Source organism: Alkalihalobacillus sp. CinArs1 (assembly GCF_947387515.1).
Classification (GTDB): Bacteria; Bacillota; Bacilli; order Bacillales; family Guptibacillaceae; genus Guptibacillus.
This window is the reverse complement of record NZ_CANDOB010000002.1, coordinates 172704-288046: the sequence shown is the minus strand read 5'-3', so window position 1 is coordinate 288046 and position 115343 is coordinate 172704. Positions and strand designations below refer to the sequence as shown.

The 115343-nt window shown below is 43.5% G+C and carries 127 protein-coding genes and 3 riboswitches (2 of these 130 cut by a window edge); of the genes, 29 read left to right on the top strand and 98 right to left on the bottom strand.

Annotated elements, in window-relative coordinates:
• From PFZ69_RS09985 to PFZ69_RS09975, 3 genes are all read right to left on the bottom strand, one after another.
• Window positions 1-273: the 5' portion of a cupin domain-containing protein gene (locus PFZ69_RS09985; protein WP_270180931.1), read on the bottom strand. Its footprint begins 102 nt before the window's first position; 273 of the gene's 375 nt are visible here — the first part of the coding sequence; it begins with the start codon at window positions 271-273; its stop codon lies beyond the left edge, outside the window.
• A 117-nt stretch (window positions 274-390) separates the two neighbouring features.
• The gene (locus tag PFZ69_RS09980; protein ID WP_270180930.1) at window positions 391-861 is read right to left on the bottom strand and encodes an acyl-CoA thioesterase; all 471 of its coding nucleotides are present in this window, start codon (window positions 859-861) and stop codon (window positions 391-393) included.
• 149 nt (window positions 862-1010) lie between these two features.
• Window positions 1011-1189, bottom strand: a riboswitch (cobalamin riboswitch).
• A 68-nt stretch (window positions 1190-1257) separates the two neighbouring features.
• Window positions 1258-2013 (bottom strand): AAA family ATPase, encoded by a 756-nt coding sequence (locus tag PFZ69_RS09975; protein WP_270180929.1) that lies wholly within the window; start codon window positions 2011-2013, stop codon window positions 1258-1260.
• Window positions 2014-2197: 184 nt separating this feature from the next.
• Here PFZ69_RS09975 and PFZ69_RS09970 point away from each other — a divergent pair, with 184 nt between their 5' ends.
• Together PFZ69_RS09970 and PFZ69_RS09965 are read left to right on the top strand one after the other, a co-directional pair.
• Window positions 2198-2440: a hypothetical protein gene (locus tag PFZ69_RS09970; protein WP_270180928.1), complete on the top strand. Its 243-nt coding sequence runs from the start codon at window positions 2198-2200 to the stop codon at window positions 2438-2440.
• A gap of 145 nt (window positions 2441-2585) precedes the next feature.
• The gene (locus tag PFZ69_RS09965; RefSeq protein WP_270180927.1) at window positions 2586-3332 is read left to right on the top strand and encodes a Cof-type HAD-IIB family hydrolase; all 747 of its coding nucleotides are present in this window, start codon (window positions 2586-2588) and stop codon (window positions 3330-3332) included.
• Between the two features lie 70 nt (window positions 3333-3402).
• Here the strand turns inward: PFZ69_RS09965 and PFZ69_RS09960 are convergent, their stop codons facing one another.
• From PFZ69_RS09960 to PFZ69_RS09940, 5 genes are all read right to left on the bottom strand, one after another.
• The gene (locus PFZ69_RS09960; protein ID WP_270180926.1) at window positions 3403-3945 is read right to left on the bottom strand and encodes a FixH family protein; all 543 of its coding nucleotides are present in this window, start codon (window positions 3943-3945) and stop codon (window positions 3403-3405) included.
• A gap of 104 nt (window positions 3946-4049) precedes the next feature.
• Window positions 4050-5003, bottom strand: coding sequence for a ribose-phosphate diphosphokinase (locus PFZ69_RS09955; protein WP_270180925.1), 954 nt, complete (start codon window positions 5001-5003; stop codon window positions 4050-4052).
• A gap of 138 nt (window positions 5004-5141) precedes the next feature.
• Window positions 5142-5642 carry a DUF1648 domain-containing protein gene (locus PFZ69_RS09950; RefSeq protein ID WP_270180924.1) on the bottom strand — a complete coding sequence of 167 codons (501 nt, stop codon included), beginning with the start codon at window positions 5640-5642 and terminating at the stop codon, window positions 5142-5144.
• A gap of 61 nt (window positions 5643-5703) precedes the next feature.
• Complete coding sequence (locus PFZ69_RS09945; protein ID WP_270180923.1) at window positions 5704-6126, bottom strand: GNAT family N-acetyltransferase; 423 nt, start codon at window positions 6124-6126, stop codon at window positions 5704-5706.
• Complete coding sequence (locus PFZ69_RS09940) at window positions 6119-6898, bottom strand: GNAT family N-acetyltransferase (protein ID WP_270180922.1); 780 nt, start codon at window positions 6896-6898, stop codon at window positions 6119-6121. Before PFZ69_RS09940 ends, PFZ69_RS09945 begins: the two co-directional genes overlap by 8 nt.
• Before the next feature lie 279 nt (window positions 6899-7177).
• Between PFZ69_RS09940 and glnA the strand changes: the two genes are divergently transcribed.
• Window positions 7178-8500, top strand: coding sequence for a type I glutamate--ammonia ligase (gene glnA, locus PFZ69_RS09935; protein WP_270180921.1), 1323 nt, complete (start codon window positions 7178-7180; stop codon window positions 8498-8500).
• A 34-nt stretch (window positions 8501-8534) separates the two neighbouring features.
• Here the strand turns inward: glnA and PFZ69_RS09930 are convergent, their stop codons facing one another.
• The 5 genes from PFZ69_RS09930 to PFZ69_RS09910 all read right to left on the bottom strand — a co-directional run bounded on the left by PFZ69_RS09930 (window position 8535) and on the right by PFZ69_RS09910 (window position 12306).
• On the bottom strand, window positions 8535-8822 hold the full coding sequence (locus PFZ69_RS09930; RefSeq protein ID WP_270180920.1) for a hypothetical protein: 288 nt from the start codon (window positions 8820-8822) through the stop codon (window positions 8535-8537).
• Between the two features lie 23 nt (window positions 8823-8845).
• Window positions 8846-8998, bottom strand: a complete 153-nt coding sequence (locus PFZ69_RS09925; RefSeq protein ID WP_270180919.1) for an aspartyl-phosphate phosphatase Spo0E family protein — start codon at window positions 8996-8998, stop codon at window positions 8846-8848.
• Window positions 8999-9157: 159 nt separating this feature from the next.
• Complete coding sequence (locus tag PFZ69_RS09920; protein WP_270180918.1) at window positions 9158-9769, bottom strand: LPXTG cell wall anchor domain-containing protein; 612 nt, start codon at window positions 9767-9769, stop codon at window positions 9158-9160.
• Window positions 9770-9983: 214 nt separating this feature from the next.
• Complete coding sequence (locus PFZ69_RS09915) at window positions 9984-10613, bottom strand: hypothetical protein (RefSeq protein WP_270180917.1); 630 nt, start codon at window positions 10611-10613, stop codon at window positions 9984-9986.
• Between the two features lie 178 nt (window positions 10614-10791).
• Window positions 10792-12306 carry a BCCT family transporter gene (locus PFZ69_RS09910; protein ID WP_270180916.1) on the bottom strand — a complete coding sequence of 505 codons (1515 nt, stop codon included), beginning with the start codon at window positions 12304-12306 and terminating at the stop codon, window positions 10792-10794.
• 254 nt (window positions 12307-12560) lie between these two features.
• On the opposite strand from PFZ69_RS09910, the gene PFZ69_RS09905 reads away from it, so the two are divergent.
• Both PFZ69_RS09905 and PFZ69_RS09900 read left to right on the top strand, forming a co-directional pair.
• Complete coding sequence (locus PFZ69_RS09905) at window positions 12561-13148, top strand: hypothetical protein (RefSeq protein WP_270180915.1); 588 nt, start codon at window positions 12561-12563, stop codon at window positions 13146-13148.
• A gap of 162 nt (window positions 13149-13310) precedes the next feature.
• Window positions 13311-13697: a hypothetical protein gene (locus PFZ69_RS09900; RefSeq protein ID WP_270180914.1), complete on the top strand. Its 387-nt coding sequence runs from the start codon at window positions 13311-13313 to the stop codon at window positions 13695-13697.
• A 158-nt stretch (window positions 13698-13855) separates the two neighbouring features.
• On the opposite strand, the gene PFZ69_RS09895 is transcribed toward PFZ69_RS09900, so the two are convergent.
• The 13 genes from PFZ69_RS09895 to PFZ69_RS09835 all read right to left on the bottom strand — a co-directional run bounded on the left by PFZ69_RS09895 (window position 13856) and on the right by PFZ69_RS09835 (window position 23402).
• Window positions 13856-14626: an SDR family oxidoreductase gene (locus PFZ69_RS09895; RefSeq protein WP_270180913.1), complete on the bottom strand. Its 771-nt coding sequence runs from the start codon at window positions 14624-14626 to the stop codon at window positions 13856-13858.
• A gap of 19 nt (window positions 14627-14645) precedes the next feature.
• Entirely contained in the window at window positions 14646-15275 is a 630-nt protein-coding gene (locus tag PFZ69_RS09890) for a YdcF family protein (protein ID WP_270180912.1), read from the bottom strand.
• Complete coding sequence (locus tag PFZ69_RS09885) at window positions 15272-15952, bottom strand: HAD family hydrolase (RefSeq protein ID WP_270180911.1); 681 nt, start codon at window positions 15950-15952, stop codon at window positions 15272-15274. The genes PFZ69_RS09890 and PFZ69_RS09885 overlap by 4 nt, the downstream gene beginning before the upstream one ends.
• A 50-nt stretch (window positions 15953-16002) precedes the next feature.
• Window positions 16003-16203 carry a PspC domain-containing protein gene (locus tag PFZ69_RS09880; RefSeq protein WP_270180910.1) on the bottom strand — a complete coding sequence of 67 codons (201 nt, stop codon included), beginning with the start codon at window positions 16201-16203 and terminating at the stop codon, window positions 16003-16005.
• A gap of 75 nt (window positions 16204-16278) precedes the next feature.
• The gene (locus PFZ69_RS09875; protein WP_270180909.1) at window positions 16279-17577 is read right to left on the bottom strand and encodes an ATP-binding protein; all 1299 of its coding nucleotides are present in this window, start codon (window positions 17575-17577) and stop codon (window positions 16279-16281) included.
• Window positions 17578-17745: 168 nt separating this feature from the next.
• Window positions 17746-18276 carry a GNAT family N-acetyltransferase gene (locus PFZ69_RS09870; RefSeq protein ID WP_270180908.1) on the bottom strand — a complete coding sequence of 177 codons (531 nt, stop codon included), beginning with the start codon at window positions 18274-18276 and terminating at the stop codon, window positions 17746-17748.
• A 439-nt stretch (window positions 18277-18715) separates the two neighbouring features.
• Window positions 18716-19090: a VOC family protein gene (locus PFZ69_RS09865; RefSeq protein ID WP_270180907.1), complete on the bottom strand. Its 375-nt coding sequence runs from the start codon at window positions 19088-19090 to the stop codon at window positions 18716-18718.
• A 118-nt stretch (window positions 19091-19208) separates the two neighbouring features.
• The gene (locus PFZ69_RS09860; protein ID WP_270180906.1) at window positions 19209-19682 is read right to left on the bottom strand and encodes a divergent PAP2 family protein; all 474 of its coding nucleotides are present in this window, start codon (window positions 19680-19682) and stop codon (window positions 19209-19211) included.
• A 105-nt stretch (window positions 19683-19787) separates the two neighbouring features.
• Window positions 19788-20267 carry a DUF2306 domain-containing protein gene (locus tag PFZ69_RS09855; RefSeq protein ID WP_270180905.1) on the bottom strand — a complete coding sequence of 160 codons (480 nt, stop codon included), beginning with the start codon at window positions 20265-20267 and terminating at the stop codon, window positions 19788-19790.
• The gene (locus tag PFZ69_RS09850) at window positions 20267-20911 is read right to left on the bottom strand and encodes a DUF3267 domain-containing protein (protein ID WP_270180904.1); all 645 of its coding nucleotides are present in this window, start codon (window positions 20909-20911) and stop codon (window positions 20267-20269) included. The genes PFZ69_RS09855 and PFZ69_RS09850 overlap by 1 nt, the downstream gene beginning before the upstream one ends.
• A complete protein-coding gene (locus PFZ69_RS09845; protein WP_270180903.1) occupies window positions 20895-21095 on the bottom strand; it encodes a hypothetical protein in 201 nt (66 codons plus the stop codon). The genes PFZ69_RS09850 and PFZ69_RS09845 overlap by 17 nt, the downstream gene beginning before the upstream one ends.
• A gap of 111 nt (window positions 21096-21206) precedes the next feature.
• Window positions 21207-22787, bottom strand: a complete 1581-nt coding sequence (locus PFZ69_RS09840; protein ID WP_270180902.1) for a long-chain-fatty-acid--CoA ligase — start codon at window positions 22785-22787, stop codon at window positions 21207-21209.
• 138 nt (window positions 22788-22925) lie between these two features.
• Complete coding sequence (locus PFZ69_RS09835; protein WP_270180901.1) at window positions 22926-23402, bottom strand: hypothetical protein; 477 nt, start codon at window positions 23400-23402, stop codon at window positions 22926-22928.
• A 151-nt stretch (window positions 23403-23553) separates the two neighbouring features.
• On the opposite strand from PFZ69_RS09835, the gene PFZ69_RS09830 reads away from it, so the two are divergent.
• Both PFZ69_RS09830 and PFZ69_RS09825 read left to right on the top strand, forming a co-directional pair.
• Window positions 23554-24012, top strand: a complete 459-nt coding sequence (locus PFZ69_RS09830) for a GNAT family N-acetyltransferase (protein WP_270180900.1) — start codon at window positions 23554-23556, stop codon at window positions 24010-24012.
• Window positions 24013-24049: 37 nt separating this feature from the next.
• Complete coding sequence (locus tag PFZ69_RS09825) at window positions 24050-24775, top strand: Bax inhibitor-1/YccA family protein (protein WP_270180899.1); 726 nt, start codon at window positions 24050-24052, stop codon at window positions 24773-24775.
• A gap of 31 nt (window positions 24776-24806) precedes the next feature.
• On the opposite strand, the gene PFZ69_RS09820 is transcribed toward PFZ69_RS09825, so the two are convergent.
• From PFZ69_RS09820 to thiC, 5 genes are all read right to left on the bottom strand, one after another.
• Window positions 24807-25562: an HAAS domain-containing protein gene (locus PFZ69_RS09820; RefSeq protein ID WP_270180898.1), complete on the bottom strand. Its 756-nt coding sequence runs from the start codon at window positions 25560-25562 to the stop codon at window positions 24807-24809.
• Window positions 25562-25888 (bottom strand): PadR family transcriptional regulator, encoded by a 327-nt coding sequence (locus tag PFZ69_RS09815; RefSeq protein ID WP_270180897.1) that lies wholly within the window; start codon window positions 25886-25888, stop codon window positions 25562-25564. The genes PFZ69_RS09820 and PFZ69_RS09815 overlap by 1 nt, the downstream gene beginning before the upstream one ends.
• A 117-nt stretch (window positions 25889-26005) precedes the next feature.
• On the bottom strand, window positions 26006-27742 hold the full coding sequence (locus tag PFZ69_RS09810; RefSeq protein ID WP_270180896.1) for an ABC transporter ATP-binding protein: 1737 nt from the start codon (window positions 27740-27742) through the stop codon (window positions 26006-26008).
• 340 nt (window positions 27743-28082) lie between these two features.
• Window positions 28083-28250 (bottom strand): serine protease, encoded by a 168-nt coding sequence (locus PFZ69_RS09805; protein ID WP_270180895.1) that lies wholly within the window; start codon window positions 28248-28250, stop codon window positions 28083-28085.
• Window positions 28251-28267: 17 nt separating this feature from the next.
• Window positions 28268-30046, bottom strand: coding sequence for a phosphomethylpyrimidine synthase ThiC (gene thiC / locus PFZ69_RS09800; RefSeq protein WP_270182014.1), 1779 nt, complete (start codon window positions 30044-30046; stop codon window positions 28268-28270).
• A 136-nt stretch (window positions 30047-30182) separates the two neighbouring features.
• Window positions 30183-30297: riboswitch (TPP riboswitch) on the bottom strand.
• A 167-nt stretch (window positions 30298-30464) separates the two neighbouring features.
• Between thiC and PFZ69_RS09795 the strand changes: the two genes are divergently transcribed.
• A complete protein-coding gene (locus PFZ69_RS09795; protein WP_270180894.1) occupies window positions 30465-30938 on the top strand; it encodes a GyrI-like domain-containing protein in 474 nt (157 codons plus the stop codon).
• On the opposite strand, the gene PFZ69_RS09790 is transcribed toward PFZ69_RS09795, so the two are convergent.
• The 7 genes from PFZ69_RS09790 to PFZ69_RS09760 all read right to left on the bottom strand — a co-directional run bounded on the left by PFZ69_RS09790 (window position 30908) and on the right by PFZ69_RS09760 (window position 35992).
• Window positions 30908-31729: a DUF817 domain-containing protein gene (locus tag PFZ69_RS09790; protein ID WP_270182013.1), complete on the bottom strand. Its 822-nt coding sequence runs from the start codon at window positions 31727-31729 to the stop codon at window positions 30908-30910. The genes PFZ69_RS09795 and PFZ69_RS09790 overlap by 31 nt on opposite strands.
• Window positions 31729-31953 (bottom strand): helix-turn-helix domain-containing protein, encoded by a 225-nt coding sequence (locus tag PFZ69_RS09785; RefSeq protein ID WP_270180893.1) that lies wholly within the window; start codon window positions 31951-31953, stop codon window positions 31729-31731. The genes PFZ69_RS09790 and PFZ69_RS09785 overlap by 1 nt, the downstream gene beginning before the upstream one ends.
• Before the next feature lies 1 nt (window position 31954).
• Window positions 31955-32425 (bottom strand): DUF2975 domain-containing protein, encoded by a 471-nt coding sequence (locus PFZ69_RS09780; RefSeq protein WP_270180892.1) that lies wholly within the window; start codon window positions 32423-32425, stop codon window positions 31955-31957.
• Between the two features lie 173 nt (window positions 32426-32598).
• Window positions 32599-33702 (bottom strand): alpha/beta hydrolase-fold protein, encoded by a 1104-nt coding sequence (locus PFZ69_RS09775; protein WP_270180891.1) that lies wholly within the window; start codon window positions 33700-33702, stop codon window positions 32599-32601.
• A gap of 50 nt (window positions 33703-33752) precedes the next feature.
• The gene (locus PFZ69_RS09770) at window positions 33753-34148 is read right to left on the bottom strand and encodes an HIT family protein (protein WP_442865142.1); all 396 of its coding nucleotides are present in this window, start codon (window positions 34146-34148) and stop codon (window positions 33753-33755) included.
• Window positions 34149-34309: 161 nt separating this feature from the next.
• Window positions 34310-35539, bottom strand: coding sequence for a dicarboxylate/amino acid:cation symporter (locus PFZ69_RS09765; protein WP_270180890.1), 1230 nt, complete (start codon window positions 35537-35539; stop codon window positions 34310-34312).
• 129 nt (window positions 35540-35668) lie between these two features.
• The gene (locus tag PFZ69_RS09760) at window positions 35669-35992 is read right to left on the bottom strand and encodes a YnfA family protein (RefSeq protein WP_270180889.1); all 324 of its coding nucleotides are present in this window, start codon (window positions 35990-35992) and stop codon (window positions 35669-35671) included.
• Window positions 35993-36128: 136 nt separating this feature from the next.
• On the opposite strand from PFZ69_RS09760, the gene PFZ69_RS09755 reads away from it, so the two are divergent.
• Entirely contained in the window at window positions 36129-36665 is a 537-nt protein-coding gene (locus tag PFZ69_RS09755; RefSeq protein ID WP_270180888.1) for a sigma-70 family RNA polymerase sigma factor, read from the top strand.
• Window positions 36662-37468 carry a hypothetical protein gene (locus tag PFZ69_RS09750; RefSeq protein WP_270180887.1) on the top strand — a complete coding sequence of 269 codons (807 nt, stop codon included), beginning with the start codon at window positions 36662-36664 and terminating at the stop codon, window positions 37466-37468. Before PFZ69_RS09755 ends, PFZ69_RS09750 begins: the two co-directional genes overlap by 4 nt.
• Window positions 37469-37524: 56 nt before the next feature.
• Here PFZ69_RS09750 and PFZ69_RS09745 read toward each other — a convergent pair whose 3' ends face one another.
• From PFZ69_RS09745 to PFZ69_RS09725, 5 genes are all read right to left on the bottom strand, one after another.
• Entirely contained in the window at window positions 37525-38949 is a 1425-nt protein-coding gene (locus tag PFZ69_RS09745) for a sodium/glutamate symporter (protein ID WP_270180886.1), read from the bottom strand.
• Window positions 38950-39093: 144 nt separating this feature from the next.
• A complete protein-coding gene (locus PFZ69_RS09740; RefSeq protein ID WP_270180885.1) occupies window positions 39094-39837 on the bottom strand; it encodes a nucleoside phosphorylase in 744 nt (247 codons plus the stop codon).
• 13 nt (window positions 39838-39850) lie between these two features.
• Window positions 39851-40759, bottom strand: coding sequence for a phosphotransferase family protein (locus PFZ69_RS09735; RefSeq protein ID WP_270180884.1), 909 nt, complete (start codon window positions 40757-40759; stop codon window positions 39851-39853).
• Between the two features lie 77 nt (window positions 40760-40836).
• A complete protein-coding gene (locus tag PFZ69_RS09730) occupies window positions 40837-41748 on the bottom strand; it encodes an alpha/beta hydrolase (RefSeq protein ID WP_270180883.1) in 912 nt (303 codons plus the stop codon).
• 20 nt (window positions 41749-41768) lie between these two features.
• Window positions 41769-42218 (bottom strand): pyridoxamine 5'-phosphate oxidase family protein, encoded by a 450-nt coding sequence (locus PFZ69_RS09725; protein ID WP_270180882.1) that lies wholly within the window; start codon window positions 42216-42218, stop codon window positions 41769-41771.
• A gap of 281 nt (window positions 42219-42499) precedes the next feature.
• Here PFZ69_RS09725 and PFZ69_RS09720 point away from each other — a divergent pair, with 281 nt between their 5' ends.
• Genes PFZ69_RS09720 through PFZ69_RS09710 form a run of 3 tightly spaced genes read left to right on the top strand, consistent with a single transcriptional unit; the run spans window position 42500 to window position 43976 of the window.
• Window positions 42500-43015, top strand: a complete 516-nt coding sequence (locus PFZ69_RS09720) for a CBO0543 family protein (RefSeq protein ID WP_270180881.1) — start codon at window positions 42500-42502, stop codon at window positions 43013-43015.
• A gap of 15 nt (window positions 43016-43030) precedes the next feature.
• On the top strand, window positions 43031-43507 hold the full coding sequence (locus PFZ69_RS09715; RefSeq protein WP_270180880.1) for a hypothetical protein: 477 nt from the start codon (window positions 43031-43033) through the stop codon (window positions 43505-43507).
• Window positions 43494-43976: a hypothetical protein gene (locus PFZ69_RS09710; protein WP_270180879.1), complete on the top strand. Its 483-nt coding sequence runs from the start codon at window positions 43494-43496 to the stop codon at window positions 43974-43976. Before PFZ69_RS09715 ends, PFZ69_RS09710 begins: the two co-directional genes overlap by 14 nt.
• Window positions 43977-43978: 2 nt before the next feature.
• Here the strand turns inward: PFZ69_RS09710 and PFZ69_RS09705 are convergent, their stop codons facing one another.
• Entirely contained in the window at window positions 43979-44830 is an 852-nt protein-coding gene (locus PFZ69_RS09705; RefSeq protein WP_270180878.1) for a phosphotransferase family protein, read from the bottom strand.
• Window positions 44831-45031: 201 nt separating this feature from the next.
• Here PFZ69_RS09705 and PFZ69_RS09700 point away from each other — a divergent pair, with 201 nt between their 5' ends.
• Complete coding sequence (locus tag PFZ69_RS09700; RefSeq protein WP_270180877.1) at window positions 45032-45337, top strand: DUF3243 domain-containing protein; 306 nt, start codon at window positions 45032-45034, stop codon at window positions 45335-45337.
• Window positions 45338-45443: 106 nt separating this feature from the next.
• Here PFZ69_RS09700 and PFZ69_RS09695 read toward each other — a convergent pair whose 3' ends face one another.
• The 9 genes from PFZ69_RS09695 to PFZ69_RS09655 form a co-directional block, all read right to left on the bottom strand.
• Window positions 45444-46217 (bottom strand): hypothetical protein, encoded by a 774-nt coding sequence (locus tag PFZ69_RS09695; RefSeq protein ID WP_270180876.1) that lies wholly within the window; start codon window positions 46215-46217, stop codon window positions 45444-45446.
• Between the two features lie 115 nt (window positions 46218-46332).
• Window positions 46333-47109, bottom strand: a complete 777-nt coding sequence (locus tag PFZ69_RS09690; RefSeq protein ID WP_270180875.1) for a PAS domain S-box protein — start codon at window positions 47107-47109, stop codon at window positions 46333-46335.
• Window positions 47110-47280: 171 nt separating this feature from the next.
• Entirely contained in the window at window positions 47281-48288 is a 1008-nt protein-coding gene (locus PFZ69_RS09685) for a S66 family peptidase (protein WP_270180874.1), read from the bottom strand.
• A 109-nt stretch (window positions 48289-48397) separates the two neighbouring features.
• Window positions 48398-49258, bottom strand: coding sequence for a 5'-methylthioadenosine/S-adenosylhomocysteine nucleosidase (locus tag PFZ69_RS09680; RefSeq protein WP_442865177.1), 861 nt, complete (start codon window positions 49256-49258; stop codon window positions 48398-48400).
• Window positions 49259-49480: 222 nt separating this feature from the next.
• Window positions 49481-49583, bottom strand: a riboswitch (purine riboswitch).
• A 100-nt stretch (window positions 49584-49683) separates the two neighbouring features.
• Entirely contained in the window at window positions 49684-50457 is a 774-nt protein-coding gene (locus PFZ69_RS09675; protein ID WP_270180872.1) for a DUF2628 domain-containing protein, read from the bottom strand.
• A 160-nt stretch (window positions 50458-50617) separates the two neighbouring features.
• Window positions 50618-51598, bottom strand: a complete 981-nt coding sequence (locus PFZ69_RS09670; RefSeq protein WP_270180871.1) for an LCP family glycopolymer transferase — start codon at window positions 51596-51598, stop codon at window positions 50618-50620.
• Window positions 51591-52115 carry a sigma-70 family RNA polymerase sigma factor gene (locus tag PFZ69_RS09665; protein ID WP_270180870.1) on the bottom strand — a complete coding sequence of 175 codons (525 nt, stop codon included), beginning with the start codon at window positions 52113-52115 and terminating at the stop codon, window positions 51591-51593. The genes PFZ69_RS09670 and PFZ69_RS09665 overlap by 8 nt, the downstream gene beginning before the upstream one ends.
• A 214-nt stretch (window positions 52116-52329) precedes the next feature.
• Window positions 52330-53100: a hypothetical protein gene (locus PFZ69_RS09660; protein ID WP_270180869.1), complete on the bottom strand. Its 771-nt coding sequence runs from the start codon at window positions 53098-53100 to the stop codon at window positions 52330-52332.
• Window positions 53101-53151: 51 nt separating this feature from the next.
• A complete protein-coding gene (locus PFZ69_RS09655; protein ID WP_270180868.1) occupies window positions 53152-53418 on the bottom strand; it encodes a hypothetical protein in 267 nt (88 codons plus the stop codon).
• Between the two features lie 134 nt (window positions 53419-53552).
• Between PFZ69_RS09655 and PFZ69_RS09650 the strand changes: the two genes are divergently transcribed.
• Window positions 53553-54092 (top strand): GNAT family N-acetyltransferase, encoded by a 540-nt coding sequence (locus PFZ69_RS09650; protein ID WP_270180867.1) that lies wholly within the window; start codon window positions 53553-53555, stop codon window positions 54090-54092.
• An 82-nt stretch (window positions 54093-54174) separates the two neighbouring features.
• On the opposite strand, the gene PFZ69_RS09645 is transcribed toward PFZ69_RS09650, so the two are convergent.
• The 13 genes from PFZ69_RS09645 to PFZ69_RS09585 form a co-directional block, all read right to left on the bottom strand.
• Window positions 54175-55161 (bottom strand): zinc-binding dehydrogenase, encoded by a 987-nt coding sequence (locus tag PFZ69_RS09645; protein WP_270180866.1) that lies wholly within the window; start codon window positions 55159-55161, stop codon window positions 54175-54177.
• Window positions 55162-55310: 149 nt separating this feature from the next.
• A complete protein-coding gene (locus tag PFZ69_RS09640) occupies window positions 55311-56066 on the bottom strand; it encodes a putative hydro-lyase (protein ID WP_270180865.1) in 756 nt (251 codons plus the stop codon).
• Window positions 56067-56081: 15 nt separating this feature from the next.
• On the bottom strand, window positions 56082-57425 hold the full coding sequence (accC, locus tag PFZ69_RS09635) for an acetyl-CoA carboxylase biotin carboxylase subunit (protein WP_270180864.1): 1344 nt from the start codon (window positions 57423-57425) through the stop codon (window positions 56082-56084).
• A gap of 12 nt (window positions 57426-57437) precedes the next feature.
• Window positions 57438-57908, bottom strand: a complete 471-nt coding sequence (accB, locus tag PFZ69_RS09630; protein WP_270180863.1) for an acetyl-CoA carboxylase biotin carboxyl carrier protein — start codon at window positions 57906-57908, stop codon at window positions 57438-57440.
• Window positions 57909-57921: 13 nt separating this feature from the next.
• Window positions 57922-58869: a biotin-dependent carboxyltransferase family protein gene (locus PFZ69_RS09625; protein ID WP_270180862.1), complete on the bottom strand. Its 948-nt coding sequence runs from the start codon at window positions 58867-58869 to the stop codon at window positions 57922-57924.
• On the bottom strand, window positions 58862-59635 hold the full coding sequence (locus PFZ69_RS09620; protein ID WP_270180861.1) for a LamB/YcsF family protein: 774 nt from the start codon (window positions 59633-59635) through the stop codon (window positions 58862-58864). Before PFZ69_RS09620 ends, PFZ69_RS09625 begins: the two co-directional genes overlap by 8 nt.
• Window positions 59632-60363 carry a 5-oxoprolinase subunit PxpB gene (gene pxpB / locus PFZ69_RS09615; protein WP_270180860.1) on the bottom strand — a complete coding sequence of 244 codons (732 nt, stop codon included), beginning with the start codon at window positions 60361-60363 and terminating at the stop codon, window positions 59632-59634. Before pxpB ends, PFZ69_RS09620 begins: the two co-directional genes overlap by 4 nt.
• Before the next feature lie 18 nt (window positions 60364-60381).
• Window positions 60382-61623 carry an NRAMP family divalent metal transporter gene (locus tag PFZ69_RS09610; protein ID WP_442865141.1) on the bottom strand — a complete coding sequence of 414 codons (1242 nt, stop codon included), beginning with the start codon at window positions 61621-61623 and terminating at the stop codon, window positions 60382-60384.
• A gap of 140 nt (window positions 61624-61763) precedes the next feature.
• Window positions 61764-63140 carry a sigma-54-dependent transcriptional regulator gene (locus PFZ69_RS09605; protein WP_270180859.1) on the bottom strand — a complete coding sequence of 459 codons (1377 nt, stop codon included), beginning with the start codon at window positions 63138-63140 and terminating at the stop codon, window positions 61764-61766.
• On the bottom strand, window positions 63141-64832 hold the full coding sequence (locus PFZ69_RS09600; protein WP_270180858.1) for a sensor histidine kinase: 1692 nt from the start codon (window positions 64830-64832) through the stop codon (window positions 63141-63143).
• Window positions 64813-66231: a sodium:solute symporter family protein gene (locus PFZ69_RS09595; protein ID WP_270180857.1), complete on the bottom strand. Its 1419-nt coding sequence runs from the start codon at window positions 66229-66231 to the stop codon at window positions 64813-64815. The genes PFZ69_RS09600 and PFZ69_RS09595 overlap by 20 nt, the downstream gene beginning before the upstream one ends.
• A gap of 166 nt (window positions 66232-66397) precedes the next feature.
• Complete coding sequence (locus PFZ69_RS09590) at window positions 66398-66889, bottom strand: NUDIX hydrolase (RefSeq protein WP_270180856.1); 492 nt, start codon at window positions 66887-66889, stop codon at window positions 66398-66400.
• Window positions 66882-67403, bottom strand: a complete 522-nt coding sequence (locus PFZ69_RS09585; protein WP_270180855.1) for a DNA topology modulation protein — start codon at window positions 67401-67403, stop codon at window positions 66882-66884. Before PFZ69_RS09585 ends, PFZ69_RS09590 begins: the two co-directional genes overlap by 8 nt.
• 141 nt (window positions 67404-67544) lie before the next feature.
• Here PFZ69_RS09585 and PFZ69_RS09580 point away from each other — a divergent pair, with 141 nt between their 5' ends.
• On the top strand, window positions 67545-68267 hold the full coding sequence (locus PFZ69_RS09580) for a phosphatase PAP2 family protein (RefSeq protein ID WP_270180854.1): 723 nt from the start codon (window positions 67545-67547) through the stop codon (window positions 68265-68267).
• Window positions 68268-68375: 108 nt separating this feature from the next.
• On the opposite strand, the gene PFZ69_RS09575 is transcribed toward PFZ69_RS09580, so the two are convergent.
• Genes PFZ69_RS09575 through PFZ69_RS09565 form a run of 3 tightly spaced genes read right to left on the bottom strand, consistent with a single transcriptional unit; the run spans window position 68376 to window position 73525 of the window.
• The gene (locus tag PFZ69_RS09575) at window positions 68376-69590 is read right to left on the bottom strand and encodes a type III PLP-dependent enzyme (RefSeq protein ID WP_270180853.1); all 1215 of its coding nucleotides are present in this window, start codon (window positions 69588-69590) and stop codon (window positions 68376-68378) included.
• A 51-nt stretch (window positions 69591-69641) separates the two neighbouring features.
• Entirely contained in the window at window positions 69642-71609 is a 1968-nt protein-coding gene (locus tag PFZ69_RS09570) for an IucA/IucC family protein (RefSeq protein ID WP_270180852.1), read from the bottom strand.
• Entirely contained in the window at window positions 71606-73525 is a 1920-nt protein-coding gene (locus tag PFZ69_RS09565) for an IucA/IucC family protein (protein ID WP_270180851.1), read from the bottom strand. Before PFZ69_RS09565 ends, PFZ69_RS09570 begins: the two co-directional genes overlap by 4 nt.
• 326 nt (window positions 73526-73851) lie before the next feature.
• Between PFZ69_RS09565 and PFZ69_RS09560 the strand changes: the two genes are divergently transcribed.
• The gene (locus tag PFZ69_RS09560; RefSeq protein ID WP_270180850.1) at window positions 73852-74178 is read left to right on the top strand and encodes a YciI family protein; all 327 of its coding nucleotides are present in this window, start codon (window positions 73852-73854) and stop codon (window positions 74176-74178) included.
• 11 nt (window positions 74179-74189) lie between these two features.
• Here PFZ69_RS09560 and PFZ69_RS09555 read toward each other — a convergent pair whose 3' ends face one another.
• From PFZ69_RS09555 to PFZ69_RS09540, 4 genes are read right to left on the bottom strand one after another with little or no spacing between them, the layout of a single operon-like run.
• Window positions 74190-74684: a GNAT family N-acetyltransferase gene (locus PFZ69_RS09555; RefSeq protein WP_270180849.1), complete on the bottom strand. Its 495-nt coding sequence runs from the start codon at window positions 74682-74684 to the stop codon at window positions 74190-74192.
• Window positions 74675-75235, bottom strand: coding sequence for a GNAT family N-acetyltransferase (locus tag PFZ69_RS09550; RefSeq protein WP_270180848.1), 561 nt, complete (start codon window positions 75233-75235; stop codon window positions 74675-74677). The genes PFZ69_RS09555 and PFZ69_RS09550 overlap by 10 nt, the downstream gene beginning before the upstream one ends.
• A gap of 22 nt (window positions 75236-75257) precedes the next feature.
• On the bottom strand, window positions 75258-76157 hold the full coding sequence (locus PFZ69_RS09545) for an alpha/beta fold hydrolase (protein WP_270180847.1): 900 nt from the start codon (window positions 76155-76157) through the stop codon (window positions 75258-75260).
• Between the two features lie 10 nt (window positions 76158-76167).
• Entirely contained in the window at window positions 76168-76698 is a 531-nt protein-coding gene (locus tag PFZ69_RS09540; protein WP_270180846.1) for a DinB family protein, read from the bottom strand.
• A 127-nt stretch (window positions 76699-76825) separates the two neighbouring features.
• Here PFZ69_RS09540 and PFZ69_RS09535 point away from each other — a divergent pair, with 127 nt between their 5' ends.
• Window positions 76826-77029 (top strand): PspC domain-containing protein, encoded by a 204-nt coding sequence (locus PFZ69_RS09535; RefSeq protein ID WP_270180845.1) that lies wholly within the window; start codon window positions 76826-76828, stop codon window positions 77027-77029.
• Window positions 77030-77081: 52 nt separating this feature from the next.
• On the opposite strand, the gene PFZ69_RS09530 is transcribed toward PFZ69_RS09535, so the two are convergent.
• On the bottom strand, window positions 77082-78536 hold the full coding sequence (locus tag PFZ69_RS09530; RefSeq protein ID WP_270180844.1) for a sodium:solute symporter family protein: 1455 nt from the start codon (window positions 78534-78536) through the stop codon (window positions 77082-77084).
• A complete protein-coding gene (locus tag PFZ69_RS09525; RefSeq protein WP_270180843.1) occupies window positions 78520-80145 on the bottom strand; it encodes an amidohydrolase in 1626 nt (541 codons plus the stop codon). Before PFZ69_RS09525 ends, PFZ69_RS09530 begins: the two co-directional genes overlap by 17 nt.
• A 368-nt stretch (window positions 80146-80513) precedes the next feature.
• On the opposite strand from PFZ69_RS09525, the gene PFZ69_RS09520 reads away from it, so the two are divergent.
• Window positions 80514-80897, top strand: coding sequence for a DUF4183 domain-containing protein (locus PFZ69_RS09520; RefSeq protein WP_270180842.1), 384 nt, complete (start codon window positions 80514-80516; stop codon window positions 80895-80897).
• Window positions 80898-80949: 52 nt separating this feature from the next.
• Here PFZ69_RS09520 and PFZ69_RS09515 read toward each other — a convergent pair whose 3' ends face one another.
• The 10 genes from PFZ69_RS09515 to PFZ69_RS09470 form a co-directional block, all read right to left on the bottom strand.
• On the bottom strand, window positions 80950-81306 hold the full coding sequence (locus tag PFZ69_RS09515; protein ID WP_270180841.1) for a DUF4183 domain-containing protein: 357 nt from the start codon (window positions 81304-81306) through the stop codon (window positions 80950-80952).
• A gap of 174 nt (window positions 81307-81480) precedes the next feature.
• Window positions 81481-83094, bottom strand: a complete 1614-nt coding sequence (locus tag PFZ69_RS09510; RefSeq protein WP_270180840.1) for a long-chain fatty acid--CoA ligase — start codon at window positions 83092-83094, stop codon at window positions 81481-81483.
• Window positions 83094-84155, bottom strand: coding sequence for a CaiB/BaiF CoA transferase family protein (locus PFZ69_RS09505; protein ID WP_270182010.1), 1062 nt, complete (start codon window positions 84153-84155; stop codon window positions 83094-83096). The genes PFZ69_RS09510 and PFZ69_RS09505 overlap by 1 nt, the downstream gene beginning before the upstream one ends.
• Entirely contained in the window at window positions 84155-84961 is an 807-nt protein-coding gene (locus PFZ69_RS09500; RefSeq protein WP_270180839.1) for an SDR family oxidoreductase, read from the bottom strand. The genes PFZ69_RS09505 and PFZ69_RS09500 overlap by 1 nt, the downstream gene beginning before the upstream one ends.
• A 12-nt stretch (window positions 84962-84973) precedes the next feature.
• Window positions 84974-85348, bottom strand: coding sequence for a MaoC/PaaZ C-terminal domain-containing protein (locus tag PFZ69_RS09495; protein WP_270180838.1), 375 nt, complete (start codon window positions 85346-85348; stop codon window positions 84974-84976).
• 10 nt (window positions 85349-85358) lie between these two features.
• Window positions 85359-85796 carry a MaoC family dehydratase N-terminal domain-containing protein gene (locus PFZ69_RS09490; protein ID WP_270180837.1) on the bottom strand — a complete coding sequence of 146 codons (438 nt, stop codon included), beginning with the start codon at window positions 85794-85796 and terminating at the stop codon, window positions 85359-85361.
• A 13-nt stretch (window positions 85797-85809) separates the two neighbouring features.
• Window positions 85810-86955, bottom strand: coding sequence for an acyl-CoA dehydrogenase family protein (locus PFZ69_RS09485; RefSeq protein WP_270180836.1), 1146 nt, complete (start codon window positions 86953-86955; stop codon window positions 85810-85812).
• Between the two features lie 15 nt (window positions 86956-86970).
• A complete protein-coding gene (locus PFZ69_RS09480; protein WP_270180835.1) occupies window positions 86971-88155 on the bottom strand; it encodes an acetyl-CoA acetyltransferase in 1185 nt (394 codons plus the stop codon).
• Complete coding sequence (locus tag PFZ69_RS09475) at window positions 88145-89560, bottom strand: OB-fold domain-containing protein (RefSeq protein WP_270180834.1); 1416 nt, start codon at window positions 89558-89560, stop codon at window positions 88145-88147. Before PFZ69_RS09475 ends, PFZ69_RS09480 begins: the two co-directional genes overlap by 11 nt.
• Before the next feature lie 211 nt (window positions 89561-89771).
• Window positions 89772-91748 (bottom strand): hypothetical protein, encoded by a 1977-nt coding sequence (locus PFZ69_RS09470; protein ID WP_270180833.1) that lies wholly within the window; start codon window positions 91746-91748, stop codon window positions 89772-89774.
• 272 nt (window positions 91749-92020) lie between these two features.
• Between PFZ69_RS09470 and PFZ69_RS09465 the strand changes: the two genes are divergently transcribed.
• Window positions 92021-93370: a dipeptidase gene (locus PFZ69_RS09465; RefSeq protein WP_442865140.1), complete on the top strand. Its 1350-nt coding sequence runs from the start codon at window positions 92021-92023 to the stop codon at window positions 93368-93370.
• 379 nt (window positions 93371-93749) lie between these two features.
• Here PFZ69_RS09465 and PFZ69_RS09460 read toward each other — a convergent pair whose 3' ends face one another.
• Entirely contained in the window at window positions 93750-94235 is a 486-nt protein-coding gene (locus tag PFZ69_RS09460) for a tetratricopeptide repeat protein (RefSeq protein WP_270180832.1), read from the bottom strand.
• Between the two features lie 144 nt (window positions 94236-94379).
• On the opposite strand from PFZ69_RS09460, the gene PFZ69_RS09455 reads away from it, so the two are divergent.
• The gene (locus PFZ69_RS09455; RefSeq protein ID WP_270180831.1) at window positions 94380-94955 is read left to right on the top strand and encodes a DUF2087 domain-containing protein; all 576 of its coding nucleotides are present in this window, start codon (window positions 94380-94382) and stop codon (window positions 94953-94955) included.
• A gap of 121 nt (window positions 94956-95076) precedes the next feature.
• The gene (locus tag PFZ69_RS09450; protein ID WP_270180830.1) at window positions 95077-95250 is read left to right on the top strand and encodes a hypothetical protein; all 174 of its coding nucleotides are present in this window, start codon (window positions 95077-95079) and stop codon (window positions 95248-95250) included.
• Window positions 95251-95296: 46 nt separating this feature from the next.
• Here the strand turns inward: PFZ69_RS09450 and PFZ69_RS09445 are convergent, their stop codons facing one another.
• A complete protein-coding gene (locus PFZ69_RS09445; RefSeq protein WP_270180829.1) occupies window positions 95297-95920 on the bottom strand; it encodes a superoxide dismutase family protein in 624 nt (207 codons plus the stop codon).
• 281 nt (window positions 95921-96201) lie between these two features.
• Between PFZ69_RS09445 and PFZ69_RS09440 the strand changes: the two genes are divergently transcribed.
• The gene (locus PFZ69_RS09440; RefSeq protein ID WP_270180828.1) at window positions 96202-96531 is read left to right on the top strand and encodes an ArsR/SmtB family transcription factor; all 330 of its coding nucleotides are present in this window, start codon (window positions 96202-96204) and stop codon (window positions 96529-96531) included.
• Between the two features lie 47 nt (window positions 96532-96578).
• Complete coding sequence (locus PFZ69_RS09435; protein ID WP_270180827.1) at window positions 96579-96980, top strand: ArsI/CadI family heavy metal resistance metalloenzyme; 402 nt, start codon at window positions 96579-96581, stop codon at window positions 96978-96980.
• A 38-nt stretch (window positions 96981-97018) separates the two neighbouring features.
• On the opposite strand, the gene PFZ69_RS09430 is transcribed toward PFZ69_RS09435, so the two are convergent.
• The 3 genes from PFZ69_RS09430 to hutP all read right to left on the bottom strand — a co-directional run bounded on the left by PFZ69_RS09430 (window position 97019) and on the right by hutP (window position 99852).
• Window positions 97019-97711, bottom strand: a complete 693-nt coding sequence (locus tag PFZ69_RS09430) for an alpha/beta fold hydrolase (RefSeq protein WP_270180826.1) — start codon at window positions 97709-97711, stop codon at window positions 97019-97021.
• Between the two features lie 82 nt (window positions 97712-97793).
• Complete coding sequence (gene hutH / locus PFZ69_RS09425) at window positions 97794-99311, bottom strand: histidine ammonia-lyase (RefSeq protein ID WP_270180825.1); 1518 nt, start codon at window positions 99309-99311, stop codon at window positions 97794-97796.
• A gap of 103 nt (window positions 99312-99414) precedes the next feature.
• The gene (gene hutP, locus PFZ69_RS09420; protein WP_270180824.1) at window positions 99415-99852 is read right to left on the bottom strand and encodes a hut operon transcriptional regulator HutP; all 438 of its coding nucleotides are present in this window, start codon (window positions 99850-99852) and stop codon (window positions 99415-99417) included.
• Between the two features lie 292 nt (window positions 99853-100144).
• Between hutP and PFZ69_RS09415 the strand changes: the two genes are divergently transcribed.
• Window positions 100145-101578 carry an alanine/glycine:cation symporter family protein gene (locus tag PFZ69_RS09415; RefSeq protein ID WP_270180823.1) on the top strand — a complete coding sequence of 478 codons (1434 nt, stop codon included), beginning with the start codon at window positions 100145-100147 and terminating at the stop codon, window positions 101576-101578.
• Between the two features lie 173 nt (window positions 101579-101751).
• Window positions 101752-102642: a fructose bisphosphate aldolase gene (locus PFZ69_RS09410; protein WP_270180822.1), complete on the top strand. Its 891-nt coding sequence runs from the start codon at window positions 101752-101754 to the stop codon at window positions 102640-102642.
• A 235-nt stretch (window positions 102643-102877) separates the two neighbouring features.
• Here PFZ69_RS09410 and PFZ69_RS09405 read toward each other — a convergent pair whose 3' ends face one another.
• Together PFZ69_RS09405 and PFZ69_RS09400 are read right to left on the bottom strand one after the other, a co-directional pair.
• Window positions 102878-103051: a hypothetical protein gene (locus tag PFZ69_RS09405; RefSeq protein WP_270180821.1), complete on the bottom strand. Its 174-nt coding sequence runs from the start codon at window positions 103049-103051 to the stop codon at window positions 102878-102880.
• Window positions 103052-103193: 142 nt separating this feature from the next.
• Entirely contained in the window at window positions 103194-104735 is a 1542-nt protein-coding gene (locus tag PFZ69_RS09400) for a BCCT family transporter (RefSeq protein ID WP_270180820.1), read from the bottom strand.
• A 241-nt stretch (window positions 104736-104976) separates the two neighbouring features.
• Here PFZ69_RS09400 and PFZ69_RS09395 point away from each other — a divergent pair, with 241 nt between their 5' ends.
• Complete coding sequence (locus PFZ69_RS09395) at window positions 104977-105750, top strand: SDR family NAD(P)-dependent oxidoreductase (protein ID WP_270180819.1); 774 nt, start codon at window positions 104977-104979, stop codon at window positions 105748-105750.
• Between the two features lie 41 nt (window positions 105751-105791).
• Here PFZ69_RS09395 and PFZ69_RS09390 read toward each other — a convergent pair whose 3' ends face one another.
• The 5 genes from PFZ69_RS09390 to PFZ69_RS09370 all read right to left on the bottom strand — a co-directional run bounded on the left by PFZ69_RS09390 (window position 105792) and on the right by PFZ69_RS09370 (window position 112749).
• The gene (locus tag PFZ69_RS09390) at window positions 105792-107120 is read right to left on the bottom strand and encodes a YjiH family protein (protein ID WP_270180818.1); all 1329 of its coding nucleotides are present in this window, start codon (window positions 107118-107120) and stop codon (window positions 105792-105794) included.
• Window positions 107121-107177: 57 nt separating this feature from the next.
• The gene (locus tag PFZ69_RS09385) at window positions 107178-108161 is read right to left on the bottom strand and encodes an agmatinase family protein (protein WP_270180817.1); all 984 of its coding nucleotides are present in this window, start codon (window positions 108159-108161) and stop codon (window positions 107178-107180) included.
• A complete protein-coding gene (gene hutI / locus PFZ69_RS09380; protein WP_270180816.1) occupies window positions 108158-109426 on the bottom strand; it encodes an imidazolonepropionase in 1269 nt (422 codons plus the stop codon). Before hutI ends, PFZ69_RS09385 begins: the two co-directional genes overlap by 4 nt.
• Window positions 109427-109439: 13 nt before the next feature.
• Window positions 109440-111110 carry a urocanate hydratase gene (gene hutU, locus PFZ69_RS09375; protein ID WP_270180815.1) on the bottom strand — a complete coding sequence of 557 codons (1671 nt, stop codon included), beginning with the start codon at window positions 111108-111110 and terminating at the stop codon, window positions 109440-109442.
• Between the two features lie 202 nt (window positions 111111-111312).
• Window positions 111313-112749 carry an AraC family transcriptional regulator gene (locus tag PFZ69_RS09370; protein ID WP_270182008.1) on the bottom strand — a complete coding sequence of 479 codons (1437 nt, stop codon included), beginning with the start codon at window positions 112747-112749 and terminating at the stop codon, window positions 111313-111315.
• 279 nt (window positions 112750-113028) lie between these two features.
• Between PFZ69_RS09370 and PFZ69_RS09365 the strand changes: the two genes are divergently transcribed.
• Window positions 113029-113481 carry a VOC family protein gene (locus tag PFZ69_RS09365; RefSeq protein ID WP_270180814.1) on the top strand — a complete coding sequence of 151 codons (453 nt, stop codon included), beginning with the start codon at window positions 113029-113031 and terminating at the stop codon, window positions 113479-113481.
• Between the two features lie 328 nt (window positions 113482-113809).
• Here the strand turns inward: PFZ69_RS09365 and PFZ69_RS09360 are convergent, their stop codons facing one another.
• On the bottom strand, window positions 113810-114250 hold the full coding sequence (locus PFZ69_RS09360) for an NUDIX hydrolase (protein WP_270180813.1): 441 nt from the start codon (window positions 114248-114250) through the stop codon (window positions 113810-113812).
• A gap of 140 nt (window positions 114251-114390) precedes the next feature.
• Here PFZ69_RS09360 and PFZ69_RS09355 point away from each other — a divergent pair, with 140 nt between their 5' ends.
• Window positions 114391-115343, top strand: partial view of a cell wall-binding repeat-containing protein gene (locus PFZ69_RS09355; RefSeq protein ID WP_270180812.1) — the 5' portion only. It continues 835 nt past the right edge of the window; only the first 953 of its 1788 coding nucleotides appear in the window; the start codon lies at window positions 114391-114393; its stop codon lies off the right edge, out of view.

Sequence of the window (115343 nt, the reverse complement as noted above, 5' to 3'; positions counted from 1 at the left end):
CCATTCCCCTCTTTCCCACATCGCGAGCTCTCCTTTTTGAATACGAGCAGTTTGATCGCCGCCCTTCACGATTCCTTCTCCTTCTAGCACGAGGAACATTTGTGGCACCACAGCTTCATGACCTCCGAGTAATCCATCACGACCAAGATGCATACAAGCGATCTGTATCACATCGACCTCTTCTTCTATCATTCTCGTAATAGGCGAAATCACCACATGCTTACTATCAAACTTCGTTATCTCTTTACCTCGACCAAATCGGTAGCGCTTCATACTTACCCTCCTACATTATGCCCCATACATAATTCGATTCTTAAGGCGCTCTCCCTTTTAATCTGGCAAAAATAAACAAACCCCTCAGGAATTCGTTACCTGAGGGACCCTCCATTATCACCTTAACCTTGAACGATTCTGACGATGTTCCTTCCTTGAAGGCGCAGTGTCGTACAGCCTCTTCTCTTCATCCGTTTCAGGTAGGATGCCTGGCACGGCTTTCGGTTTCCCTTCTGAGTCGACCGCAACCATCGTTAAAAACGATTCTGTCGTCATCACTTTTCGTCCGTGAAGAAGATCATCTGCGTACACCTTCACATACACTTCCATCGACGTTCGACCGGACCTCGTGACACAAGCCTCGAGCGTTAACGCATCTCCAACTTTCGCGGATGATAGAAAATCAACAGAGTCGATCGATGCCGTCACGACCACACAATTTGAGTGTTTCATAGCCGTTAATGCTGCGATTTCATCGATGTATGCTAACACTTTTCCTCCAAAAATCGTATCCAAATGATTCGTATCTGGCGGTAACACCAACCTTGTTTGTGTCATTTTCGAATAGCTTACTGGTAAAGATTCCATGATTGCGTTCCTCCTTCACTTTTTCAAGAAACAAAAAAACACATCTCCAAGTTGAAGATGCGCTAGAAATAAACGTCACGAAATCACGGAATCACCAAACAGTATCCGTTAGTACTTTCCACGTAACACCCTCCTATCTCCCGTAGGAATCAATGCTCTTCCTTATGGCAGGTCTCCTGACTCAGATTCCTCAGCACATCGCCCTTCCCGTTTTGAAACAGTGGTATTGCGATGTGCCTCCTCTTCACAGTGGCGGGACCGCGCTGGATTTTCACCAAACTTCCCTTTTCAGCTTTTTATAAAAGCCACCATAAGGCCTATTCAGTTAGTAAGAAAACGTTCTTACCTAAAATTTACTATCTCCTATTGTTGATGATCTGTCAAACTTGCCGCTGTTCACTGAAACAAGTGATGCAGCAACCGATCTTTATCATCAAAAAACTCTTTCATCACCTTAAAGTGTTCCGTCTCCTCTAATGTTGTCTCAGTCATTCCATCTTCACTCAGCACAATCATTTTCGAATCTGGGTACGCCATAAGGATCGGCGAGTGTGTGGCGATAATAAACTGAGACCCCTGCTCGACCAGTTCGTGGATGCGGGCAAGCATCGACAGCTGTCTGATGGGAGAAAGTGCTGCCTCAGGTTCATCTAAAATATATAACCCTTCTCCTCGAAACCGATTGGTAAAAGCCGCGAAAAAGGATTCTCCGTGAGATTGTTGATGGAGCGATTTGCCTCCAAACCCATCGACGACTTTTGCCCCCGCAAACGGATCAGCATCTAACTCTTCAATATTTGTAGCGAGATTATAATACGTTTCCGCTCTGAAGAAGAAATGATCCTTCGCCTTATAAACGCCTTTTGCCAGTCGCAAATAGTGATCTAAGTTTGAGTGAGAATCATAGCTCGAAAAATTAAAGTTAAGCGTCCCGCCTTCAGGATTGAACCCATACTTAATCGCCATCCCTTCAAGCAGCGTCGATTTCCCCATCCCATTCTCACCAACGATGTACGTCACGTTTGGGTGAAACAAAAGCTCCTTAAAATGCTTAATTACCGGGAGATCAAATGGAAAGAAATCGTATGAAGGGATCTCATCTTCCTTTACATTGAGACGTTTCACATACTGGGTTTCTTGCGTTAACTTCATTGCTAATTGCCCCCTAACTTACAAACGTAGGTTCTATTCATCATACCACTCACACGAGAAGCGCATAATGTAAAATGAAAAAAAGACGCATATTCACTGGAATTCAACCATATGTATAGTAATGAATTTCATTTTTTAAGGAGGAGATCTTATTTCTGATCAAAAGAAACAAGACGAAAACCTGGTGAAGAAAACCTCCAAACAAGCAAACGATCTTGTGAATAAATCTGCGGATACAGTTAATGATATGGTGAAGTCTGTTAGCGGAAAAGGCGGTCTCGTTGGCAAGGTCTCTGATACGTCTACTGATTTTGTGAAGAATGTGAGTAAGGCCGGCACAGATGCTGTAGGAAAAACGGCAGATAAGGCTGAGAAAATGATCAAAGGTGCTTCGAAGAAAGTATTTGGGAAGAAGAGAGAGGAATAGTTGTCAGAACTTACTAAAACTCAATAACCTTAGAGAACCTATTCATCAGGTTCTCTTTTTTTTTTTGCCTATAAAAAACCACTCGACTACAGATTTCGTTTCATTTGTATTAGAATAGAGTCAGCGAAAGATAGGAGTGGATGAGATGAAAAAAGAGATAAAGTTAATCGCGTTAGATATGGATGGCACGCTCGTTAATCATGAAGGCGAAGTGTCGAAGGAAAATGAGGACGCAGTGCGCCGTGCGAAAGAAGCTGGGTATCATGTTGTGATCAGCACTGGGCGCTCTCTCCCTTTCTGTCGTGAGATTGCAGAACAGTTAGGCGAATCAGCTTACTTGATCACGGTAAACGGGGGTCAAATTTATGATCAGCATTTCAACCTTGTTGACAGTACGCACCTCGATAGTGAGATTGTCGCGAACCTTTGGGATCTTAAGAAAAAGCATGATGTTTGGTTCTGGTCTTCCACAACTGAAGGAGTATTTAATTCGAATACTCCGTTCGAGAAAGATCTTCATGAATATGACTGGTTGAAATTCGGTTTCGATGTGAAAGACGACGACGTGCGCCAGGTTATTTTAGATGAAGTGATGAGCAACGATGCACTAGAAGTCACAAACTCTAGTTTAACTAACATGGAAATCAACCCTGCAGGTGTAAACAAAGCAGCTGCGCTACGCAAAGTAACGAAATGGCTTGATCTTTCCATGGACGAAGTGATGTCTGTTGGAGATAGTATGAACGATATTGCGATGATTCGTGAAGCTGGCTTCGGTGTTGCGATGGGCAACGCACAGGAGCCCGTAAAAGAAGCAGCAGACTGGATTACGAAATCTTATACAGAGCACGGTGTCGCACACGCAATCGACCACATTATGAAGGGCGAGTGACAGGCACCACCCGCTTTATGTCGAAAGGCTGAGTGAATGGAACATTCACTCAGCCTTTTTGTATGACTCTTTATGAAGATTGTGCAGTCTTCACTTCCAGTGTATAGGGTTTATGTGTATGAAGGTTGTCCCCTTTTTCAACATGAACCTTCATGTTGTAGGTCCCTTCATCCATAATCTCTGTTTCCGCTTGATATTCTCCACTCTCTATCTCCTCAGCATCAGTGTATATGTGCTTCTCTTCTCCTTCTTTCCAGTATTCAAAGCGCACACTCGCCCCTTCCACTGCATCGTCTTCCTTTTGGACCAACGCTGTCAGTGTAGCTGGATTTTCAGATCCTTGTTCGAGCATGATCATGAGGCCAGAATCATGATGACCTTCCTGATTGTTCTCTTTTTTTATAATCTCAACACTTAGTGAATCTGCCATGCCTTCCTCACGATCAGAACCCTTCTCCTCCGATTCTTTCATCTTGTTATCGTCGGTCGCCCCATCGTTCTCTTCTTTCATTTCCGGTGAGTTCGACTCACCACTATTTTCAGTTGCTCCTTCTTCACCTGTACCACATGCAACTAACATGAGTGAAAGACCAAGTATTGCTAACATTCTCATAGTAACCTCTCCTTACGTTTTAACTAGCTAACGATAGCATTTATCTATTCGATCACACTATACAAAAAAAAGAAGCTGAACACTCAGCTTCTCTCTTCTATTACCTATTTTCTAATCTTACTGATCGACAGTTTCTCTTGAACGATGCGGATTGCTTCTGCAAGCAATGGTGCGATCGAAAGGACTGTGATCTTATCGATGTCACCGCTCTTCGGTAAAGGCAGCGTGTTCGTCACAACGATTTCTTTAATATTCGATTGTGCGATTTCTTGTGTAGCCGTGCCTGAAAGGACCGGATGCGTGAATGTCGCGTACACTTCTTTCGCACCGTGCTCTTCTAAGATTTGAGAAGTGAACGTCACGTTTTTCGCTGTATCGATCATATCATCGATAATGATCGCTGTTTTACCTACTACATCTCCAATTACGTTGATTGTAGAAGGCTCACCTGTGTCGTATGAACGACGATCGATCAATGCGATCGGAGCATCAAGCAGGGATCCGAGTTTACGGGCACGCAGTGCACTGCTGTTGTCTGGGGCAACGATTACGATATCCTCAAGCTGTTTCTTCTCAAAGTATTCGGCTAGTACAGGAATACCAGAAACCTGGTCAACCGGAATGTTGAAGAAGCCTTCGATCTGGTTCGCATGTAGGTCGACCGTTAGGACTCTTGTTGCACCAGATCGTTCGAGCATGTTTGCGATCAGTTTCGCTGTGATCGGCTGTCTTGGACCGGTTTTTCTGTCCTGACGTGCATAGCCATAGTATGGCAGCACAACATTGATCGTTTTTGCAGAAGCTCGCTTCAATGCATCGATCATGATGAGGAGCTCCATCAAATAGTCGTTTCCTAATCCAGCCCCACCGATGGACTGAACTAGATATGTATCGCATCCGCGAATACTTTCTTCAACGTTCATATTGATCTCACCGTCTGCGAAGCGCTTAACGGAAGACTTACCTGACTCGATTCCAAGAAGTTTTACAACTTCTTCTGTAAGTTCAGGGTTTGAATTCAAACCAAATACTTTCACGTCTTTTTCTTGGCGTAGCATAGCGTAGCTCCTTTATGGTTCATTTCGATAGGAAGTTTCCAATCAAAACGTAATGTAAGGGAATCATTCTCTCTTCAACTATAACACAGCGCCCGTACAACTTTCTTCAAAAAATTAAAGGAAATCTTGCCCTGTTCCTTATCGCCACCGTATGGATTTCACGAGATAAATGATGATCGTACCAAATAGGATGACTAGGAATACCGGAACAATCCAAAACTCGAGGGTTTCTTGGGTACTCGACATCTCAACGATTTTCTGGCTCAATAAAGCAAAGAAGATTGCGATTTCATTTTTTAGAAGGCGAATCATCGTAACGGCATAGTAATACTGCCTTTCAGCGTTTCCTTCAGTTATCTTAACAACATAATTGTAAGAGTCAGGGATACGCTCAAGGAACGAAAGCCCAATCCACATGAGTACCCCAATCGAAGGTAAAAGGAAAACCGTCCACTTGTCTCCCCACCGATCAGGTTCACCAGCAGCGTTGAAATGGTGAGGCACCACCTCAGGAATGCTTGACCAGTTGAGCACAACATAAGCGATTGAAAGGAGTAATGCTGAGATCCCTATGATGTCTAGGATGTTATGTAGAAATGGTTTTTCGATAGTAATGTTCGGTCTATTTCGAGTCCCCATCGTCATCCCTCCTTTTCGTGTCTACTATACTATACGAATGGAGGGTGAGGAAGTTTCCTTTTTAGAGTTCCTTTTTAAAGACATAGCTCACTTTATCATAAGCCATCTTTTCTTCATAAAATCGATGCGCATCATGCCTTTGAAGACCTGAGGAAAGTGCGATGGAACTATAGCCATGGTCTTTAGCCCACTTCTCCACAAAGGAAAGGAGCGACTTGCCGTACCCTTTCGAGCGATCTTCCTTTCGAGTCACAAGATCATAAACCCATACACTTCTTCCGTAGTATAAGGTGATCATCGGTGTAAAGCCGATGACGGCTACGATTTCCCCTTCCTCATAGAGTGCATACAGGTGGTACATGTCTTTTTTACGCGCTTCATCCACATACTCTAAATACGATTCTTCATCTAAATTCGTGCGCAGCTCACTCATTACGAGAAAGGCTTCCCTTATTTCTTCAACCGACTTCATTTCTTTAATCATGTGACTTCCCTCCAGGATACAGCATGCCATACGAATACCCTAATCGTTCAAATCCACACTTTTGTAAAATTGGTTCACTCATCGGACTTGCATCGACCATTAAAATAGGATGCCCCATTTCTTTCGCTTTTTTCGCACGTGCAGCTAAAAGTGCCGTGTAATGTCCCTTTTTCCTATGCTGTGGTAACGTGGATCCACCCCACATGCTCGCAAAATTCTCTCCCTCCAAGTACATCCAGGCAGCACTTACCAATTCGCCAGCTTCATATATCCCATATAAGGAGAGTGAATTCGTATTTCTAAAGTCACGCCATAACCGTTCTCCTAAGCTTGCGAAAGAGTGATTCCATATGCTTTCTTCAAGCTTCATGATGGCATTGATTCCTTCCAAATCGGTTATTTCCTTCACATGTGATGTATCGTGACTTAATAAAAAGTGGTCATCAGAAAGCGGGATGACCATAAGCGCTTCTTTTTCACCTTTCTTAAACCCTTCATCTTCTAAAAGATCCACAAGGTTTGAAGGCTCGTCATAACTATAAACTTTCCACTCAAACTCCTGTTTTAATGTAGCAAAGCGGTCCTTTTCACCCGTAATAACCTTTTTAGCGTCAGCATTCGTCAAGTTAGAAAAGATGATGAAACCATGTTCATCTTGATGGACTGAAACGTGACGAATAACATGATCGGTTTCTTCCCTTCGGAAGCCTGGAGGCGTAACGTTTTTTCTCATTTCTTCATCAAACAACGCTTTTAATTCATGCTTCTGCATACGACACCTCAATGAATAAAATTTTTGATACAAAGTGATACAAATTTCAAATCTTTTTACACATACTATCATTGTCTTGCAAAGTGAAGCATTTGGAAACCATTTCTATCATGGATTGTTATTTGAGCGGTTTACGTGAACGAAATAAGGGTATTTATTTCTATAGCTGATAGACAAAGTGAAATTTTATGTCAGGATTCCTTACATAAATCCACACTTATACGTTGTTATCGGTAAAATAGTGAATAGTTAAAAAACTTTCTAAAGGTGAGGTAATGTATGACGATTACAAAAGAAGGCATTAAACAAGTTATTTTGGATGAGGTTCATGAAAAGAATGTAGAATTTATTCGCCTAGAGTTTACAGACATGCTTGGTGAAACGAAGAACGTAGAGCTTCCTGTTGAAGAGATCGAAAGTGTAATGAACAATGAAGCGATGTTCGACAGCTCTTCAATCGCAGGCTTTTCAGATATTCAAGAAAGTGATATGTACTTGTTCCCAGATCTTGAAACATTCAAAGTACTTCCTGAAGCGGTCGACACGGACTGCATCGCACGCTTCATTTGTGATATTCACACGCCAGACGGTGAACCGTTCGAAGGTGACCCTCGCTATATTTTAAAACGAGCGATGAAAGAAGCACAAGATCTTGGCTATACTGTAAACGTTGGACCTGAACCAGAATTCTTCTTATTCCAACTGAATGATGAAGGCTACCCGATCCGCAAAATGAATGACCGCGGTGGTTACTTCGATGCATCACCTAAAGACAAAGGTGACCAAGTACGACGCGATATCGTTCGCACGTTGAAGAAATATGGTTTTGAGATGGAAGCTTCTCACCATGAGGTAGCAAAAGGACAGCACGAAATCAATTTCCGTTTTGACAGTGTATTGAAAGCTGCAGACAACATCCAAACGTTCAAGAGCGTTGTAAAAGACGTTGCGACTGGACATGATTATCACGCGACATTCATGCCTAAACCATTCGCAGGTGAGAACGGTTCTGGTATGCACTGCCACCTTTCTCTATTTAAAGATGGCGAGAGTGCATTCTTTGACGAAAACAAAGAAGACGGAATTTCTGATACGATGAAACACTTCATGGCTGGTATTCTTCACCATGCGAATGGTCTTGCGGCAATTACAAACCCGAACGTTAACTCATATAAGCGTCTTGTACCAGGTTATGAAGCACCTGTAAGTGTTGCTTGGTCTCACTCTAACCGTAGCTGTATGATCCGCGTTCCAACTACTCGTGGAATGGGTACACGTTTTGAGATCCGTAACCCAGACCCTACAGCGAACCCTTACTTGACGCTAGCTGCAGTACTACACGCAGGTCTGGAAGGAATTCGTGACGAGCTTGACCCAGGTGAACCAGAGTCTCGTAACCTTTACGAAGTGTCTACAGATGATGTACCAACGCTTCCAACAAACCTAAAAGAAGCGATCAAAGCACTTAAAGAAGACCAAGTCGTAATCGACGCTCTAGGTGAGCATACGTCTAGATGCTACATCGAAGACAAAGAAAAAGAATGGATCGACTACTCTCTGAACGTAAGTCAGTGGGAAGTTGAACGTTATATGAATAAGTAAAAGTAAAATCCGCTCAAAGTTTGAGCGGATTTTTTTATCCTCCGAAAGACCATATAAACATGAAAAAGAATGTGCCGATTAACGAGAAAAAACTTATGACTAGTGAAAGTACAGGAACAAATTTTTTATAGAACATTTCTTTTCTAACCGCGAAGATAGAAATGATGAAGATAGGAAAGCCCGCAAAGATCCCAACCTTCATCACTAGTGTGATTGCTCCAAGTGGAGCATCTTGATAGATCCCTACGACCAAAGCGATCAACACACCCAAATAAAAGAAAAGAGGCACTGCACAAACTCTACCTAGCACTGAAGTTGGCAACCGCATACTCCTTTCAACTACATTTACTCTTCCTTCTCTATTTGAAGTTTCACTAATTTCTCATCCAGCTTTTGACTTAGTTCTATGACTTCTTCACTTGAAAAAGTATCTGCTTCAAACGCCACTTCGTAAAGCGCCATCCGCAGCTCATATATTTCTTCCTCCAACTTCTTCACCTACCGAACTCCTTACGTTATTTGGTTACTATCATTAGAGTAACATAAAAAATCCTTTTTCTGTTAAATTTTAGAAGACCGCGGAGAGAAACAATTCTTTAACAAAACAAAAAAAGAGAAGCTGCATGTTCAGCTTCCCTTTTCAACTCTATTATTCTATTAAGCGTTTGAGCGTTTTCTAGCAACTAATACGATTGCACCACTCATCATGATACCTGCGCCGATCAACATGTACGCTGGAAATGGTGTTGCTGTATCAGGTAATTGATCTCCTTCTTCCTCTCCACCATCTACATGCACTTCTGGAAGAAGGTTATTACGGTTACCAAAAATCCATTCACCAGATTTGTAGATATAATCGATTGTTAACGTATGACCCTCATACAGGTCGCTTGTGGCAACTTGTGAAAGCTTGTAATGATTGTCATTCACTTTTGTAAAATCATATTCACGATTGAAATCGATTGTTTGGCGACCATCTTGTGGTAGGACCATGACCTTTCCATCTTCTTCTTTATAGAGACTTCCAACATACACTTCTGCAAGTGCAGGGACCATAATTTCGCCAAAGACTTGCTCCAACTTCTCGATAGTATCGTAGCCTTTTGAAATAAGTGAGCTTTCTTCATTCTTTACTTGTAATAACTCGTTAAAATCCGCTTCTAATTCCTTTACTGGGGGCTCTCCATGATCCTGAGCTAATGCTGTGTTTTGGAACCCCATAAACAGTAAACCAGTGACAATAACGAGTGCGGAAAGTATTCTTTTCACTGTAAAACCTCCTGAAAATTTTTCGGCGCGTCTATGTAATAATTTTAATCTTTGTAATATGACTGTAATCTTGCGCCTGTCTAGTATACTAGCATAGTCTCATTCGAATGCAAGTATTTACCATTAGTTTGTGCAAAAAGATTCCAATACAAGCCATGTCTTACATAAGAATAAAGCTGACAAATCAGCAATTCTCATAATATGAACCTATTAACTAAGCGTTTGAACGTTTTCTAGCAACTAGTAAAAGTGCACCAACAAGCATGACACTAACACCGACCATGATAGATGTCGGGAAGAATGTAGCTGTATCAGGCAATTGATCACCTGTAGTCTCGTCGTGGTTGTCGTCAGTACTCCCATCGACATGAACTTCTGGAAGAATGTTGTTTCGGTTTCCGAAAATCCACTTCCCTGATTGGTATATATAATCGATTGTAAGCGTTTGGCCGCCGTGCAATTCTCCCGTTAATTTTTGAGATAGCTTATAGTGGTTGTTGTTCACTTTTTGTAGATCATAATGGGAATTGAATTCGATCGATGATGGACCATCTTGAGGTCGGTGAAGGAGCTTCCCATCCTCTTCCTTAAAAAATTCACTAACATATGCTTCAGCAAGCCCAGGAACCATAATTTGTGCAAAGACTTTTTCCATCTCTTCCATGGAATGATAGTTGTTTACAACATGTGTTTCAGGATCGGCGTTCAAATTATTATAAAAACCAAGAAACTTCTCTTCAATCTCCTTTACCGGTGGCTCTCCGTGTCCATGTGCTGACGCAGTGTTTTGGAAACCCATAAACAGTAACGTGACCATGACGAGTACAGAAAGAATTCTAGTCATTACAAAACCTCCAAAAAGTTTTTGGCGCGTTTATGTAATAATTTTAACTTTCGTAATATTGATGTAATCTTACGCCTGTTCATAATACTACCATAGCGAGGTCTAAATTCAAGTAATTACCACTAATTTATACAAAAAAAGGAAGCTGACCCATTCAGCTTCCTTCAATACTCCTAATTCAACTCGCTTTATTCGTACGTATATTTGTCTTATTCTCTTTCACTTCCGCATTTGCGGCTTTAAAGAATGAGTATCCCATCATGAGGATCACGACGGAGAACGGGAAGGCTGCGATGATAAGCATGTTCTGGAGTCCCTGTGTCCCTCCGAAGTAGATAATGATCGCTGCCATTGCAGAAAGACTAAGTCCCCAGAGAATCTTCACAGGTGCGGCTGGATTCAGGCTACCTGTCGTACTGAGCATCCCAAGCACAAACGTCGCAGAGTCTGCTGACGTGATAAAGAAAATCGCGATCACAAAGAGTGTGATGATCGTCATGAGCGTCCCTAGTGAATACTGCTCAAGCACGGCGAACGTCGCCGTTTCAAGAGAATAATCTGAGATCATTGCGATCCCCTGCTGCTGAAGATCGAGTGCTGATACCCCGAACACTGAGAAAAAGATGAAGCAGACGATCGATGGAACGAAGAGTACGCCAAGCATAAATTCTTTGATCGTACGTCCTCGTGAAATTCTCGCAATAAAGATTCCGACGAACGGAGACCATGAGATCCACCATGCCCAGTAGAACACCGTCCATCCTTTCACCCATGACTGACGGTCTTCGTTGTTTGGATTCATATTGAAACTCATATCGAAGAAGTTTGTAAAATAACCTCCGATCGTATTCGTAAACATGTTCATGATATAAAGCGTTGGTCCAACGATAAGCAGCATTAGAAGTAATACAAAGCCTAATCCTAAGTTGATATTACTTAAATACTTTATTCCTTTACTAATTCCTGACCATGCAGATGCGATGAAAAGAATCGTTGACACAACTAAGATCAAAAGCTGCATTCCAAAGTTACTCGGAGTACCAAAGAGAAACGCTAACCCTTCATTAATCTGAGCCGTTCCAAATCCAAGCGTTGCAGCGACTCCTACAACTGTCGCGACGACCGCAAGCGTATCGATCAACGTCCCTGCTATTCCCTCCATTCTTTTCTTCCCGAACAGCGGAATGAGCGTGGCACTGATCAACCCCGGGTACCCTTTATGGAATTTAAAGTATGCCAGCACGAGGGCAACTAACGAGTACACTGCCCACGCATGGACGCCCCAATGAAAGAATGAATACTCGAGAGATTGCTGAATGGCCTCAGGCGTTCCTTCTTGTCCGTTCGGACTACTTTTAAATGCGTGAGAAATTGGCTCAGCAGTAGTCCAAAACACCATGCCCATTCCCATGCCTGCACTAAAGAGCATCGCAAACCATGTTGCAAGCGGAAACTCGGGCTTTTCATTCTTTCCACCAAGCTTAATATTTTTAAATGGCGAAAAGATTAAGTAGATACAAAATCCTAGAATGACCATAACGATTAAGAGATAATACCATCCGAACTGTGTTGATATATATCCTGTCACAGCTGATGTGACGCTTTCTAAATTAGATGGAGCTACTGCTCCCCATAGGACTACTAATCCACAAATCAATAATCCGTACCAAAAAACCGACGTAACGTTCTTCAATCCTTTCACCTCATCATAACGATTTGAATGCTGCTGTATAAAACCTATGCGAATAAGGTCCCTCCCCCCTATTACCCTAAAAACTGACGATGTAAGACAAAAATCGCAAAAAAGTTTCTAAAGTTCTTAACGCTTTGCATTATTACAGAAAGATCACAAATATTAATTTTTTTACAGAAAATTTACTAAAATACGTTTAACTTCCAGATAAACCCGGAACATAAAATATGTACACTAATTAAGGAGGTTTTACATTGTTTCGATTCATTTCTGCACTCGTCGTAGTTGGTCTACTCTTCTTAGGCATGAACAACCCAGTTTATGCTGAAGACCATGGAAAGCCACCGGTGGAGGAGTTAGAGAATCAATTCGATGAGCTGATCGAACTTGAAACGAACAAGGAAAACGAAGTAAAGAAGTACGATTCAATCGATCGTTTGGAGCAAGAGTTCAAAAGCATAATGGTTTGGCCGCTGGCTGATCATTATGTTGATACGTTCTTTGAAGAACGCGATGGAAAACTCATCAAAATCGCCCGAGATGGCCCCGTAAGACTACTCGACAACAAAGATTACACCCTCGAAAAAATTAATGAAAATCATTATAAACTTACTCAACCAAATGAAAATAACATGCGCGGAGAATACACCCTAACGATTCACTACAAATACGAAGCAGGGAAGTGGGTATTCGCTGATCGTATGAATCATGTTGCGAATGATTCATCTGGCGGAGAAATGCCAGACACTTCAACAAACCTTCCAACAATGATGCTGATCGGTAGTGGCGCAGTGTTAGCTGGCGCACTTATTCTAGTAGCTAGAAGACGCGTACATGCATAAATACAAAACTGTGGTCAAGCAAGGACCACAGTTTTTTTAATGAACTTAAGAAAGCCCGCTAATCACTCTTTCTAAAAGAATTGTAAAAAGTGAAGAAGGAGTAGGGAAAGTTACCTTGAATAGTAGTATGGGATGTACAACAATCTTTTCATGGGGGCTATTATGAACGGACAAGCGATTAAGAATGAAGAAGTCATTGATTTTAAAAAACTGACGCTCGTAGAAGTGGAAGGAAAGATTGAGGAGTTGCAAGTGAATAGACCTCAATCCAGTAAATTAGTAGTCGTTACTGACTCGATGTTTATAGAAGGAGAGTTTGCTAAAGAACTAGCTGAAGATATTGAAAAAGAACCAATTCTAGGCGCTGCGCTTCAAGACTATGAGCTGAACCCTGCAATTGATGTCACTGATAAGCAATTATTCAATGTTGCCGCAAATGTGTATATGAAGAACGTTACGATTACTCAAATTGGGTCTCCTGACTCAAAGATTCACCTAGATGAGTTTGTTGTATTTTCTGACCACATTCTTGGCTATACAGTCAAATAAAACCTGGAAGATCAACAGCCTTCCACAACCTGCATAAAACTTACACTACGCGTGACCTCGGTTTTGAACCGGGGTCTGTTTTTATTAGAAACGAGTTTATCCATAGAAAAAACAAAAAAATGGACACCATCTTATAAGTGTCCATTTTTCAGGTTAGTTCAATCCCAAAATCCGCCATCTGAATGAATGATCTGACCGGTTACCCACCTTGCTTCTTCACTTGTGAGAAATGAAATCAAACGCGCTGCATCCTCTGGTGTCCCGATTCGTCCCGTTGGAAACTTAGGTTTTAAAAACTCTTGCGTTGCTTGATCCATCCAACCAGAATCGGTCGGGCCAGGATCAACCGCATTCACCGTGATTTCTTCAGATGCAACCTCTGTCGCTAGTGACCTTGTAAAAGCAGAGATAGCCCCTTTTGATGTGATGTAGGCCAGGTTTCCTGCTACCGGACTTTTGTCTTGCCCAGACACTAGATTCACGATCCGTCCGCCTAACCGCGTCCCTTCTAACCGCTTCGCGAATTCCACCGTCAGCATACACGCTCCCTGAACGTTAACTTCAAAGTGTTTTGCTAGTATTTCAGCTGTTAATTCTTTATAGCTTACTTCTTCGCAGTGTGCTGCGTTGTTTACGAGAATGGTAGGTTTCCCAAGCTCTCGTTCAACGTTATCAAGTAGTTGGTCCGGCGCGTCTTTATCTGCTAGATCCAAGTTCATGTGACCAACGTTTACGCCTTTTCTTCTAAGCTCACTCGCAAATGTCTCTGCCCACTGATGATCTGCATCATCATATCCAGTCGTCTCATCAAAGGGAGTGAAATGAGTAAAAAAGACATGAACCCCTTTTGAAGCTAGCTCACGACAAATCGCGGCACCAATGCCTTTAGGCCGGCTTGCCCCGGTAATAATCGCTATTCGTTCAATCATATTGTGATCTCCTTACATCCTATTGAACTGCCAAAATATGCCCTAGCTCTCCATAGTGCTGAATCCTTAGGTATTCTCCCCAAACGCGTTTTCTACCTTCCTCTGTATCCATCCAATTACCCCTTCCAACGCGTACACCGTTATAGGTACAATCAAACGTGTACGAAGTGTACTCGATTGAACTCGGAAGATGTTTTGCTAGCGTTCGATACTGGCGTCCTGCTGCATGACTTTTACATATGTACATAACAGATTTCGTACGGCTAAAATCGTACACTTCCTTCGCATAGATCACGTTTTCTAGTGTATTGGTCGATTTCTTTTCGTACGTGATACATTCTTTAGGCACCCCATTACCCTGAAGGTGGGAGAGTATCACATCCGCTTCTGAAGCGACTTCATCATCCCAATCAGGGTGAGGAACGCCCGTTAAACTCTTTCCGCCTGTGACGATTATGTCTTTCGCATATCCATTGTGATAGGCTTCAATCGCTTTTTCCCAGTGTCCTGGATGTGTGCCGCTATAGATAAATAGAACATCACACCGCCGAGGCGTCTTCACTTCTCCAAAAACGACCTCTTCGATTTCGTTCCATTCATGCTGCGCTAGTTCTGGCATCGTTGGTGCTTTCGGTATGACTGGCTTCAATGTTTTCGCTCCTTCTCTGGCTCCAGTTTATCGAGTAAACGTGGAAGCTCTATCAGATCATCGATCACCGCATCAGCATCCGGTGTTTCCCAATGATTATCTTTCTTCCAGACTCCCTTCATCCCGATTCGCTTGGCAGCGTGTACGTCATTCTCAGGATGATCACCGATAAATAAGCTCTCTTCTGGCAATGCACCGAGCTTACTCAGTGCCCGATAGAACAAGTTCGCCTCTGGCTTCTTTAATCCTTCCCACTCTGAGATGAAAATCGCATCAAAATAACCTTGAATGCCTAGCGCTTTTATATTATCCATCTGAAACTGTCCAAATCCATTAGAAATAATCCCTAACGTAAGGTTACGAGACGTTAGCTCTTCAAGCATCGCTACGAGATTTGGAAACGGGACACAGTGATGCTTAAATTCGCTTACGTAGTCGTGTAATAGTTCCTCAGGGGTCACACCTTTCAACTTGAATTCTGAGATCATCCGTTGATACACCTTATCTTTCCAAACGTAACCGCGCTGATCAAATTTGATAAATGCTTCACAATATACGTCCTTCGGAATGTGACCCACTACCTGTGGAAAGCGGTCGTATTGGTCACGAATGAATGCTTCGAGCGAAGCATCTCGATTTAATAAGGTTCCATCTAGGTCAAAAAGAACTGCCTTCATGCACGTTTCCCTCCTTCTCAATAAAAAAAGTGAAGACTACTGTCTTCACCTTATTCCCAAACATCCTTATCATCTGGCAAGATTAGTGCTGCTACCACATAGATGAGGACCATCGGGAGTCCTACTAATAAAACGGTCAACACCGCGAAAACAATTCGTAACATGCTTGCATCCATGTTCCAAACTTCACTCAGTCCGCCTAACACACCTGATAATTTCCGATCTTGCGTTGATTTGTATAGCTTTTTCATACGAACATCCACCTTTCTTAATGGGTACTTGTCTATCTATACGATTCCCCCTATGAGAAGGTTTCAAAAGTTTCATTAAGAGATTCCTTTCTTAGACTGTTCTGCAAAACCTGTTGTAGAGGATTCTTTCACTTCAAGAAAGATCGTAACGGTCGTGCCCTTACCAGGCTTGCTTTCAAATGACAGATGACCGTTCATCGCAGAAATGATACTATGAGTCACCATCATGCCGAGGCCCGTCCCTTTTTCTTTCGTAGTAAAAAACGGTTCACCGATGCGTGAAAGCTGTTCAGGCGTCATGCCGACACCCGTATCAGAAATCGTGATGATTACTTTGCTGCCCTTTTTAGTCGCCTCAACGGTCAATGTACCTCCTTCAGGCATCGCCTCGATACTATTTTTTAAGATGTTCATAATACACTGCTGGAACTTTTTCTTTTCATATTCGATAATCGTTGATGGGAGTTCGATATGCGAAGTGATCGTCACATCGTTCATCGTGGCGAGTGGTTGAATGACGTTTAGACTCGTGTAGAGTTCCCTTTCAATTTCAATCACATCGTACTTCTCTGGATACGGCTTCGCAAACGTGAGATAGTCGTTGATGATATCCGTTGCTCGGTCGATTTCTTTTATCGCAAGATCCATATAGCCCTTTGTTTTTGGGTCTTTCACATCGCTATCGATGAGCTGAAGGAAACCTCTGCTAACGGTAAGCGGATTTCTTACTTCATGAGAAATACTTGCCGCAAGATGGCTAGCGACCTTCAGCTTTTGACCTTCCATAACCGAATTCAATAAGTTAAACTGACTGATGAATACTTCATACACGAGGATGGCGACGATGATTCCAATTGACGAAGTGATATTGAAGACAACCCACACATTCGTAGGTAAACCAGTATCATAGAATGCTAAACTAAACCCTGCCGAAAACCATCCAACAACGCTATCGAGCGCCAGGGCTAATAGAAGCTTATGCTTCAGATCGAGTTTTTTAAACATAGGAGACAAGAATGAAATGATGATCGCAAGTCCGCCGAAGAAGATAAGCGTCGTGATAAATCCAGAACCACCGATGGAATAGCGGAACCCAAGTGTGACGATCAGGTATCCGAACGCAACCCAATGACCACCATACAGCCCACCCAATATAAAAGGAATTCTTCTGAAATCTAGAATAAATTCATCGTTAAATACAAAGGGATACATCATACAAAAGACGATTGAAATACCAGGAAAAATAGTAAGGATCCATTTAGAGGAACGTTTCAAAAAGTTCGTATGCTGGAGGAGATAGAAAACCTGAATGATACTTAATGGGGCAAAAACCACCAGAAGGTTTAATAGCACACTCTTAGCCGTCAATATCATGGTTTCACCACACATCTAGATTTTTGTGAGTACACCACTATACATTCTGCCCCAAAAGTCCTATTCCTCTTTTACTAATGCCCGCTTCGTAAATGTTCACAAAAAGGTAAAATAGTCCTGAATCTATCCTTAGTACAATCGAATCCCAACTTATACAGAACCTTCTATTTATTCCTGAATATGGGTGAAATCACTACGATAAAATGAGTAAAGATCTAGTTCCTTTTCCCATTTCCTAATACGCTTTTCATACTTCATCCCAATTCGAGCTGCGAGTTTTGCCGATCGATCGTTAAGAGGATCGATAAGAGAAATCACTCTCTCTGCAGTCATCTTTTCATACCAATAGTGTTTACAAGCACGTGCAGCTTCAAGTGCGATCCCCTTTCCCCATTGGCATCTCTTCAATAAATATCCTAGTTCGATCTCCATGTTGCCATCGACTTTCTGTAAAACGAGACCGCACTGTCCTAGGAATTCACCAGTGCTCTTACCTTCGACGATCCATAACCCAACACCATACTTACCATAGTTTTCGCGCGTCCATTCGATCCATTTCCTCGTCTCTTCTCGATTTTTCAAACCAGAGTAATACTTCATCACTTCAGGATCCTGAAACATTTCTAAAAGGTGATCAACATCTTCTCGGTACATTTCCCGTAGAACGAGTCGATCAGTCGTTAGGATGATCTTCTTCATACCGTCACTCTCCATCTGAGAAAGCCTTTCTCTATACTATGTGTTGAATGCAAGAAAATCATGAAGCACACAAAAAGAGGAACTTCGTATGAAGTCCCTCCCTAGATTGTAGAGAAAGTCTCAGTGTTATGATGAATTCCATTTTCAAATTACCGTTAATGGGTAAAAGGAAGAGCAGAATTCCAATATTCGTCTGTTAAACCATTGAGACGGAATGTTTTTTGGGATTTATTCTCTTCAAGTAGGAGAGACGATCGCGGACTCCTGCGGTAGAACGGGCGGCCGAGACCGGGGTGTAGGCTTCACCTCGGGCTTGGACGTTCGTCCGCGGAAAGCATGCGATCGTCATCGACTACGGCGTTGGGAGAACCGAATATGTGCATAGGTTTCTCGACAAGCTGAGGAACTTCGTATGAAGTCCCTCTTCATTGTTCTTGGATCACCCTGTACAAATCATCACGATATTTCCATCAGGATCTTCAGTATTGAAGAAAGAAAAGTCATCGAAATGCACGATTTCAGAGTCAACTGTATATCCGAGTTCTTTTACATATTCATAAGCCTTTTGAATATCATCAGCATGGAAATTAAAGACCGGATGCTTTGATGGGTCAACTCTCTTCGTTTCTCCCTCAGGACCAGCATCGAGGACAACTCCTGTATGATGATCGATCTTCAAATTGTAGACGGGATTCGCTACTTCGTCTAAACTGACCTCTTGACCAAGTAACGTTGTATACCAACGCACAGAGCGTTCTAAATCAGTAACATGAACAAAAATGGTATGTACTTTGTTTGCGATCGGACTTACCATTCTATACCCCCTCCTAATCATGTGTTGAAAACATGTACTTTGGGGCTTCTACATCGTTAAAGCTGCTCTTTTAAACTATCTAAAGAAAACCCCTACACTCGGCAAGCGCCTCTTTCGATTATTTGTTTTCTAGTTTCGCCGAAAAGAACCCTAGTACGGCACCGAGAAGCGCTCCGCCGAGCACCTCAACAGGCTGGTGACCTAAGAGCTCTTTTAGTTCTTTTTCGCGTTCTACGAATTCAAAACTTGCAAATTGACCAGAATTTGAAATCTCAGCGATATTGTCTTCGAGATCGTTCACGAGTTGTGCGATTTCCCCTGTATGACGGCGGATCCCTTGGGCATCGTACATGACGATCACACCGAATATTGCAGCCAGAGCTGTTTCCGTATGACGCGAGCCTTTGTTTGCAGCGATATACGTCGCAAGAGCGGATACCCCTGCTGAATGGGAGCTCGGCATTCCGCCCGTTGTTGCTACCTGCTTGAAATCCCAATTCCCTGTTAACCGCTTGTACGTTAAAATCTTCAATCCTTGTGCGATTGCGATCGAGGACACTGCTGTGAGGATTCCTCTATTCATTTTCTGCATCTTTTCACCCTCCACTTAAGCTAGTATTCTTTTATTCCCATTACCCTAAGTGGGGCGGTTTTATTCGAGTGAATCGAGATTACTTCACATTTTCAAATTTCGGCATCAAACCGCTGTTTTCATCTTCCTAGGCTTTTTCGCTTTGTATCGTTGTCCTACCATTCTGATGATAGGCGTCCCAATAATCGTAGGTAAAAACCAATAGTAAATCGTTGGCAGTTCGTTCAAAACTGGAATCTTAGAAACATTGACTACGAGCGTGGCCGTTACAATGCCAATATAAGAACCGAGCATGCCACCGATATGGAGCGTTAACCATCTCTTCGATTTTTTCTTTTTAACCGATAGAAATCCGACTAAGGCGAGACCATATGAAAACAATGCGATATAGAAAAGGTATTGACTCTCTTGCCAGTGAACGATCGCCATCAGTACGGCTGTGATGAATACGAGGACATAAGATGCATGGTAAACTTGTCCAACGTTCGTGTGCTTCCCTTTCCGCTTCTTAAACACCATCGCACCAATACCGGTGATCAAGCAGATCGTTCCTGCAAGAATATGTACAGCTAATAAAACCTCCATTAAAAACCTCCTGCGTTTTTGCGCTCCCCCTCACTCTTCCGCCAATATGTTTTCATCCCGTTGTTTCGTAACGTAGCGTTCGCTGGCACTTGTTTTGTAATAAGGACCACATTCAACATATCAACTGAAGATGAGGCTGCGTTTAATAAAATCAACATCTTTATCATCGGTGTTAACAGGCCGATTAAACTTAGAACGAGCGGCAATAGAACCGATAGGATAATAAAAGGGGCTGCCGTGACCCACAAGTATCGTGTTTTCGATAGCTTCTCTTCTGTTACCACATACCCTCCGAACCACGTTAACCCGATATACGTTTTATCTGACTTTAAAAATTGTGGTACGAATATAAGATGAAGGAGTTCATGAACGACAAGCAGAAGGAAGATGCCGATAAGGAACCCAACGTGAATACTCAGTGTTAGGGAATCCGTGCTCGAGGTGATTCCAAAATCTTTTAGCGTAAGTGAGGAAGTTACTATGATGATCCATGCACTTAGAAGTGTCGTCAGAATCATGAAAGGGATCGAGCGAAAAGTGGCACTCATCACACTCTGGGGTTCGATTAACGGCGTCCACCCTTCATTTAACAGCTTACTATGCTCACGCTCATCGACCTTTGGCAAGTTACTTTGATATTTCATTGCTACCCTTTTTAACCAGCGATTTGTTTAAAAATAGTGATGATAGAATCAAAGCTAAGCCAAGAGCTGCAAATGCAATGATGAGAGACCTCGAGCCATCTAAGAAAACGAGCGAAATCCCAACAGTTAGAAACACCAGCCCAAGAACTAAATTAATCTTCCCTAGAACAGATACTCTTCTCATATTGCTCCCCTTCCTTTTTATTCGCCACATCACTCTTTCGATTCCGCTCCCCTATTTCCTTTTTTTGGTTTTAAAAAAAGACATTTCCACGTAGGAAATGCCTTACTTCACTCAGTTTACTAATCTATTTTTATCTTTCCAGAACGATTTTCGAATCACGACCTTCTGTATTTTACCTGATGCTGTTTTTGGCAGTTCGTCCATGAACGACACGCTTTTCGGGGCTTTAAAATGGGCAAGCTTTTCTCGGCAAAATGAGATCAGCTCCTCTTCTGTCAGCGTTTCGCCATCACGAAGAACGACCACTGCGTGTGGAGACTCTCCCCACTTTTCATCTGGTTTTGAAACAACGGCGACTTCCAAGATAGATGGATGTTCGTAAAGCGTCGCTTCTACTTCGATAGAAGAAATGTTTTCTCCGCCGCTAATGATCACATCTTTTTTTCGGTCCACGATTTCAATTGTTCCACCCTCATCCACGACAGCCATGTCTCCTGTATAAAGCCACCCGTTACGGATCGTCGCATTCGTCGCTTCAGGATTTTTATAGTACCCTTCCATCACGCCGTTCGTACGCGTGATGATTTCACCGATCGCTCTTCCATCGTGTGGAACCTCATCTCCAAGTTCATCTACGACTTTTACTTTGCTTCCAATCATCGCATACCCTGCTTTTGCTTGTAGCTTATACCTTTCTTCAGATGGAAGATCGATGTCCATCGAGCGTAGTTCTGACGTCGTGATCAATGGTGAGATTTCAGTCATCCCATATACCTGGATGAATTTCCACCTCAGGTCCTCTTCAACTTTTCGAACAAAAGCAGGAGGCGGCGCCGACCCAGCGATCACCACTCGTACATCTTGATCGATCGCAGGCTTTTCTTCATCGAACGCTTCAATGACCATGTTGAGTACGGTTGGCGCCATATGGAGAATAGAAACACCGTGTTTCTTAATTTTATCTAAAATGAGAGTCGGATCTGTTTTTCTTAGCATCACTTGCGTAGCACCGTTCGCTGTATAGTAAAAGGGGGAACCCCATCCATTCACATGAAACATAGGAAGCACGTGAAGCAGCGTATCTTGATCACTTACACGAAGATGGTGCATCGTGGATAGAGCATGAAGATAGTTCGAGCGATGGCTCAGCAGTACTCCCTTCGGATCCCCCGTCGTTCCACTCGTGTATAACAGGGATGCGATATCATTTTCATCGAGTTCCGTTCGCTCAAACGCTTCATCTGAGAAGGTACGTAGCCACGGCTCGTAAGCTCGTCCACCGTCTTGATTGTTTCCGTGAACAAACACATGCTTAAGCTCAGGCAGGAGAGGGAGTACATTTTCCACGAGAGGAAAAAGCTCTTCATCTACAAAAAGCGCCTTACTTTCACTATGCTCCAGTATAAATTGGTAGTCAGTCTGATTGAGTCGGGTATTCAGCGGCGTCATGACACCTCCGACTTGATACACCCCATAGAATCCTTCTAGCATTTCAGTCGTATTCGGTGCAAGGTAAGCGACTTTATCACCTTTTTCGATTCCAAGTGCTTTTAGTCCACGTGAAAGCTGATTCACACGGCTATTCAGCTCGTTGTATGTTAACACACGCTCATCATCGATAATCGCGGGCTTTTCTCCATACAGGTCGACAGCTCGATCAAGAAAATCAGTTAGCACTAATGGTACGTTCAACACATCCACTCTCCCTTTTGAGAATTTAAAGCGTTTACATACTATTCTAAATATTCAACTGTACTATATCAACCCAAAAAGAGTAAAACAGAAACTATAACAACAAAAGCGGCTCTTTAGAGAGCCGCTCGCCTTCACCTATTTTTCAATCTCATAAATTAGCGTATCGAACAAGGAATCACCCGTATATACCAGCATGGCCCACTCCCCCTTTTTCGGAACGATTACAGAAGAAGGGGCGTGTGAATCCGCTCCATTGTTTTCTCCCCCTAAAGGAATCGTCCACGCACCAGCAAGAATCTGGTGAACCGTACCACTCTCACGGTGATAACCGACTACCGTTAATTCTGTATCCTCCACCCCCCATAGATGCCACATCCATTTCTGACCCTCTAAACTAGGTTGGTCCATACCGATGACGCCAGTCTTATTTTCATTTCCAATCATGTTTCCATCCGCAAACGGCTCCGCTTTTCTCTCCCAATCGATTTCTTCAAAATCTTTTTCTGACACATGTTCTGGAATATTATCAGGGAGCGTCACAGCTTCTTTATTCGATGTACAGCCTGCCAGCACAAGGAAGAGCGTTCCTATAATTATCATCCAATTTCTCATACTTAACCCCTCTCTACATACACTTCCATAACTACTGCTCTCATCTTCTACTACTCGGCATCCAAAACCTTCCATACACATCCATTTTATTTTCTTCTTGAGCTGATTTTCATTATACTTTTACTAGAACGTTTGGAGAGGGGTCAATAGAATGGAAGCCATTCTTATCGAAACACAGAAGCAGTTAGATACAGCATTTGAAATTAGAAAGAACGTTTTTATCGATGAGCAAGGAACGCCTGAAGAAGAAGAATACGATGAATTTGACAGTCTAAAAGCGGATGCCGAGCATATTCTTATTCTGGACGGCGAACATGCGGTTGGCACTGGCAGATGGCGCGTTCATGACGGGTATGGAAAACTCGAACGCATATGCATCCTTCCATCTTATCGAAAGCAAGGCATCGGCAATATGATCGTTCACAAACTTGAAGAGCTAGCAGCAAATCAGGGGGTTACGAAGGTAAAGCTTCACGGTCAAGTCCAAGCCGAAACCTTTTACCATAAGTTAGGGTATAAAACGGTCTCTGACGTATTCATGGAAGATGGGATTCCACACATTCTCATGAAAAAAGCACTCTCTGAAACGTTTGGAACCTCGCATTCGTAGAACAAGAGAAACCTTCTTAATAGAAAGGAAGACTAAAATGAGAAGCGGAAATCCAGTATTAAAGAACGATATATTTCGCAATACGGGTGAACAAGGCGAAACGATGACACTCGGTGGTACGGTTGGAAAGACGTTTGTACTCTTTCTCTTTTTACTCGGAACGGCGGTCTACACATGGTATCGCTTTACGCAAGGGGAAGACGTCATCTTCATGATGATGATCGGAGGAATCGGAGCGCTCGTGGTCGCTCTAATCACGGTGTTCGTAAAGAAAGCAGCACCTATCACAGCACCGATCTATGCAGCGCTTGAAGGTTTTGCGATAGGCGGCATATCTGCCATTCTCGAAAACCAGTTTCCTGGAATCGTGATTCAAGCAGCAGCACTAACGTTTTCAGTTATGGGCGTCCTGTTATTCCTTTATGCGGCAAGAATTATAAAAGTAACGAAGAACTTTCGCTTGATGGTCGTCTCAGCGACGCTCGCTATTTTTGTTGTCTATCTACTCGATATTGTACTGAACATGTTTACAACGATGACCGTGCCATACTTACATTCAAACGGCGTGATCGGCATCGGCATCTCCGTTTTCATCGTCGCCATCGCCGCGCTTAACCTCGTGTTAGACTTTGACTTCATCGAAAGAGGTGTCGACGCTCGCGCACCTAAATACCTCGAATGGTACGGCGCGTTTGGACTCATGGTCACACTAGTATGGTTATATATCGAGATTCTAAGACTTCTACAAAAAATACGAAGATAACGAACGCCCTGCGGACTGCAGGGCGTTTCTTCTATCCTATAACATTTTGCTTTTTGTCTTTTTTCCACATGAAGAATAGGTAGATCGCCATCCCGAGCATGATCAGCATGCTGGATGTAATGATTTTTGTACTTTCCTCGAGCTCGGTAACGTTCATGATCAAGTCAGGAACAAATACGATCGCAGCAATGATGATCATGACCCAGGTTCTCGTCCAAAGTGATAAGCCGATGATAAGGAGAACGGCGACAGCTGCGGCAATGATGTTCCAAGTTGAATGAAATGTGACTGTAGGTGTCTCAACGGCACCATTTAAGAAAAGTAAAGCTAGTATGAGAACGGTTGGAACCGCTCCTACGATGCCTAGAAGCGTCCACACCAGCATCTTATTTCCACTAGTAGCAATCCGGCGGAACGTGACTGAAATCAATCCAATATAAAAGAGAATGATGAGTGGATAACTGATGAGCTCGAGGACAGACGCTTCGATTCCGCCGCGAACAACGTTTCCTAACACAATGAATGCAATGGCTCCAATCATGACCATCAAACTATACTTCAACACATCCTTACGATCGATCGGCATTTCTTTCGATAGTTGTTTCATATAATCCTTTGGCGATTTTCCTATGATGTCACTGACATCTTTCCCTGCTTTTTCTGCTTGAAGCAAATGATCGTTGAGTTCACTAATGATACTTTCGATTTCGTCTTCGTTCTTCCCACTCGAGATCAAATAGAGTCGTAGATTCGCTAGGAACTCTTGACTTTGAACAGATAATCCCATTATCCTTCCTCCTCTAACAAGCGATCAACGCTTTTTGATAGTGACCCCCACTTCTCCTTAAATGCCGCTAATTCTTCTTCCCCTTTACGAGTTAGCGAATAATACTTTCGCTTCGGCCCGCCAGAGGGTAACTGCTTTTGTGACGTTACAACGAGCCCTTCTTTTTTCATGCGTAGCAACAGAGGATAAATACTTCCTTCTCTTACCATGTTGAACCCATACTCATTCAGTTTTTCGATCATTTCATACCCGTACGTTTCGCCTTTTCCAATAATGGATAACAAGCAGCCTTCTAGTATCCCTTTTAAAATCTGACTCGAAGACATCTTCCACCTCTCCGTTCACCTATATTGTTTTACAAGGTAGTTGAATAAAAAATAACTACATTGCATTGCAATGTAGTTACAGTATACCTAACATTTCCAGTAAAGCAAAGACCTTTTTCAATAAATTTCCTTTAAGAGTTCAGGATGACCAAACTGAGCTTGGTGAAGCTTTTTATAGAGGCCATCTTGACGAAGAAGTTCGTCATGAGAGCCTTCTTCAGAAATGCCGTCTTTCGTAACGACCATAATCCGGTCCGCATTCTTGATCGTCGCTAAGCGGTGTGCGATGACGAGTGTCGTCCTGCCAACCGTCAATTCATCCAGCGACTTTTGAATCGCTTCTTCTGTTTCCGTATCCAATGCGGAAGTCGCTTCATCCAAAATAAGAATAGGAGGGTTCTTCAGGAAGATTCTCGCGATCGCAAGCCGCTGTTTTTGTCCTCCAGACAGCTTCACACCACGCTCTCCAATAACCGTATCGAGTCCCTCTGGTTGATCAGCGATGAACTCCTCAAGCCTCGCTCGTTTCGCTGCTTCTAGAATTTCTTCATCCGATGCGCCAAGCTTGCCATATTCAATATTTTCACGAATCGTTCCTGAAAATAAAAAGACGTCCTGCTGAACGATACCGATTTGACTGCGCAGCGTTTCAAGTTTCAGATCACGAATATTCGTGCCATCGATTGTGATGTCTCCGCTATGAACTTCGTAAAAACGAGGCAGCAGACTACAAAGCGTTGTCTTCCCGGCACCTGAAGGCCCAACGAACGCCACCGTCTCCCCAGGAGAGATCTGTAAACTCACGCCTTTAAGAATCGGATTCCACGATTCATATCCAAACCTCACATCGTGATACACAATGTCACCTTGTAGTTCTTTATGAAAAGCTTGCGGTGTATCTTCAATATCCGGAGCAGTATCCATAATTTCTGTATACCGCTTAAATCCTGCGATCCCCTTCGGATAGCTTTCAATAACCGCATTGATCTTCTGAATTGGGCCAATGAGAATATTTGCAAGAAGGATAAAGGCCACAAACTCACCGTATGTTAACTGATTTTGAATAACAAAATACGTGCCGAACAGTAGTGTCGTTAACGTCACCAGGCGCATCGTCATGTAGTTTGCCGTCACGTTTTGTGCCATGATCTTGTATGATTGCAGTTTCGTTCCTTTATAGCGATTGTTTTCTTCTAGAAATTTTTCTTGTTCATGCTTTTCATTGGCGAACGCCTGCACAACACGAATGCCACCGATGCTATCTTCGACTCTAGTATTGATTTCTGCGACGCGATGGAACATCTTACGAAACGTTCTCGTCATCTTTTTATTAAAGTAAACAGCAAGAATGATGAGGAACGGAATCACGATGAAAGAGATGACGGCAAGCTGCCAATTGATCGTGAGCATAAGAACGAACGAACCGACTAGCGTCATCAAGGCAACAAAAACATCCTCTGGTCCATGGTGGGCAACTTCTCCAATTTCCTCTAAGTCTTTCGTCAGACGTGAAATACTATGCCCTGTTTTATTCCCATCATAATAAGAGAACGATAGCTTCTGCATGTGCGTAAATAACTTCTGTCTCATATCTGTTTCGATGTTGATTCCAAGCATGTGCCCCCAGTACGTCACGACATAGTGCAGTCCTGTATTCAACAGGTACACGAGAAGCAATCCTAGACAAGCGAACATGATGAGCGACCAATTTTGTTCAGGCAGCAACCGATCGATTACCTGATTGACTGCGAGTGGGAAGGCCAGCTCCAATATACCGACAAACACGGCACAAAAGAAATCTAAGATAAACAGCCACTTGTATGGACGGTAATAAGAAAAGAAACGTTTGAGCATGGAACCATCCCTTTGTTATCAAATTTTCGAATACTATGTAAGTGGTTTAATTGAAAACCATTATCAACTAACTATGCTAATCGATTTAGACGTAGTAGTCAATCTTTTATTCTATAACGATAACCTAGTTATGAAAAATTCAAATAATGTGATGGCCCTTTGGTAAACTCCCTGCATATAAGCCGGCTTCATTCTCTAGAATCTGTCGCAATCTTAATTCGAACCCAACCCAGTTATAAAATAACGGTGGTTGCAGCTCTAAATTAGCACCATGTCTCTTCATTTGTCACATTGCAACAAGTGGAGCGCTAAACGAACTCCACTTGTTGAGTGAGCCACGTTAATAATATAAAACTTCTACCTTATGACACTTCGAACATTTTTCAAAGTATTGATCTCCTTCAAAATGATGCTCACACTTTTCTTGAAATGCCTTTAATTGGTTCTCCAGTAATGCAAGGTGTTGTTTCGTAACTTTCATTTCCTCTTCTAGTTGATGAACGTTCACAATGCCGCCCCCTAACGTTATCGGTAAATTGACGATCCTGATTCTTTAAACTCTGCCGCTTTCTCCTTCATCCCTTTTTCAATATCCTCTTTCGTAAAATGGTCATTTTCTTTCGCCAAATCACGGATATCTTGAGAAATTCTCATACTGCAGAATTTAGGTCCACACATCGAACAAAAGTGTGCTGTTTTTGCTCCCTCAGCCGGTAACGTCTCATCATGATACTCCATTGCACGTTCTGGATCTAACGACAAGTTGAATTGATCTCTCCAACGGAATTCAAAACGCGCTTTCGATAGGGAGTCATCTCGTAGTTGCGCGCCTGGATGTCCTTTCGCTAAATCGGCTGCATGAGCCGCAATCTTATACGTGATTACCCCTTCTCGAACATCTTCTCTGTTTGGCAATCCTAGATGTTCTTTTGGAGTAACATAACAAAGCATCGCCGTACCATACCATCCGATCATCGCTGCACCAATTGCAGACGTAATGTGATCATACCCAGGAGCGATATCTGTTGTAAGTGGTCCCAATGTATAAAATGGCGCTTCATCACATAGCTCAACTTGTTTATCCATGTTTTCTTTAATCAGATGCATAGGGACATGTCCAGGTCCTTCCACCATGACTTGAACATCATATTTCCACGCCAATTTTGTAAGTTCTCCGAGGGTTTCTAATTCTGCAAACTGTGCGTCATCATTGGCGTCAGCAATGGACCCAGGACGTAAGCCATCTCCGAGTGATAAGGAAATGTCATAGGTGTTTAAAATCTCACATATTTCTTCAAAATGCGTATATAAAAAGCTTTCTTGATGATGATACAAGCACCACTGTGCCATGATCGAGCCGCCCCTAGATACGATACCCGTTAACCGCTTTGCCGTAAGCGGCACATATTGTAATCGAACACCTGCATGAATCGTGAAATAGTCGACACCCTGCTCTGCTTGCTCGATCAATGTATCTTTGTAAACCTCCCAAGTTAGATCCTCAGCAACTCCATTGACCTTTTCGAGCGCTTGATAAATTGGGACGGTCCCCACTGGCACAGGTGAATTACGTATAATCCATTCTCGAGTCGTATGAATGTTTTTCCCCGTTGATAAATCCATGATCGTATCTGCGCCCCAGCGTGTCGCCCAGGTCATTTTTTCGACTTCCTGTTCAACCGAAGAGGAAACGGCAGAATTTCCAATGTTCGCGTTAATCTTCACATGAAAATTGCGACCGATGATCATCGGCTCAATCTCCGGATGATTGATGTTAGCTGGAATGATCGCACGACCTTTTGCCACTTCATCTCGAACAAATTCTGGATCCATCTTTTCTCTAAGTGCGATGAATTCCATTTCAGGAGTGATGACTCCTTTTCTTGCATAATGCAGCTGCGAAACGTTCCTTCCCTTCTTAGCTCTGAGTGGTTTTTGATTTAACCGAGGGAAATGTTTCATACGGGAATCATGTTCATCTTTGTATCCATTATCTTCAGGCTTCATTTTACGCCTTTCATACTCTTCTACGTCTCCACGTTCAGAAATCCAGGTTTCACGAAGTGCTGGAAGCCCTTTTTCTAGATCTACAGAATAATGTTGATCTGTATATGGACCGCTTGGGTCGTACACACGGACCGGAGGGTTCTCCTCATCCCCAAATGTTCCAGAAGTTGGACTCAAAGCGATTTCACGCATCGGCACCTTGATATCCTCTCTCGACCCTGAGATATACACTTTTCGACTACCTGAAAAACTAGACATAATGGAAATGCTCTCATTGCTTGGTGTAGATGTTGCCATCATAAACTCTCCCTTTTTTTGAAATAAAGGACGAGATGAATCAAACCATGTGCAGAAGCCTATCAAAACATAAAAAAGCCGGGTCCATTGTCATTCATCGGACCCGGCTCATATGTAAACAGACGTTGCGTTACAGTGATGATCGTTCTAACTTCCCTACGCTGGTATGATCCAGATCAGGTCCAAAGAGTCAAGAAACTTCAAAGCGTTTCCTTCTCAGCCCAGCTCATTGGGCTCCCCTAGTTAACTCTATTGTATTTGATTCTAGTATATAGGAGTCTTCTAAAAATACAATAGCTACCGTTATAGAACGATTCTATTTACCTATGCCTAACGCGTACCTCTTCTATCAAATTTCCTACGATGTTCATGCTATGATTGTGAGGACGATACGTTTATAAAAATGGAGGCGACTACAATGAATTACGAAAAACTACACTGGAACGAAGATCGTTATTATGTTGGCCTAAGCTATCCAGGTTCCCTTTCCCTTAACTCCTTAGAAGAAGTGGATCTACCGTCTTTCTGGACAACGTTCTCGGAGCAATTCATGAACCGTCACGTGAGTCACCTTGTCGAAAAGGAAGAAGCGATCGGCTATATGAAAGAAATCGAGCACGGAAGTTATGCATACACAGCAGCTTGTGAAGTCACAGCATTCGGTGAAACGAGTGATTTTGAGAGAATCATCATTCCAAAAGGAACGTATTTATCCTTTGAAATCAGCTTTCGTAATAAAGACCGTGACATTAAATCAGTCTATGATTTCATACAAAAAGAAAGACCCTCGGAAATCGACCTTTCTTACTGCTTCGAATATTATCCAGAATCCTTTAACCATGAAGATGAAGAAACATCGCTTTATTTCATCGTTCCTCGTAGTGAGAGGTAGCTAGAGCTAGAAGATGTACGTGGCAAACTAGAACTTTTCCCTTTCACCTGCTTTAACGTCGCTACGATCAGAAAGCTGACAATCACTAAGAGAAGCCACGAGCTTACTTTTCCAAGGTGAACAAGACTCCAGGCATCTCTCTGGTTCGGGTATTCCCATGCGCTGAAGAAAGTCGCGATGTTCTCTGCGATCCATATGAAAAATCCGATGAGCACAAATGAAAGCGCGATCGGCATGCGGTATTGCTTTCCTCCAACCTCATACGTGACCCATGATTGAAAGAAGACGATGATGACGAGCGCTGATAACCACCAGCGAACATCGATCCAATAATGATGTGTGAAGAAGTTTAGGTAGATTGCAGCCGCAAGTGGAACGACGAGCCACAAAGTTGGCCATTTGACCAGTTTTACGTTAAGCCTTCTCCACGCCTGACAGAGATAGCTCGCAACGCTCGCATACATAAATCCGCTGTACAACGGTACTCCAAAAACCTTTGAGTAACCCTCTGCCGGATATGACCATGAGCCCATGTGCACTTTAAAGAGCTCTAGGGCGAGACCGATGATGTGAAACATCGTGATCACCTTCAATTCATCTCGCGTCTCAAGACCAGAACGAATCATCCACCACTGCATGACTAAACAGATTAAGAGTAGCCAGTCATATCTCGGCAATAGGGGGAGCGGAACAAATTTCGTAAGAGCTAAGGAAGCAAAGATAACGACCGGGAACAAGCAGGATAGCGCTTGCTCCCACCCGAACCTGACGAGCTGCTTAAGTGGCCCCATCACTTACCGCTCTCGTTTTTATATTCCAAAATATCGCCAGGCTGGCATTCCAATGCCTCACATATCGCTTCCAACGTTGAAAATCGAACCGCCTTCGCTTTTCCATTCTTCAAGATCGAAAGGTTCGCCATCGTGATGCCCACCCTATCCGAAAGTTCCGTCACACTCATTTTTCTTTTTGCTAACATCACGTCGATATTAATAATAATCGCCATGTTCTTCACCTCAAACCGTTAGATCATTTTCAGATTTGATTTCGATCGCACTCTTCAATAACTTCTGAAGAACAGCCGCAAATACTGCGATCACAAGAGAAGCAAAGGTGATGACTAATCCGATCGCAATCACGCCTGGAGCATCATCCCTCTCTCCAACTATATAAAAGAACGGCATAACGAGCATATACAACACACTGATGGTTGCTGCAGAAAACTTGATCGTTCGTAGCGACTTCACAGAGGAATCAGAAAACGCTTCTTCTTTATCGATGAAGCTTAACAGTTTTAGAGCTTGATACAACGCAACATAGAACGGAATGGCAGCAGCATACATTCCAATTAAAATGGGATAAAGAAATGTTTGACCCTCAGCTGCTTCAGACGCAATCGCTGGTAACGCAAAGATACACAGCGCAAGTACCGCAACCCCAATGACGACTACAACGATTCTTAGAAAATTCGTTGAACCTAGTTTCAATGTAAACACCTCGCTTGCTTGATATGTTGAATATAACTCATTATTTATCGTTTTTCAATAAATACTTATTAACTATTGATATGTATTTATTGTTAATGTATTCTCTTGATACTAGATTTTCAGAGGAATATTCACAAAAAAACTTACCCCATTTGGGATAAGTTCTTCATTCCTCACTTAAAGACATATTCTAGCCCTCTAGGAAACGTTTCACGCCACCATAGGACGTCATGTCCACCGTTAAACACGTCATACGTTACATCATAGCCATTTCGTTTGAGCGCTGAATACGTTTGGTTATTGGCTTCTTGTAACGCTGGCACTTCCAACTTGCCTGCATTCATGTAGATCCGTACAGGATGTTGCTTCGACTCATTTTTCATATGATGAACAGGCCAATCCACCCACTTCTTATGATTGAACGAACCCGATTGTGATAGAACCCCACCGAATAGATCCGGACGTGAAATCGCACTATAAAATGCGGCCAATCCTCCTAAGCTTGCTCCTCCTAAAACGATTTTATCTCGATTCACTCTGAACGTATCTCGAATCCATGGTAATAATTCATCTGTTAAAAATTGAGTGAACACATCGTTTCCAACAAACTCCGTAAAGCGGTCTGGGCTATCCACCCCGATTATAACCGTTGCAGGGATTTTCCCTTCATCATATAAATGATCGATCATAGCAGGTGCCGGGATGGCATCTGTATACTGGAAACCATCGAATAGAATCAACACGTTCTTAGGCGTGTCAACTTCGATAGGATCATAGATCCAGAGATTTCGTTCATTATGTAAGACGCTGCTATTGAACATTTCCTTGTAGACGTTCCCCTTCTTCCTCAAATTCATAGTGGCTAGCTTCTCATCACCTTCAACGTATGAGATTGCCGTATGAGGGTCACCGGGTACTTCAGAAAATACCATTGTGTTTGGGTTTAATGGGTCTAGGATCATGTGCTTGAACCTTTCTCCCCAATCATCACCATAGTCGTCATTGATTGAGAAATAGTACGTGCTTGCGAATGCACTATCTGCCAGAAAGGATTTTACCCAGATGTCGCTTTCTTCAAGCCTCGTCATTTCCCCTCCTTGTAACTCCCACCCTGGAAAACTACCTAAAACGTGAACGCTCGAAGTGTCTTCATTTCCAAAGTAGATAAAGTGAATTTCGATCCCATCATCTACGTGTTTCACAATCGGTGTCTCGAGTTGTTTCATGCTAGAAATCTCGTTATAACTAAAAGGGCTTCGTATTTCTTGTATATTCATACTTTTCCTCCCACGCTCAATAACCGCACTCGATTCGAGTGCGGTTCCTTTTATCTTCGCTTATTTTCATCCTGCTTCAACCAATAGCGAACGCCTTTCCCAGCAAGCGGCTCATCCATATGCCTCGGAATCACGTGAAGGTGACTATGTGGGATGAATTGACCTGACACTTCTCCAACATTCCAGCCGACAGTATAGCCATCAGGGGAAAACCGTTCATCCAGGTAGGCTTTCGCTCGATTTAAGAGCGTATATGTATCGAGCCATTCCTCTTCTGTTAAATCAAAAGGGTCGCTCCTATGCTTTTTTGGAACGATCACGCCAGAACCCTTCAACACTCGTTGTTCATTGTCATGCTGAAGAAAATAACATGTTTCACTTTCAAACACGATCGTTTGGTTTACATCGCTGTATGGATTGCAAAATGGACAATCTTTTTTGTACATCAGCATCCCCCTCCACTTCTAAAAATTCGATAGGACATGATAAAAGTCCTCTAAAAATACCGGGATAGCCCTCTTATAGGTATCGTATACCATTCCGCTCCAATGTCTGCAATTATAAAAAAAGACCAGGGTCATCATAAGATTTCCCCTGGTCTTTCAGGTCAAGCACTTTTTAACTCACTTTTCTTTTCGGTACGGTCGATCACTGAAGAACCGACAAGGTCTCCAGTAACGTTGAGTGCTGTTGCACCCATTCCAACAAGCGCATCAACAGCAGTTAGCAATGCTACTGTTTCCATCGGTAAGCCTACCTGAGAAAACACTGTAGCGATCATGATGATTCCTGCACCAGGAACACCAGCAGTACCGATCGATGCGAGCGTTCCTACGAGCACGATCGCAAGCATATCCGGAAAGCTTAGCGGTGTGCCGACAACGTTAGCGGCGAAAACAGCGGATACCGCAATTCGTATCGCAGCTCCATCCATATTGATCGTAGCACCTAACGGTAAACTAAAACTATATAAGCTCTTTGAAAGGCCAAGTCCTCTTGCCGCATTTAACGTCACCGGTAGCGTGCCTGAACTACTCTGCGTAACAAAAGCCGTGATCATCGGCGTACGTGCATTTTTGAAAAACTCACCGGGTTTCACTTTGAAGAACAGCATCGCAATCACATAGATCCCGATTTGTACAGCGAGTGCAATATATAACACCACGATCATGTTTCCTAGTGAAAGAATGGTGTCGATCCCCTGGTTACCAATCGTCTTCGCAATGATCGCAAAGATTCCGATCGGAACGTATTGTAGCACGACGTTCATGATCTTGAACGTGGCTTCGTTCAGTCCGTTAACAACTTTATAAAGATGCTCTCCAAGCTCAGCTGTTTCACTTGAACTTCTAAGAGCAGAAATCGCGATTCCGAAAACGAGCGCTGTAAAGATGATTCCAAGAAGGTTCATCTCACTAAACGCCGTCACGATATTCGTTGGAACGATGTTTAGTAAGACGCTCACCACGCCTGGATTTTCTGGCACTTCAACGCTTTCGTTCGGAGTGAGGTTTAATCCTTCTCCAGGATTGAAGAGGCTCGCAACCGTAATTCCGACGATCATCGCAACCGCACTGGAAATCACATAAAAGCTGAACACCTTTCCGCCCTTACGTCCTAAATCTCCAAGCTTCGTTTGGTTTACCCCAACGATCAGTGTGAAGAGAACGAGCGGTATGATGAGAAACTTTAATAGATTAAGTAATAGATCACCGAACGGCGCAAGCACAGCCGCATCTTCACCAAAAACAAAACCTACGACAATCCCTAATAGAAGTGCTATCGTAATTTTTAATATTAATGAGACATCAAGATAGCCTCGAAATAGTTTCTTCATTCCCTTTCTCCCCTTGCAAATAAACTAATATTAGTCCTATGAATTTACTAGGAAATAAAGATACCTTACATTTTACCGAAAGTCAACGGGTATGCCTGAGGTAAAATGCACCTGTCGTAGCACGAGCGATCATCTCGGGCTAAACAGCATGACAGATACACCGACCAAACAGATTCCCGCTCCCAACCAATCATAAACATCAGGTGTCTTCTGATCGACACCCCATCCCCATAGTACTGAAAGAATGATGAACACGCCTCCGTATGCCGCGTACACACGACCGAAAGATGGGAATGCTTGAAAGGTTGCGATCACGCCATACAGCGCAAGCGTTATCCCACCGATCACGCCGTAATATGAAGGATAGCCATCCCGTAACCAAAGCCAGATGAGATAGCCTCCACCTATTTCAGCTAGTCCCGCAAGAACAAACAATAATAAAGCACTGACCATACTATCACGTCCTTCTTCCAACATGCGCTTGATTATAAATCATTTCCATTGTTTTCTTAAAATATGAAACTATTCTCTTTCTCCATCGTCTAAGATTAAATTACCGATACAGCTTTAAGAAAGGAGCTGATAATTCTTGGAAAATGCGCACTCGATCGAAGACGCAACGCGGGAAGAAACGATCGTTCACCTTATGGATGAATACGGTGACATGGTCAAGAAGCTTGCTTTTACATATGTAAAAGACTTGAGCACAGCAGAAGACATCACACAGGATGTGTTTATAAGCTGCTATCACCATCTCAATACGTTCGAAAAGCGATCAAGCTTCAAAACTTGGCTTTACCGCATTACGGTCAATCGTTCATTAGATACGTTAAAAACACATGCTTTCAAAAAATGGCTGCCTTACAGTAAAACTTACCACCCATCGAATGAACTCACACCAGAAATTAAGCTGATTCAAAAAGACGACCAACATGCTGTCACCGAGTCGTTGCTACAAGTACCACATAAATACCGAGGCATCCTCTATCTGTATTATTATGAAGAATTAAGAATCAGAGAAATTAGCGAAATAACGAAACTGAACGAAAGCACAATCAAAACACGACTAAGGAGAGGAAAGCAAATTCTTAAATTAGAACTCGAAAGGAGAGGTTTACAGCCATGAATCATGACCTAAAACAAAAACTTCATGAAGAAACGTATGAAACCATCTCATTTTCTAATGCAGGAAAACAAGCGGTCCTCCATCATATCTCATCTAAGAAGAAGAGGAACCCATTACAGTTCTTACTCTACACGGCTTCAACAGTGGTAGTATTAGCGGTCTTCGGAGCGATTATCTTAACAGGTGGGCTAGAAAAGACCGATCCATCAGCCGTGGATGAACCAAATCCCCAAGAACATTCTGTTTCTGTTAGCGAAGGGAATTCTACGAGCTCTTCTGGACTCAATAAAGAATGGACTGATGTGACCGTCCCGAGCGACGTCGTCGAAACTCATCCTACAAGTGCAAAAGAGATGATCGCTTCCTATGCTGAAACGTTAAATGCCCCCGTACCTGAGCAGCATGACGATGATCACATGTATTACAAAACCATAGGAGCAACATCGATTCGAGTCTCTCTTGTTGGCATAACCGTTCAAGGAGAAGCGATTGAAAAAGACTTTGAAAATCTAAAGAACCTCTCGATTCTTCTCAATAACGAAGAGCGCAAACGATATGAACATTTAAACTTAGATGGAACAGTAGCTCCTACTCGATATCTTGATCAATGGAAGGAGCCGAGTGAACGAATGAAAGTCGGCATGACGTATTTGATTGGGTTAGTGAATGACCTTAATATCACCATGAATGAAGCAGAAGGTTCACCATCTGGTTATTCATACATGCTCGATGGAGACAGCGTGTCTGAAGTTGAAGCACTGATCGCGGAAGAAGAACTCGTAGATTACTGGCGAGATGAATAAGTTCTTACACAAAAAGGAAGCTGCCTCATAAATGAGACAGCTTCCTTTACTCGTTGTTATCCTTCTTTATGCTTCCCTCTTCCGAAATAAAAGATTCCGAAGAAGATGCCAAGTGCGGTCATCGCAAGGGATAAAATCAATCCTGCCCACGGTCCAACGCCTGCGATAAACGGAACCGAAAGCGCCGTGACGAGACCACCACCTAGGAACGGTTCATACACGAGCTGTTTGTAACCGAACGCTTCGAACGCAGGTGATTCGTTATCAGGGTCAACGATTCGCATCAAGAGAAGCCCTGTTGCCGTAACACCCATCGACTGACCAAAGTCTCCGATTCCTCGTTCGAACCAATAATTCGGTATGATTTTTGGCGCGAGGAATAGGAATCCGAATAAGTTCCATGAGATTCCGGCTACAGCTAGAATCAAGAATGGAACGAGGTAGTCACCGATTACTTCGAGTGATACCGTCGCAATTGCTGAAATGATCAAGATGTCTAATGCAAGTCCTTGAATACGGTTGATCATGCGGCGATCGACCAGATTGTACTTATCATTTTTATTAAAGAAGATTTGTAGAATGATTCCGCCGAACATTGCGATCGGGAACAGCGGGATGTACGTCATGAAGCTTGAGCCTGTCCACTGAGAGATCGTAATCGCTTCTAGTCCGATCAACCCTTGTAAAATCAACCAACCTATCAAAATGGCAACCATAATGATCGAGAGATGGAACGATAGCGGCTCGATCGACTCAGGTCGGAGCGTCATCTTTCCAGCTGGCTCTCGGTTTTGATACTCCATGATCCCACTCTTTCGGAGATCTGAGAAACCATCAACGTCTTTGATCACTTCTGTTTTGTTATTTCTTACTGCCCAGTTGATCAGGATGATTCCGAAGATCACACCTGACAGCACACCGACTGTCGCAAGTCCAATCGCTAAGTCGAATGCCTCCGAGAAGCCTAGCTCTTCGAACGTACTCGCCATACCTGCTGCCGTACCGTGACCGCCCTCAAAGGCGACCTCGATCAGTGCCCCCGCCATCGCTGGAATATCGAAGAACGGCGTAAGAATGAGTAAGACGACTAATAGACCGATCACATATTGTCCCCAGCCGATCGCCCAACCGAAGGCGAGCTGCGGCCCGCCGTACGTCCACACGTCTTTAAGCTTCGGCATCGTCGCGCCAAGGAATAACGATGCGAACACCACGTTGATCATAAGTCCTGGGAGCGCAGCCCACACCTCGATGATCGTATCTGTCATAATGCCGTTCGCTAAGAAATGCCCTTCCGAGACGAAAGGAGCGACAAGCTTACCAAGAACCTGAGGACCTAGGAGCAATGCGATAAAGCCCCCTATTATGGATGCTGGTAAAAAAAGATCTTGCAAAATTTTCACTTTCACACGTATGAGTTTTCCGATAAGAAGAAAGACACCTATATATAATAGCGCAAACCCTATTTGATCCGGACTCAAAATGAACCACCTCGTTACATCAAATTTCTAGCTGCTTCGAATCACTTCATAACAACCTTTACTTTTCGTTCCCTCGTAAAAAAAGGTGTTAAACGTGTTTTCGAAAAAAAAGACTTTTCAATTTTTTTAATTGAAAAGTCTACTCTAGAAATGTGATAGGTGAAGCGCTAGTTCTTCAATCCTGTCATCTGTTTTCGCTTCGATTTCATCTCTTTCAAGATTATCCGAGTAGAGGGTATCTCCTTTAATGATATGGTCAGATAAGTTAAGAAGGCTGATCGCCTTTCTGCCGTATTTCTTTGCGACAGCAAACGTCGTTGCCGTCTCCATATCGACTCCAATATACCCGTCATCCGCCCAGGAGGCGACGAGTTCGCTCGTTTCAGCATGGATCGCACCCGTTGTGAAAATGGGTCCTGTTACGTAAGAATAATTTTTTTCCTCACAAAACCTGATCGCTTCTCGAACAAGTGCTTCGTCTGCTTCGACCGTTTTTCTCTCCGGTAAGTACCAGTGTGATACCCCATCTTCCATCGCTGCCGACGTCGCTATAAAAATATCACCATACTGCACATCATGAGACAACCCGCCAAAATAGCCCGTTTGAATGAACGTCTCAGTTTCTAGCACGGAGAACCGATGGGCAACTGATGCTGCGATCGGGCCTCCAAACACATTTGCAAATCCAATCCGTCTGTCGCCGTATGTCCCTACGATCGCATTCCAATCCGGGAGCCATTGATCGTGATGAAGAAGCTCCTTCCAACTCGCTAAATTCCATTCATGTTCCCATTCTCCGTGTAAGATAAAAGCATCAGGGACATCCTCAGCCTTTATTTTCATCGCGTTCAACCAGTCTTCTCTATCAAAATCTCCATAAAGCTTCATTTGATCCCCCTAACTATGACAGCGTTTCTAATAAACGTTCGAGTTCATTCACCATATCTGGAACCCAGTCCTTCGCTTCTGGAATGGCGTCCACACCATAATCGATCAGCCATCTAAGCATATAAATCGTCCAGCAGATGCCGCCCATCGTAATCTGCCAATCTAGATCAATTGCTAATTCCTCCGTGACGTTATTTCGATACGCATCGATCACTTCTTTTGGACTTACCCCGTACTCTTCGGCAGAGGTAATCAAGCAGTATAGATCGCCAAGGTGAGGGCTAAGATTGGCATTGGCCCAGTCGATGATCTTGAGCGTTTTGTTTATGCCTACCATATTTTTTGGATAGTAATCATTGTGAGTAATGGTAACTGGGAAGCGTTTATACAATTGTTCCAAGTGTTGTGGAAGAACGTCTAACGCACGTTGAAGATTAACGTCCTGGTTAATTTCTAACAGCTGATGCTGCTTTTTCAAATGAACAAGATCGTTGATCAACTTATCTTTTTTTAAATAAAACACATCTTTGATGCCAGTGCCCTTATTCGCTAGCCTCGATCGCACTTCAGTCCTCATCGCTGCTAATTTTCTGGCTGCTTCGATAAAATAACGTCCATCAGGGTTTTCTTCGACACTTTTCCCTTTTACATCTTCCATCAGTAAAATACCAACTGAGCCTTCTGAAATCGCATTATAAATAATGGGTGAATCAACTTTAAGGGGACGAAGCAGATGTTCATAAACGGCTGCCTCGCGGGAATTCTCTCCCATTCCTTTTTTTGCAATCATCGTGTTTCCACCTGGCATCGTGACTCTCCAAACTTCTGAAAGTGACCATTGTCGTAGAGACTTCCATACGACAGCATTCTTTAAAGCAGGAACAAGATGAATATATTCCGTCCAAGCTTGTGGCGTGTTCATCGCTTCACCCCTTTTTTGGTGGTTAGTATAAGAGGAATGATGAAGCTCTAGCACCTTCATCAATTTTCCTCAGCGTCTTAACCAATATATGTCATCGCTTCTTTCAACATCTCTTCAAATCTCTCAGGATATTCGTGGTCAAGACCTGATATGATCTTCAACTTGTGCTGGATATTTCGCTTCACTAAAAGCTCTCCAAATCTGTTTGCACTTTCAATACAGTCTTCATCCTGGTCTCCGCAGATGATGTAGCCTTTTACATCTCTACCAATGTTGTCGAGCAACTCATCCCACTCTTCTACTTCTGGCAGCCACGGAGCAACAAAGATAAACCCTTTAACAGGTAAGTTTCTTGTCACCATGGCGTGAAGGGCTACTCGACATCCAGCTGAAAAGCCGCCGATCGTGATCTCATTAAATTGATCGACCAATCGCTCCGTATGATTGACGACTTCATCTGAGCCTTTTCCAAGATCTTCCCATTCATATGCATCCGTAAACTGAATTTGAGACGACTGTGGAAGAGCGAGAGCCGTTCCCTCTGTAACGACAGAACGCCAATATTCTTTCGTTAAAGTAGCATTTTCCTGATCACCGTGTAACGCGATGAGTAGTGGTTTTTCTGCTCCATCTTCACCGATGAGCGTTAACTCAGGTTTAGCCGTTGCTTTCGCTTCTTCTTCCCTTTTCTTACAAATCTCTGCGAGTTCCTGAAACTCGCCTGTATCTTTAATCGAGTCCAAATCTTCATCTGTCATGAGATAATCATAGGAATACCAATACCCATGGTCGATGACAGCTTCTCTCATCAATGATAATGCTTCATCTTTTAGGTCAGAAGCTGCAGCGAGCGCATATTGAAAATTATAGATCTGCGTTCGATTCCCTTCGACTTCATCAGCATGCTCTTGAATATAGCGGAAAGCTTCTAAGCTTCCATCGTTTTCATATGTTTCGATCGTCTTGTTCAGTAATTGTGTATATGTCATGTCTCTCGTCTCCCAATGTTTCACTCGCCACCGCTCGGAGCGTATGACTGATCTCGTACGACGACAGTTTCGGGGACGAATTTAATGAGAACGTTGCTGTCTCCCAATCCCTGAAAGTTTGGGGACCACTCTGCTTCCTCTGGTCCAAGATACCTTCTGAGCAGGCGATAGGCGATCCCTTTATCAAATGGGACGACCGTTGCCTCACCTCTAAACCCTGCATGAAAAACTTCACCAGTGCTGCGATCAAAATCCACGATGCCGATCGCACACTTCGGATACTGCTCAATTCTTGCTGGAAACGTATCAGAAGGTGGTGTACCAATGATCCAAATACACTCATCTTCCCAGTAAAACCAAACAGGAGACTCCCTTGGTCCCTCATTTGCCATCGTAGATAGATGTGCGAACAGAGGCTTTTTCATAAATTCGTCCAAGTCAAAACTTCGCTTTCCTCTTAATACTTTCATTATGTATCACCCTTCATTTAAAAGTATGGAAGGCAATCTGTAAATGCCTAAATTCATGTTGCAAATCGGACTATTTCCGCTAATTCAATGAGATATCCGCGGAAAATTGAATATATCTGCGAAATCTCCTCTTTTATCGGCGATATCAAGAAAATATCCGCGAAATACCTTAAGCCACACCTTCCCTACATCACACCAAATATTTAACAGCACAGCAAACGCATATTCTTCCCAACATTGAAAAAGCTAACAGATGTGCAGATGAAAAGGGGCAATGGACTATGTACATATTAGGAGCGCTATGTTGGATCATTGCCGCTAGACTTTTTGGAGACTGGCGGCATTGGGAGAAATACCATCACACCATCCTTTATTTTATAGCATGTGATCTTCTCTATAATTTCCTAACTTACAAATACCCGCTGTGGGAGTATACGGAAAGCAATTTTTTACCGAACCATACATCGATAAACTTAATCATCATGTTCATCGTCTACCCATGTTCGGTTTTGATCTATATCCCTTATATGGATAGGTTGAAAAGAACATCTACAAAGCTCCTCTTTCTACTCTCATGGGTCGTGTTATACGGATTCTTCGAATGGCTTTTCACAGTTTTGGATTTATTTCACTATCACCACGGCTGGACGTTAATCAGTTCGATCGTCTTCGATTTCATCATGTTTACCATGCTCTATTTACATTACAAACGCCCTCTAATCGCTTATGTAATTTCCATTCCAATCATCATCGTCTTGCTCATTCTGTACGATGTTCCCGTAAGCAATTGGAGATAGTCAAGGAGGATGACCGTGGCACTTGCGATCGCAATGACCATTTCCTTATTCCTGATTCAGCTAACGATCTTCCATAGAAAAATGCGTAGCTTTCTCGAAAACTCCATCGTATTCTTCGGTGTTTCCATCTTTATCATGAATTACTTGACGATTATTACATGGAACATGAAATTTATCTCCACATCAGATGACAACACGTTATTTCTGACCTTTTTACTGCATCGGAATCTCATCACACCGTTAATCATTATTCTTTTCATCAATACAGTTAGCATGTTAACGAGTCGAAAAGCAAAGTTTGGCTTTTTTGCTTGTACCTTGCTAATCATGCATACCTTTAACTTAGGGTCCGTCTATCTTAAAGTTGAGGTATATAACGAATGGAACTTCTTTCTTGCGATCATGATGGACTGTATCCTTCTACTCATCGGCCTTGCTATGCTCAAATTCGTTATGATGCTTGGAAGGAGAGAGCACTATGAAGGTTTATGAACGGGCTTTTGACCTAAACGAATGGTTTGTTATTCTTAGCGTACTCGTTCTGTTTTTTTTACTTTTTTCCCTGCCAAAAATATTCTCTACATTAGAGACGATCGGATATAGTTTGTTCGGGTTATTCTTTGGAATGTTTAGTGACCAAACGCTAAGTGTTAGTGCATGGGACTTTTATGATGTAAATGATACTGCAGCCTATCAGGGAATCGATTTCTTAAGCTATGTGATGTACTGTCCTTATAGCTACTTCTTTGTTTACATTTATGTAAAACTAAACATCAAAGGCTTTTACTCGATTCTCTACATCGTCATTTGGACGGTCGTGTCGATGGTGATGGAGTGGATCGGGACGAAAATAGGCCTCTATCATTTTGACAAGGGCTACTCGATGGTTTGGTCTGTGCCGATCTATCTATTGTTTCAATCGATGCTGCTGACTTACTATCACTTAGTAAAAGCAAACTAGCGCTATCGATATTCACAGATCCCGCTCTCAAACGCCTCAACATCATTGTGTTCGATACCATGAAGAGCTTCCTGCAATGCGAACGTGTTTTTATAAAACGTCACGCGTTCTAGGAGGTCCTCCCTTTCAGAATAAAACGCAAGACACCTCTCTACGAATTCGTTTCCGTAGCTAGCTAAAAGCCCTGCAAAGTCATAGGCTGGATCTCCGATTTCCGTTTCCCCAAAGTCGATGATTCCCGTTATCTCACGTTTCTCAGGGTCCCACAAAATATTTGAAGCGCCAAAATCACCGTGAATCCGCTTCTTATGTACACGGGTCTCTTTCACTTTCTCTAGAAAGGATTCAAAAAGGTTCGAAACATCCTTTCTCGCATCTTCCCTCATATGTTGGAATAACAGGTTCTGTATCCTTACATATAGACTCTCAACCTCATGATGAATCGCTGCGTTGCTTTGTTCGATTGGAACCGAATGGAGCTTTGACAGAAATGTACCGAGCTGATTCGCTATTCTCTCTTTATCTTCCACAGTGATTTTCTGAAATTCTTCTTTCCAAAATGGTTCCCCTTCTATCAAGTCGTACCCCGCGAAAACCTTCCCAACCTCCTGCGTCTGTAACGACATATACGTAGGGAATGGAACGGGGAGCGTCACATGTTTTCTAACTTCTTCAAGGACCGCCGTTTCATTCTTCAGCGCTAGAATCCCTTCATCATACTTCGGAAACCTGAAGACAAGATTCTCGTTCACAATGACGACATCATTGTTTTGACCGATGGTGTTTAGTTCTAGCTTCGTTATCGTTAATTCTGGATATATCGCATTAATTTCACGCTTATAGTTAGATGTCATACCCTTTCCCCTATTCTTCACTAAGTAGTAAGATCATACCTATTCACAGCCCACAGGTTTACATTCAGTCTCTCTCGGTTATATATCCTGTGTGGCTAACATTACCAAATCACAACAGCACATCGAAAAACACTCTCATGTTTTTATCACTTCCATACGTGGAAAAAGAAACATGAAGACAAGTTGAAGGAGAGGATTATAATGAGTAAAGATCCAAAAAGTGCAGCAGCAGAAATGAATCAAGACAAGAAAGATGATATTCTAGAGAACTTCCAGCAATTCAAAGACTATCTTGGTGATCAAGTTCAAAAAGGTGAAAAACTTGGTCTTGGTGAAGAAGGGTTAACAAAAGGTGCTAAGCGTGTTGGTGACTACTTAGCAAAGCATGAAGATCCTCGAAACCGTGAGCAAAAAGTATTGAACGAGCTATGGAACGTAGCGAATGAAGAAGAACGTAAGCACATCGCTCATGTTCTCGTTAAGCTTACTGATGAAACAAACAAGTAAGTTGATTTCTTAAAGACCAGCACGTTATTGTGTGAAATAGAGTGTTACCATTTAAGGATGGTTCAACGAGCCCTGGCTCTCACTGGAGATGTGAGCCAGGGCTTTTTTATGCTAGCCATAAGTCTTTTGCTTGAGATTCAGATAAGCCAAGCACATTTGTAAAATAACCATGGAGCGGTGTAGATTGATCCCACATTCTATAACACGCGATCAGACTCGAAATGCGATGATCAAAATGGTTTTCCACTAACGACTTCACAACTTTTTTGCTTCGCCAGTAGTCATAAAAAGCACCAGCGTACCCATTTTTCTCGCCATATCGATAGCCCGCTTTTCCAAACTCACTCAAACAATACTCACCGAACTCTTCTTTGTAGCTCTCGATCAACATTTCCTCAACTTCTGAAGTTTCCTTAAACTTTTGTTCAGAGAACATGAGCTTACTTGGGATATATTCACAAAGCCCCTCTTCAAACCACATGTTCACGTTGTCACCCTCAAAATCATCGTGAAAGAAATCCGCGTGATGGGTCAATTCATGGGCAGCGATGGCTGCTACATCAAGATGATTAGTCGAAGAGTAGTACGCTTCGGCATGCTCCATCCCTTCTTTAACCGTTGATAAAAAGAGTTCCTTCCAAACCGCCGGATCAGGACTGAGATGGATGAGGTCTCGAGACGTATACGCTGGGATAGGGATATCAGAATATAGCTCGGTAGCTGACTTCAAATCGTGAAAGACGATTCCACGCGGTGCTTCGAACGATGTGATGTCTTTAAGTGCTACTGAAAACTCCTTCAACACCTCGATCACTTGTAAGCCTTGTGCTTCTATCGTTTCTACATTTAAGGTGTCGGTGACAGATATCGCATATTGCATGTCGTCTTCTCCTAACGCAGTGTTTTTCCAATTTTGGAAATAATAGTCTAACCGTAACATAAGAGGTGCGAACAAAAAAAGACACATCTCAAATTCCTCAGATGTGTAGATGGTGCTATGTGCAATTTAATCCACGAAGCGCATGCTGAACACTCGCCACAGTCTTTAAGTTGCCAATTTCTAACCCTGTATCCACTGCTTTATATACGAGCTCTGGCCGAAACCCTGTATAGGTGATAGACACACCGAGAAGTTCGATCACATCGTTCATTTTAAATAAAAACTCGGCGACCCGCTCGTTGATCGTATAGACACCAGATACATCGATGATCAGATGATCTAACTTTTTTTGGTGTACTTTGCTTGGGATATGATCTAAAACGTGGGCGATTCGCTCTTCATCGATCGCCCCGATAAGTGGGAGCACAGCGATGCCATCAAACACCGGAACGATTGGCATGCCGATTTCGTTGTATATTCTTTTATACTTCCGCTCAGCATCTTTACGTGTTGTGATGTTTCGGATGATCGTTTGAATTGCTGCAACATCCCCATATACGACCGAGTGACAGTATAACTCAACTTCGACAACCGTTCCGTCCTGCTTGAAGATCTCAGTTTCGATGGTTTCACTGATCTGCCTATCAATGGTCAATTTACGTATCTGGTCTTTTACAAACCCTCTTTGATCTGGCTTAAAGAAGTCCACGATATCCAGACCGATGATTGAATCTCTCGTCCCATTGAGTAAGTCTATTCCTGACTGATTAATATAAAGTATTTCATGATTTGAATGAATGACAGTCGCTTCGTTCGAGTACTCCAAGATTTGATTATAAACGAGTTCTTTTTGGACACCTGTTATGTTCCGAATGGCAGAATGTTGTTCCATATACCTCCTCCTTCTACAAGATCTCGCGAACGGCTACGGCTAAGAAGGTATCTAAATTGATTCATACAAGCAGACCGGTAACAAACCTCATTAACAACTCATTCGTCTTTGCTCGTCAAAAATCCTTTATTCTACAAAAATCTAGCGCTTTTTCCTGATGAGAAGTGAGATTCAGTCGAATGTTTGAACAACCTTTCCCTTTCCATTACGCGCTGTCATTTTTGCACGAGCACCGTTTATCAATGTGAGCTGTGGAGGAACATGACCACAGTCGATATCGTAAACTACAGGCACTCCGATTTCTTCCGCAAGCTGTTCATACACATCTTCAATGACATACCCATTCACTGGTTGATTCGCTGCACTCCTCCCAAACAAAATACCTGAGCAATGATCGAACCACCCTGCTAGTTTCATTTGAACTAGCGACCGTCTTACACTCGTTGTATTCAAATCACAGTTCTCGAAATACCAGAGGATTGGCTCATCTGAATGCGTTTCTCTAAATGACGCTACATCGCCATATGGCGTGCCGACGAGATGTGTGAGGATATCGAGGCACCCTCCAAGCAACCGTCCTTCTATCGAAACATCGTCTTCCGTTGATTTCCATTCAGTCTGTTCAGTCAAATGAAAGACACATGGAGATGGATTTTCGTGGTCCCATTCCTTCTGGTAGGCTTCAGAAGAATGTTGGACGACCATTTCACCTTTTTTCGTTTTCAAAACGGATTCCCACATTGCAGTTGTCGCGTCTTGATAGTCACCTCTTAAATCGATTAAGTTTGTTCCATGAGCTGTCGCAATACCTGTTTTCAATGTGATGGAAAACAACAGCGCGCTAACGTCTGAATAGCCGAGAATCCATTTCGGTTTGATGTTTTCAAATTCAATATGCTCGAGAATTTCGATCAATAGCTCTCCGCCCCAAGGTGGCACGATGAGGTCGATCTCCTCATCCTGCATCAGTCTATTAAATTCATCCGCTCGAACCTTCGCACTTGCTGACTTTGCCTTTTTCTGAGTCCAGACTGTCTCTCCACAGGAAACGTCATACCCTTTTGCTTCTACTTTTTCAATAGCTTCACGAAGAATCGTATGTAAGCTTTCTGGTACTCCAGAAGATGGAGCGGTCACTCCAATCTTTGCGCTATTTTTTAACGTTGGATACTGAATCATGATGCATCTTCCTCACTATTTGGTTTTGTGCATTCAATCATCTTCTATAAACAGCGCTCGTTTCCTTCCGATACATAAAAGAGTGTGGACGCATCCACACTCTAAGCGATTACTTTTCTTCAATCATCGTTAAATATTCTTTCACGACTTCATAAACATATTCCTGATTTGCTTCTGCGGTTTCAGGGTTATACGCACCGTCGTTTACTTTGTTGTTGGAAAGTACGCGAATGCCAAGAAAAGGAACATCATACGCTTTTGCAATCTGTGCGCCAGCCGCACCTTCCATCTCTTCTACTGAAGATCCGAAATTCTCATGAAACCAATTGATGCGATCCACTTCATTGTTCCATACATCTGCTGAACCGATCGTACCATCGACGATCTTTCCTTTTGTGTAGGTATCTTTTACCGCATGAGCAGCCTTTAGTAACGTTTTGTCACCTTCAAAATAACGGATGTTTTCTGCATCAGGATCTTCTCCCGCACTTCCTTCTGATGCCATCAAGTCCATCGGAATCCACTCTTTCGGTGAAATGCCTTCCCCTTCATCTTTGTTCGGTGTTTTCAATGAACCGAGATTGACAGTTCGTTCACCTAGAACGATATCAAAGACGTGAAGATCTGGATCATGCCCACCCGAAGTACCTTGGTTGATAATAGCGATCGGGTCATACTTTTCGATCGCTACAGCCGTTGCAGCCGCAGTATTCTCCATTCCTTTACCTGTCTTCGTGACGATCACAGGGTAACCGTCCAATGTTCCTTTATAAAACACAAATGAACCAGACTTTTCTTCTTTCACATCACTTAACTTACTAGCAAACTTCTCAGCTTCAATCGGCATTGGCCCTTGAACGATGAGAGGCTGCTTTTCATTCTCCTTAGCTGCTTCAGCCTCACTTTTCGTGGAAGAACTGCATCCTGCCATTACAGAAAGTACTAGTAATGAAACCATTGCGATCGCCATGTATCTTGCTTCTATTCTACGTTTCAATTGAAAACTCCCCTTTGTTGTTCGAATGATGTTGTCTTCTCCACTACTTCTACTGTGCTCCCCTCTAAGATGTTTAATGCACCGTTTTCTCCACAGAAAAAGGCCTAGAAATGTAGAGTGACATCTACCTTCTAGACCAACAAAGTCAAAGTATCAACAATAGAAATAACCATAGCAAAAAGAACACGGCTAGTACCGGCATATACTTTAACTCGTAGTCTAGTTCGTTTACGGGAACCAGGTAGAGACACTCAGACCATATTACTGAGGATATACGAGCAATGTTTTTAGTTGTTTACTGTGTAACTATATCAAAGGAGCAAAGGAAGTTCAACCTAAAAACGAACATTAAATGAAAACAATCATTTAATGTTCGTTTAAATAACGATAGACAATTCTCATTCTTCTAGCCGATCAAGGACTAAGTCTTTTATTTCAAGCATTTCTTCATCCTCTGGCCTGATCTCTAAATAAGCATTTACTTCTTCTAAAACTTTTTCATCCTGACCTTTATCGGAGTATATGTACATCTTGTTTAAATGAATTTCTGCTACAGGTATATTGTCATTTTCTATCGACTCATACACCTCTAGTGCTTCATCAAGCTGACCCGCTTCTTGTAATTCATATGCTTCAGTGAACTTTGGCTCCATGTAGGAAAAGTACACTTCTTCTTCTACAAACATGATTGAGAAAGAATAGATGAAGACGATTAGTACAAAAAGAATAGCTCTAAGCCAACTTACGCCCCCCTGCTTCCTTATGGCTGCCAAGCGTTCTTCACGATCAGGGTATTTTTCTTTCAATTTCTTTACTTGTTTAAGTACAAAATCAAAATACACTTTATTTGATAAGAGAGCGAACGCTATAAATATAGGTCCCATACTTGTACCCGAAATCGTCTTCTTAAAGTAAAGGATGGACAAAACATCGATCAAGACGATAACACCTAGTAACGAATAGGCATAAATGTTCATCTTACGGAATGCAAACCAAAACAGATTGAAAAGGAACGACGCCCAGTTCCATGAAATCTGCGATTTTTTGTTTGATAATTTGCTCCACTTCTTTTCGTAAACGTCTGATCTCTCTCCCGTATACTCAAGCACTTCTTCACGTAATTCTTCATCAAGGCTTTCAAACTTTATGTCTTTATCCTTTTTCTTCAACACACTTTTCCTCCGATCCAACTAGTTAACATACTTAAGGATACGTTAACAATTAGGAAGGGACAACCAATTTTACAAAAGTAAGTGAATCAAAAAGCCCATCACTTACTTTCATCACACCTTAAAAAAACAGTGACCACCATCATGGTGATCACCGCTTACATTACCAATCGAAATCCTTCATCTTCTTTTTTAATTCATACAAGAAACCTTGTTCAAACTCTATAAAAAAGTGTCCGTTATCTTTAGTTTCCCTTATCCCTTCGGACACTGAGATTGTTCTAACATCGTATTGGTAAGACGCATCCCACACCCCCGTAAAGTCCACTGAATCAATGTTTGTTCGTGCTTCTTTCGAGAGATATTCAAGCCCATCTTGCGTTAACCCATTCACAAAAATTTTCATAATATGATCGATTAACACTGACACTTGTTCATTACGTACATCTGATCCTAGAAGTGTAGCGATTTCTTCAGGTCCAAATCGATTCAAGCCTTTGGTTAGCTGAAGCTCGCTCCCGCTTGGGCCTGGGATTGTTGTAGCTTCCTCCACATCGTCCGTAATAACATCTCTTGGTTCAAGCAATTTCTGTATATCATTCCGATCGATAGAAACATAGTAATCTACTTCTACACTGAAATAATCCCCTAGCGTTTTGCTCGTCGCTTCAGGACCGGATCCATACGCATAGGCATGAGTGAGTTTGTCTTCACTAACTAGTTCTCCCCCTGGCTTTAGAATAGGAACTTTTAAACTGCGTGGCATGGCGATGACATTAATATTATTGGAAACTTTGTTAAAAGAAACTAGCAGGTTAGCATCCGTTCGGTCCGTAGAGTTTGTTACCATGACAACGATCGTAGTAATATCACTTCTTTCATTACTGCCCGTGACAATATCATCTTTTAAGATAAGGGGTGTCCCTTGATTACTGAGGAGAGAAGGTATGAGCAATATAAAACATATCGTTGCAACAAGTGCAGTCGCCGTAATAGGAAATAGTCTCCCTTTAAAAAAGGTTCGTTTATTTTTCTCTCCATTTCTGGCTTCAATATTCTTAAACACGTTTTGCCGATCCTGCTTTGTAAATTGAAGGTCCTTATCATTTTCACGGAGGGCTTCTTTCAATTGTTCATCATCCATACATCTCTGCCTCCTCCATCATTAATCTCAGCTTCTGCTTCCCTCTCCTCAATCTCGTTTTAACCGTGTTAGGCGTAATCGAGGTTATTTCTGCGATCTCTTCTATTTTTAGAGAATGATAGAAATAAAGAAAAATCACTTCCTTATACTTGATAGGGAGAGATAAGACGATCTCTTTAATTTCTTCGTTCGTCGATTGCTGAATCACTTTGTTTTCAACAGAAGCCTCAAATCCATTAGCTGTCTCTTGTATAAAATTAGATACCTGGAGCTTTCTGTATCCCCAACTTTTCACATAATCTTTGCACTCATTGATTGTTATTCTGTAGAGCCATGTTCTTAAAGCTGCGTCTTCACGAAAGGTATGAATTTTTTCATAGCATTTAATAAATACATTCTGCACAAGATCTTTTGAGGTATAAGTATCCTTTACATATGTATAAGCCAATCGTACAAGCTCATCTCCATAATCAATCATGATTTCTTCTAACATGGCGTCCTTCTCAACGTCTTTCATTTTAGCCCCTCTCTATCAAGTGATTTGTTCTTGAAGTTTGACGAGACCATCGATGAAATAGTTTCAAAGCGGATAAAATAAAATGACTTCCTAGGATTCGGAAGTCACTTATTTCGTATGCTTTTTCTTATGAAATAGATTCCAAGTATCGCGATTCCGAGTAAAGGAAGAATTGCGATGAGAAAAATACTTACTGCCCCCATCCCCAACTCCATTACCTCCTCTCAACTGACCTTCGCTTATTGTAAATCTCTAATACTTCTAGTACGAACAATTCATCATACCCTGTCCGTTTATGTATTCTAGCAGTCCATTCTTCGATACTAGTTAGGTCTGGTTCGTTATACAACCCCTCTGTCGTACTCATAAAACTACTCCAGTTATAAAACTCCCAATGAGCTGTCTCTTCTTTAAACGGGACCCTACACTCAAGTAATGGTACCGGTTTTATGAGGTGTTGGGAATGCTCTGCTGCACGTTTAAACTCTCCCATCTCAACCACTCTCGTATCATAAACCTGCTTCGAAACCTTGCCATTCGGTCTCTCGTAAAGAACAGTAAGCTGCTCATCATGAGGGCTCACCTGAATGCGCGCCCCTGGAAAAAAGCCATCAAGCTTTTCATTTGAATAATCCTCACATTCCGAGTCGATTAAGACAGGCTGTATCCATTGATCCCCAAGGTCACATAAATAGCGCCTCCCTCTTTCATCTACCGCAACGACAGCAACATGAGCATCTTCTGTATGTAAATCGTGTCCGATCGGATAGGCTTTCACACCACTTCTTTTAAACTCATCGAGCAACCAGTACGCGAGATCAAAGCAATTACCTGTAATGCCATATTGCGCTCGATGTTCTTTCATCAAAGCAACTTCTCGCTGCTTTTTCTTCGCTTTATCGAAATACCACACTTTCGTAAGTGTCTCCATCGGAAAGTCATCAAACGTTTCCCAGACGGTCATAATCTGTTCTGGCGCAATCATCGTTATCCCCCTTATTTTGTGCTAATCCATTATTTCCATAAAAGAGCGTATTCACCTCTTTTGTCGGTCACGGTCATACGTTTCTGCTTCGTCGAGATGATCGTCCGTCAGGTCATACCCGAGTTCATCGGAGTGACGATCAGGATGCCCAAGCCGATAAGAGTATCGATGGTAACGGATCTGCCTGCATACCAGGGCGATAAAACACCCTATTAGTGCGATGATTGTTACAGGTTCATAGCTTACTAAAAGCGATATCATTAAGATGAGAGCTGACGGCAAACCTATCATGTATTGGATCTTTTTTAAGTACCCCATTGGTAAAAACACCCTTTCATATTACTTGTACGTTATTTCCTTTTTAAATGTTTCACAAGGTATCTTCATTTCCAACCAACTGAAAGCTATACTAATAGGTAGAAAACGCGTTTAGCAGTCAGGAGAGAATGCCAATGAATCTTACATATGACGTGATCAGTCCTGAAGAAATCGAGTGCTGTCGAGAGATTTGTAACGAGCTGATGGTTTTCCAAAAATCAAAAGCGCACATCACCCCCGAATTATTCGATGACATGAGCTTTGAAACACGATTGGTTCCATCTGTGGAGAAAGCGGAGAAAAATTACATTGTCGTTGTAAAAGACGAAGAGGAGATCATAGGATATGTGTACTCGAACATTTCACGTAAAGAAGCGTATGATAATGACTTTGCGACTTTCTTTGATCTATCGTCAGTAAGTGGAGAATTTGTAGGTTGCTTATCTCAATTTTATATAAAAGATGGTTACCGACAGTATGGGGTTGGTTCTAAGCTTTTCGACATGTCGATGGAATGGCTGCGGAATGAAAAAGACGTTCAAGATCATTTTATCTTCGTATCGAATGGCAATCAAAATGCGCTAGACTTTTATCAGCGAAAAGGCTTTTTCATCAGTCACGATATCCTCGATGGATTTATTACCGTGTTACGGAATAATAAGACGGCAGTATAAAAATGATAGAGAAAAGCCACGCTTCGATCCATAGCTGCGCGGCTTTTTCGTTCTAAACGATATCGTTATCGTGTCACTCTACCTATTCTTCAACCACTTTCGCTACAATTTTCCCAGTAACATGACGTTCTGAGAGCTTTACGAGTGCTTCTGGCACTTCCTCTAATGAGATGACATGCTTAACCGTTGGATCAACATGGCCACCGAGTACGAGGTTCACCATTTCGTCTCCCATTCTAGCAAGATCTGCTTGTTCTTTCTTATTGTTTGAAGCATATACACCACCGAGTGCAATCTGGTGGAACGAGAGAGGGCGTGTAAAGGAAACGCCTCGAGAAAACTCAGGGACACCTGCGATATAGGCGATTTGACCGTTGAACGTTAGAGCATCGAGAGATTTCGTTGCATTCTCTGCGCTCACCGCGTCGAGCACTGCGTCGATCCCAACGCCGTCAGTAAGTTCCAAGCATTTTTCAACGAAATCTTCTTCCTTATAATCGATCACATAGTCCGCGCCTAGCTGCCTCACATACTCATGGTTGCTTTTTGAAGCGGTTGTGATGACGGTTAATCCCATATACTTCGCCATTTGAATTGCAAATCCGCCTACGCCACCAGCTCCAGCATGAATGAGGATCGTTTGACCTTTTTCAATGTGAAGCTTCCTGAAAAGGGATTGATACGCTGTGTATCCAGCGGTAGGAAGCGCAGCTGCGTCTTCAAATGAGATCGCATCAGGAAGTCTTGAAATCGTGTGAGCTGTCGTAATGGCATATTCTGCGAAGGCACCTTTCTTCATCAGATCACCATGGTAAACCACACGATCTCCTTTCTTCCACTCCGTCACGTCTTCACCAACTTCTTCAATGACCCCAGCTCCATCTAGACCTAAGATATGTGGATATTCCCAGTTTGGATTCCCGTTCGTTGCAGTCTTATAATCAACTGGATTCAATCCAACAGCATGAATCTTGACGAGGACTTCACCTTTTCCCGGTTTTGGTGTTTGGATCTCCTCCACCGTCATGCTGTCCCACTGGCCTTTTTCTTTAAGCAGTAACGCTTTCATGTATGAATCCTCCTTTTAAGTAACATGCGTTTTTATTTCAGCTTAAAGTATAGGCTTTATATGGGACTTTTAAAAATATCTTGCTTCTAACATAAAAAAGAGTAAGGAATCGATAACCAATTCCTCACTCTCATCAACACTTTTCACATTCATCCCATTTGATCTGTGATCAGCATGTGGCCAGGCGCGTGCGTGATCATAATCTCAGGTTTTGCGTTTAAGCCGACATACTGCGGTGTTACTCCACATGCCCAGAACACTGGGATTCGCTCTTCCGAATCAAAAGGCGTATACTCCCCGTAGTCTGGATTTTCAAAATCATGAATACCAATTTCAGAAGGGTCACCGATATGGACCGGAGCACCGTGTGCATCAGGAAATTCTGCCGTGATGCGCACCGCTTCGTCGAGCTCTTCCTTCTTGATCGCTCTCATGCTGACAACCATTCCTCCAGAGAAACGGCCTGCCTCTTTACATGCAATCGAGGTCTGGTACATTGGAACAACTTTCTTCATCTCTTGATGCAATAAGCTGATTCCTGCTTCCGCCAGAGCTTTCTCGAACGTAAAGCTACATCCGAGTAAAAACGTTACGAAGTCGTCACGCCAGTACTCCTTTAAGTTTAGCGCCTCCTCTTTCAAAGTTCCATTTTGATAGATACGGTATTTCGGAAGGTCAGTTCGAATATCTGCATCAGCAACATTCGGTTTTACCTGACCTGCTTCTAGCACATCTACTAATGGACAAGGCTTCGGATTCCGTTCGCAAAACTTAAGAAAGTCCGATGCGTATTCCTTAGGAAGTGTGATCATGTTTGCTTGTAAATACCCATCACACATGCCTGAAGTCGTTCCTTGATCCGTTTGATCTCTAAATCTTAGACGTTGTTCACTTGGTTTTAACATCGAGCTCACCTTCCTTTAAAGCTCATAAATTTCAAGAAACTTTGTATTAAAGTCACCTTCTACAAACTTTTCATGGTTTAATAGCTTTTGATGAAATGGAATCGTGGTCTTGATTCCTTTAATTTTAAATTCACTTAGTGCTCGCTTCATCCGCTGCATCGCTTCCTCACGTGTGGCACCATACGTGATAAGCTTCGCAACCATCGAATCGTAAAAAGGGGGGATAACATAGCCAGAATACATAGCTGAGTCAACGCGAACCCCAAAACCTCCAGGAGGCAAATAGGTCTCTACCTTTCCTGCAGAAGGCATAAAGTCACGATCTGGATCTTCTGCATTGATTCGACACTCCATCGACCAGCCTGTAAGGACGATATCATCCTGCTTAATCGGTAACACTTCGCCGTTCGCAACCTTGATCATTTCTTTGATCAAGTCCACTCCCGTGACCATTTCCGTTACCGGATGCTCCACCTGAATCCGTGTGTTCATTTCCATAAAGTAATACTTGCCGTCTTCATCATAAATAAATTCGACGGTGCCTGCACCTGAATAATTTACTGCCTTGGCAGCGCGAACGGCTGCTTCACCCATCTCGTTTCGAATCGACTTATCGAGCGCTGGGGACGGCGTTTCTTCTACAAGCTTTTGCATACGCCTTTGGATTGAACAATCACGCTCACCGAGATGAACGACGTTCCCGTGGTTATCTGCAAGAATTTGAATTTCAATATGCCGGAAGTTTTCGATGAACTTCTCTATGTAGACACCCGGGTTTCCAAACGCTTTTGCCGCTTCCTGCTGGGTCACATTGATGGCTTTAAGTAACTCCTCTTCCTCTCTTACGACACGGATCCCCTTTCCGCCACCACCAGCTGTTGCTTTAATAATAACGGGATAGCCCATCTCAGCTGCAAGTTCAACGGCTTGTTCGTTGTTTTTAATAATGCCGTTCGAACCTGGTACGACAGGAACACCTGCAGATTTCATCGTTTCTCTCGCAACATCTTTTGTTCCCATCTGATTGATCGCTTTACTACTCGGTCCAATAAACGTGATGTTATTGTCTTCGCAGATTTCTGCGAACGCTGCATTCTCCGATAAAAATCCGTAACCTGGGTGAATGGCGTCAACACCGCCGTTGATCGCTGCGGTCATGATGTTTGCCATATTCAAGTAGCTATCTTTCGAATAAGTCGGACCGATACAATAGCTTTCATCCGCTAGTTCCACATGAAGAGCGTCACGATCAGCCTCTGAATAGACTGCAACCGCTTCTAGGTCAAGTTCGTGACACGCACGTATGATGCGTACAGCAATTTCTCCACGATTTGCGACTAGTACTTTTTTAATCCCCATCTATGCTCTCTCCTATTCTGGTTTTACTTTGAATAGTGGCTGTCCGAAATCCACAAGGTCGCCATTGTTCGCAATGATCTCAACAACTTCGCCATCCACATCAGCGTGAACATCGTTGAACATCTTCATCGCTTCTAACACACATACGACCGTATCTTCTCGAACGGTATCTCCTACTTGAACAAACACATCTTCTTCAGGAGAAGGAGACGTGTAGAACATGCCGACCATTGGAGCCGTTACGGTATGAACATCGCTATCTGACTGTGCCTGAACTTGTTCTTCATCTCGATCGGATGACGGTTCTGCTTTCTTTGTCGTTGGCTTTTCTTCTTTCTTTTCCACTACACCGCTCTCTGACGTACCATAAGGATTTTGATTTTTCACCTTTACAACGAGCCCATCTTGCTCATAGTGCACTTCATCTACGGTTGTTCCGTCCATGTTTTTAATAATATCGATGATTTCTTTTGACTGTAGCATCTAGCATTCTCCTTTATCCCGACACTTTTTCTAACGTTCTCGTAAATCGATCGTGACGTTCATAGATTTCCTGTGCTTCCTCTACTGAGACTTTCTTAAATCGAATCTTGCAGCCTGGCATTGCCTGAGCAAGGGAAGGAATATCGCTCGCGATAACCGTCGCGATCCTCGTATACCCTCCAGTTGTTTGTCGATCGGACATCAGGATGATCGGTTCACCGTTTGCAGGAACCTGGATGCCACCGAGTGGGATCGCTTCTGAGATAATATCAGCAGACGTCTTATGTTCAAGCTGAGGCCCCGTGACTCTGTAGCCCATCCGGTCTGATTTCGGTGAAACTTCGTAGGCTGAAGATAAAAAGGTTTCTAGGGCATTATCCGTAAACGCCTGCTCATGAGGACCCATCACCACTCGAATCTCCATTTCTTTTTCATACGAAGGGATTTCATCATAGTGGAGTGCACGTCCACTTTTTCCTTCCATGGTATCAGCTCGTCTTAGAACATCTCCCTTTTCAAGAGCTCGCCCTTCAAAGCCGCCGATTCCCGCTTTCAGATACGTTGATTTACTGCCCATCACGACCGGGACATCGAACCCGCCCGCGACACTAATATATGCACGAGATCCTTCAACAGGCTGGCCAAATTGCAGCTTGTCTCCTTCTTTCACTTCAAAGCTCTTCCACATCGCCACTTTCTTACCGTTAACTGTAGGTGAAAGGTTTCCACCACAGATTGCGATCACAGCGTCACTTAAAACATCGAACTTCGGTCCCATAACGGTTACTTCTAGCACACCTTCGTCACCCGAGTTGCCGACTAGAAAATTAGCGATCTTCATCGAAAAAGAATCCATCGCGCCTGCTGCTACAATTCCGTACTGCTGGTACCCAGTTCGACCGTCGTCCTGAATCGTCGTTAGTAGACCAGGCTTTTTCACTTCAAAAAGGTCTTTAGGCATCTGCACTCACTCCAACAGGTTGTATTGTGATTCCTTCACTTTCTAATCGCTGTCTCAACATCTGTACGAAGCGAAGGGCTTCTGGTTCATCACCGTGTACACAGATCGTATCTGCTTCGATCGAAATGTCTTCCCCGTTCACTGCCTCTACTTTTTGCTCCTTCACCATTCGAATCACACGCTGAACAGCAAGGTCTGCATCGTGTATCATCGCGTTCGGTTCTGATCTAGGAGTTAACGAGCCATCAGGCTGATACGTACGATCCGCAAACACCTCTTGTGCTACCGTAAGACCAGCTTCTTTCCCTGCTTTTGCAAGCTCGCTTCCTGCTAATCCAAACAGAATGAGCTCTGGATCAACCGCTTTGACAGCGTTTGCAATCGCTTTGGCAATTGAAGGGTCTTTTCCTGCTTTATTATAAAGTGCACCGTGCGGCTTCACGTGCTGAACCCGTGCTCCGTGAACATTTGCGATACCTTTGATCGCACCGATCTGATACGCAACAAGGTTGAACACTTCATCTGCTGACATGTTCATGTCGCGGCGACCAAAACCACCAAGATCAGGAAATCCTGGATGTGCGCCAATCCCAACTTCGAGTAGATGAGCAAGTTCAACGGTTCTCATCATGACGTTGTGATCTCCTGCATGGTAGCCGCATGCGATGTTCGCTGAAGAGATAAATTTCAGCACATTCTCATCGTTTCCGATCGTATAAGCTCCAAAGCTTTCGCCTAAATCACTATTCAAATCAACTGATTTCATGATGTGATCCCCACTTTCTTTTCCTCTGTTTCTACTACATACTCTCCACGTTCTATTGCTTCCTCGATTTCTTTGTATTCTTCTTTAGTGATCGACACGAAGCGCAAGTAGTGCCCTGACTCTAGTAAGATTGGAGACTCACTTTCAGGGTCATAGAGTTTCACTGGCGTTCTCCCGATGATCTGCCATCCTCCTGGAGACTGAAGCGGATAAATACCCGTTTGCGATCCTGCGATTCCTACAGACCCTGGTGCGATAGCAGCACGAGGGTTCTCTCGTCTAGGCGTTGCGATTTCTTCAGGCATACCACCTAAATAAGGGAAGCCTGGCACAAATCCCATCATGTAGATGAGATAATCTTTTCCTGAATGACTTTCGATGACTTCTTCTTCTGTTCGACCATTGTGTTCTGCAACGAATGGGAGATCTTCGCCCCCGTAATACGTTGGGATGATATAAACAAGAGAAGCAGATTCTGCTTCTCTTCCTTGTTGTTTTTCACTGATCTCTTCTAGCTTCTTTCGTAATGAACCGTATGAAAGTTTCGTAGGAAGATAATAAATCGTTAATGTTGTGTAGGCTGGCACCCACTCAACAACACCGTCGATCGGATGATCTGTTAAATAATCCGCAAACATTCTTATCTTCTGATTCGTTTCTTCCGTTATTTCGGAACCGAATACAAGCTGAATGCCCGTATCCCCGAGTGGATGATAATCAAGTTTCACGCATGTTCCTCCTATCGATTAAGCAAAGAGTTGTGGAATTTTATCAATAAGCGTCACGATCGCTAAATATGCTGTGATTACGAAGACAAAGCCTCCGAAGATCGTTAACCATAGTGGATGCTTGTAATCACCTACGATCGATTTCTTGTACGCTGCGATGAGAAGTGTTCCAAGTGCTACAGGTAAAATCAATCCGTTGAATGCACCTGCAAGAATGAGTAACAGAACCGGCTTTCCGATGAATGCAAAGATGATCGTCGAAACGGCGATAAATCCGATCGTTACGCCCGAATGATGCTTATCGACTTTTTTAGAAAGTGTTCTTAAAAATGACACGGACGTGTATGCTGCACCAACAACTGACGTGATTCCAGCTGCCCAAAGGACGATACCAAACATCTTATACCCGATTGCGCCCGCCGCATGTTGGAAAACAGAAGCAGGTGGGTTCGCTGGATCAAGTGCAAAACCAGCTGTTACGACGCCAAGTACGGCGAGGAATAGAAATACTCGCATGATCGATGCGATCAAGATACCTGAGACAGAGCTTTTCGTTACCTGGTGAAGGTTTTCTTTCCCTGAAATCCCAGCATCAAGAAGTCTGTGACCACCAGCAAACGTAATATAACCACCGACCGTTCCACCTACTAACGTGATGATGGCAAACACATCGATTGTGGTCGGCGCGAACGTATGAACAACAGCGTCGCCAACCGGTGGATTACTTTGGAACGCGACATAAAGTGTAAGCAGAATCATAACGCCACCTAGTAGACGTGCGATCTTATCCATCGCGATTCCCGCTTCTTTCGATAAGAAGATTCCGATCGTAATCACACCCGTGATCGCTGCTCCGATACGTGGATCGATTCCGAACAAGACGTTCATTCCGAGTCCAGCACCACCAACGTTACCGATATTAAATGCGAGTCCACCAAGTGCGACTGCAAATGCTAGAAAGTAACCGAGTCCCGGTAGAACCATATTCGCAATATCCTGTCCTTTGCGTTTCGATACTGCGATGATTCGCCAGATGTTCGCCTGAACACCAATATCAAGAATGATCGACATTAAGATAACAAAACCAAAGCTTGCGAGTAGCTGTTCTGTAAACACAGCCGTTTGTGTTAGAAATCCTGGACCGATTGCTGATGAACCCATCAGGAATGCGGCACCAAGAATGACTCCCCACTTGCTTTTTGTTGGACGATTTTGTTCTAAGTCTACTGTTTCAAGGGGCTGTTCTTTTTTGATACCCATCGTCTTCCTCCTTCAAAAACACGAATCATCTGTCGAATGACTCGCTACGTTTTTTTCTCTTATCTCTACCTTATCACGTAATTTTCTGATAGTTTTATAAGATTCCGCACAAAAAAACCGCCCGATGTGGGCGGTTTCGCTCATGTGATCTCGTATTTTTCAATCCGTCTTTGAAGGGCGTAACGACTGATCCCTAGTAGTTTCGCTGCTTGCGTAATGTTCCATTTCGAATCCTGAATTGCTTTTTCAATATACTTCTTCTCGATGCGCTCGATGTGATCCTCAAGTGAAAAGGAATCTTCAAACACAACATCATCGATAGACTTTGATCCTTCTACATGACCCTCGACAGGATTTAAGAAATCAAAATGTGTTGCAGCAAGCTCCTTTTCCTGATGTAAAATCGCTATTCGTTCGATCGTATTCTTAAGCTCTCTCACATTACCAGGCCAATCATAGTTTAACAACCGCTTTTTTGCATCAGCCCGTAAAGTTGGGGTATCCTTCCTCATCTGCTGACAAAACTCATTCAAGAAATGGTCAGTCATCATAATGACGTCCTCATCTCGCTCACGAAGCGGCGTTAATTTGATCGGCACTACGTTCAACCGATAATAGAGGTCAGAGCGGAACTCTTTCTCTTGAATCATTTCTTCAAGAGAGCGGTTCGTAGCAGCAATAATCCTAACATCTACCTCAAGGTCATGCACACTACCAACGCGCTTAATTCGTTTATCCTCTAGAAATCGTAAAAGCTTTACTTGTATATCGAGCGAAAGATCTCCGATTTCATCTAAAAATAACGTACCACCATCAGCCCACTCGACTAAACCGACTTTACCATTCGACTGGTCTCTGACACTGTTTTCTTCTCGGCCAAAAAGTTCGATTTCGATAAGATCAGCAGGAATACTTGCGCAGTTCACGGCGACAAACGGGCCATCGTGGCGTTTACTCTGCTGGTGGATGCTCCTTGCAACGAGTTCTTTTCCCGTTCCCGTCTCACCTCTTATTAAAACCGTCGTATCGTTGCTTTCGGCAATCAACGAAATCTTCCCTTTCAACTCGTTCATCTGATCACTTTCACCGATCATTTGAACGAGCTTCGTACGCCGCTCTTCTTCACGGTAACGCTCGACTTCTTTCTCAAGATGCTGCTGCTTACTCCACTTCTCCAGCGTAATTTTTAACTCTTCTAACTCGAATGGCTTCGTTAAGTAATCGAACGCGCCTTCCTTAATTGCTCTTACAGCCGTTTTCGCATCACCATACGCAGTCAGCATCATAACCGCCATCAGCGGGTACCGCTCTTTGAATTCATGCAGCGCGTCGAGTCCGTTTCCATCAGGCAAGCGTATATCTAACAGCAGCACCTGTGGGTTAAACGATTCGAGCAGCTCCCAGCCATCTTCAAGTGAAGATGCGGAACGTACTTCATAGCCTTCATCTTCAAGAAACATTTGCAGCGTAAGCCTAAGCGTTGTCTCGTCATCAACGATTCCAATCTTCACTGCCATTTACTCTTCCTCCTTCCTTGTCGGGAATGTAATGGAAAAGGTCGTTCCTTTCCCTGGCGTACTTCTTACATCTATTTCGCCGTTGTTTTGCACAACAAGCTGGTGTACGATCGATAGCCCGAGTCCAGTCCCTTCAGACCTCGTTGTATAAAATGGATCGAAAATTTTATCCAGCATGCTATCTTCCATGCCAACTCCTGTATCTGATACGTAAATCGTCCGCTTATCCCCAGTTGTTCCACTAGAAAGCGTTAATTCTCCACCTTCTGGCATCGCGTTAATTCCATTAATGATCAAGTTGAGAAGGATTTGACGAAGATGGTCTCGATCGACCAAAATACCATATCCATTTTCACTATGATGCAATGTTACGTTTTTCTCACTCGCCATTCCTTCCATCAATAACACGAGCGAGCGCATCGTTTCATCCACCTTGATGAACGATGGGTTAGAATCAAGCGGTCTTGAGAACTGAAGGATATTCGTTATGATCTTGTTCACCCGGTCGATGTCGATCAGCATGTTTTCAGTTAACGCTAGCTCATCCTTGCCAAGCTCCAACCTGCGAATAAGGAGCTGGGTCGTTGTTCTGATCCCTGCGAGTGGATTACGAATCTCGTGTGCGATTCCTGATGCCATCTCACCTAACGATGCTAAGCGTGACATCCGTTCAACGCGTTGCTCAAGCTTTCTTCGATTCGTAATATCTTCGAACGTAATGATCGAGCGATTTCGCTCAGTTCCTTTAATCACTCTATAGTTTACCGCATAATACACCTTTTCTTCATTATGTTTATGGTTCCATATTTCTTCTTTTCTCTTCGTCGTCTCATGAACAGTAAGACGTCTAACACGCTTTTCCAACGAAGGATCATCATCCATCATACGCTGAGCAGCCTCATTATAAACAGAATCTGACCCTTCGACGAGAAGAACCATTCCCACATGCACACTATTTAAGATCGTTTCGTTCAGCTTTTTAATCTTCTCGATCTGTCCATTTCGTTTATCTAGCGTTTGGACCATATCTTGTAACGAATTTGAGAGAACGCCGATTTCATCTTTACGATTCGTTTTAATATCCGGTTCTTTCCCTCTATCTCCCATTGCAATCCGCTTACAATAAGCAGCAAGGTTTTTGATGGGCTTTGAGAGGTGGTAAGAAAAAATGATCGTAAACTGCACGGCGATCACACCCATGAAGATGATGATGAGCAGCGTATATTTTTGAATATCAGGAAGTGAACCTGAATAGAACGAGAACTCGATCGGGAAATAAAGCTTCCACCCCCATTGTTCGAGCTCTTCAGTTATCACCGCTTTTTCGATAACAAAGCTTGATGGCTCACTGTTGCCGTTTAACCACTCTAATTCCTCTGCTTGATAGTCCTTTCCACCTGAGTAGAAATTCCCCTCTTCATCCTCGACATATAATCCTACTTTTTCATCGATCATAACCTTGACTAACGATTTGGCATCACGTTCACTCATGTCGCCATTTTGAACACGTTCATCAAAGATACCAACGTAGCGATCGATGCTCGTTAACGTTTCACTAACCGTTGCCTCTTTCAGCTGTTTCTCTGACTGGTAGCTCGCCCACATCGAGACCGCTCCGATAATAAAGCTTGGAAGGAGTACGATGATTAGAAAAGGAACGAGGATCTTCCGTTCAATTGAATTTCTCATCATGCGTACCTCCCTTCCAGAAATAAAGGATACCTGCGATCAAAATCGACGGCAGGACAGGATGATAAACAGGATGAACGTGATCTGGGATTAGGAAAAACGCAAGTACATATGCGAGTGTCCCACCGAATGTGGACAGTACAGCGTTTTGTTTTGATCTAGCCGTATAGAGACCTCCGTACAACGGAAAGAACATCGAGACCGCTATGATCCCCCATACGTGTCCACTAAAGGGAACGATTCCTTCAGGAGGTTGAAACGCAATCAACAAGGAAAACGTCGCAAACATGAAAATAACCCAGCGCGTCCATGAAATAACCTGTTGATCGACACTCTTCTTTTTCCGTAACGGAAGCGTAATATCATAAACAAAGCTGCTCGCCATGATTAGAAGCTGTGAGTTGGCCGTTGAAATGGCAGCCGCCACAACGCTGATCAGCAAGATCCCCTTCCATGGTGTTTGCAGCAAGTATGAAATAACGTGAGGGTAGATTTCGTCAGTACTTTCGAATACGACTCCCGGATTGATCATCCGTGAACCGATGCCGATCACAAAAATCGCAAAATAGATGAGCACAAGAAAAATCGCACTCGTTGCGATCATCTTCCACGCAATTTGTTTCGAACGAGCTGATAAGATCCGAACCGCATACTGTGGATTCGCAGCAACGCCTATCCCTAATGCAAAAAATGCGCTCAGAAGCGTCCAAAACGGTAGCCCTTCTTCAGGAAACAGCGCTAAATAGGAATCCCCTCGAGTCGCTCTCACGACGAGATCACTCGTAAATACCTCTAGCCCTCCGATCTCGTTCACCACAAAAAGAGAGCCAAGGATCGTTCCGCCAAGGATGAGATAAAAGTGAAAAATATCTGTACGCGCCACAGAATGCAGCCCTCCGAACGTGGTGTACAACACGAAAAGATAAACAAGAAAGACGCTGACAATATACGGTACTTCCAGCATTTCACTCACAACGATTCCGAATCCCCGGATCTGAATCACGACGTACAATAAATAACTGACGCTCAAGATGATTCCGATCCAAACTTGAAGTAATTTCGAATCGTACCTTACAAGGAAAAACTCAGGTACCGTGACAACGTTATATGTATAAAGTTTTGATGAAATAAAGAGAAGCCCGATAATCCCTAACAACCACGCAACCGCTGTCGTCCAGATTACGGAAACGCCGCCTTCATAGATCAACCCTGGCAAACCAAGGAGTGACGCTGCACTGAACCAGGTCGCACAAAAGGATGCGACGCTTGGAAATAACGAAAGGTTTCTTCCTGCCAGAAAGTACCCTCTCAGTTCATCCGTTTTATCAAACCCATGTTTTCCAAGGATTAAAATCGCAATCGTATAAATCAGGAATACACCTAAGTAAAGGAGTTCATCCATCAGAACCCTCCTTTCCATTCTCACCTAAAGCACTTGCTTCATTATATACAAATTCACGTCCTCAAACCATGACGTAACCCACATCCCAAGTATATCCAAACGTATAACTTCCTCACTTTGTGTTTTCTTCCATAAAAAAAGAGCCACAGATGAAGCGGCTCACAATCTATTGGTTCTTTCTCAATTCTTTTAGGACAGTATTCTCTCTGTGAATCCATCCGTTCGCACTATTAATCTCAAACGCTTCTTCGTTCTGCATGATCGCTTCTTCAAGCGTGACCCAAACTGGGGTGAATTCTTGTTCGGACTCGTAGTCATCTAACCGTTGGGGTGCCAATTCTCCGGGAACTTCGCAAAAATAATAGTGAGAGGTCATTTCGAAAATCGCTCCCTCTTCATAGAGGTCTTCGTTCCGTTCCACAATCGTTCCCGCCTTCTCTCCGATCAAACCGTTCACATATCCTGTTTCCTCTGCAATTTCACGCACGATTGCCTCTGCATGCGTCTCACCCTCTTCAATCCCACCGCCAGGAAACTTATAATCTCCTAAATTTGAATACACGAGGAGAATCCGATCATCTTCTATTAAAATAGCGCGCACGGCCTCTCTGTAGACCATTCGCTCGCCTTTCTCACACCCTAAAACGATACTAAACACGTTCTTCACTCCCTATATTCGTTAAGAATCTGGCAATCGCTTTCTTTGAAGTAAGGTGATAAACCTTCTTCTCCTCAGGAAGACGATTCAGCCTTCGTAAAATCTCTGGACGCTTCTCTTTCGGGTAATTCCAAACCCATTTCAAGAACGTAAGAGAAACCCTTTCCTTACACCCTTCCCCCATATCAGGTCTCGTTCGGTTACGGTATTGAACCGCTCGTTTAAAGACTCGATACGTACAAAGCGCCCTAGGAAGGTCAAGAAAGATGACCGTATCCGCAGCATCAAGACGAATCTCCATCGTCCCTCCGTAGTTCCCATCGCAAATCCATTCGTCTTTTGAAACGATGTTGAGCTGCACATCTCGTTGTTCTTCCTTTGGTACTCCTTCCCAATTCGGCTTCCAAAACAACGCATCCAGATGATAGACATCGATTTGTAGTCGTTCTCCTAATGCTCTTGCTAGCGTCGACTTTCCTGAGCCTCCTGAACCGATTATCGCGATTTTTCTCAAGCTACTCCCCCCAGCACTCTTACCAATTATTTCATAGTACAATAGCTTACTCGTTTAGCCAACCCAACACTCACCTGTTTGAAAGCCTTTATGAGAAGGGTAATGAACCTTACCAACTTATTTACAAAAGGAGCAACCATCGTGATATTTAAGAACATTCATCCATCAAACTATTCAAAAGTCTCCATCGCTCTCATATTAGGTGGTTTTATCACCATAGGAGCAGCATTTTTCTTTTTCTTCTCATTAGCTGAAGATGTTGCGGAGAACGAACAGTTTATGATCGATAAACTTGCGACGCGACTCATCAGTTCGATCGATACCCCCGCACTCAGCGGGATCATGGGAAAGATAACGGAAGCGGGTTCAGTGACCTGGATAACGATCGGGACTGTTCTAACCCTCATTTATTTGCTGTTTATCTCTGATAAAAGCAAGTGGGTTTCATTCTTCTTGTTAGTCAATATGCTTGGAATCAGCGGACTCACAAAAGGATTAAAGTTATTATTCGAGCGACAAAGACCAGATGTACTCGAGAAGTTTGACGGAACAGGCTTCAGCTTTCCGAGCGGTCACTCGACTGGCGCGATCACGTTTTATGGATTCTTATTTTACTTAATCGTGATTAGCAATCTAAAAAGAAGATGGAAGATTACGATCAACACCATCCTCGGCGTGCTAACCGTTACAGTCGCGCTTAGCCGGATCTTTATCGGCGTTCATTACCTAACCGACATCTTAGCGGGTCTCACACTCGGCTTAGCGTGGTTACTGATCTGTATCATGGCACTCGAACTCATGCTGTGGCGTCAGCGAAGGCATCGAAAAGCAAGACAAAAAAGTAGTTCTGAATTTACGGCATGAAAAAGAGCTTGGGAATCGTCCCAAGCTCTTTATTTTATTTAGCCACTTTTTCCATGTGATATAAGCATTACATAAAAGAAGATGAACCACTATACGATACATCATCCTTTACCTGATATAAACCAGACCATTCATTACATACACCTGCTCTGGATGCGGATGACTCAAGAAGTCATGATGCGAAATGGTCCAGCCGTAGGCTCCGGCATATTCGAACACCATGATGTCGCCTGCTCGTAGCTCTGATACAAATTCCTTTCCAACAAGAACATCATTAGGAGTACAAAGTTCACCCGCTACCGTTACTTCGGCATCCTTTATCCCAGGCCGCTCAAACGGGTACTTCCACCCTTCAACAGAATGAACTCTGAACGGGTGGCTCATCTTCCATGCAGCCGGTAGGCGCAAGTGATGTGAGCCGCCTCGTAGAACAGCAAAATGTTCACCATGATTCGTTTTCACATCGAGCACTTCTGACACATATGAGCCGCATCCTGCCGTCATGTATCTTCCTATTTCTAAAAACAGCGTGAGGTTTTCATCGATCGTTTCCTGCTCAAACTCCTTTAGTTCTCGAGCAAGGGTATCCCAATCGAATGGATTACTCGTATCCCAATAGTTGATTCCGATGCCGCCGCCAATATCGATAATGGGAGCTTCCAACGCAAATTCCTTTCGCCAAGATCGTGCCTTTTTCATACACATCTCAACAAAACGAAGATGTGCTGCTGCATCTAAGTTATTGGACATCGCATGAAAATGAAATCCTTTGATCTCGATTTTCTCATACGAGAGAGCTTTCACGATTACGTTAGGGACATCTCGTTCATCGATGCCAAACTGAGTCGGAACGCCAGACATGCGAATGTGGCTATCCGATACGTTAGTGCTCAAGTTTACCCGAAGCAAAACTGGAAGCTTCACTTGTTCTTGTTGTGCTAAATACGCCATACGGTTCAATTCGTGCAGGCTCTCTACATTTACATAATCAACATTTCGCTCCATCGCTTCAAGCATTTCATGATCTTTTTTAGCTGGCCCACCGAAAAGCATCGGCTTCTTCGAGATACCGTCGATCTTGTTGATCTCACCGATGGATGCGACTTCAAACCCATCGACGATCGGCTCTAACGTACTCAGTAGTTCAAGATCTGGATTCGCTTTAACAGCGTAATAAAGCTCACAGAAAGCTGGCAGGCTTTGTTTGATCGTTTCTGCATGTTGCTTGAGATGGTCTAGGTCGTACACATACGCACAGACTGGACCACTTTCCTTTCTCTGCTCAAGGTAAGCCTCTACTGCATTTTTACTAATTGTAATCATGGTGTCCCTCCAACATAATGCGCGATCTCTTTTAGCTTACTCCCTTGCTCCTTATCTAGTCATGTTGAGAGGATTTGAAACCTCACAGTACGCATCACCTTTTTTATTCGACAATCTCATTTTCGTAAGAGATTTATGCATAACTGTCGACTGGTAAAGAAAACTGCGGTCTTGTGCTACGTTTTCTTCACACTGATCGGAGAGTTTATTGAATGTATCGTCACAAACTTTTTTAACTTGTTTCCAGAATTCCTCTTCTTTTATTCCAGAATATTGAACCAGCTGTCTTATCACTTCTCCGAGATGGTTTTGGAAAACGGTATAATAAAGTTTATTATGCATATCGGACACCTTATCCGTGACTGAAACAGATCCAGGTGCAAATGATACATCGATCCCTTGCTGTTTAAGTCGTGCTTGATAAATACGTGATCCTCCCCAATCTCTGAAGAAGAAACGTGACAGTCTGCCGTTCTTAAATACAGGAATGCTGTTTTGCAAGTGGCCCTCAAGTGCAATCCCATACTTCACCATAAGTGTGAGATACCCAGGAATGACTTTTTCAATGTATTCATTGAAAAACGGGAATGCTGCCTGACGCTTAGGGATGTTATTCACCTTAGCAAATTCATCGACGAGTTCAGCGAGAATACTTGCATCACTTAATGGAGACCGAGCATACAGAGCTGGTCCAGCAATCGCAACTTCCCCATCCATAAGCTTCTCATCGATGCTTTCGCGTAAGAGCATCGTTAAGTTACGGCTTTTTAATTCTTCCTCAGATTTAAAAGCCATTCCCGCTATCTCGTTCAAAGGAACAAAGTTTTCCAGCTGTTTTTCTTCGTTCATGATGGTCGTCATCATGATTGTAAACAATGTTGAGTTCATCGCAGTCTGCGTTGAAATCGAACGAACGGTCGACGTCATCTGACTGTTAACAGCGAGCTTTAACGAGGGTGCCTTTTTATTCTTCACATGAACGGTTCGGAACGAAGACGTTGCCTGCGCTTCTAACATCACACCTTTAATTAAACGAACCGTACCATTCTTTATTTCTTTCTCATACAAGTCCGGAACCACGTGTTCAAACTGCCACTCATGAACTGGAATGATATCGTACGTGTTAGGCTCTAATCCAATTTCCTCTAACTCCTCAAGACATTGCTTCCATTCGTCATAAAAATGATCTTCAAGCATCCTTTTTGTTTGTGCCGTCGTCATGACAAATGCGCGATCAACAGCAACGAAACGAACGCCAAAGGATTGATGAAACTCTGGTGAAAATCGAAAAACATCACTTTGTGACAACCCGATCTTCGTTTTGGCTCCTGGGTGGAGATGATGCCCTTCAAGAATGAGCTGTTCAAAAAAGAGTGTTGGTGAAACCTCGCTTTTTTTACCGAGATAGTCAAGTGTTGACGTAGCACCTAATGCTTTTGCCTCTTCTTGTATGGCTCCCCTCCAACTATCGTCGAACATATAGGCAAGCGTGAGGTTTGCAGTACCGTTATCAAGCTCCTTTTTGAACGTTTCAACTTGCGGCCCCTTTTCAAAAAGCACGTCGATGAGTTCTGAAGCGACCTTGATCTCCGTCACCTGATGCTCATCGATGTATAAGATCGTATCTGTCGTTTCAATACGCTGAAAGGCATATTCGTGTTTGATCGGAAAGATCAGGACACCACTTTTTACCGACATAAGCTTATACGTCACATCTTCACGAAACGTCGCCTTCTGTAGGTATGCCGAAATGTCAGTTCTATCACCGTTCTTAACCACAAAGCTAGAACCTACTACCTTAAAGTCCGTTGCACTCTTGTATAAATCGTTTATGTTCTCTCTTAAAATGGATGAAGCTAATTTGTGAAGAATGCCTTTTCGGCCATTTTCTAAATTCGCGATAAAATCATTAAGATACGATGGCATCTGCTTCATGATAAAACGCATGCAGTTCACTTCTGCTTCGAGCATGAATCCTTTACTATCATAATTGGGTCTTTTGATCATTTGTATCGTCATTTCTCAAACACCTCATTGTGTAAAGGATTAACGACATCGACATACATATTTTCTGTGTACTTGTTTGTCAGCCGCATCTTCACTAACGCCTTCATCCTTGAACGCGTTGCTTTCAATAGCTCATAATCATGTTCAGTGTCAGACTTTAGCGACTCATAAACATCCCTTACGACTTTTCTTACTGGATTCCATAGACTTTGTTCATCAAGATCTAAACGACGAGATAGGGCGACGTTCATTTCTCCGATATGGTTATGAATAATCGCATGGAAAAAGATATCGTGGAGCTCTTCCGGTTTTGTCGTTAATAAATTTGTACTGTTGTCTAATGCCCCTAACGCTACGAACGTCTCCAAGCGTTCTGTCAGGATACGAATTCCTCCATTATCACGGAAGATCACACGCTCTGGTACCCCATCCTTAAAGACACAAACCGTATTCTGCAAATGCGCTTCTAAACTCACACCATATTTTACGATCAAACTCATGATGCCTGGCAGCAGCACCTCACAGTATCGCTTTATAAATGCTTCAGCAGCGACCTGTAGCGATGGGTGATTCATCTTCTCTTTGTAGCGTTCGACAAGCTCTTGTAGAATCAGCTTTTGTGAAACTGGTGAATCTGCAATAAAAGCAGCTGCAGGAATCGCCACTTCATCTTTAGTTAACGTTGCCTCCGGATTTTCACGAATGATGGAAGCAAGGTTTTTCTGTAGGAAATGACGGTCATCACCGTCTGAGTCGGGTTCAAAATGAATTCCTGCGTCTTCTCCCATAAAGCTTAACGAATTCGAGATGAACGGATCACGCGCTCCGATTTCCTTCAGAACCGATGAGATCAACGGTCCGTTGTAGGTCGACGCAGCAGACACCGTCCGAACTGCGCTCGTCATCTGGACATTGATGGCGGTTTTTATGTGGTGCTTCGACCTATTCTCGAACGGAGCTAACGAGCGAAACGAGATGAGTGCCATCGTCTTGATCCTCTCACTCAACGGAATGATCATGTTACGTTCGATCAACCGACGATAGTGCTTTGAAATCGTATGTTCGAACTGCCATGGGTGTACAGGGATGAGCTCATACTCACGATGCTCAATTCCTTTTTCAGATGCGACCCTCTCCAGATCCTCTTGCAGTTCTGGATACTCTTCCAATAAAATACGCGTCGCGCTCTTTTTCTTATGTGTTGATCGACAGTAAGACTTATGAACTAAAACTGGTATCACATCTGGCTGCCCACCCCACTCAGGTGCATAGCGACTCACATCCATTGGTGAAAGACCTAATCGTGTACGTGAACATGGATGAATCGTATGGCCTTGAACCACCCATTGCTCGAAGAACGTAAGCGGGCTAAATGTGGCATCGCCTCGCTTCTTCTCTACATATGAAAAAGAATCTCGTGCATCCAGCTGTTCCGCCTCTTCCTGAACAGTCTTCATGCGCTTCTCAGCCGCCGTTAGAGCGAGCCCATAATTTAAGCTGCTATTTGATATCTCTTCACAGAATTGTTCGAAGTTATCGGAAATCAATTTGGGTTCATTATGAACTAGAATCGAAAGAAACTGATCCGCGTTTGATAATACAGTTTCATTCCCATCTGCGTCGCGATGCAAAACATCTCCAACGATGTCGATCTGTCCAAGTGTATAAGTATTGCGTACGTTTATATCGATCTGTTCTTTCGATAAACGAAACGTTATATATGTTAACTCCGTGCCTTCCCTTGAATCGAACGGAAGGATTTCCTCACGGATGATGCCTTGAATCAACTGATGCAGAATGGTTTTTCGTGCAACGATGAGGTTCTCACGAAACCTTTCGACAAGGGTTTCATAATTATTTCTCATATGGTGGAACACTTGGATTTCGTAGTTATCTTCTCTATCACTTACTCTAAGCGTTGACTCCAAACGTCATTCCTCCTGTTAGCCTGCTAAACACTTTTATTGAAAATCATTATCAATTACCACTTCCTAAGGTTATTGAAGATCGTTTTCAATGTCAACTTTTCGCTGTCATAAATGTTACTATCGATTTCGCTAACAAGCGAGCCTTAAGAGAATTTGATTTGAAAGTCGTCACAACTGATCTTCTTTATTATAATCAACCGAAAGGACGTACAATGCTACATTTCGAATAAAAAAAGCCGCTCGTCTGCGGCAGTGCTCATCTTTAATAAAGGTATCACCGTCGATTTAACGAAGTGATAGATAGATTAAAAACATGGAGGTTTCCAATGAACCAATATTTATACAAGCTGAAACTCATTCCAAGACTCGTCGATGAAAACAACTGGACTGAAAAAGAAAACGCAATCGTGATGGAGCATTTCAACGCTTTGAAGGAGCTATTGAACGAGAACACGCTGATCATGGCTGGCAGAACCGTGAACGATGATGATTCAGCGTTCGGAATCGTTGTCATTCAGACGAATTCTGAAGAAGAAGCGACGTCAATCATGAAAAAAGACCCTGCTGTCCGTGAAGGAATCATGACAGCAGAGCTCTATCCATACCATGTTGCACTATATAATGATGCTTTCACTGTAAACCAGACGTCCTAACGTCTGGTTTTCTAGAGAAACAACACCATGTGTTCTTCATCCAGAAACTCACCATTCACATAAAGAGCTTTCTCTTCATTTGCGTACGTTTTGAATCCCATATTATGATAAAGCTGTTTTGCGGTCTTGTTTACTGAAGAAACGGAGATATTGACTTTAACGAGTCCATCGACACGCTTCACATAATCGATCGCTTCCTTCAGAAGTGCTTTACCAGCACCTTTACCTCTATAGCTCGGCGTTACATAAACTGCAAAAAAGTCACCTTTGTGCTTCGTTTTCAAACCGCTTCCTCGAACGAACGTGATGACTCCGACCAATCCGCCGTCGTATGCTCCTAGCGTAACAGCTCTTTCTAAATTAGCCGCAACACCTTCGAGTGGATTCTTCCTCTCTACTGCTTCTTCATAGCTCGACGCGAATGCTTCAGGATTGTTCTGAAGAGCTTCTAATCTTAACTCCCAATACTCGTTTGCATCATCTGCTTTCATTCTTCTTATTTCCATTGTGATCTGCTCCATTCATTTTTCAACATGCCATAAACGACGTGATCAACATAGGTACCGTTCACCTTTTCAACCTGACGGATCAACCCTTCTTTCGTGAAACCGAGTCGCTCAGGAACACCGCGACTCTTTTTATTCTCAGAAGCCGCACGTATTTCGATTCGATTGAGACCGATCGTATCGAAGCCATACGTAAGAATCGCCTTACAAGCCTGCGTGACGATTCCCTTCTTCTGATGCTTTTCACTAAGCCAGTACCCAATGGTCGCATAATCATGAGTTCGGTTAAGTTCATTGAAACCGATCGTCCCAGCGATTTCCCCTTTATAAACCATTGCGAGCGTCTTAGGATAGCCACCCGTTTCAGAGAGACTTTTGATCGTACCTTCTATAAACGCCTTCGAGCCTTCAACATCCGTATTGTAATCGACCCATGCGAGCCACTCTCTTAAATAGCTTTTCGATTCATCCATCAGATGAAAAAGCTCTTCTGCATCATCTACTGTATACATTCTTAGATAAAGATCTTCATTTACTGGGTATGTAAACATGTTGTCTGTTCCTCTCTGTCTATTAGCTGATAAATTTTTTTATGACGTTTGCGAAATGTTCAGGTTCTTCATCATGTGGTGTGTGACCACTATCTTCAAAATGATAGGTTTCACCAAGTTCCACATCCGTTCGAAATGCTTGAACCTGGAGATCTGACGTTACTGGATCGTATTTTCCTGTCAGCAAGAGAGTAGGTGATTTGATCTCGTTTAATAGAGGCAGTAGTGAGTCAAAGATTCTTCCTTCTGCTCTCAACAGGTTGTAATGAACCTCAGACTTATCATAGAGCTCATCCCATTTCTCGTCACTATAATAGCTGTAGTCTGTTGGATGGTCGTGATTATGCATATAGATCTCCATCCGGTTCTCACCGAGTAAATCACTGTAATCACTATATAACTCAGCGAGTTCCCGACCCTTTAACTCGTTATTTGTTACGATGGTTAAACTTTCGATGGCAGCTCTCGATTGCCCGTGTTTTTCAAGAAGCGAAGCGGTCTTCCTCATTAAACTCCTAGAGGTTAGATCGAAATCAAATGTCGGGCATTCAAGAACGACTCTGTCTATTGAATCAGGATAAGTGGCAGCGTAAAGCACACTTAGAAATCCACCGAAGGAATGTCCGATCAAAGACCATTTATCAACGGAAAAATGGTCTCGCAGTGCCTCACAGTCTTCAATCAAATCCTGTAGTTTGAAGTCTTCGTTTTCTGTTACACCCTCTGATCGACATACGCCTCTCTGATCGATTGCAATCACCATAAAATCTTTTTCCAATCGGGCTGATTGGTGGTACGAAAAATTAAAACAGCTCTCCCCTGGACCACCATGTAAATAAAGAAGCGGTGGATTATCGGGAGAACCGTGAACTTCCACATAAAGCTCTTTTCCACGTATCGGTATCAACTTACCATTATGCAACTCTTTCACCTCAATGCTTCGTAATCCTTCTACGAATCAACCTGATCTGTCCCCGGTGATTCAACTCATCTTCCATTACATGAAACCATTTGAAATAGTGGTTCGCTTTCTCATCCCAACCATACGGGGTAACGATTTCGAGCCAGTCATCGTCTTTCTTCTTTAATTCTTGAAGCGTGTATTCACGCGCTAAACTCATTTCACTCCAATAGTAGTCAAGATCACGACCGCGTATCTCGCCTCTCGCACGTTCACCTAACTCGATTGCGGTACCAAGCACATCCCATTCAGCATCCGTAAGCTCTCGCTGTTCAAACGTCATGATTTGAAATGCCTTTTCAAGAGAGACCATATGCTGCAGCAACATCCCGATCGAATTGCTTTCATCATCAAGTTGAAAATCAAGCTGATCAGCGGTTAACCCAGCGATCGCTTCTTCCGTCGTATGCCTCGCATAGTTCATCATCGATACGAGTCTTGAAATGTGAGGAGTGAACCCCTCAACGTCTTCAATCATGGTAAGATTCTGTACACTCTTCACCTAGAACGCCCCTTTCCTTACCCGTTGCCCCTCAACTACCTTCTACAAAATGGGGCAAATTCCTTTTTATTGAAACTTCTTCAACGACGATCCGTAGAAAAAGGTAACAACCGTAAGGAGGAGTACGTTGAAAAAAATATATAAATCAACAACTGATAAGGTGGCGCTAGGCGTCATCGGTGGGATAAGTGCAGCCTTAAACATTCAAGCAGGAACAATGCGATTCATATTCATTGTACTTACCGTTTTCTATACCGAAGTATCTATACTCCTTTATTTTGCTTTAGCTTTGTTGTTGCCGACAGATGAAGAAATCCATATGAATGATTGAACATAGAAAACCCCCTGGCTAGAAGCCAAGGAGTTTACATTTTATCTTCACTTTATCCTATCTTCTTTAAATCGGAAAACACCGTATTTTCCTTTTCATCCTTTGAGCCTAACGTTAACGTCACTACCGTAACCACGGATAAAGGTAGTCCAATGAAAACAGGATGAAGACCATAAGGATGGCCTGCAACTTGCCATATGACTGCGATGATCAGTCCAGCCCACATTGCAGTGAAGCCTGCGAACTTGGTTGTTCGACTCCAGAATAACCCGAACAATACCGGAGCTAATAGCCCAGACACAAGCATGGCCGTTCCGGTGATCCAAAGGGTGACGAGCTGAGGTATATAAAGCGCCAGCAAGAGAGCGATGATCGAAACGAATACGACCGACATCCGGCTGTACGTAAGCATCTTTTTATCCCCAACTTCACCGACCCTCGGTTTTACAACATCATTCACAATCGATGATGCCGCTGCGAGAAAGAACGAATCGGCACAAGAGATAACTGTTGCTAACAATGCGATCAGCATCACGACAACGAGTGGGAATGGCAGTACTTGTCCGATGATTTCATAATAGATCAAGGCTGGATCGATATTCGTTAAGTTAAGCCCGAACTTTCCTAGGAATCCTATGAAAATAGTTACCGCAGCCGTTAAAAAGCCGAGGACGATCGCTGACCAGAACCCAACGCTTGCAGTTCGATCATCTTTCGCTGCCCAAAAACGTTGCCATAAATCTTGTCTCACAAACTGGTAGGCTCCAATCGTAAGCATATACACAAAGAATTCAGAAGCACTGATATTGAAGATGCTCAGCGCATTTCCACCTTCAGCATTTCTCGCCTGATCAGCAAGTGCTCCCCAATCCCCAACAAGGAACATGATGACAATGAGTAAAAAGAAGATTCCTGCTGTTTGAATCGTTCCATGAATCGCATCCTGAATCATAACCGACTTGAGGCCGCCAAAATAGGTTTTCAACGTCATAAGTGCCCAACTGATGATGATCCCAGTCGTCATGCTGAGTCCTATCGTCAACTTCAATATCGTAGCGATCGCAACGAACTGCATACCCGTAACGGCTGCATATGCACAAAGAACGCTTAAAACAGTAGGAATTCTCGCGCCCTCTCCGAACCGCAGCGCCGTGAAATCACCTAGTGTGACCATATTGTACTTTTTTCCTAGAAAACGAATTCGTTTTAATAGAAAAGCCGCAATAACGATCGAGGTTAGTGTAAAACCGATCGCAAGCCATTGCTGCCCCATTCCAAAAAGATACCCTTTTGTCATATAGCCGAGTAAGATCGAGCCTCCAATCGCTGTACCAACAAACGTAAGGATAAGCGGCATCAGTCTCGTCGACCGTCCTGCAACGTTATAATCTTCATACGTCTTAACGTTTCGATTCACATAAAGCGATAGACCAAATAAAAATACAAAGTAGACGGCAATGATCGTAATCAACAACGTTTCTTGCTGGCTACTAAACAATAGGTTCACCTTCCTTTCTTGAACTATAAACCATCGTTCCTTCTAAATACGTGCTTTCCGTTTTAATGTCTAACAGTTCTTCGTGATCGATTTCTAATGGATTGTGAGAAATCACCATGACGTCAGCTTTTGCGCCCGACTTGATGACGCCAAGAGTTTCTTCTTCAAAAGAGCTATAAGCGGCATCCACCGTAAACGCTTTTAAAGCATCCCAGACCCGTATACCTTCTTCTAACCCGATCACTTGTCCACTCGACGTTTTTCTAGTAACAGCTCCGTAAATTCCAGTCCACGGATTTCCATCTGTAACAGGCAGATCAGAGTTCCCCGGTGCAGGAACACCTGCTTGTTTAAACGATCGGTGAGGAAAAGCAGATGACATCCGCTCATCTCCTAATTTCGCTAAATAATTATCACCGATATGATAGAGGAAACCGATCGATGAACCTGCTAGCAGTCCGAGGTTCTTCATCTGTAAAATCTGATTTGAGTGTGGAAAGATACAGTGTTCGATTCTGTTTCGCATATGGTCGATCGGATGATGCTTAGTTACATTTTCAAATGAATCAAGAGCTACCTCAATGGCGCGATCACCGATCGCGTGGATGGCGACTCTTAATCCTGATTCGATCCCTCTTTGCATAAGTGGCGCAATTTCCTCAGCGTCATTATAAAGAATACCTGTTTCTTGTGTTCCAATGTATGGCTTTGAAAAAGCAGCAGTCTTTCCGCCGACACTTCCATCCAACATAAATTTCAATCCCTGAATATTAAGCATGTCGTTCCCAAAACCACTTCGTAAGCCTGTGCCTAGCACCTCCTCTAGTGCACCGTCGAAACCATTTTGATCGATCGCCCAAATCCATGGCCGAATCCTAACCTTCAGCTCTTCATTCTCCAGCATGGTTTGATACAACTGCATATCATCTTTTTGAGTCGACATACAATGGACGGTCGTAATCCCCCACGACGCAAATTTTTCTTGCGCTTCTTTCATGCCCTTCACTCGTTCTTCGAGACGATATTCCGGGATGTGAAGGAGCCCTTGAGCCTTTTCTTGAAGCAAACCTGTTAGCTCTCCATTCTCATCCTTCTCGATCTTTCCTCCAGATACAGGCGTTTCTTCAGTTATGCTGCTTTCTTCGAGCGCCTTCGTATTTGCTACCGCCATATGGGCACACGCTCGTTCTAACACAACCGGATGATTTGGAGCCACTCGATCGAGTTCCCATCGGGTAGGGTGCCGCTTCTCTTTCATTTTGCTATCATCATAGCCCCATCCTATAATCCAGTGTCCTTCAGGGGTCTTCGCTACTTCCTCTTCGATCTTTGTTAAGATCGCTTCGATCGAAGGCGTAACTTCTGGCGTACAATTGAGCTTTAACATGCTTAAGCCATAAATCGCTGGGTGAATGTGGCTTTCGATAAAACTCGGCATCAATGTCTTGCCATTTAAATCTGTAACGGTCGTTTCTTTCCCCTTCCAGTTTAGGGCTTCTTCTGTTTCTCCTATGTACGCGATCACGCCGTCTCGTATGGCCACTCCACTCGCAATAGGCTTTTCATCATCCATCGTTAGTACATTTCCATTCACAAAAATCAAATCCGCTTCCGTCATTGTCACTCACCTTTCATTTTAGTAGACTTTGAATTTCTCCCTCCTCCACTCCATAAAAAAACCAGTTTTATGCACACGAGTAGTATGTTGGCTATACTTGTCTCCTGGCATAAAACTGGTTTCTTTCTAACGGAACGCTTCACTTTGAGCCAGTGAAGTCGATTAGAATAGACAGTTTCTCTTATTTTTCTATTTATTATTTTGAATTTTATCAATATTCTTTACAAATATCAAACCGTCTTCCTATAGAAACAATAGGCTAGTAATAAAACATATTGAAACGCAAGACGATAAACTATTCACCTCACTCATGCAAACATATAATACTTAGTGTTCCATATTTTTACAAAAAGGAGGAAGCATACACAATGGCGCTACAATTGATGAAACTTTTAATTTCTGCTTCAACATCCACAGAAATAACACCTACAGCTTCAAAGTTTTTTAATGTAACTTCAGCTGAAACTGCTGCTGGAGCTACGTTAAGTATCGATGCGGCTTCATTTTTCCAGGATGATGGAACAGCTGTTACAACGCTTCCAACACTAGCTACAAACAACAGCTATTTCAATGTGTATATAAACGGTGTTTTACAAATGGAAGGAATCTCGACGTATACACCTGGAGCAACTGCAGTTGGCTCACTAGATATCGCCGTTCCTGCTGGTGGAGACCCAATTTTATCTGGGACAAGTGTCGTACTTGAGATTGTAAATTATGCTCCATCTTCTTCAACCACTGTTGCAACATAAAGCAACACAAAAGAGTTCTACTTGGTAGAACTCTTTATTTTCGTATATTAATCTAATAAGCACCGCCATAAATCGTAACAAACTGAAGGATAATAGGGGTTCCTTTTAATGGAGGTGGCGAACTTGTATTGAGTAGTAACCAACCATCTCGGATTTCATATACACTCGTTGGTTGCAAAACCCCATTTATAAATAGATTTGTATACGATACACCTTCAGGATTCAATATTCCTCTATCCCCATATTCTGTTAACTCATCTTGCTTACCATAAAGATACTTCTCACCATCTGATAATGCGTAATAGGTATATACACTTGTTTGCAGGGGTTTTTTAGAAGGCCTCACACACTCGCCTAAACAGAACAAAGACCCACAATTCGGGCATATGCACCATTCTAATTTTTTCATGGCCGTCCCCCTTTACACTCTGTGAGTATCTATCCTACTGTATGCATCTTCAGATGAATTTGGAAAATGTTTTCAGAAAAATGGTCTCATTGAATTTAGAGAGGAAAGAAATTCTATCAGGCTCCACAAAAGTTTAATAGGATACAGTTTTCATTAGATTTCAAGAACGAATGACTACTCCAGCACCAGCTCTTCACTCAATTTATCTCTCAGCGCCCTCTTCAAAAACTTCCCGACAGACGTTTTCGGAATTTCATCCATAAATACGATATCGTCAGGGAGCCACCATTTAACAAATTGAGTAGAGAGATAGTTTATGAGTTCATCTTTTGATATGTCGGCATATCCTTCCTGTAGGACGACACATGCGACGGGGCGCTCCTGCCATTTTTGGTGCGGAATTGCGATCACAGCAGCTTCATAAACAGCATCATGCGTCATAAGAGCATTCTCAAGGTCAACGGATGAAATCCATTCCCCACCACTTTTAATTAAATCCTTCGATCGGTCAGTAATCTGGATGTACCCATCACCATTGATCTTCGCGATATCCCCAGTGTATAGCCAACCGTCACGGAACGATTCCTGCGTTCGTTCATCTTTGTAGTATTCACTTGCAACCCAAGGTCCACGTACGATCAGTTCTCCCATCGTTTTTCCATCCCACGGGACGTCACCATTTTCATTGATTACACGAACATCGAGCCCCGGAATCACCATTCCTTGCGTAGCTCTGGTGTCGATTCTTTCTTCCATTGTAAGGTTGTCCATTTCACTCGATAACGTTGAAAGAGAGACGATTGGACTCGTTTCTGTCATCCCGTACCCTTGAATAAACGGAATGTTATGCTTTTCTTCAAACGCACGAATAATGTTCTTCGGTGCTGCTGAGCCTCCGCACACGACAGCTCGTAAACTACTGATCTCATAGCTTTCTTTCTCAAGTAGATTCACAAAAGCTAGCCAAATCGTCGGCACTCCTGCTGTCACGGTCACTTTTTCCTCTTGGATAAGTGAGGCAATGACTTGAGGTGTCATGTTTGGACCAGGGAGGACGAGCTTCGTTCCAAACCATACTGAAGCGAACGGCAGCCCCCAAGCATTCGCATGGAACATCGGCACGATTGGTAAGCACACATCGCGTTCAGAAAGTCCTAGAGAATCGGCTAACCCTGTAGCCATGCTATGGAGAACGATTCCGCGATGAGAGTAGACGACTCCCTTCGGATTACCAGTCGTCGCAGACGTATAGCACATCCCAGCAGGAGCGTTTTCGTCGAGATCTTCTCGAAGCTGGAAATTTTCGTCTCCTTCTTGTAACAGTTCTTCATAAGAATACACTGGTGAAAGAGTTGTCTCAGGCAGCGTCTCTTTATCACTCATGATGATGTACCTTTCTACCGTCGTCAGTTTATCCTGAACTTTTTCGATCAGAGGAACGAGATCTTCATCGACCATAAGAATTTTGTCTTCTGCGTGGTTAACGACGTAAGCGATATGTTCAGGTGATAAACGAATGTTAACCATATGAAGGACAGCTCCCGAACAAGGTACCGCAAAATAGGCTTCTAAATGACGATGGTGATTCCATGCGAATGTAGCGATTCGGTCTCCTTCCTTCATCGAAAGCTTTGTCAATGCACTAGCGAGTCGCCTCGTTCGCTTCGCATACTCTTTATACGTAAACCTCTGTGTACCACTTAATGTCCGTGACACAATTTCCTTATCCGGGAAATAACGCTCTGCTCGATTAATCAATCCTGTCAGAATCAAAGGTGTGTTCATCATTATTGATCACGCTCCTTTTTAAATGTGTCGATCTTATCCTGTCCTAAAAGTGGTGCAGATTGGCCAACAGCATTGGGGTTCGTCACGATATGTACCTGCTCACCTCTCCTTACTAGTCCTCGCTCCGGACCATACGAATGATCCATCACCTCCTCTACGTTTAATACAGGGAATAAACAGCAATCATGCGATTCACCGAACGAAGTCCATTCTGCCATCGTTCTCTCTTTGAAAAGCACGTTGATCTCTTCATGAAGATCACTCTTAACAGGCGAAAAAGCGTGCGGCAACCATTCGACTTTTCCAACTCCATGGCAAAAGTTCTTCCAGAAATGCGGCTCGAGTGCTGCGAGCGATACGAACCGACGATCCTTCGTTTCGTACAGTCCGTAGCACACTACGCTTCCATCTATAAAATCAGGACCATCTTGCTTGTTCTTTTTCAAGTGATATAAAGCATGCGTGCCCATCATCGTTAGCGGGACATCATTCAAAGCGAGATCAAGGTAACACCCATTTCCTGTTCGCTCCCTTTGAAAAAGTGCAGCTGAAATACGCTCTGAGGCAACGATTCCTCCACCATAATCCACGGTTGTAAACGTTGGCTGTACAGGTCTTCCATTTCCATCTAGATGTTGAGAAAGCAGCCCGCTTAATCCTTGATAGTTCAAATCGTGGCTCCCAAGGTGAGCATGTGTCCCTGATTGCCCGAATCCAGAAAGGGAACAGTAGACGATATCACGCTTGATCTTCTTTACTTCATCATAATGAAGCCCAATTCGCTTCATCACGCCTGGGCGAAAGCTTTCGATCACAACATCGACCGTTTGAAGAATTTCACTTAATTCGTTCACTTTCGCTGTAACTTTTAAATCGACCGCAATGCTTTTCTTTCCACGATTGTTTGCTTCATAGACGAGGCCATCTGCCATCTGCCTTGCCGGATCGCCGTTCGGAGGCTCCACCTTGATGACCTCAGCTCCGAGATCAGCTAGCCGCTGCGTAGCATAAGGTCCTGGTAAGTACTGCGTAAAATCCAGTACCCTGACGCCCTCTAGCATCACGTATACCAACCGCCGTTAATATGAAGAACTTGTCCATTCGTATAGTTTGATAGCGGAGATGCCAAATAGAAGATTCCCTCAGCCGCTTCTTCAGCCGTTCCCGCACGCTGCTGCGGAATCGATTGTTCGAACATTTTCTTCACTTTCTCTGGAATCCCGACCGGAACGCCGTTTACCGTTTCGCCTTTTTCCTTCGATTGCGTCAGGCGCGTATCGATCAGACCGAACGCTACAGCATTACAGTTGATGTTAAACGCTCCCCATTCACGTGCTACAGTTTTTGTGAGCCCGATCATGCCCGCTTTTGCAGAGGAATAGTTCGCCTGTCCAACATTCCCCATCACACCTGCTACGGAGGACACGTTGACGATCTTCCGGTACTTCGCTTCACCCGTTTCCATCTCTTTCTTTGCGGCTTCCCTCATATAAGGCGCTGCAGCCCTCGTAAGCTTGAACGGTGCGATAAGATGAATATCGAGCATGGCTTGGAACTGTTCATCGGTCATTTTATGAAGCAAGCCATCCCACGTGTAGCCTGCGTTATTCACGAGAATATCGACGCCCCCAAACTCGGATGCGGCCTTCTCCATAATCGAAGTCGCAAAGTCACCAGCTGTGACGTCTCCAGCGAATCCGATCGCCGTTCCACCGCGTTCTTTTATTTCGTTCACGACCTCTTCTGTTGGTGCCTCATCTTTATCAGATACAACGACTTTTGCTCCAGCGTCAGCCATCTTTAATGCAACTGCTCGGCCAACGCCTCGGCCAGACCCTGTGATAATGGCAACTTGATCATTTAACATAGCTCATTCCTCCTACATCTGTACGTGAAATGTACCCGATAGTTTTTTCTCATCCTTTTCATTCACAACGACAACTTCACCAATCAACACATTCTCATCAGTTTCTTCTTTTATAAAACCTTTTACGGTCAAAGCTTCACCTGGAAGCGTCATTTTTTTGAACCTCACTTGAAACGCCTTTAACTGTTCTGGTTTAAACCACGTCGTCAACGCTTGCCCTGCCATCCCCATGACGAGCATGCCATGTGCAATCACGTCAGGTAAGCCCGCTTCTTTCGCCACGGGTACGACCGTATGAATCGGATTAAAATCACCAGACGCACCTGCATACTTCACAAGCTGAGAATGCGTAATCGGCTTCTTTTTAACTGGTTGTAGTGCTGACACGTTATCCCTCCTATCGTTCAATTACAACGGACCTTGCAAGTAGTACGTTCTCGTTCTTCTCATTTCGATAGATCGTTTCGAGCGTGAACAGGGTTAACCCGCCCTTTTCTTTCTGGTCGACCACTTTCATTTGTGCGGTGATCGTATCACCTGCATAAATCGGACTCATATATTCATAGCTTTGTTCTCCGTGTAAAACCTTCAAAGGATCGACCTCAAGCATCGCGATCAAATCTTCAAAACTCGCTCCGCCCCACATATCGATGACAGTCGCAAAGGTTGGAGGTACCGGCAGATCACGGTACCCCTGTTTCTTCGCGAACGCAACGTCTTGGTAAATCGGATTATCATCTCCTATCGCGCTCGCAAACTCCCGCACCTTCCCTCTTTCAACTGTAAACGTGAACGGCTTTGTTTCGATGCCGACCTTATTTTGAATTGCGCTCATGATATCCCCCTTTCTACAATCCTATATTTTTAGCGATGATTGTTTTCATAATCTCATTTGTCCCCGCATAAATCGCCGACACCGGAATGTCGCGGAACCTTCTCGCAATCTTGTATTCTTCCATATAGCCATAGCCGCCATGAAGCTGCAGGCAGCGCTGTGAAACGCTCTTTGCCATATCCGTATGCCAGTATTTCGACATCGACACTTTCGTAACGATGTCTTCTCCCTCCATGTGTTCAGCGATCAGGGAATCGAGAAACGTCCTGCCGATCTCGATTTCTGTTTTCATCTCGACCATCTCAAACTGAATATGCTGAAACTTTGAGATGCTCTGACCGAACGCCTTCCGCTCCTGAATGTACTGCATCGTCATCTCAAACATATCCTCAGCCGCTACCTGAGCAGCGATTGCGACAAGCAAGCGTTCCTGCTGAAGCTTTTCCATCAAATAAAGAAATCCTTTGCCTTCTGCACCGATTAAGTTTTCTTTCGGAACACGACAATCTTCAAAAAACAGCTCTGCCGTATCCTGACAGTGAAGACCTACTTTATTAAGCTTTCGTCCTCTAGAAAAACCAGGGTGATCGCGCTCCACCGCCAGTAAGCTCACGCCTTTATAAGCTGGCTTCGCATTGGGATCCGTTTTCACCGCTACAACCACAAGATCAGAATGGATACCATTCGTAATAAACGTCTTTGACCCATTCACAACGTAGTGGTCACCTTCTAACACAGCCGTCGTCTTGATGTTCGCGAGATCTGAACCTGCACCAGGCTCTGTCATGGCGATCGCGGTAATGATTTCACTCGACACACACTTTGGCAGCCATCGCTTCTTTTGTTCTTCTGTTCCATACGATTCAATGTACGGTACAACGATGTCGTTATGAAGCCCAACGCCAACGAGCCCTGATCCGATTCGCTCCAACTCTTCATTGATGATGACCGCATAGCCCCAGTCAGCATCAAAACCGCCATACGCTTCTGGAAGTGTCGGACAAAGGTACCCTTGCGCCGCTAACTTCTCCCAGAAGCTCCGCGGAATTAGGCGATCTTCTTCCCATTTTTCGTAAAACGGTTCTGCTTCCTTAGCGAGAAACTTACGCAGTGACTTACGGAACGCTTCATGATCGTTTGTTAAATACGGATGTTTCATCTTTTTAGCTCCTTCTTAAGAGAGGTTTTTCCCTACAATCGAGATAAACGAGACACACTGCCACGGATAGCCGCCAAGGTTATGGGTCAACCCGATCTTCGGATCATCTAACTGACGCTTATCCGCTTTTCCTTGAAACTGAAGGTACATTTCATACAACATCCGAAGCCCGCTTGCACCGATCGGATGCCCGAACGATTTCAATCCACCGTCTGGATTTACCGGAAGATCTCCTTTTAGATCAAAGCGTCCGTTTTGAACATCCTTCCACCCTTCTCCTCGCTCACTAAAACCGAGGTCTTCATAAATCACAAGCTCAGTTGGTGTAAAACAATCGTGCACTTCGGCCATATCGATCTCTTTCCTTGGGTTCTTGATTCCAGCCTGCTTATAAGCATCTTCTGCAGCACGAACGTTTTCTTGAATGCTTGTAAAATCAAAGTCCTGCGTCAGCATGCCCTCACCGGGTCCAGCCGCGATACTTAGCGCTTTAACGAGCATCGGATCGTTTCGATATTTTTTACTATCCTCTGTTCGAACGATCACGGCAGCTGCCGCCCCATCTGCGACTCCAGAGCAATCGAGTACGCCGAGGGGAGCCGCGATCATCGGCGAATTGATAATCCGCTCCATCGGAATCTCTTTTTGATACTGAGCCTTCTTATTTAAAGCTCCGTTCGCATGATTCTTCCATGCGATTCGGGCCAAAACTTCTTTCCCTTGTTTCGCTTCGAGCCCATATCGATTAAAATATGCCGGAGCGAGCAACGAGAACGATGCCGGAGCAGTAATATTCGGGGACGTTCCATCTCCAGGAGATGAGTTCATAACGAGTCCGCTATATCCAGAGTCCTTTAACTTCTCAACACCAACGACGAGCGCCACATCATACGCCCCGGCTGCGACCGCATAACACGCGTTTCGAAACGCTTCAGACCCCGTCGCGCACATGTTCTCGACCCTCGTAACCGGGATATAGTCGCTCTTCAGTGGACCTGAAAGCGTCATGCCCGCATAGCCTGAATCCATCGTCCCGATCCAAGCCGCTTCAACATCCTTAAGCTCGATTCCCGCATCGTTCAAGGCCTCGTGCGCTGCTTCGATAATCAAATCATCCGTACTTTTATCCCAGTGCTCTGAAAACTTCGTACACCCCATCCCAACGACCGAAACCTTATCGTGAATTCCTTTACGACTCATGATGAACACCTCTCTTTGGAACGACTTTCCAAAAGTAATTATTGATTCCTCCTGCTTCATATAACTTACGGAAGCTGAACTCCACCTCAGTACCGATCGAAATTTCTTCAGGACCGCAGTCCGTGGCTTGAGCAAGCAATCTGCTTCCACCTTCGATATCGACCACCGCAAAAATCGTCGGAGGCGACACAGACGTGGCAAGGTAATCGACCGTATAGGTTGCAACCTTCGCTCGTTTACCCTGGAGTGAGAACGGCTTCATCTCATCTTTCACATGACACTTCACACACACGCGCTGCTTCGGATAATAGCTCTGCCCACAATTCATGCACTCTGATCCAAAAAGACCTAGGATCTGATCTAAGTTTCGCTTCAAAGCCGGCGCTGAAGGTGTAGCTGCTCCAGGGCGCCTTCCTTCGTCCACCTCTAACAATTCGTACCAGCGCAAGTAATCGCTGTAACTGACGGTTGTTCCATGTGAAAGCGTTTTCTTTTGTTTGTAAGAAGAAACCGCTTCTGTTGTCTGAAATAGCATTCCTTCGCATCCATCTCCTGCCTGAAGCCATAGAATCGTCTGCCCGGGAGTGCTTTCTGAAAGTGCCTTTGTAAGCATATAAGGACCGTTTGCCGTACCAAGATGCCCAATACTCGCATCACCAATATAGTTTATTTGCTCTTCCTTCGCGCCGATCTGTTTTGCCAATGTGATCGAAAGCTTTTCGGTTGGTCCCGCTACGATGACGGTGTCGATGCTCTCGAGCGACCTGTTCGTGCTGTTCAGAAGCTCATGAGCACATTGAAGAACTGCATCTGATACGGAATGCGCGATGAACCGATCTTCCCACTGTCTTAGAAATTGATCTTGTGCGGTTCGCCACTGACTCATTTGTTCCCCAGCCACTTGTGATGACCCGATCAACTCTGCGAGTACATCTTCCCCTTCTCCGAGAAGAAAAGATACGGCCCCTGCCCCCATTTCAGCTTCGAGTGGGCTTTTTGGCTTTGCGAGCCTTCGATCGGCCAAACTCACAAGAATGGATCCTTTCCTCGCTTCGACTGCGTTCATACCTGCTCGTATGGCGTTCGTAGCAGCACGAAGACTATTTCCATAGTCGATCGTTCCAGTATTCGCAGGAAGGTGGAGCGCCTTAGCGAGCGTCACGCTGCACAATTTCTCTTGATATGGTGACGTTGTCGATGCAAAATACACCGCTCCAGGCTGGTTCTTCTCTATTACGTCACCTAACGCTTGCGATGCATTTACCGCCATCGTTAGACTATCTTCATCATAATGAGCGACAGATTTTGTCCCTTTTCCAGCATAGCCGCCATGAAAGCCAGCGACTTCCTTTTTTGAAATGCGGTGATGAGGAAGGTACACTTCATATGCGATAATCCCTTGCATGGTTAGCCTCCTGTTCTTTGCTTATCCGCTGGTTCACCATCTATAAACCCAGACGAATTTTTCGGGTATAATAATTATAACAATATTCAGAAAACAAGCATGTAACAATATTTCGGTAAAAATCGTCAAATTCCTTTCGACTCATCATTATTGCAGTATATTTCTTTAAAATAAAAAAGGTACCTTCCTGTTTCGGAAGGTACCTACTTGTTTATAGTACGAATGGATTTTTGAGATCGACCCATTGGTACGTTTGTCCCCAGCTATTTTTAGCAAGCTCGGTAACTTTCTCGACTAGACTCAGATCGACCTCTTCTAGACTGCCCATCTCATTCGGATTGTAGTGGAACGCATACACCCGGGAAAGGAATTGATCGAATGGCAAGGACGCTTCTCCTTCTTCTTCTCCATTATTTCGAACCGTTGACCTGATTCCCTGTCCCCAGTTTTGACCACTGTCGTTATTCGGATTGTAAAAGTACACCCTCATCTGACCTGATGGATCAGGTGCGATTCTTTGAATCGAGATCGCATGCAGTCCAAGAAGATCAGCATTCGCAGTCGTAACAAAAATCCCGACCGGATTCGGATAGATGAGCTGATGCCCGCCGTTGAAATCTGGATGGTGAGTCGCATAAAATAGCTTCGCGAACTCGTCATAATCTGCTACGGCACCTGTGACCGGCTGAATACAGGATGAAAATTCTTTTGAAATCCATTGTCCATAAAAAGATGGGTTCACCCATTTGTGGCCATCTTCCCCTCTTAACGCACAACGCTTCATCATGTCATCATAGATGCGATCTAAGTGTGGCACTAACACTAGTGAAACGGGATCGAGCTCCGTATGAAGATCCGGTGCAAGTCCTCCTGAAAGAAGCGATGAGTTGATCTCGATTCCTTCAAACATCATATCCACTTCGCCATCGCGACACGCTCTCGTTAACAGTTCTAATAAATAACCCGGATCATGCTGTGACCAAAGACTGATTCCCCGAGCAGACTGACACGTTGGGTTCAGACCTTGTCCAATTCCCAGCGGCTGTCCTAGAACGCTCACAACACCAGACAGTAAAAGACCAACTGCCGTAACGTCCTCAGAAAGGTTACGAGAAGCTAACAGATCTTTTTCAACTTCAGGAAGAAGCTCAAGCTCCACGATCCGTTCGAGTGCTGGAATAACGGGCGGGGATGATAGAACGCCTCGCTCGAGCATCCTCGCAAGCCCGTAAAGAGCCTGACACGTTGATCGATGAATCGCGAGGGTGATGATTTGTTTCACAATCTCAAAATGCTCGTTTAAATTTGCTTCACCTTTTTCCGTAAGATCAAGCGCAATCGTCAGGAGTTCTGTCTCATCGTGCTGAGCTAACTCCCTCACAAGGTCTGCATGAATCGGTGACACGATACCCGTATCACGCATGATGTTCGCAAACGCATCGGCCTCAGACACCTTTTCTGCTTTTGAAAGTGCCATGAACTCTTTCACATATTCTTGCTGATACGTTTTACTCAACGATGTCGGTCCATTCAAGCTATCGATATACCGCTGAATACTCGCTTTCCCTTCAGGCGTGAGATCTGGCTCATCCAATAAGTTTTCAGCGTAGCTGATCATCTCCACGATACGATTGACCATGATCGGTCGCTGTGACGTCAGCCGATCGATTTCATTCACGAACGTTGGAGCGAGAGAAGCTAGTGATAGTTTGTTCGCGAGATATTGAAACAATAGGATCCCGCGCTTGTTTTCTTCTGTTTGACTGATGCGAGCTTCCTCTGTTTCAGGAGGGAAAATGAGTTCTAAGTTCAACGCCATAATCGTCGTGAGCAAATCCTTCGCTTCTTCCGCTTTCAGCTTCGAATGCTGAAGGTCGCCTTTCGCAATCGCCAATAACCTTAACTCACTCAACACTTCAAATATAGAATAGTTACCATCTATTTTAAATGAACCAGAAACGAGCTTAGGTTGGAGCTTTCGTGGATTCTCCCACGGACCATCCTGAAAAATGCCTGCATTCTCATACGCCTCTACAAGCTCATACAGCTCATCAAACATATTGCTATCGATCAAAACAGCCGCATGTCTAAGAACATCATCTACTACAGCTGGATTTGAACCGGTTGACAACGTTTGCAGACTTCTTGCAAACTGCTCTTGTTCATGATTTGAATATGAAGTTTTCATACTCACACATCCCCCAATTAGTTTAAGATAGCAATTTGTACCCGCTTCTTGATGAATAGAAACCTTTTTTTGTAAAATGTTTTTATATTTTTACAAAATCAACCGTATGAAGAGTTCTCTTCGGATAAGCTTGCTCAAACTGCATTTTCCGCTTGATAACGACTGAATGCGAGAAGTCACTAAAACCTATCATTCTAACAACCATCATTTTTGTCTACACATGCGCCGTCTATTATAATAGAAGGACTGATAGCCTGAAGGAGGTTCTAGCAATGAAAGAAACCATCGCACTACATAAAGAATCATTTCTCGATGAACTAAAAGAGTTCTTGAAGATCCCTAGTATTTCTGCCGATCCTGCCTACAAAGAGGATGTACAAAAAGGAGCTGGCTTTGTTGCAGACGCGCTCAAAAAAGCTAGCATGGAAAACATCGAGATCATCGAAACAGAAGGTCATCCAATCGTATACGCCGACTGGCTTCATGCAGAAGGAAAACCAACTGTGCTCATTTATGGTCACTACGACGTGCAGCCTGCAGATCCCCTCGAACTGTGGGAAACCCCTCCTTTCGAACCCGTCATCCGGGACGATAAGCTATTCGCCCGCGGTGCGACTGATGATAAAGGGCAGCTCTTCATCCACATCAAAGCGATGGAGCTTTTAATGAACGAACACGGCAAGCTTCCTGTTAATGTGAAGTTCTGCATCGAAGGCGAAGAGGAAATCGCGAGCCCTAATCTCGATCCTTTTATTAATGAAGAAAGTGAAAAGCTAAGCTGTGACGCGGTGCTCATTTCAGATACGTCATTCATTGAAAAAGGCTTACCCGCAATCTGCACGTCGCTTCGCGGCGCACTTGCCATGGAAGTAAACGTGAAAACAGCAAACACCGATCTACACTCAGGCGTGTACGGTGGCGGTGTTCCGAATGCTGTTCACTCACTCGTCCGCCTTCTCGACTCTCTCCATGATGAGGATGGCAAAATTGCCGTAGAAGGCTTCTACGAAGGCGTCCCTGAACTAACAGATACGCTTCGAAAAGAAGTCGCAGAAATTCCGTCTGACGAAGAAGCGATGAAAAAAGAACTCGGCCTATCTGCTCTATATGGAGAAGAAGGCTTCTCGTTCAAAGAGCGAACTGGCATCCGTCCGACCCTTGAAATCAACGGCATCACAGGAGGCTACCAGGGAGACGGCATCAAAACGATCGTTCCGTCTGAAGCGAGCGGAAAGATCAGCTGCCGTCTTGTTGGCGATCAAGACCCACAGCACATCTATGAGCTGATCGAAAAACACCTTGAAGCACAATGCCCAGAAGGCACAACGCTTTCCGTTAAACAGTTCATCAAGGCAAGACCGGTTGCTCTCGATTCTCGAAACCCAATGATTCAAAAAGCAGCGGACGCCTATGAAAACGTGTACGGAACGCGCGCTCTTTTCCCTAAAGAAGGCGGTTCAATCCCAATCGTCGAAGTCTTCGCAAGAGTGCTCGACGCACCCGTAGTCCTCATGGGCTTCGGTCTTCCATCTGAAAATCTTCACGCGCCAAACGAGCATTTTCATTTGGAGAACTTTACGAAGGGGATCGAGACGGTAGTGGCTTACTTGGAGTCGTTGTAGGGGATTGTTTACCCGGGGCGCTGTTTCGCTGATATATCCAGATTTTCGCTGATATATTCTTAATTTCGCCGATATAAATGGATTTTCGCTGATATATTCTTAATTTCGCTGATATATCCAGATTTTCGCCGATATCCAGCTCTCCCCCCTCTTTTACCCATACAAAACGCCAGCGGTGCAGTGCCCCGCTGGCGTTTTTCCTTCTTTTGCTACATGTGTATTTTTCTAATTAGCTAATAAACTCTCAGTTTGGCTAATAAATTCGGATTTTGGACAATAAATCTCAGTTTTAGCTAATAAATCTTGATTTTAGACAATAAACAGAACAGGCCCCCGCTCGAAGATACCCCAACGAGTGTAATCTCCTTCAAAACGCTCCCTACTCCCAAACCTCATCCAACTTATCCGCATAAAATTCAATCGCTCTACGGTAGCTCAAGATCGCGTCATCATTCGTCGTCTCTACTAAATTCGTAAGCAAGAGTTCCATCGCCTCACCGTGTTCCCCGAGGTTATGTAGCGTCATCGAATAGAACACCTGGATCGCCCTGTTCTTAGGAAAGATCTCCATCCCTTTTAAAAAGACAGCTTTCGAATTCTCGTAGTCTCCTAACGTTCGATATGTACTTCCTAAACCTAGCAGCGCTCCCTCCAACTCTTCAGTGGGAAGTCCTAGCTCAATCGCTTTTTCATAATATGGCACCGCTTCAGACTCTTTCCCTAATACATCAAAGCTCCAGGCGCACTGGTAATGAACCGAAGCATCCTCTGGAAATTCGTTTGCTAGTTTAACAAGCATCTCGTTCGCTTCTTGATGGTTGCCCTCTTGACGGTACCGAATCGCTCTCTCTACTTCTTTCTTCATCTTTTTCCACCTCTTATCATTCATTTAGGTATAGCTTATCATAGTTCCACATGGCGATTGCCCTTCTCCTATTTGACGCAACCAACAAATTAGACTATCATCTAATTAGATACTCATCTAATTATAAGAAAGGAGGATAACGTCTTGCAGTTAAATAGACTCGTAAATTTTCATAAGACACTCGGAGATCCAACTCGTATACGCATACTTACTTTACTCGCTACTGGTCCCCTTCATGGACAAGCGATCGCTGGCAAGCTTGGTTTAAAAGCGCCTACCATCACACATCATATGATGAAATTAAGAGATACCGGCATCGTCTATCAGCGACGAGACAAGAACACCATCTACTACTACATAGATGAAAAGAAGTTCCGTTCCTATTCTGAAGCCCTGTCTAACATGCTTTATCATCCTGAACAAACGAAGGAGGACGATGCAATGAAAACACAAGCAGTGGTCAATAACTTTATGGCAAAAGACGGTACGTTAAAGCAGCTCCCTTCTCAGCGCAAAAAGAAGATCATTATCCTCAAGCACTTGATCAACGGATTAGAACGTGGGAGAAAGTATCCTGAAAAAGAGATCAATGAGTATATTAAAAAGTTCCATCCTGACTTTGCGACGATTCGAAGAGAATTTATCATCAATCATTTTATGTACCGGGAAAATAACATTTATGAACTAAACCCAGAAGAAATGTGGGCGACGATCGATTGAGAGCACGGAATGTGCTCTCTTCTTTTTTTAGCGGTTATTTATAGGCAATTTTTAAATATAACAATAGAAAGAGATATAATAGGGTTAAACGAAGGAGTCATTTTATCTAGGGGGGATACGTGTGGATCTATTTGTCTTTATTATCATCATTGTTGGGATGTCTTTTCTTTTTTTATACTTTGTCATCAAATACGACTTAAAAAAGAAAGAATTAGAGCTAGAAAATAAGAAACTAGATTTAGAGAATAGAAAGTTAGAACTTCACAGCGAAAATCAACCAGAGGAAAGGAATTAGCGATCAAAAAAAGCACTGCAACTTGCAGTGCTTCTTACTTCACATCTTACTTCTCAATCACACCACATGCGATGCGATCTCCCGCGTCACCAGATGGCTGTGATTCCATGTCGTCAGCTCCAGCGTGAATGACGAGCGCTGTGCCGCCTTCTTTAAGAAGAGAGTTATCTTCTCCTTCAGCAAGCGTTACTTTTTCGTTCATGATTTCTTTTTCAACCATGCCGTCCGCACTTACTTCAAGGTTTTCCATATCACCTGCATGCGGACCATCTTCTGATTCTGTTCCATGACTAACGTCCGCTGGATTAAAGTGGCCGCCTGCAGACTTGAAGTCAGGTGCTTCGCACTTTCCTGTTTCATGAATGTGGAAGCCGTGCTCCCCTTCAGGAAGATCGGAAGCTTGAAGGTTGATCGTGACTCCTTTGTTCTCTTCCGTAATTTCAGCTGTACCCACTTCATTTCCTTCAGCATCCTTCATCGTCACCATGACAGATTGGGAAGCTTCCTCTTCTTTTGTACCTTCATCCGTTGCGCCTTCATCGGAACCTTCATTCTCCATCGTCGAATCATTCTCCGAGCCAGATTCCTCCTGGTTTGACGTATTTCCTCCACAGGCAGTTAGTACAAGAGCTAACGCCAACACCATCATGACGGTATACCATTTTTTCATACGAACCTCTCCCTCCTAAGCAGTTGTTATAACCATCTTTACACACTCAAGAACGTGGTAAACCTTCCAGATGGGAATTGCATCCATGTTCCTATGATCTTTTTTTATCATGACGTTCTTTCGTCTCTAATTTGGATAGCGTATCTGTTCTTCAAGAGACTTGAGACATAGTCGAAAAAATTTATTCATCAAAAAAAGTTGATTTATTAGTTGTAATCCAAAATGATATCGTTTACACTATACTTAATCAAGAAAATTTGATGATTAGAGGTGAGAGGAAAATGGCCTTAGACCTTCCTTTATACGATGAACAGCTCAACAACACGTTTACTAAGTATGAAAAGAAGTTCAAAGCACTTTCAGATCAGAAGAGACTTCACATCATGCACGAACTTACACAAGCTGGAGAGCAGTGCGTATGTGACCTTACCGACAAGCTAAACCTACCACAATCGAAGCTATCCTATCATCTGAAGATACTTACTGATGCAGAGCTGATCACAAAGGAATTAAGAGGAACATGGAGCTACTATCGCTTGAACAAAAAAGAAGTGAACCATTTATTATCAGAAGAACTTTGCTGTTTGTTCCGTACCAATGACGGTTGTTAATTTTTTAACCAATACATCAAAAAAAATTGATTAAGGAGAGGATTTAGATGAGAACACATATTGGACTTAACGTAACGGACCTAAAGGCTTCGATCGAATTTTATACGAAGGTATTCAACAGTGAACCTGTAAAAGTAAAAGATGACTACGCGAAGTTTCTACCTGAAGAGCCTTCCGTTAACTTCACTCTGAATCTAAAAAATGAGGTAACGGGCAATCAGGTTGGACACTTCGGACTACAGGTCGAGAGTCATGATGATGTGATGCGACATAAAGAAAGACTTGAGAAGCTAGGCTTTTTCGCTCGCGAAGAAATGAACACGAACTGCTGCTATGCCCTACAAGATAAATTCTGGGTGACAGATCCTGATGGCAATGAGTGGGAGTATTTCTATACGAAACAAGATAGCGAAGAAACTGAGAAAGCTATTTCAAGCAGCTGTTGTTAAACTGTAATAAAAAAGCGACCAAAGTTGGTCGCTTTTTCTTATTTCTCTACCATCAAACTTCTAAGGAAATCTAACACCATTTCATTATAGAGATGAGGGTTCTCGATGTTCGCAATATGGCCCGCTCCAGGGAGAAGACCGATGTTTATATGATCATTCTTACTCTTCACATAAGCTGCTGCTTCCACTTCATACAGCTCGTTGCTGCCGTTTAACAACAGTGTAGGCGTTTTAAGTGATGCAAGCGTTTCTTCTTGAATCACCGGATAGTTAAACGTCATTAGATCGTTTACCTTCATTAACGTATCGTACCACTTCGCACCGTGAATCTCTTTGAAATAGTCCGCCGTATCAGGATCTGTTTCTTCCAGGTTAGAGAAATGCTTATGCTGCTCATCCAGCTTGCCTTTCAGATGATCTGGTACAAACGGCGTATAGCCTGTTAAAATCAGTCCTTTTACTAAGTCAGGTCGTTTAATGGCAGTATGTATAGATAAAGTTGCACCAAGAGAAAGACCAAGTAAATACGCCGGCCCGTTTGCTTCTAAATCTTCCACCAGCCACTCGACAGCCGTCTCAATGTAATCCTGATTCGCTTCGATCGATGATACCCCGTGACCCGGAAGATCAGGTGTGATCACCTCATAATGCGTAGAGAAAAATTCCTTCTGTGTTTGAAAATGAAGGTCTCCTGTTCCCATGAAACCATGTAGCATATAAATTCGTTCCATTACCATTCACCGCCACTTCTAATTTTCTTACCTCTTCACTTTAACATAAACAAAAGCAGCGGAATAAAGCCGCTGCTCGAACTTACACAGTTGTTGTTTCTTCTTGCACAGACCAATTGAACTGATCACTCTTAAGCCACTTCCAAAGCGCTTCGATATCCTTCGAGAAGACGCGATCTTCTTTTATCGTAGGGACGACATCTCTTCCTTCCTCATGAAGCTTCTGGACAGATGTTGAAGCGTGTTTCAGTTCTCGATACTCGAGCGCTTGCATCGCACAGATCAATTCGATCGCAACGACCTTTTGAGCGTTGATTACGATTTGATAAGCGTGACGCGCCCCGATTGTACCCATGCTCACGTGATCCTCCTGATTCGCAGAGGAAGGAATGCTATCGACACTTGCCGGGTGTGCGAGAGTTTTATTTTCAGATACAAGTGAGGCTGCAGCATATTGCATAATCATCGCACCGGACTGAAGGCCAGGGTTCGGACTTAAGAACCCTGGAAGATCGTTAAGCTGCGGATTCACCAGTCTTTCGATCCGTCGCTCTGAGATATTCGCCATCTCAGCCACTGCTATCTTCAAAAAGTCCATCGCTAAGGCAATTGGCTGACCATGAAAGTTGCCGCCTGAAACGATCGTTTCTCCGTCATCGAAAATAAGCGGGTTATCAGTTGCTGCGTTCATTTCGATCTCAAGCTTTTCTTTTACATATGAAAGACTCTGTCTCGAAGCGCCGTGAACCTGTGGAATACATCTTAGAGAATAAGCATCTTGTACCCGCTTCTCTCCCTGATGGGTGATGAGCTTACTATCACTCGTAATCGTGCGAATGCGTTTCGCAACAGCTATTTGCTCACGATACCCACGCGCTTCGTGAATAGCAGGATAAAACGCATCGATGATTCCTTCAAGCGCTTCAAGCGTCATCGAAGCGATCCAATCGCTTTGGTCGAAAAGTCGTTCCGCTTCGATATAGTTGATCACACCCATCGCCGTCATCGCCTGCGTTCCATTTATCAGGGCTAGACCCTCTTTCGCTTTCAAAGTAAGAGGTTTATAGCCAAGTTCATCATACACTTCTGATGTTGGACGAATGTCCCCTTTGTAGTGAACCTCTCCTTCTCCAACTAACACGAGCGCAAGATGTGAAAGCGGTGCGAGATCACCCGAAGCTCCAAGTGACCCTTGACTCGGAATAACGGGAATCATTCCCTCGTTCGCTAGATCACGTAGACGCTCAACGACACATGGCCTCACACCAGAGAAACCTTTGATCAACGCGTTGAGCCTAAGAACGACCATTGCTTTACTAACATCGACTGGAAAATGCTCCCCAACTCCGCAAGCATGTGAGCGGATGAGGTGAAGCTGCAGCTCGTCGACATTTTTATCTGGAATAAGAACATCGCTGAACTTTCCAAATCCTGTGTTGATTCCATAAACGGTCTTCCCTGTCGCAACGATCTTCTCAACCGCTTTGCGACTTTTCTTCACCTTCTCCATACTCGACGGGTGAATCGAGACATCTTCGTCTCCGTATATGATCTTCTTCATCTCTTTTAACGTTAAATCAGATCCGGTTAACAATATCATGGTTCATTCTCCTCCCAGTTTTTCAAGGCTATACAAAAAGGAGACGACAATGGTACATAGCGTACCATCGCCGTCTCCTGATCACTCATCACTATAGACAGCTTTATCCTATATGGTTGATACCTAGACCGAACGTTTCGTGTTCAAGTCCTTTTACGGGAGCGCCGATCGTTCCGTAGAACGCGACTGCGATCCACTCTCCCTCATCAAAATGCTCATACGGTGTGCCTCTGACGACCGCAAACCTCAACCCTACTGTGCGCATCATGTTTCCTGCTCCGATTTGTCCGCGCATCACACCTTCTAAAGCTTCTAAAATAGCGTGATAAAGCGCATGGGTCTCACGGTAAAGTTCATCTGAGATGATGCTATTTCGTTTCGCAGCCGTTTCTACAGCTGAAATCACTTTCTCCATGTTCATCGAACCAGCTTTGCCTTGACAGTACTCCACATCTTTCAATTGCGCTGAAAAAGGCTCTAATTCCTCTGGTGTCAAACTCGCCACCAGCATCGCTAGTTTTCCAATCTTAATTTGCGGCATATGCGTCACCTATCCAGTACTCCACTAATCACTAGTATCTTATTAAATTGTATGCGTTTTCAGAATCATATGTCAATAGAATTGAGGTAAGTTTTACCCTGTTATCATGCTAGATAACTAGCGTAGTAAAGGGATTTCTGGCTCTCTTTTTGCTTGCGGTAACGATTTCCAATAACTTGATAAAAATTGCAATTTGTCGAATAGTGTTGAAATTCGCGCGATTACTTGTATAATAAAAGTTGTGACAAAATTGTCAGAAATATTGAAATAAACTAAAAGAGGAGCGACTCACATGGAAAGTTTTTTATCGAGCATCATTGATTATTCAAACAACATCCTCTGGGGTTACGTACTGATCGCAGGGTTACTCGGGCTCGGCGTTTACTTCACGATCGCGTCCCGCTTTGTACAATTTCGTTTTTTTGGAGAAATGATTCGTGTACTTGGAGAAAAACCTGATTTTAAAGATGGAAAGAGAAATATTTCACCGTTTAAATCCTTCTGTGTCGGCGCTGCCACACGAATCGGTACCGGTAACCTCGCAGGTGTGGCCGTGGCGATTACGCTTGGTGGCCCAGGGGCAGTCTTCTGGATGTGGATCGTAGCCCTTCTCGGCGGTGCAACCGCATTCATCGAAAGCACGTTAGCTCAAGTTTATAAAGTGAAAGACTCAAAAGCCTTCCGCGGCGGACCTGCTTACTATATTGAAAAAGGACTTAAGAAAAGATGGTTAGGTGTTCTTTTCGCAGTCATCATCACGATCACGTTTGGACTCATTTTCAATTCTGTTCAAAGTAATACGATTGCGCTTGCGTTTGAAAATGCATTTGGTATGAACCGTCTAGCAATGGGATTAATCATTACGGCACTAACAGGACTCGTTATCTTTGGTGGCGTACACCGAATCGCAAATTTATCGAGTGTGATCGTCCCTGTTATGGCCGTGCTTTATATCGCGATCGCTATGGTCGTACTGTTTATTAACATTTCAGAACTGCCAGCTGTCATTTCTCTTATCGTAGGACATGCCTTTGGTCTCGAGCAGGCATTCGGTGGTGCAGTTGGTGCTGCGATCATGAACGGTGTGAAACGTGGATTATTCTCAAACGAAGCCGGAATGGGTAGTGCACCGAACGCGGCAGCGACGTCAACAACGTCACACCCGGCAAAACAAGGTCTTATCCAGTCATTAGGTGTTTTTGTCGATACGATTCTAGTATGTTCTTCAACAGCATTCATCATCTTGCTAGCACCCGTGTTTCAAGCGGGAGATGTATCTGGTATCGAATTGCTTCAGAATTCACTAAATGCGCATATCGGCGGTTGGGCTGGAATCTTCATTTCGGTATCGATCCTACTATTCGCATTCAGTTCAATCATCGGGTCTTATTATTACGGTGAGACGAACATCGAATTCATTAAAGAAAGCAAGACCGCTCTATTCATTTTCCGTATCGCAACGATGGCATTCGTACTGATTGGATCTGTCTCAAGCTTAAGTCTCGTATGGAAGATGGCCGACCTCTTCATGGCACTTATGACGATCATCAACTTGATTGCAATCGCCATGCTAGGTAAAGTAGCTGCTAAAGTGTTAAAAGACTATGAGACACAGCGTAAAGCAGGTAAAAACCCAACATTTACGCCTAAAGAGCTCGGTATCGAAGGTGCTGAAGCTTGGGAGGATGAAGAAGATCAAGAGGAAAAGAAGAAAGCAGCGATGTAAAGAGAGAGCCTGGGTTCCCAGGCTCTTTTCGAATGAAAAGATTACTAGCTCTGCTGCAACTAAATTTCACTACCCTTTCCTTTTGAAAAATAGGTTTGTCTTAAGTATGATGGTAGTAGGAAAACCCGCATTAGTGGATGTATTGAATACTAGAACCTGAAGGAGTGGAAAACATGAACAACAGTCAATTCGATAAGATCAAAAACGGAAATGGATTTATCGCTGCGCTCGACCAGAGTGGCGGCAGTACCCCAAAGGCACTAGCAGCATATGGTGTTCCAGAAGATGCTTATTCTAACGAAGACGAAATGTTTGATCGTGTGCACCAAATGCGTACTAGAATCATTACCTCCCCAGCGTTTAATGGTGACAAAATCATTGGAGCAATCCTGTTTGAACAAACGATGGATCGTGAAATTGAAGGAAAGTACACCGCAGACTACCTTGCAGACAAAGGGATCGCTCCTTTCCTAAAAGTAGACAAAGGTCTCGCTGAACAAGAAAATGGCGTTCAGCTTATGAAGCCAATCCATGATTTAGACGAGACGCTTAGACGAGCAAATGAACGAAAGATTTTTGGTACGAAGATGCGCTCCGTTATTCATGAGCCAAATAAGAGCGGTATCAAAGCTGTTGTCGACCAGCAGTTTGAAGTCGGTAAACAGATCATAAACGCGGACCTTGTTCCAATTATCGAACCAGAAGTGAACATTCACAGTAACGACAAGGAAAAATCAGAAGAAATTCTACGTGATGAAATCCTGAAGCACTTGAACAACTTAAATGAAAACGAAAACGTGATGCTCAAGCTGACGATTCCAACGAAAGCGAATGCGTACAAAGAATTGATCGACCACCCTCGCGTCGTTCGTGTCGTTGCACTATCTGGCGGTTACTCTCGCGATGAAGCAAATGAGAAGCTAAAAGAAAACGACGGATTGATCGCAAGCTTTTCTAGAGCATTAGCTGGTGATCTAAACGCAAACCAAACTGATGATGAGTTTAACGCAGCACTACAAAACGCTGTCGACTCTATTTACGACGCTTCGGTCAATAAAAAATAAAACTCTCGAAAAGGTGCGTTCCCCCATGGGTAACGCACCTTTTTTCCTTTTAGTAAACAGTAAACTTGTGCCGCTCCAATAACTACAATGAAACCAACGAACTGTACTCCTCCTCCATTAATCGAAACACACAGGATGCTGAGAGAAAAGTAGGTTTCCTTATCAATACTGCTTAGTAAAAAGAAGGTAATGAACATGGTCAATAAATAAGTGAAAGGGTTATAAAGCTGTTAGACTATGACTTAGGTCTACTAGATAGTGAAAATGACACTCCGCTCGTCACACCGATCGAAAGACCGATCACTAATCCGATCACCGTATCCTCTACTATTGGAATAAAAACAAAATACCCTATGCTCAACCCAATGATGATCCACATTAAAAACAGCAGCGCCTCTTTCCTCCCCAATCTGATCGTCCTCCTTAAACTGTTTTTCCAACATACCATTCTTACTATGTAGGACGTTTCAGCATTCAAAAAGTTTCCAATTTTTACAGGAGAACAGAAAAAAAGCACCCTATTCAAGTTGAATAGGTGCTTAATTGCTGCTCTAATTAGATTTTCTCGTATTCCTACTCCAGGCTAAATCGTTATCCATCATTTTTTTCGCTGCATAAATAAGAATGAACTGAATGACGATGATCGGTAGCCCCATCAATCCTGAGACAACGGAGAGTGGGGGTAATCCACCGATGCGCATGAGGATGAGTGCAAATGCGGTAATGATCATTGCGATAATGATCCGTAATGTTTTCGGAGGTTCATACTTACTCATATCTCTCGTACTCGTATATGCTGCAACCGTGTAAGTTGTAGAATCGAGCGTTGTTGTTAAAAAGATAAGTGCAACAACCATAAAGATCATAATCGATACTTCTCCTAGCGGAAGCGTTTGGAGAATTTCTGGAATGGCAGCCATCCGTTCATCCTCTTGAACGAGTTTTAATATTGAAAGGTCTCCTTCAAGGTATCGCTGAACGCCAAGTCCACCCAATACACCTGTAGCAATCCAAGAGATCATTGTTGGTGCCAGGAGATACGTAAGAATCATTTCTTTGATCGTTCTTCCTCTCGAAATCTTTGCAGCGAACACACTATGTAACATCGCCCATGTTGCACTGTAAGCGAACCAGAACACCGTGTTGCTTTGGATGTGAGAAGCTTTGCCTTCGTAAACTGACTCAGTGTTTAGTGAAAGGTTAAGATAATTTGTTAATAAAAACGCGACGCTATCAGAAAAATAGTTTAATATGAAGACCCCGGGACCCGCGATCAAAACAAATACAGCAAATATTCCTGCGAGATACATGTTCATCGTGCTGAGACGTTTGATTCCTTTTTCAATTCCTAAATAAGCGCTGAGTGAGAATAAGAACACCCATACGATCGTCACGAGAATCGTCATCCCGAACGTCACTTCCGTATTGAGTAAGTTCGATAGATTATGCGTGATGATTGGCGCTCCAAGACCCAAAGTCACAGATGCACCGGCAAGTATACTAATAAGGAAAAGGATATCGAGGGCTCTTCCTCCCCATCCATCTGTGAACTTATCTCCAAATAAAACGCGGCATGCTTCAGAAATCCTCATCAAAGGCCGCTTTTTTACATGTAGAATGTACCCCATTGCAGGAGCACTCATAACGAAAATAGCAAATACTTGGAACCCCCATAGAAACATGCTATATGCGTTCCCCCATAAAAGGGCTTCAGCTGATCCAGCACTCACTCCTGCTGGTGGATCGTTCGCGACTGATGTCCACTGAAGCATCCCGGTCCTCATAATCGTTGAACCAACGCCCATTGCGATTAAAATTGAAGCGTATTCAAAAAGCGTGAAGCGAGGTTTTTCTGTAGGGTCTCCTAGTACGACTTGGCCGTATTTTGAAAAAGCGAAGTACAATCCTGCTACGACTAGAATGATGCCGTACCATAGATACCCCCAGCTAAACACATCCACTATGGTATCAAAGATTGAATTAAGTAAGCTTAAAGACTCTGCTTCATACATAGCAAAAGGTATACTGATCGCAATCATGATCAGTACAGATGGAACAAAAATCTTGTAATCGATTAACTTCTCCGAACTCATGATATCCCTCTCTATCTCTATCCTAATTTCTTTCAAATTTTCATTACCCGGAAATGGAAGAGACATAACGGTTTGAAATAGGGTTTTTCATCCAATTCTTACTAAAAAAGGCGTTTAGGGACATGTTCACTCTTTCGCCCAGTGTATTGATTGACGGTACCTCGCTCACCTGGTATAGTCATTATGTTTAAAGGATTAAACGTTTAATAATATAAACGTAAATGAAAGGAACGACACTTACATGAAAACAGCACTTATTACAGGGGCGTCTACTGGCATAGGAAAACAATTTGCATACACATTAGCAGAAAAAGGATTGAACGTAATTCTTGTCTCTCGAACGAAAGAAAAGCTAGACCGGATCGCTGACGACCTCAAGAAGACCTATAACGTACAAGCAATCGTGATACCTAAAGACTTAAGTATTGAAGGAAACGCGCAGGAAGTATACGATAACGTTCATTCGATGGGGTTCACTGTCGACATGCTGATCAATAACGCAGGCGCAGGTACAACGGGGGAACTTTTAGAAAAAACAGTTGAGAAAAACCATCAACAGGTTATGCTGAACGTTACGTCTGTTGTTGATCTGACTCATCTATTCTTAAAAGATATGGTTTCAAAGGGAAAAGGAGAGATCATTAACATCTCATCTATGGCAGCGTTCCAACCTATTCCATACATGTCGATCTACGCTGCTACAAAAGCATTCGTCCTATCTTTCTCTGAAGCATTGCACGAAGAGTACAAAGAGAAAGGCATTCACGTGATGGCCGTTTGTCCTGGGAATACTGAAACAGAATTTTTTAACGAAGCGCCAGACGCGATTAAGGCTGGCAAGATGAGGACTTCAAAACAAGTGGTAGACACGACCTTACGTGGGTTAAAGAAAGGGAAAAGCTCGATCATTGATGGACGAATGAACGTTGCAACATCTTTCCTTCCACGTTTATTGCCTAGAAAAACTGTTACAAAGATCAGCTCTTCTCTTATGAAAAAAAGTATGAAGAACTAAAAAAGTCCGGTCTCATGATGAGATCGGACTTTTAACATGTGTTATAGAAACAAATAAGCAAGTGGCGTAACAATGATAATCGTCAAAATCGTACGCTCTACCCAGATCACGAGTAGTTTTGGAATACTCACTGGAATATTCGTTGACAGGATACAAGGAATGAGCGCTGAGAAAAACAGAATCGCAGAAACGGATACCGTTCCGATCACGAACTTTGTGATCAATGGAGCATCCACTACGAGAAGTGCTGGTAAAAACATTTCTGCGATTTCCATCGCGGAAGCTTTTGCTGCGAGAAGCGGCTCCGGAACTTGCATAATCCAAGTAAATGGATAGAAAATATACCCTAGAATATCGAACACCGGCGTGAATTCAGCGAGCACAAGTCCAAGCAAACCTACCGACAAAATGGAAGGTAGAATAGCAGCCGTCATTATGAAGCCATCCTTTAAGTTCATCCATACGTTTCTTCCTAGTGATGGAGACTTTTCTGCTGCAGCCATCGCTTGACTCCATGCTGCCTTCACGCGGTTTTCTTTAATAACTTCTTCTGGACTTCCTTCCCCGTCATAGTACGCTTCACTCATTTTATTCAATGGCCAAATTCGAACCGTGATAGCGGTTACAAGAAACGTCGTAAAGAGCGTGAGCCAGAAGTAGATGTTCCACACTTCCATCAGTCCGAGCGTTTTTGCGACAACGATCATAAATGTAGCAGATACGGTCGAGAACCCTGTTGCGATGATCGTCGCTTCCTTAATCGTGTACTTTCCTTCTTTAAACACACGGTTCGTAATCAACAACCCGATTGAATAACTGCCTACGAACGATGCGACCGCATCAATCGCAGAACGACCAGGCGTTTTCCAGATCGGTCTCATGACAGGTTGAAGGATGACGCCGATAAACTCTAATAAACCATAGCCAACGAGCAACGCAAGAAAAACCGAACCGATTGGAACGAGTAATCCTACAGGAATCACGAGTTTCTCGAATAAAAATGGTCCCATCCCTGGGCTGAATAACCACGCCGGCCCGAATTCAAACATCAGCATAAGTGCAACGAGGACACCTAGTACTTTAAAAAGCGATAGTCCTATATTGACAGCGTCTTTGTTCCACGTCTTATTGATTAACGGATAGATCGCTCCGATCACAATGACAAGGAGTGCGTAGTAAGGAACCACTGAAGTGAACGTCGTTGTGAGATACGTTACGATGTGATCGAGTGGGATCGATGACTTTCCTCCAACTGTAATCGGGACGAAAAAAGTAAAAATTCCGATCAAACTAAAGCCGAAAAATTTCAGCAGATGAGAAAATGAGGGTCTTGTGGGCTGAACATGAACCTCTTGTTTCACTGTTTCCATGTTATTCCTCCAATTGATTGAATGTTCTGATAGTTATAGGTAGAGGGATGCCCCCTCTTATCTGCTGCAATAACCAGTCAAAAACGATAGCATCACATGAACTGCACTTTTCACCGCCATGTCGCCAACGTCTTTCCTCGGATCGAGGCAAACGATATCCATTGCTTTCACCTTCGGATGCTCACCAGCGATTTGAACCGCATCGAAAAGTTCATTCGTAAACATTCCACCAGGTGTCGCAGCAGGTGCCGCAGGATTGTGGGTGATATCGAGAACGTCCATATCGACTGTTAAATAGATCGTATCAACTGTTTTGTTCAGCTCAGCAAGTGCTTCCTGAACAACAGAGGTGATCCCCCTCTTTCGCGCCTGCTTCATCGTCGTATAATTGACACCATGTTCATCCGCATAAGTCTTCAGCCCCCTCGCATTGAAAAAGCCGTGAAGTCCGATGTTATGAACATGCTTTCCTTCGATCGTTCCACTTTCGAGCAAGTTTCGAACCGGCGTACCGTTTGCTGGACCGATGTCTGTAAGGTCTCGTAAGTCAAAGTGCGTATCGAACTGCAAGATTCCGATCGTCTCATTCGGATTCGCTCTCTTTAACCCTTTTACAAGCATGGCTGTGATGGAATGATCCCCACCCATCGTGACTTGCATCGTGTGAGGATGATGGCGTTTCATCGCCACCATCGCCTCCTCGATGTTATGGTGTGTCTTCGCGATATCCGTGATATGTTGCTTTACATCACCTAAATCGACTGCTTTAAGTGAAGCGAGGTCAACGTCTTCATCAAGGTTATACGTACCGAATGACTTCCACATCCCGCGCATCGCATCTGGATTTTCACTCGCTGCAGAAGTGGAAATCGATGATTTGGAAAGAGGGATGCCAAGAATCGTGACATCGACATCCTCCCAGTTTGGCGGTGACTCCCCAATCGCTTCGATCCACTCATGCACCTTTAGGTCACTCGTCTTATCACTTTGCTTCGACCAAATCCTACTCGGGCGATCTAACAATGGGTATGGGTAACTCATACGAGCTGTCCTCCAACTACGCGCGGAACACCTGCTTTTACGACTGTATCAACGTGGTTCATCCCATACTGATACGACAGGAAAAGATAGTTCGGCACGTTAAAGATCGTGACATCTGCTTTTTTTCCAGGTTCAAGACTTCCCGCCTGATCCGCACAACCGATCGCATGTGCGGCGTTAACAGTGGTAGCCGTTAATACTTCTTCAGGCGTCATCCCCATGTTTAAACAGCCAAGGTTCATGATGAACGGAAGGGAAATTGTTGGAGAAGACCCTGGATTCGCATCTGTTGAAAGTGCTACAGCTACTCCCGCATCGATCATCTTCCGTGCTTCCGCAAATTCAGCCATAAGGAAAAACGCTGTACCTGGAAGAAGGACTCCAACTACTCCCGCTTCCGCCATATCCTTAATACCTTGATCAGATGCACGAAGCAGGTGATCCGCAGAAATCGCACCAACAGATGCGGCGAGTTCTGCTCCAGCGTATGGCTCGATTTCATCAGCATGAATCTTCGGAATCAATCCATGCTCTTTCCCCGCCTGTAAAATTCGTCTCGACTGCTCTGGTGTAAAGACGCCTCGCTCACAGAACACATCGTTGAACGTTGCAAGGTTACGCTTTGCAACTTCCGGAATCATCTCATTGATCACGCGATCCACGAACACGTCAGGATTTTCTTTTTCATCCATCGGAATCGCATGAGCACCCATAAATGTCGACACAAGATCGACCGGATGATCTTTTCCAAGCTGATCCGCGACTTCAAGCTGCTTCATTTCATGCTCGAGCGTTAACCCATAGCCGCTCTTCGCTTCGACTGTCGTTACGCCATGAAGCAAAAATTGATCGAGGCGTTTTTTCGATTGTTCGTAAAGCTCCTCATGACTCGCTGCTTGAGTTGCGCGTGTTGTTGCATGGATGCCACCGCCCGCTTCCATGATATCCATGTAGGCTTTACCTTCAAGACGCATCGCATATTCGTTCTCTCTCGTTCCTGCATGAACAAGGTGCGTATGAGGATCGATCAAACCAGGGGTAACGACCTTCCCTGTTGCATCGATGTGTTCATCGTTCTTCACAGACTTCCCGTACTTCTCGAGAAGAGCCTCCGTCGTCCCTACTTCTACAATCTTGCCGTCTTCCATATAAACGGCACCATTTTCAATGATGTCAAGCTTCGACATCGCTTCTTTAACCGCTGGTTTCTCTGTATGTCCAGCCATTGTGATAAGCTGTGCTGCATGTGTGATTAGTAATTTCATACGTCTCTCCCTCCTATTGCTTATTCATCATCGGAATGTTAATGTTTTTGTCTTTCGCAGTCTTTTCAGCAAGTTCATAACCTGCATCGACATGACGTGCGACACCCATACCAGGATCTGTAGTAAGTACACGCTCAAGACGTGCCTCCGCATCTTTCGTTCCATCAGCAACGATGACCATACCAGCATGTAAGGAATAACCCATTCCTACGCCGCCACCATGATGGACGCTCACCCAGCTTGCGCCTCCAACACTATTGATCATCGCGTTCAAGATCGGCCAATCTGCCACCGCATCACTGCCATCTTTCATCGATTCTGTTTCACGGTTTGGTGAAGCGACTGATCCTGAATCGAGGTGATCACGACCAATAACGATCGGTGCGCTAAGCTCTCCGCTCGCAACCATATCGTTAATGATCTTTCCAAAACGAGCGCGCTCGCCGTAACCAAGCCAGCAAATACGAGACGGAAGCCCCTGGAAGCTGATCTTCTTCCTCGCCATCTTGATCCAATTGCAAAGGTGTTCGTTGTCACTGAACTCTTTTAAAATCACTTCATCCGTTTTGTAAATATCTTCAGGGTCACCAGAAAGAGCTACCCAGCGGAAAGGCCCTTTTCCTTCACAGAACTGAGGTCGAATATACGCTGGAACGAACCCAGGAAAATCAAACGCATTCTCGATTCCTTCGTCCTTCGCTACTTGGCGAATGTTATTTCCGTAATCAAACGTCACGGCACCTTTCTTCTGCATATCGAGCATCGCCTGAACGTGCGTCGCAATACTTTTCTTAGAAAGCGTTGTATACTGTTCGGCATTACTCTTTCTTAGCTCTTCTGCTTCTTTTAAGCTCATCGAAACTGGAACATATCCATTTAACGGATCATGTGCAGACGTTTGGTCCGTCAAGACATCTGGAATAAACCCTCGCTTGATCATGTCATGCAGCAACTCCGCCGCATTCCCAAGGAGTCCGATCGATAGCGCTTCACCTTTCTGCTTCGCATCTTCTGCAAGCTTGATCGCCTCATCAAGACTTTCTGTAGATGTATCGAGGTACTTCGTATCAAGTCGACGCTGAATGCGATGCTGATCGATTTCGATCGCGATACAAACACCACCGTTTAACGTGACAGCGAGTGGCTGAGCTCCACCCATACCCCCAAGGCCAGCAGTTAACGTAATCGTTCCTTTTAAGCTACCGTCATAATGCTGCTTCGCAAGCTCACCAAACGTTTCATAGGTTCCTTGCACGATTCCCTGACTTCCGATATAAATCCAGCTTCCTGCTGTCATCTGACCATACATCATGAGTCCTTTTCGATCGAGTTCCTGGAAATGCTCCCAGTTTGCCCACGCAGGCACGAGGTTCGAGTTCGCAATCAATACTTTCGGCGCGTCTTTGTGCGATTTAAAAACGGCCACAGGCTTTCCAGATTGAATCAGTAACGTTTCATCTTCTTCAAGTTTCTTAAGTGAATCGACGATCGCTTCGTAACATTCCCAGTTACGTGCCGCTTTTCCAATCCCACCGTACACAACGAGCTCATCAGGATTTTCCGCCACATCTGGATGGAGGTTATTGTTCAGCATCCTTAGCGCAGCTTCCTGAATCCATCCTTTCGTATTCAACGTCGTTCCTCTATATTGTTCAACTTTACCTGTTTTCGTTTCTGACATCATCTTCACTCCTCTAACCTTCTTTGATACTTTTATGCTAGCATTCAAAAAGTTCAGAAAATAGATGATGCTCTTTTGAATAATAGAAATCACTTCACATTGTGATAATTCAATTATGTAAAATACCGTCACTTAATAGCATTTATTTTAGTTTTTATAAAAATATTAGTTAAAAACCAAAAAAGACTGCGCAAAGTGCGCAGCCTTAATGACGCTTTCGATACTCACCAGGCGTTTCACCTGATTCTTCTTTAAATACTCTGCTAAAGTAATTCGCGTTCGTAAATCCTGTTTCGTGTGCGATCGCTTGGATCGTTTCTTTTGTTCCCGTTAGCATCTCTTTTGCTTTTTGAATACGAATGCCGTTCACGATTTCTCGAAACGCCTGACCGTATTTTGTAGATAACGTATGACTCAAATACGAAGGATTGCGATTCACGTGTGAAGCAACTTCTTTTAGGGAGAGCGCGGGGTCATGAAAGTGCTCTTCTATATACGCGATCGCTTCTTCAACAACATTCATCTTCGCGTGCTTCCCTTCATCGATGGCTTGAAGCAGATCATTTATGAAGAGAATGAAATCTTGAACGATCCGATACAGCACGGGACTGTAAAGAATTGTATCGAAAACCTTTTTATACGCTTCTTCTTTTTCCTTGATCCCTTTTCGGATCATAAAACGACGAACTTGTGCGAGAACACTCGTTAATCTCGTTCTGAGTAAACCAGGGTCTGGGTAAGGACGTTCAATATGATAAAACTGTTCATACAGCCACTTTTTAATGTCGCTCGAACGCCCTTCATCCAGCATATACACCCAATCCCGCTGCTCAACTAGCGTTAAAAATGGATCCATATCGCGCCACTCAGTGTGAGCACTTGAAGTCAGCACCTGCTGATAGCCTGTAAAAAAAGTGGTCTCCATCACTTTGCGGAGCTTCTTGTACATACCATGAAGGGACTCTTCGCCATCACCGCGGTCGACCGCAATCACGAGCGGCTTTCCTGTCGCCCGCTCCCATTCCTCAAGGAAACGCTGTGCCTGTGCGATCGCATCTGGCAGTTGCTCCTCAAAAATTAGCACAACGCGATCGCTTGTAGAAAAGACGAGAGGCTCATGATAAAAGTCAAACTGGTCGATGAACGAGCGTAAATCGCTTAAGTCCCTTGACGACTCCGTTTTCAGCAAATAGACAGGATGATGATAAGGGATATGCTCGTCGATGAAGAGAGATTCATACCATACCGACTGCTTCGAATCCTCTTCTTTACCCCTTCCATGCGATAGCTTTCTGAACGCTAGTTGAAGCGAATTCTTCACCCTCGATGGTGATAACGGCTTGACCCAGAGGTCGATCGCGCCTATTTCGATCGCTTGCGTTGCCTTTTCAAACGTCGGTTCTGCTGTAACCGCAACAACTTCTCCCACATACCGATCGATGAACTTTTTCACCATCGACCACTTCTCATCAGGTATCAGATCGAGCTCTAGACAGAGTATATGCGGTAAATTGTTCTCGAGCGTTCCGAACATATCCGAAAGTTGATCAACAAGCATCACATCAGATATCGGAAACGAATATTTGGAAATCAACCACTCGAGCCCAGCAAGCTCCTGTTTATCACGATCGACGATCACCACTTTGTACAAACCGTTCACCTCCGTTTCACACCTTCTACTTTTATCTTACTATAACATGCGCCTTATGCGCTGAGCCGTTCAACTAACGACATCATCAAACTGATTGAAAATCGGAAGAGCACTTCTAAAGATGCCAAGACATATACGTTTGACCTTCTATCTTATGACGCTGATAAAAAGTAGCACGATCTCAGTCTAAAGTCGTACCGGTGGCTCCATACGATTGACGATGGCATGCCTTCATTTCTACGATACGATGTAAGAAAAGGAGGCATTTCGATGATAAAAGGATTGTACGAAGCTCATCTTCCTGTTAGTAATATCGAAGAATCGATCGCTTTTTATGAAAAGCTTGGGCTAACAGTTGCACATAGAGGAGAACGCGTATCATTTATGTGGATCGTGAAAGGTGAAAGCTGGCTTGGGCTATGGAATTCAGAACAGGTGAACACTCCGTATCACCCATCGATCAGACACATCGCATTTCACGTCGATCATGAAGAGATCTACTCTGCAAAATCCTGGCTTGAAAGTAAAAAGATACGCGTACGAGAAGCATTCGGCTTCTCACCTGAAGAACAGCCGCTCGTTCTTCCAAATAACCCGCAAGCCCACGCAGCAATCTATTTCAATGACCCTGATGGGAACTCGATCGAACTCATCTCTCCGTTGAGGATCGATGTGGATGAAGAATTTGAGATGGTGTCGTTGAGTGATTGGGGTAAGAGGTAGGTTTTACTGCCTTTCGGGAGTACGAATTGCATTTCGCGGATATAATTGAGGTTTCGCGGATATCCACAAGGGTTTCGCGGATAAAATAGGAAAATCGCGGATATAGGTGGGATACTCGCTATAAGAAAAGACAGTGCCCTCTTAGCTGGCAGACCCTGTTCGCTGATAAATACGTAATTCCGCCGATATATCCCCTATTTTCGCTGATAAAAATGAATTTTCGCCGATATATTCAGATTTTCGCTGATATCAAGGTCTATTTCGCTGATATCGAGCACACCAACGAAAAGAAAGGTGCTATCCCACCTCGGGCAGCACCTATTTCTACTCAATTCATTATTTTCCCTAGCAACTTCTCCGTCATCCCAACACTTTTCTTCGTCCAAGGTGGGATTTCAATAGAATCTTGCACCTCATCATAGGTCATCCACGTAATCTCTGCTATTTCATCTTCACTTTTTATGTACGGCCTTCCCTCAAAGCTTCTGCTTAGAAACACAACATCGAGCACCTGAACCTCACCCGCTCTGAACGTGGTGCTATGCACATACTCTAAATCACTACTAAGTTCAATTCCGATTTCTTCATACACTTCTCTCTTAATTGTCTCCTCTAACACACTTACCGAGCTGTCGTCGAAATCAACCTTTCCTCCGACTAAGGAGTAGAGACCACCAGCGTGTTCTTCCTTTTCACTTCTTCTAATTATTAGATACTTGCCTTCATGATAGATTGCTGCTTCGACGTTTACGATAAACAAATTGGACACCCAAACTCTCCTCCCTTTCTTTTACCAATTATCCCCTTTAGAAATACTTACGTAAAAAGAGTTTCTCGATTACCCTTACAATTCTCCTAGTTCTTATGTAACATTAGAGATGAAAATTATGGAGAGGATGGAGACAACTAGTGAAAAGGTTTATGAAAGTTCTTATCGTAGTATTGTTTGTCAGTTTCATAGCTCCGCTAGAAGACAGTGCAGCTGCTGGTATGAGTAAAGAAAGGATCAATGAACTATTATCAGAAAAAGGTATCGAGGCTAACATCCCACCGGAAATTTTGAAAGCGATTGCTAGTCAGGAAAGTCGTTGGAATCCGGACTTTGAGGAAAATGGAAGAATTGGATTGATGGGTGTAAAAGATTCACTTGGTTTTGATAATGATCGTTTAAGAACAGATGTTACATATAACATTGATCGTGCGATCGAAGTGTTAAACGATTTATGGGAAAGTAGTTTAAACGGTGAACTTCCAGTTATTAACGATGCAGACCGCCATAAACTACAGCATTGGTATTTTGTCATTATGGCTTATGACGGGTTAACGGAAGAGAATCTACCAAGTCAACTAAATGAGGATTCTCCTTGGGCTTATCAAGAGGAAGTATACATATCAGTTGCCGTGGGCAATAGAGACATAGTTCCTCCTTTTCAGAGCACCTTATGGAGCTTACAGAACTTACCTTTTGAAAAAAAGGACTTTACTATTGATGAAGGTAAGCTAACTTTTAATAAGATGACATACTCAATCGACGGATACTTTACCGAATCACGCTTTTTCATGAATAAAGGGGATATTTTAAAAGTTTACGTTGATTACTCAACCGTTCCATTTTATATGGATGGTAAAGAAAACGAGACGATCGACACAGGTTCACTAGTTGAGGTCATCGACACAGAGTACAAGCTTGATTTTAGAGAAGGTCCATTTGGGGGTAACCATTCTTCTCTTTATAAAGTGAAGGCCCTTGATGGTACGAACCGCATCGGTTATATCGATGGCAGTAAACTTGTTAACCGCATCTCAAGACTTTCTGGACCGAACCGCTTTGAAACAGCTGATAACATTGCATTGGAAGGCTG

Bases quoted from the DNA above. Each gene is read 5' to 3' on its own strand.
- hutI (WP_270180816.1), bottom strand. From the start codon at position 109,426: ATGAAATTACTAATCACACATGCAGCACAGCTTATCACAATGGCTGGA.
- PFZ69_RS09665 (WP_270180870.1), bottom strand. From the start codon at position 52,115: ATGAAAGACGTTGAGAAGGACGCCATGTTAGAAGAAATCATGATTGAT.
- PFZ69_RS09710 (WP_270180879.1), top strand. From the start codon at position 43,494: ATGAAGGTTTATGAACGGGCTTTTGACCTAAACGAATGGTTTGTTATT.
- PFZ69_RS09865 (WP_270180907.1), bottom strand. From the start codon at position 19,090: ATGGTAAGTCCGATCGCAAACAAAGTACATACCATTTTTGTTCATGTT.
- PFZ69_RS09940 (WP_270180922.1), bottom strand. From the start codon at position 6,898: ATGCAGAAGCATGAATTAAAAGCGTTGTTTGATGAAGAAATGAGAAAA.
- PFZ69_RS09485 (WP_270180836.1), bottom strand. From the start codon at position 86,955: ATGAAACATCCGTATTTAACAAACGATCATGAAGCGTTCCGTAAGTCA.
- PFZ69_RS09915 (WP_270180917.1), bottom strand. From the start codon at position 10,613: ATGACTAGAATTCTTTCTGTACTCGTCATGGTCACGTTACTGTTTATG.
- PFZ69_RS09945 (WP_270180923.1), bottom strand. From the start codon at position 6,126: ATGATTAAAGAAATGAAGTCGGTTGAAGAAATAAGGGAAGCCTTTCTC.
- hutU (WP_270180815.1), bottom strand. From the start codon at position 111,110: ATGATGTCAGAAACGAAAACAGGTAAAGTTGAACAATATAGAGGAACG.
- PFZ69_RS09620 (WP_270180861.1), bottom strand. From the start codon at position 59,635: ATGAAATCAGTTGATTTGAATAGTGATTTAGGCGAAAGCTTTGGAGCT.
- PFZ69_RS09445 (WP_270180829.1), bottom strand. From the start codon at position 95,920: ATGAAAAAATGGTATACCGTCATGATGGTGTTGGCGTTAGCTCTTGTA.
- PFZ69_RS09895 (WP_270180913.1), bottom strand. From the start codon at position 14,626: ATGATTGAACGAATAGCGATTATTACCGGGGCAAGCCGGCCTAAAGGC.
- PFZ69_RS09390 (WP_270180818.1), bottom strand. From the start codon at position 107,120: ATGGAAACAGTGAAACAAGAGGTTCATGTTCAGCCCACAAGACCCTCA.
- PFZ69_RS09395 (WP_270180819.1), top strand. From the start codon at position 104,977: ATGAAAACAGCACTTATTACAGGGGCGTCTACTGGCATAGGAAAACAA.
- PFZ69_RS09520 (WP_270180842.1), top strand. From the start codon at position 80,514: ATGGCGCTACAATTGATGAAACTTTTAATTTCTGCTTCAACATCCACA.
- PFZ69_RS09705 (WP_270180878.1), bottom strand. From the start codon at position 44,830: ATGACATCTAACTATAAGCGTGAAATTAATGCGATATATCCAGAATTA.
- PFZ69_RS09830 (WP_270180900.1), top strand. From the start codon at position 23,554: ATGGAAGCCATTCTTATCGAAACACAGAAGCAGTTAGATACAGCATTT.
- PFZ69_RS09385 (WP_270180817.1), bottom strand. From the start codon at position 108,161: ATGAGTTACCCATACCCATTGTTAGATCGCCCGAGTAGGATTTGGTCG.
- PFZ69_RS09740 (WP_270180885.1), bottom strand. From the start codon at position 39,837: ATGAAGCTTTATGGAGATTTTGATAGAGAAGACTGGTTGAACGCGATG.
- PFZ69_RS09410 (WP_270180822.1), top strand. From the start codon at position 101,752: ATGAACAACAGTCAATTCGATAAGATCAAAAACGGAAATGGATTTATC.
- PFZ69_RS09825 (WP_270180899.1), top strand. From the start codon at position 24,050: ATGAGAAGCGGAAATCCAGTATTAAAGAACGATATATTTCGCAATACG.
- PFZ69_RS09670 (WP_270180871.1), bottom strand. From the start codon at position 51,598: ATGGATGATGAACAATTGAAAGAAGCCCTCCGTGAAAATGATAAGGAC.
- PFZ69_RS09640 (WP_270180865.1), bottom strand. From the start codon at position 56,066: ATGTTAAAACCAAGTGAACAACGTCTAAGATTTAGAGATCAAACGGAT.
- PFZ69_RS09595 (WP_270180857.1), bottom strand. From the start codon at position 66,231: ATGGATGAACTCCTTTACTTAGGTGTATTCCTGATTTATACGATTGCG.
- PFZ69_RS09760 (WP_270180889.1), bottom strand. From the start codon at position 35,992: ATGGTCAGTGCTTTATTATTGTTTGTTCTTGCGGGACTAGCTGAAATA.
- hutH (WP_270180825.1), bottom strand. From the start codon at position 99,311: ATGATATTGTTAACCGGATCTGATTTAACGTTAAAAGAGATGAAGAAG.
- PFZ69_RS09700 (WP_270180877.1), top strand. From the start codon at position 45,032: ATGAGTAAAGATCCAAAAAGTGCAGCAGCAGAAATGAATCAAGACAAG.
- PFZ69_RS09885 (WP_270180911.1), bottom strand. From the start codon at position 15,952: ATGAAGGCAGTTCTTTTTGACCTAGATGGAACCTTATTAAATCGAGAT.
- PFZ69_RS09460 (WP_270180832.1), bottom strand. From the start codon at position 94,235: ATGAAGAAAGAAGTAGAGAGAGCGATTCGGTACCGTCAAGAGGGCAAC.
- thiC (WP_270182014.1), bottom strand. From the start codon at position 30,046: ATGGCAACATCTACACCAAGCAATGAGAGCATTTCCATTATGTCTAGT.
- glnA (WP_270180921.1), top strand. From the start codon at position 7,178: ATGACGATTACAAAAGAAGGCATTAAACAAGTTATTTTGGATGAGGTT.
- PFZ69_RS09835 (WP_270180901.1), bottom strand. From the start codon at position 23,402: ATGAGAAATTGGATGATAATTATAGGAACGCTCTTCCTTGTGCTGGCA.
- PFZ69_RS09610 (WP_442865141.1), bottom strand. From the start codon at position 61,623: ATGGGTATCAAAAAAGAACAGCCCCTTGAAACAGTAGACTTAGAACAA.
- PFZ69_RS09900 (WP_270180914.1), top strand. From the start codon at position 13,311: ATGAACGGACAAGCGATTAAGAATGAAGAAGTCATTGATTTTAAAAAA.
- PFZ69_RS09815 (WP_270180897.1), bottom strand. From the start codon at position 25,888: ATGTCTTCGAGTCAGATTTTAAAAGGGATACTAGAAGGCTGCTTGTTA.
- PFZ69_RS09695 (WP_270180876.1), bottom strand. From the start codon at position 46,217: ATGCAATATGCGATATCTGTCACCGACACCTTAAATGTAGAAACGATA.
- PFZ69_RS09625 (WP_270180862.1), bottom strand. From the start codon at position 58,869: ATGCCTAAAGACCTTTTTGAAGTGAAAAAGCCTGGTCTACTAACGACG.
- PFZ69_RS09750 (WP_270180887.1), top strand. From the start codon at position 36,662: ATGAATCATGACCTAAAACAAAAACTTCATGAAGAAACGTATGAAACC.
- PFZ69_RS09655 (WP_270180868.1), bottom strand. From the start codon at position 53,418: ATGGGGTACTTAAAAAAGATCCAATACATGATAGGTTTGCCGTCAGCT.
- PFZ69_RS09415 (WP_270180823.1), top strand. From the start codon at position 100,145: ATGGAAAGTTTTTTATCGAGCATCATTGATTATTCAAACAACATCCTC.
- PFZ69_RS09725 (WP_270180882.1), bottom strand. From the start codon at position 42,218: ATGAAAGTATTAAGAGGAAAGCGAAGTTTTGACTTGGACGAATTTATG.
- PFZ69_RS09645 (WP_270180866.1), bottom strand. From the start codon at position 55,161: ATGAAAGCGTTACTGCTTAAAGAAAAAGGCCAGTGGGACAGCATGACG.
- hutP (WP_270180824.1), bottom strand. From the start codon at position 99,852: ATGCCGCAAATTAAGATTGGAAAACTAGCGATGCTGGTGGCGAGTTTG.
- PFZ69_RS09980 (WP_270180930.1), bottom strand. From the start codon at position 861: ATGGAATCTTTACCAGTAAGCTATTCGAAAATGACACAAACAAGGTTG.
- PFZ69_RS09660 (WP_270180869.1), bottom strand. From the start codon at position 53,100: ATGATTGCGCCAGAACAGATTATGACCGTCTGGGAAACGTTTGATGAC.
- PFZ69_RS09775 (WP_270180891.1), bottom strand. From the start codon at position 33,702: ATGAATATACAAGAAATACGAAGCCCTTTTAGTTATAACGAGATTTCT.
- PFZ69_RS09770 (WP_442865142.1), bottom strand. From the start codon at position 34,148: ATGTACAAAAAAGATTGTCCATTTTGCAATCCATACAGCGATGTAAAC.
- accC (WP_270180864.1), bottom strand. From the start codon at position 57,425: ATGGGGATTAAAAAAGTACTAGTCGCAAATCGTGGAGAAATTGCTGTA.
- PFZ69_RS09490 (WP_270180837.1), bottom strand. From the start codon at position 85,796: ATGAGCGCAATTCAAAATAAGGTCGGCATCGAAACAAAGCCGTTCACG.
- PFZ69_RS09810 (WP_270180896.1), bottom strand. From the start codon at position 27,742: ATGCTCAAACGTTTCTTTTCTTATTACCGTCCATACAAGTGGCTGTTT.
- PFZ69_RS09465 (WP_442865140.1), top strand. From the start codon at position 92,021: ATGAAAGAAACCATCGCACTACATAAAGAATCATTTCTCGATGAACTA.
- PFZ69_RS09680 (WP_442865177.1), bottom strand. From the start codon at position 49,258: ATGGCGATCGCAATGGTTTCATTACTAGTACTTTCTGTAATGGCAGGA.
- PFZ69_RS09525 (WP_270180843.1), bottom strand. From the start codon at position 80,145: ATGACGGAAGCGGATTTGATTTTTGTGAATGGAAATGTACTAACGATG.
- PFZ69_RS09400 (WP_270180820.1), bottom strand. From the start codon at position 104,735: ATGAGTTCGGAGAAGTTAATCGATTACAAGATTTTTGTTCCATCTGTA.
- PFZ69_RS09855 (WP_270180905.1), bottom strand. From the start codon at position 20,267: ATGGAGGTTTTATTAGCTGTACATATTCTTGCAGGAACGATCTGCTTG.
- PFZ69_RS09560 (WP_270180850.1), top strand. From the start codon at position 73,852: ATGAACCAATATTTATACAAGCTGAAACTCATTCCAAGACTCGTCGAT.
- PFZ69_RS09870 (WP_270180908.1), bottom strand. From the start codon at position 18,276: ATGAAGAAGATCATCCTAACGACTGATCGACTCGTTCTACGGGAAATG.
- PFZ69_RS09960 (WP_270180926.1), bottom strand. From the start codon at position 3,945: ATGAGAATGTTAGCAATACTTGGTCTTTCACTCATGTTAGTTGCATGT.
- PFZ69_RS09850 (WP_270180904.1), bottom strand. From the start codon at position 20,911: ATGAAATATCAAAGTAACTTGCCAAAGGTCGATGAGCGTGAGCATAGT.
- PFZ69_RS09605 (WP_270180859.1), bottom strand. From the start codon at position 63,140: ATGGCAGTGAAGATTGGAATCGTTGATGACGAGACAACGCTTAGGCTT.
- PFZ69_RS09965 (WP_270180927.1), top strand. From the start codon at position 2,586: ATGAAAAAAGAGATAAAGTTAATCGCGTTAGATATGGATGGCACGCTC.
- PFZ69_RS09860 (WP_270180906.1), bottom strand. From the start codon at position 19,682: ATGCAGAAAATGAATAGAGGAATCCTCACAGCAGTGTCCTCGATCGCA.
- PFZ69_RS09550 (WP_270180848.1), bottom strand. From the start codon at position 75,235: ATGTTTACATACCCAGTAAATGAAGATCTTTATCTAAGAATGTATACA.
- PFZ69_RS09975 (WP_270180929.1), bottom strand. From the start codon at position 2,013: ATGAAGTTAACGCAAGAAACCCAGTATGTGAAACGTCTCAATGTAAAG.
- PFZ69_RS09600 (WP_270180858.1), bottom strand. From the start codon at position 64,832: ATGATGAGAAATTCAATTGAACGGAAGATCCTCGTTCCTTTTCTAATC.
- PFZ69_RS09575 (WP_270180853.1), bottom strand. From the start codon at position 69,590: ATGATTACAATTAGTAAAAATGCAGTAGAGGCTTACCTTGAGCAGAGA.
- PFZ69_RS09440 (WP_270180828.1), top strand. From the start codon at position 96,202: ATGGCCTTAGACCTTCCTTTATACGATGAACAGCTCAACAACACGTTT.
- PFZ69_RS09475 (WP_270180834.1), bottom strand. From the start codon at position 89,560: ATGCAAGGGATTATCGCATATGAAGTGTACCTTCCTCATCACCGCATT.
- PFZ69_RS09795 (WP_270180894.1), top strand. From the start codon at position 30,465: ATGAATTACGAAAAACTACACTGGAACGAAGATCGTTATTATGTTGGC.
- PFZ69_RS09875 (WP_270180909.1), bottom strand. From the start codon at position 17,577: ATGATATTGACGGCTAAGAGTGTGCTATTAAACCTTCTGGTGGTTTTT.
- PFZ69_RS09555 (WP_270180849.1), bottom strand. From the start codon at position 74,684: ATGGAAATAAGAAGAATGAAAGCAGATGATGCAAACGAGTATTGGGAG.
- PFZ69_RS09765 (WP_270180890.1), bottom strand. From the start codon at position 35,539: ATGAAGAAACTATTTCGAGGCTATCTTGATGTCTCATTAATATTAAAA.
- PFZ69_RS09720 (WP_270180881.1), top strand. From the start codon at position 42,500: ATGTACATATTAGGAGCGCTATGTTGGATCATTGCCGCTAGACTTTTT.
- accB (WP_270180863.1), bottom strand. From the start codon at position 57,908: ATGCTACAGTCAAAAGAAATCATCGATATTATTAAAAACATGGACGGA.
- PFZ69_RS09690 (WP_270180875.1), bottom strand. From the start codon at position 47,109: ATGGAACAACATTCTGCCATTCGGAACATAACAGGTGTCCAAAAAGAA.
- PFZ69_RS09430 (WP_270180826.1), bottom strand. From the start codon at position 97,711: ATGGAACGAATTTATATGCTACATGGTTTCATGGGAACAGGAGACCTT.
- PFZ69_RS09955 (WP_270180925.1), bottom strand. From the start codon at position 5,003: ATGCTACGCCAAGAAAAAGACGTGAAAGTATTTGGTTTGAATTCAAAC.
- PFZ69_RS09500 (WP_270180839.1), bottom strand. From the start codon at position 84,961: ATGTTAAATGATCAAGTTGCCATTATCACAGGGTCTGGCCGAGGCGTT.
- PFZ69_RS09735 (WP_270180884.1), bottom strand. From the start codon at position 40,759: ATGAACACGCCACAAGCTTGGACGGAATATATTCATCTTGTTCCTGCT.
- PFZ69_RS09570 (WP_270180852.1), bottom strand. From the start codon at position 71,609: ATGACGATACAAATGATCAAAAGACCCAATTATGATAGTAAAGGATTC.
- PFZ69_RS09365 (WP_270180814.1), top strand. From the start codon at position 113,029: ATGATAAAAGGATTGTACGAAGCTCATCTTCCTGTTAGTAATATCGAA.
- PFZ69_RS09650 (WP_270180867.1), top strand. From the start codon at position 53,553: ATGAATCTTACATATGACGTGATCAGTCCTGAAGAAATCGAGTGCTGT.
- PFZ69_RS09515 (WP_270180841.1), bottom strand. From the start codon at position 81,306: ATGAAAAAATTAGAATGGTGCATATGCCCGAATTGTGGGTCTTTGTTC.
- PFZ69_RS09435 (WP_270180827.1), top strand. From the start codon at position 96,579: ATGAGAACACATATTGGACTTAACGTAACGGACCTAAAGGCTTCGATC.
- PFZ69_RS09505 (WP_270182010.1), bottom strand. From the start codon at position 84,155: ATGCTAGAGGGCGTCAGGGTACTGGATTTTACGCAGTACTTACCAGGA.
- PFZ69_RS09845 (WP_270180903.1), bottom strand. From the start codon at position 21,095: ATGAGAAGAGTATCTGTTCTAGGGAAGATTAATTTAGTTCTTGGGCTG.
- PFZ69_RS09510 (WP_270180840.1), bottom strand. From the start codon at position 83,094: ATGATGAACACACCTTTGATTCTGACAGGATTGATTAATCGAGCAGAG.
- PFZ69_RS09880 (WP_270180910.1), bottom strand. From the start codon at position 16,203: ATGAAAAAGCTATACAAATCAACGCAAGATCGGAAATTATCAGGTGTG.
- PFZ69_RS09790 (WP_270182013.1), bottom strand. From the start codon at position 31,729: ATGGGGCCACTTAAGCAGCTCGTCAGGTTCGGGTGGGAGCAAGCGCTA.
- PFZ69_RS09470 (WP_270180833.1), bottom strand. From the start codon at position 91,748: ATGAAAACTTCATATTCAAATCATGAACAAGAGCAGTTTGCAAGAAGT.
- PFZ69_RS09480 (WP_270180835.1), bottom strand. From the start codon at position 88,155: ATGAGTCGTAAAGGAATTCACGATAAGGTTTCGGTCGTTGGGATGGGG.
- PFZ69_RS09820 (WP_270180898.1), bottom strand. From the start codon at position 25,562: ATGGGATTATCTGTTCAAAGTCAAGAGTTCCTAGCGAATCTACGACTC.
- PFZ69_RS09950 (WP_270180924.1), bottom strand. From the start codon at position 5,642: ATGGGGACTCGAAATAGACCGAACATTACTATCGAAAAACCATTTCTA.
- PFZ69_RS09685 (WP_270180874.1), bottom strand. From the start codon at position 48,288: ATGATTCAGTATCCAACGTTAAAAAATAGCGCAAAGATTGGAGTGACC.
- PFZ69_RS09730 (WP_270180883.1), bottom strand. From the start codon at position 41,748: ATGACATATACACAATTACTGAACAAGACGATCGAAACATATGAAAAC.